The organism is Marinobacter halophilus (genome assembly GCF_003007685.1).
Taxonomy (GTDB): domain Bacteria; phylum Pseudomonadota; class Gammaproteobacteria; order Pseudomonadales; family Oleiphilaceae; genus Marinobacter; species Marinobacter halophilus.
Genome location: NZ_PXNN01000003.1, coordinates 1 through 115,343, shown reverse-complemented (window position 1 = coordinate 115,343; position 115,343 = coordinate 1). Strand labels below are relative to the sequence as shown.

General features: G+C 57.6%; 91 protein-coding genes, 1 tRNA gene, 2 pseudogenes and 1 riboswitch (1 of these 95 running past the window's edge). Of the genes and pseudogenes, 61 read left to right on the top strand and 33 right to left on the bottom strand.

Features of this window, described 5'->3' with window-relative positions; genetic code table 11:
- Positions 1 to 694: the start of a cytochrome c oxidase subunit I gene (gene ctaD, locus C7H08_RS00540; RefSeq protein WP_106669814.1), read on the bottom strand. The gene continues 890 nt to the left of window position 1, outside the view; only the first 694 of its 1,584 coding nucleotides appear in the window; it begins with the start codon at positions 692 to 694; its stop codon lies off the left edge, out of view.
- Between the two features lie 57 nt (positions 695 to 751).
- Positions 752 to 1,876 carry a cytochrome c oxidase subunit II gene (gene coxB / locus C7H08_RS00535; RefSeq protein ID WP_106669813.1) on the bottom strand — a complete coding sequence of 375 codons (1,125 nt, stop codon included), beginning with the start codon at positions 1,874 to 1,876 and terminating at the stop codon, positions 752 to 754.
- A 262-nt stretch (positions 1,877 to 2,138) separates the two neighbouring features.
- Here coxB and C7H08_RS00530 point away from each other — a divergent pair, with 262 nt between their 5' ends.
- The 7 genes from C7H08_RS00530 to C7H08_RS00500 all read left to right on the top strand — a co-directional run bounded on the left by C7H08_RS00530 (position 2,139) and on the right by C7H08_RS00500 (position 9,040).
- Positions 2,139 to 3,410, top strand: coding sequence for an MATE family efflux transporter (locus C7H08_RS00530; RefSeq protein WP_106670222.1), 1,272 nt, complete (start codon positions 2,139 to 2,141; stop codon positions 3,408 to 3,410).
- Positions 3,411 to 3,602: 192 nt separating this feature from the next.
- The gene (locus C7H08_RS00525; protein ID WP_106669812.1) at positions 3,603 to 4,253 is read left to right on the top strand and encodes a hypothetical protein; all 651 of its coding nucleotides are present in this window, start codon (positions 3,603 to 3,605) and stop codon (positions 4,251 to 4,253) included.
- Between the two features lie 13 nt (positions 4,254 to 4,266).
- Positions 4,267 to 4,908 (top strand): methylamine utilization protein, encoded by a 642-nt coding sequence (locus C7H08_RS00520; protein WP_106669811.1) that lies wholly within the window; start codon positions 4,267 to 4,269, stop codon positions 4,906 to 4,908.
- On the top strand, positions 4,908 to 7,259 hold the full coding sequence (locus C7H08_RS00515; RefSeq protein ID WP_106669810.1) for a putative bifunctional diguanylate cyclase/phosphodiesterase: 2,352 nt from the start codon (positions 4,908 to 4,910) through the stop codon (positions 7,257 to 7,259). The genes C7H08_RS00520 and C7H08_RS00515 overlap by 1 nt, the downstream gene beginning before the upstream one ends.
- On the top strand, positions 7,256 to 8,131 hold the full coding sequence (locus C7H08_RS00510; protein ID WP_106669809.1) for a DUF3034 family protein: 876 nt from the start codon (positions 7,256 to 7,258) through the stop codon (positions 8,129 to 8,131). The genes C7H08_RS00515 and C7H08_RS00510 overlap by 4 nt, the downstream gene beginning before the upstream one ends.
- 50 nt (positions 8,132 to 8,181) lie before the next feature.
- Complete coding sequence (locus C7H08_RS00505) at positions 8,182 to 8,583, top strand: group I truncated hemoglobin (RefSeq protein WP_243411395.1); 402 nt, start codon at positions 8,182 to 8,184, stop codon at positions 8,581 to 8,583.
- A gap of 70 nt (positions 8,584 to 8,653) precedes the next feature.
- On the top strand, positions 8,654 to 9,040 hold the full coding sequence (locus tag C7H08_RS00500; RefSeq protein ID WP_106669808.1) for a DoxX family protein: 387 nt from the start codon (positions 8,654 to 8,656) through the stop codon (positions 9,038 to 9,040).
- Positions 9,041 to 9,043: 3 nt separating this feature from the next.
- Here C7H08_RS00500 and C7H08_RS00495 read toward each other — a convergent pair whose 3' ends face one another.
- Positions 9,044 to 10,843 (bottom strand): sensor domain-containing diguanylate cyclase, encoded by a 1,800-nt coding sequence (locus C7H08_RS00495; protein WP_188445204.1) that lies wholly within the window; start codon positions 10,841 to 10,843, stop codon positions 9,044 to 9,046.
- A gap of 162 nt (positions 10,844 to 11,005) precedes the next feature.
- On the opposite strand from C7H08_RS00495, the gene C7H08_RS00490 reads away from it, so the two are divergent.
- Together C7H08_RS00490 and C7H08_RS00485 are read left to right on the top strand one after the other, a co-directional pair.
- Positions 11,006 to 11,236 (top strand): DUF1653 domain-containing protein, encoded by a 231-nt coding sequence (locus tag C7H08_RS00490; protein WP_106669807.1) that lies wholly within the window; start codon positions 11,006 to 11,008, stop codon positions 11,234 to 11,236.
- A 114-nt stretch (positions 11,237 to 11,350) separates the two neighbouring features.
- Positions 11,351 to 12,673: a Na+/H+ antiporter family protein gene (locus C7H08_RS00485; protein ID WP_106670219.1), complete on the top strand. Its 1,323-nt coding sequence runs from the start codon at positions 11,351 to 11,353 to the stop codon at positions 12,671 to 12,673.
- A gap of 286 nt (positions 12,674 to 12,959) precedes the next feature.
- Here the strand turns inward: C7H08_RS00485 and C7H08_RS00480 are convergent, their stop codons facing one another.
- Positions 12,960 to 13,211 (bottom strand): YheV family putative zinc ribbon protein, encoded by a 252-nt coding sequence (locus C7H08_RS00480; protein ID WP_106669806.1) that lies wholly within the window; start codon positions 13,209 to 13,211, stop codon positions 12,960 to 12,962.
- Between the two features lie 56 nt (positions 13,212 to 13,267).
- On the bottom strand, positions 13,268 to 15,313 hold the full coding sequence (gene prlC / locus C7H08_RS00475) for an oligopeptidase A (protein ID WP_106669805.1): 2,046 nt from the start codon (positions 15,311 to 15,313) through the stop codon (positions 13,268 to 13,270).
- Positions 15,314 to 15,524: 211 nt separating this feature from the next.
- Here prlC and C7H08_RS00470 point away from each other — a divergent pair, with 211 nt between their 5' ends.
- Positions 15,525 to 16,064 carry a gamma carbonic anhydrase family protein gene (locus C7H08_RS00470; protein ID WP_106669804.1) on the top strand — a complete coding sequence of 180 codons (540 nt, stop codon included), beginning with the start codon at positions 15,525 to 15,527 and terminating at the stop codon, positions 16,062 to 16,064.
- Between the two features lie 13 nt (positions 16,065 to 16,077).
- Here the strand turns inward: C7H08_RS00470 and C7H08_RS00465 are convergent, their stop codons facing one another.
- From C7H08_RS00465 to C7H08_RS00430, 8 genes are all read right to left on the bottom strand, one after another.
- Entirely contained in the window at positions 16,078 to 16,395 is a 318-nt protein-coding gene (locus tag C7H08_RS00465) for a PA4642 family protein (RefSeq protein ID WP_106669803.1), read from the bottom strand.
- Positions 16,396 to 16,510: 115 nt separating this feature from the next.
- The gene (locus C7H08_RS00460) at positions 16,511 to 17,344 is read right to left on the bottom strand and encodes a flagellar motor protein MotB (protein WP_106669802.1); all 834 of its coding nucleotides are present in this window, start codon (positions 17,342 to 17,344) and stop codon (positions 16,511 to 16,513) included.
- A gap of 3 nt (positions 17,345 to 17,347) precedes the next feature.
- Positions 17,348 to 18,121 carry a motility protein A gene (locus tag C7H08_RS00455; RefSeq protein ID WP_106669801.1) on the bottom strand — a complete coding sequence of 258 codons (774 nt, stop codon included), beginning with the start codon at positions 18,119 to 18,121 and terminating at the stop codon, positions 17,348 to 17,350.
- A 35-nt stretch (positions 18,122 to 18,156) separates the two neighbouring features.
- A complete protein-coding gene (gene aroE / locus C7H08_RS00450) occupies positions 18,157 to 18,984 on the bottom strand; it encodes a shikimate dehydrogenase (protein WP_106669800.1) in 828 nt (275 codons plus the stop codon).
- Entirely contained in the window at positions 18,977 to 19,903 is a 927-nt protein-coding gene (gene hemF, locus C7H08_RS00445) for an oxygen-dependent coproporphyrinogen oxidase (RefSeq protein WP_106669799.1), read from the bottom strand. Before hemF ends, aroE begins: the two co-directional genes overlap by 8 nt.
- 8 nt (positions 19,904 to 19,911) lie before the next feature.
- Complete coding sequence (tsaC, locus tag C7H08_RS00440; protein WP_207768270.1) at positions 19,912 to 20,478, bottom strand: L-threonylcarbamoyladenylate synthase type 1 TsaC; 567 nt, start codon at positions 20,476 to 20,478, stop codon at positions 19,912 to 19,914.
- A gap of 51 nt (positions 20,479 to 20,529) precedes the next feature.
- A complete protein-coding gene (gene dprA, locus C7H08_RS00435) occupies positions 20,530 to 21,675 on the bottom strand; it encodes a DNA-processing protein DprA (RefSeq protein ID WP_227663190.1) in 1,146 nt (381 codons plus the stop codon).
- Positions 21,676 to 21,752: 77 nt separating this feature from the next.
- Positions 21,753 to 22,769 (bottom strand): LysM peptidoglycan-binding domain-containing protein, encoded by a 1,017-nt coding sequence (locus C7H08_RS00430; protein ID WP_106669797.1) that lies wholly within the window; start codon positions 22,767 to 22,769, stop codon positions 21,753 to 21,755.
- Between the two features lie 299 nt (positions 22,770 to 23,068).
- Here C7H08_RS00430 and def point away from each other — a divergent pair, with 299 nt between their 5' ends.
- The 7 genes from def to C7H08_RS00395 all read left to right on the top strand — a co-directional run bounded on the left by def (position 23,069) and on the right by C7H08_RS00395 (position 30,707).
- The gene (gene def, locus C7H08_RS00425; RefSeq protein WP_106669796.1) at positions 23,069 to 23,572 is read left to right on the top strand and encodes a peptide deformylase; all 504 of its coding nucleotides are present in this window, start codon (positions 23,069 to 23,071) and stop codon (positions 23,570 to 23,572) included.
- A gap of 82 nt (positions 23,573 to 23,654) precedes the next feature.
- Positions 23,655 to 24,590, top strand: a complete 936-nt coding sequence (gene fmt / locus C7H08_RS00420; RefSeq protein WP_106670217.1) for a methionyl-tRNA formyltransferase — start codon at positions 23,655 to 23,657, stop codon at positions 24,588 to 24,590.
- Positions 24,591 to 24,592: 2 nt separating this feature from the next.
- Entirely contained in the window at positions 24,593 to 25,894 is a 1,302-nt protein-coding gene (gene rsmB, locus C7H08_RS00415) for a 16S rRNA (cytosine(967)-C(5))-methyltransferase RsmB (protein WP_106669795.1), read from the top strand.
- A complete protein-coding gene (trkA, locus tag C7H08_RS00410) occupies positions 25,891 to 27,294 on the top strand; it encodes a Trk system potassium transporter TrkA (protein WP_106669794.1) in 1,404 nt (467 codons plus the stop codon). Before rsmB ends, trkA begins: the two co-directional genes overlap by 4 nt.
- A 139-nt stretch (positions 27,295 to 27,433) precedes the next feature.
- A complete protein-coding gene (glyQ, locus tag C7H08_RS00405) occupies positions 27,434 to 28,459 on the top strand; it encodes a glycine--tRNA ligase subunit alpha (RefSeq protein WP_106669793.1) in 1,026 nt (341 codons plus the stop codon).
- Positions 28,459 to 30,546 carry a glycine--tRNA ligase subunit beta gene (gene glyS / locus C7H08_RS00400; RefSeq protein WP_106669792.1) on the top strand — a complete coding sequence of 696 codons (2,088 nt, stop codon included), beginning with the start codon at positions 28,459 to 28,461 and terminating at the stop codon, positions 30,544 to 30,546. Before glyQ ends, glyS begins: the two co-directional genes overlap by 1 nt.
- Positions 30,547 to 30,630: 84 nt before the next feature.
- A tRNA-Pro gene (locus C7H08_RS00395) sits at positions 30,631 to 30,707 on the top strand.
- Between the two features lie 22 nt (positions 30,708 to 30,729).
- On the opposite strand, the pseudogene C7H08_RS00390 reads toward C7H08_RS00395, so the two are convergent.
- Positions 30,730 to 32,199, bottom strand: a pseudogene (locus C7H08_RS00390) (putative bifunctional diguanylate cyclase/phosphodiesterase); the annotation flags it as partial.
- A 385-nt stretch (positions 32,200 to 32,584) separates the two neighbouring features.
- On the opposite strand from C7H08_RS00390, the gene hsdR reads away from it, so the two are divergent.
- The gene (gene hsdR, locus C7H08_RS00385; RefSeq protein ID WP_106669790.1) at positions 32,585 to 36,112 is read left to right on the top strand and encodes a type I restriction-modification system endonuclease; all 3,528 of its coding nucleotides are present in this window, start codon (positions 32,585 to 32,587) and stop codon (positions 36,110 to 36,112) included.
- Between the two features lie 173 nt (positions 36,113 to 36,285).
- On the opposite strand, the gene C7H08_RS00380 is transcribed toward hsdR, so the two are convergent.
- The gene (locus tag C7H08_RS00380; RefSeq protein WP_106669789.1) at positions 36,286 to 36,585 is read right to left on the bottom strand and encodes a contact-dependent growth inhibition system immunity protein; all 300 of its coding nucleotides are present in this window, start codon (positions 36,583 to 36,585) and stop codon (positions 36,286 to 36,288) included.
- Positions 36,582 to 38,180: an RNase A-like domain-containing protein gene (locus tag C7H08_RS00375; RefSeq protein WP_106669788.1), complete on the bottom strand. Its 1,599-nt coding sequence runs from the start codon at positions 38,178 to 38,180 to the stop codon at positions 36,582 to 36,584. The genes C7H08_RS00380 and C7H08_RS00375 overlap by 4 nt, the downstream gene beginning before the upstream one ends.
- 278 nt (positions 38,181 to 38,458) lie before the next feature.
- On the opposite strand from C7H08_RS00375, the gene C7H08_RS00370 reads away from it, so the two are divergent.
- From C7H08_RS00370 to C7H08_RS00355, 4 genes are all read left to right on the top strand, one after another.
- Positions 38,459 to 40,027: a class I SAM-dependent DNA methyltransferase gene (locus C7H08_RS00370; protein ID WP_106669787.1), complete on the top strand. Its 1,569-nt coding sequence runs from the start codon at positions 38,459 to 38,461 to the stop codon at positions 40,025 to 40,027.
- Positions 40,024 to 41,412, top strand: coding sequence for a restriction endonuclease subunit S (locus C7H08_RS00365; protein WP_207768269.1), 1,389 nt, complete (start codon positions 40,024 to 40,026; stop codon positions 41,410 to 41,412). The genes C7H08_RS00370 and C7H08_RS00365 overlap by 4 nt, the downstream gene beginning before the upstream one ends.
- A gap of 296 nt (positions 41,413 to 41,708) precedes the next feature.
- Positions 41,709 to 42,458: a HipA family kinase gene (locus C7H08_RS00360; protein WP_227663189.1), complete on the top strand. Its 750-nt coding sequence runs from the start codon at positions 41,709 to 41,711 to the stop codon at positions 42,456 to 42,458.
- Positions 42,455 to 43,309: a DUF3037 domain-containing protein gene (locus tag C7H08_RS00355; RefSeq protein WP_227663188.1), complete on the top strand. Its 855-nt coding sequence runs from the start codon at positions 42,455 to 42,457 to the stop codon at positions 43,307 to 43,309. Before C7H08_RS00360 ends, C7H08_RS00355 begins: the two co-directional genes overlap by 4 nt.
- Before the next feature lie 64 nt (positions 43,310 to 43,373).
- Here C7H08_RS00355 and C7H08_RS00350 read toward each other — a convergent pair whose 3' ends face one another.
- On the bottom strand, positions 43,374 to 43,751 hold the full coding sequence (locus C7H08_RS00350) for a DUF2628 domain-containing protein (RefSeq protein ID WP_106669786.1): 378 nt from the start codon (positions 43,749 to 43,751) through the stop codon (positions 43,374 to 43,376).
- A gap of 160 nt (positions 43,752 to 43,911) precedes the next feature.
- On the bottom strand, positions 43,912 to 44,424 hold the full coding sequence (locus tag C7H08_RS00345) for a lipocalin family protein (protein ID WP_106669785.1): 513 nt from the start codon (positions 44,422 to 44,424) through the stop codon (positions 43,912 to 43,914).
- A gap of 136 nt (positions 44,425 to 44,560) precedes the next feature.
- Here C7H08_RS00345 and C7H08_RS00340 point away from each other — a divergent pair, with 136 nt between their 5' ends.
- Entirely contained in the window at positions 44,561 to 44,932 is a 372-nt protein-coding gene (locus C7H08_RS00340; RefSeq protein WP_106669784.1) for a VOC family protein, read from the top strand.
- A 46-nt stretch (positions 44,933 to 44,978) separates the two neighbouring features.
- On the opposite strand, the gene C7H08_RS00335 is transcribed toward C7H08_RS00340, so the two are convergent.
- The 3 genes from C7H08_RS00335 to C7H08_RS00325 form a co-directional block, all read right to left on the bottom strand.
- Positions 44,979 to 45,371 (bottom strand): globin domain-containing protein, encoded by a 393-nt coding sequence (locus tag C7H08_RS00335; protein ID WP_106669783.1) that lies wholly within the window; start codon positions 45,369 to 45,371, stop codon positions 44,979 to 44,981.
- A 109-nt stretch (positions 45,372 to 45,480) separates the two neighbouring features.
- Complete coding sequence (locus C7H08_RS00330) at positions 45,481 to 47,748, bottom strand: ATP-dependent DNA helicase (RefSeq protein ID WP_106669782.1); 2,268 nt, start codon at positions 47,746 to 47,748, stop codon at positions 45,481 to 45,483.
- Between the two features lie 10 nt (positions 47,749 to 47,758).
- Complete coding sequence (locus C7H08_RS00325) at positions 47,759 to 49,465, bottom strand: VRR-NUC domain-containing protein (protein WP_106669781.1); 1,707 nt, start codon at positions 49,463 to 49,465, stop codon at positions 47,759 to 47,761.
- A 156-nt stretch (positions 49,466 to 49,621) separates the two neighbouring features.
- On the opposite strand from C7H08_RS00325, the gene C7H08_RS00320 reads away from it, so the two are divergent.
- Together C7H08_RS00320 and C7H08_RS00315 are read left to right on the top strand one after the other, a co-directional pair.
- On the top strand, positions 49,622 to 50,092 hold the full coding sequence (locus tag C7H08_RS00320; RefSeq protein ID WP_106670214.1) for a hypothetical protein: 471 nt from the start codon (positions 49,622 to 49,624) through the stop codon (positions 50,090 to 50,092).
- A 21-nt stretch (positions 50,093 to 50,113) separates the two neighbouring features.
- Complete coding sequence (locus C7H08_RS00315) at positions 50,114 to 50,335, top strand: hypothetical protein (RefSeq protein WP_133169812.1); 222 nt, start codon at positions 50,114 to 50,116, stop codon at positions 50,333 to 50,335.
- A gap of 175 nt (positions 50,336 to 50,510) precedes the next feature.
- Here C7H08_RS00315 and C7H08_RS00310 read toward each other — a convergent pair whose 3' ends face one another.
- Both C7H08_RS00310 and C7H08_RS00305 read right to left on the bottom strand, forming a co-directional pair.
- Positions 50,511 to 50,939: a hypothetical protein gene (locus C7H08_RS00310; protein WP_106669779.1), complete on the bottom strand. Its 429-nt coding sequence runs from the start codon at positions 50,937 to 50,939 to the stop codon at positions 50,511 to 50,513.
- Between the two features lie 98 nt (positions 50,940 to 51,037).
- On the bottom strand, positions 51,038 to 51,823 hold the full coding sequence (locus C7H08_RS00305; protein ID WP_106669778.1) for an SDR family NAD(P)-dependent oxidoreductase: 786 nt from the start codon (positions 51,821 to 51,823) through the stop codon (positions 51,038 to 51,040).
- Between the two features lie 155 nt (positions 51,824 to 51,978).
- Between C7H08_RS00305 and recC the strand changes: the two genes are divergently transcribed.
- From recC to recD, 3 genes are read left to right on the top strand one after another with little or no spacing between them, the layout of a single operon-like run.
- Positions 51,979 to 55,572 (top strand): exodeoxyribonuclease V subunit gamma, encoded by a 3,594-nt coding sequence (gene recC / locus C7H08_RS00300; protein ID WP_106669777.1) that lies wholly within the window; start codon positions 51,979 to 51,981, stop codon positions 55,570 to 55,572.
- Positions 55,569 to 59,297, top strand: a complete 3,729-nt coding sequence (recB, locus tag C7H08_RS00295; protein ID WP_106669776.1) for an exodeoxyribonuclease V subunit beta — start codon at positions 55,569 to 55,571, stop codon at positions 59,295 to 59,297. The genes recC and recB overlap by 4 nt, the downstream gene beginning before the upstream one ends.
- Entirely contained in the window at positions 59,294 to 61,555 is a 2,262-nt protein-coding gene (gene recD / locus C7H08_RS00290; protein ID WP_106669775.1) for an exodeoxyribonuclease V subunit alpha, read from the top strand. Before recB ends, recD begins: the two co-directional genes overlap by 4 nt.
- A gap of 117 nt (positions 61,556 to 61,672) precedes the next feature.
- Here the strand turns inward: recD and C7H08_RS00285 are convergent, their stop codons facing one another.
- Positions 61,673 to 63,466 carry an ABCB family ABC transporter ATP-binding protein/permease gene (locus C7H08_RS00285; protein ID WP_106669774.1) on the bottom strand — a complete coding sequence of 598 codons (1,794 nt, stop codon included), beginning with the start codon at positions 63,464 to 63,466 and terminating at the stop codon, positions 61,673 to 61,675.
- 174 nt (positions 63,467 to 63,640) lie between these two features.
- Here C7H08_RS00285 and C7H08_RS00280 point away from each other — a divergent pair, with 174 nt between their 5' ends.
- The 3 genes from C7H08_RS00280 (at position 63,641) to C7H08_RS00270 (ending at position 67,628) form a co-directional block, all read left to right on the top strand.
- Positions 63,641 to 65,371 carry an ABC transporter transmembrane domain-containing protein gene (locus C7H08_RS00280; RefSeq protein ID WP_106669773.1) on the top strand — a complete coding sequence of 577 codons (1,731 nt, stop codon included), beginning with the start codon at positions 63,641 to 63,643 and terminating at the stop codon, positions 65,369 to 65,371.
- A 90-nt stretch (positions 65,372 to 65,461) separates the two neighbouring features.
- Positions 65,462 to 66,739, top strand: a complete 1,278-nt coding sequence (locus tag C7H08_RS00275) for an aspartate aminotransferase family protein (RefSeq protein ID WP_106669772.1) — start codon at positions 65,462 to 65,464, stop codon at positions 66,737 to 66,739.
- Between the two features lie 127 nt (positions 66,740 to 66,866).
- Positions 66,867 to 67,628, top strand: coding sequence for a VC0807 family protein (locus C7H08_RS00270; protein WP_106670213.1), 762 nt, complete (start codon positions 66,867 to 66,869; stop codon positions 67,626 to 67,628).
- Between the two features lie 90 nt (positions 67,629 to 67,718).
- Here C7H08_RS00270 and gyrB read toward each other — a convergent pair whose 3' ends face one another.
- The 5 genes from gyrB to dnaA form a co-directional block, all read right to left on the bottom strand.
- Positions 67,719 to 70,133, bottom strand: coding sequence for a DNA topoisomerase (ATP-hydrolyzing) subunit B (gene gyrB / locus C7H08_RS00265; protein ID WP_106669771.1), 2,415 nt, complete (start codon positions 70,131 to 70,133; stop codon positions 67,719 to 67,721).
- A 65-nt stretch (positions 70,134 to 70,198) separates the two neighbouring features.
- A complete protein-coding gene (gene recF / locus C7H08_RS00260; protein WP_106669770.1) occupies positions 70,199 to 71,344 on the bottom strand; it encodes a DNA replication/repair protein RecF in 1,146 nt (381 codons plus the stop codon).
- Between the two features lie 113 nt (positions 71,345 to 71,457).
- Positions 71,458 to 72,729 (bottom strand): ABC1 kinase family protein, encoded by a 1,272-nt coding sequence (locus C7H08_RS00255; RefSeq protein WP_106669769.1) that lies wholly within the window; start codon positions 72,727 to 72,729, stop codon positions 71,458 to 71,460.
- A gap of 18 nt (positions 72,730 to 72,747) precedes the next feature.
- Positions 72,748 to 73,851, bottom strand: coding sequence for a DNA polymerase III subunit beta (gene dnaN, locus C7H08_RS00250; protein WP_106669768.1), 1,104 nt, complete (start codon positions 73,849 to 73,851; stop codon positions 72,748 to 72,750).
- A 59-nt stretch (positions 73,852 to 73,910) separates the two neighbouring features.
- Positions 73,911 to 75,356, bottom strand: coding sequence for a chromosomal replication initiator protein DnaA (dnaA, locus tag C7H08_RS00245; protein WP_373284907.1), 1,446 nt, complete (start codon positions 75,354 to 75,356; stop codon positions 73,911 to 73,913).
- A gap of 654 nt (positions 75,357 to 76,010) precedes the next feature.
- Between dnaA and rpmH the strand changes: the two genes are divergently transcribed.
- From rpmH to mnmE, 5 genes are all read left to right on the top strand, one after another.
- Positions 76,011 to 76,145 (top strand): 50S ribosomal protein L34, encoded by a 135-nt coding sequence (rpmH, locus tag C7H08_RS00240; protein ID WP_008172542.1) that lies wholly within the window; start codon positions 76,011 to 76,013, stop codon positions 76,143 to 76,145.
- 15 nt (positions 76,146 to 76,160) lie between these two features.
- Positions 76,161 to 76,559 (top strand): ribonuclease P protein component, encoded by a 399-nt coding sequence (rnpA, locus tag C7H08_RS00235; protein WP_106669767.1) that lies wholly within the window; start codon positions 76,161 to 76,163, stop codon positions 76,557 to 76,559.
- A complete protein-coding gene (gene yidD, locus C7H08_RS00230; RefSeq protein WP_106669766.1) occupies positions 76,559 to 76,813 on the top strand; it encodes a membrane protein insertion efficiency factor YidD in 255 nt (84 codons plus the stop codon). The genes rnpA and yidD overlap by 1 nt, the downstream gene beginning before the upstream one ends.
- 5 nt (positions 76,814 to 76,818) lie before the next feature.
- On the top strand, positions 76,819 to 78,522 hold the full coding sequence (gene yidC, locus C7H08_RS00225) for a membrane protein insertase YidC (protein WP_106669765.1): 1,704 nt from the start codon (positions 76,819 to 76,821) through the stop codon (positions 78,520 to 78,522).
- 72 nt (positions 78,523 to 78,594) lie between these two features.
- Positions 78,595 to 79,965 carry a tRNA uridine-5-carboxymethylaminomethyl(34) synthesis GTPase MnmE gene (gene mnmE, locus C7H08_RS00220; protein ID WP_106669764.1) on the top strand — a complete coding sequence of 457 codons (1,371 nt, stop codon included), beginning with the start codon at positions 78,595 to 78,597 and terminating at the stop codon, positions 79,963 to 79,965.
- 33 nt (positions 79,966 to 79,998) lie between these two features.
- On the opposite strand, the gene C7H08_RS00215 is transcribed toward mnmE, so the two are convergent.
- Positions 79,999 to 81,819 carry an acyl-CoA dehydrogenase C-terminal domain-containing protein gene (locus C7H08_RS00215; protein WP_106669763.1) on the bottom strand — a complete coding sequence of 607 codons (1,821 nt, stop codon included), beginning with the start codon at positions 81,817 to 81,819 and terminating at the stop codon, positions 79,999 to 80,001.
- A gap of 297 nt (positions 81,820 to 82,116) precedes the next feature.
- Between C7H08_RS00215 and C7H08_RS00210 the strand changes: the two genes are divergently transcribed.
- The 19 genes from C7H08_RS00210 to glmS all read left to right on the top strand — a co-directional run bounded on the left by C7H08_RS00210 (position 82,117) and on the right by glmS (position 103,552).
- Positions 82,117 to 82,626, top strand: coding sequence for a DUF3833 domain-containing protein (locus C7H08_RS00210; protein ID WP_373284906.1), 510 nt, complete (start codon positions 82,117 to 82,119; stop codon positions 82,624 to 82,626).
- A gap of 29 nt (positions 82,627 to 82,655) precedes the next feature.
- Complete coding sequence (locus C7H08_RS00205) at positions 82,656 to 83,750, top strand: efflux RND transporter periplasmic adaptor subunit (protein WP_106669761.1); 1,095 nt, start codon at positions 82,656 to 82,658, stop codon at positions 83,748 to 83,750.
- Positions 83,751 to 83,753: 3 nt separating this feature from the next.
- On the top strand, positions 83,754 to 86,900 hold the full coding sequence (locus C7H08_RS00200; protein ID WP_106669760.1) for an efflux RND transporter permease subunit: 3,147 nt from the start codon (positions 83,754 to 83,756) through the stop codon (positions 86,898 to 86,900).
- Entirely contained in the window at positions 86,900 to 88,195 is a 1,296-nt protein-coding gene (locus tag C7H08_RS00195; RefSeq protein ID WP_106669759.1) for an MFS transporter, read from the top strand. Before C7H08_RS00200 ends, C7H08_RS00195 begins: the two co-directional genes overlap by 1 nt.
- 350 nt (positions 88,196 to 88,545) lie before the next feature.
- Complete coding sequence (gene mnmG / locus C7H08_RS00190) at positions 88,546 to 90,432, top strand: tRNA uridine-5-carboxymethylaminomethyl(34) synthesis enzyme MnmG (protein WP_106669758.1); 1,887 nt, start codon at positions 88,546 to 88,548, stop codon at positions 90,430 to 90,432.
- 1 nt (position 90,433) lies between these two features.
- The gene (gene rsmG, locus C7H08_RS00185) at positions 90,434 to 91,078 is read left to right on the top strand and encodes a 16S rRNA (guanine(527)-N(7))-methyltransferase RsmG (RefSeq protein ID WP_106669757.1); all 645 of its coding nucleotides are present in this window, start codon (positions 90,434 to 90,436) and stop codon (positions 91,076 to 91,078) included.
- A 23-nt stretch (positions 91,079 to 91,101) separates the two neighbouring features.
- Complete coding sequence (locus tag C7H08_RS00180; protein ID WP_106669756.1) at positions 91,102 to 91,896, top strand: ParA family protein; 795 nt, start codon at positions 91,102 to 91,104, stop codon at positions 91,894 to 91,896.
- A 60-nt stretch (positions 91,897 to 91,956) separates the two neighbouring features.
- Positions 91,957 to 92,832, top strand: a complete 876-nt coding sequence (locus C7H08_RS00175; protein WP_106670211.1) for a ParB/RepB/Spo0J family partition protein — start codon at positions 91,957 to 91,959, stop codon at positions 92,830 to 92,832.
- Positions 92,833 to 93,050: 218 nt separating this feature from the next.
- Positions 93,051 to 93,443, top strand: a complete 393-nt coding sequence (locus tag C7H08_RS00170; RefSeq protein ID WP_106669755.1) for an ATP synthase subunit I — start codon at positions 93,051 to 93,053, stop codon at positions 93,441 to 93,443.
- An 18-nt stretch (positions 93,444 to 93,461) separates the two neighbouring features.
- Positions 93,462 to 94,331 (top strand): F0F1 ATP synthase subunit A, encoded by an 870-nt coding sequence (gene atpB / locus C7H08_RS00165; protein WP_106669754.1) that lies wholly within the window; start codon positions 93,462 to 93,464, stop codon positions 94,329 to 94,331.
- A gap of 83 nt (positions 94,332 to 94,414) precedes the next feature.
- Complete coding sequence (atpE, locus tag C7H08_RS00160; RefSeq protein WP_044388688.1) at positions 94,415 to 94,642, top strand: F0F1 ATP synthase subunit C; 228 nt, start codon at positions 94,415 to 94,417, stop codon at positions 94,640 to 94,642.
- Positions 94,643 to 94,738: 96 nt separating this feature from the next.
- Positions 94,739 to 95,209, top strand: a complete 471-nt coding sequence (locus C7H08_RS00155) for a F0F1 ATP synthase subunit B (RefSeq protein ID WP_106669753.1) — start codon at positions 94,739 to 94,741, stop codon at positions 95,207 to 95,209.
- Positions 95,210 to 95,221: 12 nt separating this feature from the next.
- Positions 95,222 to 95,758 carry a F0F1 ATP synthase subunit delta gene (locus tag C7H08_RS00150; RefSeq protein WP_106669752.1) on the top strand — a complete coding sequence of 179 codons (537 nt, stop codon included), beginning with the start codon at positions 95,222 to 95,224 and terminating at the stop codon, positions 95,756 to 95,758.
- A 28-nt stretch (positions 95,759 to 95,786) separates the two neighbouring features.
- Positions 95,787 to 97,331 (top strand): F0F1 ATP synthase subunit alpha, encoded by a 1,545-nt coding sequence (gene atpA, locus C7H08_RS00145; RefSeq protein ID WP_106669751.1) that lies wholly within the window; start codon positions 95,787 to 95,789, stop codon positions 97,329 to 97,331.
- Positions 97,332 to 97,401: 70 nt separating this feature from the next.
- Positions 97,402 to 98,262: a F0F1 ATP synthase subunit gamma gene (atpG, locus tag C7H08_RS00140; protein WP_106669750.1), complete on the top strand. Its 861-nt coding sequence runs from the start codon at positions 97,402 to 97,404 to the stop codon at positions 98,260 to 98,262.
- Positions 98,263 to 98,316: 54 nt separating this feature from the next.
- Complete coding sequence (gene atpD / locus C7H08_RS00135) at positions 98,317 to 99,711, top strand: F0F1 ATP synthase subunit beta (protein WP_106669749.1); 1,395 nt, start codon at positions 98,317 to 98,319, stop codon at positions 99,709 to 99,711.
- Positions 99,712 to 99,749: 38 nt separating this feature from the next.
- Positions 99,750 to 100,172, top strand: a complete 423-nt coding sequence (locus C7H08_RS00130) for a F0F1 ATP synthase subunit epsilon (protein WP_106669748.1) — start codon at positions 99,750 to 99,752, stop codon at positions 100,170 to 100,172.
- A gap of 152 nt (positions 100,173 to 100,324) precedes the next feature.
- Positions 100,325 to 101,689, top strand: coding sequence for a bifunctional UDP-N-acetylglucosamine diphosphorylase/glucosamine-1-phosphate N-acetyltransferase GlmU (gene glmU, locus C7H08_RS00125; protein WP_106669747.1), 1,365 nt, complete (start codon positions 100,325 to 100,327; stop codon positions 101,687 to 101,689).
- A gap of 30 nt (positions 101,690 to 101,719) precedes the next feature.
- Positions 101,720 to 103,552 carry a glutamine--fructose-6-phosphate transaminase (isomerizing) gene (glmS, locus tag C7H08_RS00120; RefSeq protein ID WP_106669746.1) on the top strand — a complete coding sequence of 611 codons (1,833 nt, stop codon included), beginning with the start codon at positions 101,720 to 101,722 and terminating at the stop codon, positions 103,550 to 103,552.
- Positions 103,553 to 103,647: 95 nt separating this feature from the next.
- Here glmS and C7H08_RS00115 read toward each other — a convergent pair whose 3' ends face one another.
- The gene (locus tag C7H08_RS00115; protein WP_227663186.1) at positions 103,648 to 104,859 is read right to left on the bottom strand and encodes an alginate export family protein; all 1,212 of its coding nucleotides are present in this window, start codon (positions 104,857 to 104,859) and stop codon (positions 103,648 to 103,650) included.
- A 482-nt stretch (positions 104,860 to 105,341) separates the two neighbouring features.
- On the opposite strand from C7H08_RS00115, the gene C7H08_RS00110 reads away from it, so the two are divergent.
- Positions 105,342 to 106,523, top strand: coding sequence for an acyl-CoA dehydrogenase (locus C7H08_RS00110; RefSeq protein WP_106669745.1), 1,182 nt, complete (start codon positions 105,342 to 105,344; stop codon positions 106,521 to 106,523).
- A 91-nt stretch (positions 106,524 to 106,614) separates the two neighbouring features.
- Entirely contained in the window at positions 106,615 to 107,454 is an 840-nt protein-coding gene (locus C7H08_RS00105; protein ID WP_106669744.1) for a substrate-binding periplasmic protein, read from the top strand.
- A gap of 17 nt (positions 107,455 to 107,471) precedes the next feature.
- Here the strand turns inward: C7H08_RS00105 and C7H08_RS00100 are convergent, their stop codons facing one another.
- Positions 107,472 to 108,095, bottom strand: coding sequence for a DUF3047 domain-containing protein (locus tag C7H08_RS00100; protein ID WP_373284905.1), 624 nt, complete (start codon positions 108,093 to 108,095; stop codon positions 107,472 to 107,474).
- A gap of 221 nt (positions 108,096 to 108,316) precedes the next feature.
- Positions 108,317 to 108,514: riboswitch (cobalamin riboswitch) on the top strand.
- Between the two features lie 111 nt (positions 108,515 to 108,625).
- On the opposite strand from C7H08_RS00100, the gene C7H08_RS00095 reads away from it, so the two are divergent.
- Positions 108,626 to 111,388 carry a ribonucleoside-diphosphate reductase subunit alpha gene (locus C7H08_RS00095; RefSeq protein ID WP_106669742.1) on the top strand — a complete coding sequence of 921 codons (2,763 nt, stop codon included), beginning with the start codon at positions 108,626 to 108,628 and terminating at the stop codon, positions 111,386 to 111,388.
- Positions 111,389 to 111,416: 28 nt separating this feature from the next.
- Positions 111,417 to 112,475 carry a ribonucleotide-diphosphate reductase subunit beta gene (locus C7H08_RS00090; protein WP_106669741.1) on the top strand — a complete coding sequence of 353 codons (1,059 nt, stop codon included), beginning with the start codon at positions 111,417 to 111,419 and terminating at the stop codon, positions 112,473 to 112,475.
- 28 nt (positions 112,476 to 112,503) lie between these two features.
- Here C7H08_RS00090 and C7H08_RS00085 read toward each other — a convergent pair whose 3' ends face one another.
- Positions 112,504 to 113,379, bottom strand: a complete 876-nt coding sequence (locus tag C7H08_RS00085) for a hypothetical protein (RefSeq protein ID WP_106669740.1) — start codon at positions 113,377 to 113,379, stop codon at positions 112,504 to 112,506.
- 178 nt (positions 113,380 to 113,557) lie between these two features.
- Between C7H08_RS00085 and C7H08_RS00080 the strand changes: the two are divergent.
- A pseudogene (locus C7H08_RS00080) lies at positions 113,558 to 114,330 on the top strand (CLCA_X family protein).
- Positions 114,331 to 115,044: 714 nt separating this feature from the next.
- Positions 115,045 to 115,272 carry a GDCCVxC domain-containing (seleno)protein gene (locus tag C7H08_RS18275; protein ID WP_480188034.1) on the top strand — a complete coding sequence of 76 codons (228 nt, stop codon included), beginning with the start codon at positions 115,045 to 115,047 and terminating at the stop codon, positions 115,270 to 115,272.
- Positions 115,273 to 115,343: the final 71 nt, after the last annotated feature.

The following is a 115,343-nucleotide window of genomic DNA, read 5'->3' as shown; positions in this document are numbered from 1 at the left end:
TGCCAAAGTGGATGTCCATCAACATCATGGTGACCACGCCAGCCAGAACCGGCATAACAGCAATCAGCAGGAACGCGGTGATCAGCCAGGTCCACACGAACAGCGGCATCTTCATCAGTGTCATGCCAGGCGCGCGCATGTTCAGAATGGTTGCGATCACGTTGATCGCACCCATGATCGAGGACACCCCCATGATGTGCACCGCGAAGATGAAGAAGGTGGTACTGGGTGGCCCGTATGTCGTCGACAGGGGCGCGTAGAAGGTCCAGCCAAAGTTGGGCGCACCGCCTTGCATGAACAGGGTAGAGACCAAAATCAGGAAAGCGCAGGGCAACAACCAGAAACTCCAGTTGTTCATCCGCGGCAAGGCCATGTCCGGCGCCCCGATCATCAGTGGCAACATCCAGTTAGCAAGACCAACGAACGCCGGCATGACGGCGCCAAACACCATGATCAGACCATGCATGGTGGTCATCTGGTTAAAAAACTCCGGCTCTACGATCTGTAGGCCCGGCTGGAATAATTCTGCCCGGATGACCATCGCCATGCTGCCGCCAAGCAGGAACATGGCGAAGCTGAACATCAGGTACATAGACCCGATGTCTTTATGGTTCGTGGTCAACAGCCAACGGCTGATGCCCTTGGCCGGGCCATGATGATGTTCCTGGGCGTGGGTATCTGCAACCGCACTCATGAAAACCCCCGTTACCGCCGTCTATTCTGGCTGGTGATTGTTGTTATCTGGCGTTGATTACTGTTGGTTCTTGTAATCAAAAATTTCTTTCGGAGTGACCATTTCACCGGTGTTGTTACCCCAGGCATTCCGCTCATAGGTAATAACGGCCGCCAGATCAACCTCGCTTAACTGATTACCAAAAGCCTGCATGGCGGTGCCTGGGGAACCGTTCACTACGATCTCGATGTGCCCGGCCATATCCTCAAGAGCCATCTGGCTACCCTTGAGTGCCGGAAACGCCGGTGGCAGGCCGGTGCCATCAGCCTGATGACAGCTCGCGCAGGCGGTTGCATAGGCCTGTTCACCTCGCTCCATGAGCTCTTCAAGTGTCCAGTCTTTCTCGGTTAATCGACGCTCCGTCTCGGCCGCCTCTTTCTGCTCGGCCACCCAGACGTTGTATTCTTCCTCGGGTACCGCTTTTACCACGACGGGCATGAAGCCATGATCCTTGCCGCACAGCTCGGTACACTGGCCGCGATAGGTGCCGGGGACATCCACCCGGGTCCAGGTTTCATTGATAAAGCCGGGGATCGCATCTTTCTTGACGCCAAACTCCGGTACCCACCAGGAATGGATAACGTCATTGGCAGTCAACAGGAAGCGGACTTTCTTGCCAACCGGAATCACCAGCGGGTTGTCCACTTCCAACAGATAATTCTCGCCCTTGGCCTGACGGTTGCGGATCTGGTCTTTTGGCGTAGACATATTGGAGAAGAAACTGAAATCGTCGTCGATATACTCGTACTGCCAGCGCCACTGATAGCCGGTGATCTTGATATCGACGTCGGACTCGGTGGTGTCGTACATTTCTATCAGCGTTGTGGTGGCCGGTATCGCCATGGCCACCAGAATAGCCAACGGAACGATGGTCCAGAGTACTTCAACCACGGTGTTTTCGTGGAAATTCGCTGGCTTGAAGCCCCTGGATTTACGATGGGCAAAGATTGACCAGAACATGACCCCGAATACCACGACGCCAATGGCGACACAGATCCAGAGAATGGTCATGTGAAGGGAATAAATCTGGTTGCTGGTGCTGGTCACCCCAGGTGACATGTTCATGGTCCAGTTCGCCATGACCGTGACTGGCAACAACAGACCAGCAGCTAGGGCTACTGCCCGCTTGGCATGCACGCGCATACTGTGTCTCCACAGAGTGTTATTCTTGTCGGATTTTGCGTCATCCCTCTGCATCACTATCCGGAGCTCGCAACACCAGATAACTTCAGAGCGAAAGCCTGCTTATGGATACATCAAGTGTGAGTATAGACACAGATCAAAGAAAGACTAAAAAAACCTTAAATCCAAAAGGGATAAACAATAGGTTTTGAGAACCAACACACATAAAAAGGCCATTCTGACCAGCACAGACCATCGACTATGGGCGCTGGCCTGGCCGCTGATGCTGACCAACCTGACCGTTCCTTTGCTGGGATTGGTGGATACCGCCGTGCTCGGCCACCTCGACAGCCCGGAATACCTGGGCGCCGTTGCCGTTGGCGCCAACCTGTTCAGCATTCTTTACTGGACCTTCGGCTTCATGCGCATGGGTACCACCGGCTTGGCCGCACAGGCCTGGGGTAAACGGGATTCATTCGCCCAGGTCGCGCTATTGTTACGCTCCATCGTGCTGGCCGTCGGCATTGGTTTGTTGTTGATCCTGTTCCACAAACCGTTGATCAGCCTTAGCCTGGCCCTGATGAACCCAAGCCCATCGGTTGCGGCACTGGCGGCGGAATATGCCGCTATCCGTATCTGGAGCGCACCAGCAGTGCTGTGCCAGTATACGTTGGTCGGCTGGCTGATCGGCACCCAGTTTCCACGCGGCCCAATGGTGATGCTGATTATCGCTAACGGTATCAACATCGTGCTTGATGTCTTTTTCGTTACGGTGCTGGGCTGGAACAGCCGTGGCGTTGCGCTCGCCACGGTAATTGCCGAATACGGCGCGGCCATGATCGGCTTTGTCATCGTGCTTCGGCGCATGCCCGATGGTCAGCGACTGACCCGCGCCTTGATTGGCCAGCTGGGCGATTACCTGGTGATCCTTAGGGTCAACCGTTACATCATGGTCCGGACCATTGCGCTGTTACTGGTTCTGGCCTTCTTTACCGCCCAGGGCGCACGTCAGGGAGACGTCATTCTGGCCGCCAACGCGGTGTTGATCACCTTCCTGCTGATAATTTCGAACGCCTTGGACGGCTTTGCCAACGCCGCTGAAGCGCTGATCGGAGAAGCCGTCGGCCGCAACAGCCGACGCCGGTTCCGGCTGGCCTTTAGCAGTGCCTTGCGTTGGTCGCTCTGGGGCTCGGTAGCACTGACCCTGGTCTTTGTGCTCGGCGGTCACTGGCTGATCAGCCTGCTGACCGGCCTTGAAGACGTGCGCAGCACCGCCTGGCAATACTTACCATGGTTATGGCTGCTGCCACTCGCATCCGTCTGGGGATTCCTGCTGGACGGCGTCTTCATCGGCGCCACCCGCACACGGGAAATGCAGAACACCATGTTGTTATCCACGGTCGGGGTTTTTGTGCCAGTCTGGTGGCTGACCACCGGCTTGGGCAATCACGGCCTCTGGCTGTCGCTGATTGCGCTGATGCTGGCCCGGGCGGTTAGCATGGGTTGGCTCTGCTGGCGCTACACCCGGACCGATACCTGGTTCAGGGTCGGTTGACACCCTTGAGCCCGGGGCCACCCGATTACTTCTGGGACAAGCTTCAGCATCTGGCAAAATCTTGGCTACACTAATCAGGAACAAAGGGCCTGTTGTGGCAGCCAGCCTTATGCTTCCCGGCCCTCGTACTCCTTGCTCGACAGAGGGGGCGCCTTGCGACCTCAATTTGTACTGACATCGGCATCTCCTGACATGACACCACAGGCAGTCCTTGAGATTATTAGCCAGGCACGAAGAAAAGAGGCACGCTCAGGCGCATTTCTACGGCAGATGAAAGAGAAAGCGGCGCAGTTGCCCTGTGCCATCGTGGTTGATCGCGATCAACCCGCGACGTCACTATTTCAGTTTGCCGTGGAATACATCGAAATGGCGCCAAGGTTGATAGAATGCGTGGACGCCTGCTCCAAAGAGGCGGGTATCGCCGCGTTGTTCCAGCCTTTTGTGGACGCCGCCACCCGCTACTTTACTGAGCCCTCGGTACTGCTGGTGCGATACGACGGCCTGGACGGTTTGCTGATACGGGCTTATCTGTGTCATCGCCTGATGGAGGAAATGCACGACAATAACCGGTCTATTCGCGCCGGCGAACTGATCGACCTGGAAGCAACCCGGGCTAACCTGCTTGCCCATGAACTGATCGGCGAGCCCTTTGCTAACGAGCTGGATGATGCCATCACCGTTACGGTATTGCAGATTGCCGGCACACCGGATTATTACAACCTCGACCTGGACCCGTTTATTGACCAGGTCAACAACAGGGCCTGGGACTGGATGCGTCATTACTGGGAAAATCTACTGGAGCGGAACCACATCCGGTTTTCCCTTGGGTCCAGTTCGCTATGACAGGTTTGGCTACATGACACGAACGCCCTACGCTTTATCGATGCTACTGGCCCTGCCAGTATCGCTGCAGGCTACGGAACTTGAACTTACGCTTACCTCTGTGGACGGCCCGGTCTCCGGGGCGGTGGTTTATCTCGATGGCGGGCCATCCCCGGCATCAGTTACCGCAGAAATCGCCCAGCAAGACCGACAGTTTCATCCCCGGGTGCTGGTGATTCCGGTTAACTCCACTGTCGACTTTCCGAACCGGGATAACACTCAACACCACGTTTATTCCTTTTCGCCGGCCAAGACCTTCGAGCTGGAACTCTACACGGACCGGCCGGAAACCCCGGTGATCTTTGATCAACCGGGCATTGTCGAGCTTGGCTGTAATATCCACGATCATATGCAAGCCTTTGTGGTGGTGGTCGACACCACCGCCGCCGAACAGACCAACGGCAAAGGCCAGATTCAACTATCGGTGCCCACCGATACCAAAAACGACGGCACGATCAGCATCAACATCTGGCACCCCCGATTGGTAGACAACACCCGGCCTGTGCGCCAGACCGTCAACCCGGATCTGCCAGCCCGAGTGAGCATTGAACTGACGCCAGAACCTGACACCGACAGCCCGCTGGACAGGCTCCAGAAACGATTCAGGGACATCTGATGTCAGCACTGCAACCTCAGCTGGGTTTCCGGGGACGATTAGTGGTTGCCATGGTGGTTCTGGTGGCTCTGGTCAGCCTGACCATTGGCGCCCTGTTTACCGCGTACCTGTTCGATGAAGAAAAAAACCGAGCCGCCGCCCAACTCGACGTCGGCGAACGTCTGACCGAAGAGGTGATGAGTCGCCGTACTGCTCTGGAACTGTCACGCCTGACGGTTCTGGTTCAGGATTTCGGCTTTCGTTCCGCCGTTGCCAGCGGCAACGATGCCACCATGCTCAGTGCGCTTGAAAATCACAGCCAACGGGTCGGCGCTGCCTTTGCGGTGATTCTCGACCAGTCTCGTCAGCCACTGGCATCAACCCTCAGCCACGAGCCACCGGTCATTCAGGAAGACAGCTACCGTGCAGCCATCGCTCAGGGCTACGGTCGCCAACTGATCACCGTCAATCAAAAAGGCTATGAGCTGTTACTGATCCCGGTGCAGGCACCCGGTCTGAGAGCCTGGATGGCCGCTGGTTTTGCGTTGGACGATGCCGTCGCTGAAGCGATTGCTGGCCTGTCAGACACTGAAGTATTTTTCCGGACTCTGACTGAGGGACAACGGCCGCATCAGATCATCGCCGCCAGTTCGGGTGTTGACCCGGCACCACCCGAAGCGCAGGCGGACCCGAATGGCAATGACACGCCATTGGACGACCCACGGTTTTTCTCACGGGTTGTCCCCCTTGATATTGGCGGATATATGCAGGCGGTGCTGCTGATCAACCGGGACGCCAGCCTTCAACGTTTCTATCAAAGAGTTACCGAGGTGTTACTGTTGGTGGTGGCGATTCTGTTGATCGCCATTGTGGTGGCGCTTTACATTGCCCGGTCGCTGGGCAAGCCGGTTCTGCAACTGGCGGACTACGCCCGAGCGGTTGGCAAGGACAACCCGCCAGCACCACCCGAACTTTCTGGAGGCACTGAAATCACCCAGCTCGGCCAGGCGTTCACCGATATGCTCAGTCGCCTGCAAGAGCGAGAAGAACAGCTTCGCTATACCGCCTCTCACGATGACGTGACCGCACTCGGCAACCGCAACGCGCTCATTGATCTGACCAAAGAGCTGTTTGGTACGCAAACGCCCTGCAGCGTTATCGGCGTTCGTCTGGATGAACTCTCGGAAATCAATGACACTCTGGGGCTGGAGCTGGGTGACAAAGTGCTGATCGGCACGGCCAGGCGTCTGCGTGAGTCGCTGCCAGACGCTCATTTGCTGGCTCGCACCGGCGGCGACGAATTTCTCGCCGTGCTGCCCGCCATGGTGCCGGAACAGCTGGATGATCGAGCCAGCATGCTGGCGGAGACTCTGCGCAAACCGTTGCGAGTCGACAATTCGCCGTTTTCGCTTAAAATTACCGTAGTTACCTTATCACTGCCCACCGATGCCAGTGATTCGAACGAATTCCGCCGGCGCCTGAACCTGACCTTCGAAAAAGCCCAGAGCAATCAGCCCGCGATTACCCGCTATCAGTCCGGTGAAGACGAAAACCATTTGCGCGAACTCAAACTGATTGCCGATCTGCACAAGGCCATCACGGACCAGGGGCTGATCATGAATTATCAGCCTAAACTGGATTTTCGCACCGGCAAACTGGTTCAGGTCGAAGCTCTGGTGCGCTGGATTCATCCTGAGCTGGGCTTTATTTCACCCGAAGAGTTTATCTTTCTCGCCGAGCGCTCAGGTCAGATCCACGACCTGACCGCCCACATTCTGGATCTGGTTGCCACAGACGCCCGGGCCTGGCAGCAGGCGGGCATGACCTTCGGCGTCGCGATCAATCTGTCCGCCATGGACCTGGCTTGGGCAGGGCTTCCCGATCACATCGCGACGTGTTTCAAGGACCTGCCCGGCGGCATGGAGGACATCACTCTGGAAGTCACGGAAAGTGCGGTGATGGAGGAACCCGGCAAAGCCGTGACCACGCTCAATCAACTGAGAGCGCTCGGCGCCAAGCTTTCAGTCGATGATTTCGGCACCGGCTATTCTTCTCTGTCGCAACTCAGAAGCCTGCCCGTTCAGGAGTTGAAAATCGACAAATCCTTTGTGCTGAACCTGGCTTCCGAGCCCCAGGATCAACTGATCGTCAAGTCCACCATTGAGATGGCCCACGGCCTTGGCTTGAGTGTCGTGGCCGAGGGCATTGAAAGCATGGATGCCTGGGCGCTGCTGCAAACCTGGCAATGCGATCTGGGCCAGGGCTTCGGGCTGAGCAAACCCGTGCCCGCCTCCAATCTGGCGCGGGTGGCCAACGAACTGGCCAGCCGACAACTGGAACTGGCACACCCTGATGCGAAGAGTCTCTCATGATCAGAATACTCGCCTGCAGCTTACTGATACTGGCCACCCTGCCATCCGCCCAGGCCAGTGAGCCCGGCAGCCGGATCTGGGCCACCGGCGGTGTCACCAGCATCGAGGGCAGTGCCGGCGGTGGCCTGGTGCCCTGGGCCTTATTGAGCGGTTACGCCAGTGATGAGGAATGGGGCGGCACCCTCAGCCTGAGCCAGGCACAAGTTGACAATTACAGCCTGACCGTGCAGGCCGCGAGCCTGAACTGGCGCAACCGGGTCGAGTTGTCGGTCGCCCGGCAAAACCTGGATCTGGACACCTTGGTGTTTGTGCTCAAGGATGGCTTCGGGCTGGAGCAGGATGAGCTACGTCAGGATGTGTTCGGGCTGAAAGTCCGGCTGTTCGGGGATGTTCTCTATTCACCATGGGGCCAATGGTCAGCCGGGGCCCAGTACAAACGCCAACGGGACTTCACAGTTGCGGACGCCATCGGTGCCCGGGATGACAGCGGCACTGATATCTATTTAAGTGGCAGCAAAGTGTTTTTTGCCAGCATCTTCGACCGCAATCTGCTGGTGAATGGCACCGTTCGGGCCACCCGAGCCAATCAGGGCGGACTGCTCGGATTTGGCGGTGACAGGAACAACGGCTACCAATTCATGGCCGAAGCAGGTGCCGGCATTTTCCTCAATCGGCAATGGCTGGCGGGCATGGAATACCGCCAGAAGCCTGACAACCTGAGCTTTGCAGACGAAGACGACTGGTGGGATGTCTTTGTCGCCTGGGTTCCGGATCGCCGGCTGTCGGTGACCGCAGCCTGGGTCAACCTGGGTGACATCGCCACGCTCACCGATCAGCAAGGCCTGTATCTGGCACTTGAGGGGAGCTTCTGATGAGGCGAGTAATCCGTCCACATACCGTGGTGATGATCTTTATTTTCGTCATGACCGGGCTGATGACAGGCTGCCAGACCTCTACGACATCCCAAAGCCCGGACCTCTACGATCAGTTAGGTCAACGCAGTGGTATTGCTGTGATTGTCGAAGACCTGCTATTCCTGATTGTCGATGATGGCCGCATCAATCAGTCCTTCCGGGGTGTCAACGTAGAGCAGTTTCACCGGCTCCTGACCGATCAACTGTGCGAACTCAGTGGCGGCCCCTGTCATTACACCGGTCGGAGCATGCGTGAACTCCATGCCGACATGGCGATCACCGACACCCAGTTCAACGCCCTGACCGAAAACCTGATTTTGGCGATGGAGCAGAATCGGGTGCCCACCGGCGCCCAGAACCGGCTGCTGCGTAAACTGATCCCGCTCTATCCAGACATCCGTAATCTTTGAGTCATTCCCGGAACCGGGTATCCTTGGCGGCCTGACCTACCAAACCTACACTCACCGGGAGTAACGAATCTTGCTTGAGAACGCCGACCTGGGAAAACTCATTGTCCGGCTCACCCTGGGCGGACTGTTGCTGTTTCACGGCATTGCCAAGCTGCTCAATGGCGTTGGCTTTATTGAAGGACAACTGGCCAGTCATGGCCTGCCGACCATTCTGGCCTACGGCGTTTACATCGGTGAAGTTATCGCCCCATTGATGGTGCTTCTGGGTTACCAGACCCGTATCGGCGCGCTGATCATCATCTTCAACATGATCGTTGCCATTGCCCTGGTGCACGGCCACCAGCTCCTGACATTGAGCAGCAACGGAGGCTGGGCGTTGGAATTACAGGGGTTCTTTCTGTTTATAGCCTTTGCCTTACTGTTTCTGGGCCCCGGCCGATACAAACTGAAAAACTGAAACTCAGGACCCGGCCGGGGGCGCAACGGCTTTCGGCCGCCACACCGCGACCCGGTTGCGGCCGCTGTCTTTGGCAATGTAGAGAGCTTCATCCGCTCGGCGGATCAACTCATGGCTGTCAATGTCGCGGGCCGGCAACATGGTCGCCACGCCAATGCTGATGGTCAGGCGGACCGGCTCGTCGTGTTCACCAGTGACCATCGGTGTCTGGGCCACAGCCTGGCGAATGCGCTCGGCCACCCTAAAAGCACCGGCGCTCTCGGTGGCCGGCAGCAACACCGCAAACTCTTCACCACCGTACCGGGCAATCAGATCTCCGGAACGCTGAAGCTCAGACTTCAGCAGGCTGGCCAGCCCCACCAGACAATCGTCACCGGTCAGATGGCCCAGTTCGTCATTAACCCGCTTGAAATGGTCGATATCCAGCAGCAACAGGCTCAGTTCATGCTCATGGCGGACCGCCCGCCCCCACTCGATGTCCAGTTTTTCGTCAAATCGGCGACGATTGGCAACGTGCGTCAGGCCATCGGTCAGACTGACGGCCCGGAGCCGCTCATTGGCGCTTTCGAGCTCTTCGGTGCGCTCACGTACCCGCGCCTCCAGTGTCAGATTGGCCTGCTGCTGGATCTCCAGCGCATGCTCCTGGGCCTGTTGGCGCTTGCGGCGCTCCAGATTGATCCGATAGGCCAGTGCAAACGACAGCAAGATGGCCTCCACCGCCACACCCGCCTGCGGCACCAACTCGGTGAGGGGGCTTGTCGGCATCCAGCCCAGTTTGCTGATGGCCAGCACCAGATGACCCACCAGCAGCGGTGTCCAGGCAACCACATAGAATCCCGCCAGCACTTGCCCCTGCCGCCAGACATGAATCCCGATAACCCAGGCCAGGGGCGTAGCCACGGCGGCCATGGTGCTGACCAAGACGATGCCACTCTGATACGGCCCGAACAGCCCATAGAAAAAGGCAAAAACACAGGCAACCAAAATGACCTGCAGCATCCGGTAACTGATCGGGCTGTAGTGGCGAACCGCCAAAAACTTGATGGTGAATACCACCGCAAAAAACATCGCAAGGCTAATGATTGGCACTGTGAAATAGCGGTTGATTTGCGGAAGTTCGGGCCAGAACCACTGAAACAACAGACCGTGGAAATGCAATTGGACCAACCCGGTACAGATCACGGTCAGCACATACCACAAATAGGTGGTGTGCCGGACAATCACAAACAGGAACAGGTTATACAGCGAGAGCGCGACCACGATGCCCAGAAACATGGCTTGCCAGCCATAGGAAAACTGCTCATTGGCGAGGAACTCCGCCGACGGCGTTATGGCAACGGGAACCTGCACCGAACCCTCGGTTTTGATCCGCACCCAGGCCGTCACCGGCTCGGTGTTTGAAGGCACCAGAAAAACGAAGTTGCGATGAATGATCGGGCGGGTATTGAATGGCCGGGTATTACCACTGAGGTAGGATTCGACAATACGGCCGTCCCGCTCCCAGTAAACCGAGACTTCATCCAGCAGCGGATAGCCAATTTCCAGAACCCGGTTAAGGGGCTTTGCCGGCACCGCCACCTTTAGCCAGAACGCCCCGTTGCTGAAACCCCGGTTAAGCACCGTGGTGGCCGTGTTGTGTTGCCACCGGTCTGCCGGCAGGGCGCGGACCTCAGACACCTCCAGGTTATCCTCAGGCACTTCGATCCAGTCAAAAGCCACCGGTTCGGCACGCGCACTGATGCTGACAAGACACAACAGCAGGCATAAACACATGTGCACTGCACGGGGGAAAAGCCTTTTCATTCTTGTCTACGGTTCCCGGCTTTTGGATCATGAACTACACTGCGGAGTTCCAGCGCGGCTGCCCGCTTTGAAAGTCCGTCTGTGTCTCAATTGTAGACGCAACCGGTGTTGAAGTCCGCGAAAATTAAGGGGTAAGTCCCGGTTACCACCTGAGAGGAAACGATGTCTGATAAAAAGCACCCGATCACACCCGGTCGTTATCGCCATTACAAAGGACGAGATTACGAAGTCATCGGCGTGGCCCGGCACAGTGAAACCGAAGAGGCCATGGTGATATACCGCTGCCTGTACGGCGACTACAGCCTGTGGGTAAGGCCATTGGCCATGTTCCGGGAAACCGTCGAACTGGCCGGCGAGCAGGTGCCCCGGTTCGCCCGCATCGACGCCGAGTAACCGTTACACAACTGCTTTGACTGCGACGGTCATTTGCTGCACATTAGCGCACTTTTCGAGCTGCTGGCGCTCAAAAGGTGCCGGCAAACCTTCAATGCCTATCCGGAGTTTGCCATGAATGCCGTTGTTGCCGCGGTGCTGATCATGCTCGTTCTGAGCCTGTGCCGTATCCACGTTGTTGTTGCCCTGATCATCGGCGCCATATCCGGCGGCCTGGTTGCGGGTATGTCCCTGGACGCCACCATCAATGCTTTCAATAGCGGCCTCGGCGGCGGTGCCACTGTAGCCCTGTCTTACGCCACCCTGGGCGCTTTCGCCGTTGCCATCGGTAAATCCGGCCTTGCGCACGCTCTGGCTGACAAAGCCCTGGCGATGGTGGGCAAACAGGACGAAGGCGGCGCCGCCAACGGCATCCGCTTTATGATCATCGGCCTGCTACTGGCAGTGGCGATTTCCTCTCAGAACATTCTGCCCATCCACATTGCCTTCATTCCTCTGGTGGTGCCGCCCCTGCTGTATGTGATGGCGAAACTGCACATGGACCGTCGTCTGGTGGCCTGTGTACTGACCTTCGGCCTGATCACCCCGTATATGTTCCTGCCGGTCGGTTTCGGTGGCATCTACCTGAACGAGATCCTGCTGGCCAATGTCGGCGACAATGGCGTCGATGCCAGCGAGCTGAATGTGATGGCGGCCATGGCCCTGCCGGCCCTGGGCATGTTCATCGGTCTGCTGATCGCAGTGTTCTTCAGCTACCGCGGTGGTCGTGATTACGACATGACGCGCATCGAGCGGACCGAGCGGGTGGACGCACACTACAGCCCGAAGACGCTGATCATGGCGCTGATCGCCATTGTGGTAGCGTTTGTGGTTCAGCTCTGGCTGGGCTCGATGATTCTCGGCGCCCTGGCGGGCTTCGTGCTGTTCAACATTTCCGGCGTGGTGAAATGGAAAGAAGCGGATGATTTGTTCACCGAAGGAATGAAGATGCTCGCGATGATCGGCTTCATCATGATCGCTGCCAACGGCTTTGCCGAAGTAATGCGCGAAACCGGCGAAATCACCAGCCTGGTCGAAGGCTCCGTCGCCGCCATCGGCGAGAACAAGCCGCTGGCGGCACTGCTGATGTTGCTGGTGGGCCTGTTGATCACTATGGGCATCGGTTCCTCGTTCTCCACCATCCCCATCATCGCTGCTCTGTACGTACCCCTGGCCCTGCAAATGGGCTTCAGCCCTCTGGCCATCCTGGCCCTGGTCGGCACCGCCGGCGCCCTGGGCGACGCCGGCTCTCCGGCCTCTGACTCCACCCTCGGCCCCACCGCCGGCCTGAACGTCGACGGCCAGCACAACCACATCTGGGACACCGTGGTGCCCACGTTCCTGCACTACAATCTGCCGTTGCTGGCCTTTGGCTGGCTGGCGGCTATGGTGCTCTGACCTTTTTTCGGCCTCTGGTTTGGGGGGCTGCTTCTTGTTCGTAGCCTTCCTGTTTGGGGGGCTGCGATGGGGTGGGTCAGGTTTTTTGCCTTGGAAATGTAACTCGCTGCGCTCAGACATTCATTTTTCGAGGGCGATTTCTGGAATGTCGGCAAGAGAGGGTATGGGGGTGCTTTTCTGCAGGGAAAAAGATGTCTGAGCGAAGCGAGTTGTTTTTCCCTGCAGAAAAGCACCCCCATGGCCTCGACACCCCCAGCACCATCAGGCTAGAGACCCAAGCCCAAAGTCAGTCCTCCGAGCCAGCCTTAAAGAATACCACCTGCTTAACCGTATGATCGTCCTTGTTATCCCGTTTGTTCACCCGGGTTTCCAGCTCAGCCGCCGACGGCTGCTCCAGATCAGACAGGGCATCGGTATAACCGCAAGCCACGCACTCGCGCACCTGCTCACCGGCGTCATCTGTGAACATTGTAATCTTGTCCATCTCCGCGCAGCGGGGACACACCGCGCCAGCGATAAAACGTTTCGGACTCGCCATAACACTACTCCACATCGAATGCCCGGCCATCGATACGACAGCCGGGCGGTATTGGCTCAGGCGGCTTCGCCGGCAATGCCGGACTGTTTCAGCAACGCATCCACCTGGGGCTCACGGCCACGGAAGGCTTTGAACAGTTCCATCGGCTCCTGAGAACCGCCTTTTTCAAGGATATTCTGCAAAAACGCCTTGCCGGTTTCCGGGTCGAAAATGCCTTTTTCCTCGAACAGGGAAAAGGCATCAGCGGCCAACACCTCGGCCCACTTGTAGCTGTAGTAACCCGCGGCGTAACCACCTGCAAAAATATGGGAGAAACTGTTGGGGAAGCGGTTGAATGCCGGCGCTTCCACCACGGCAATTTCCTTGCGGATCTTGCGATGCATATCGAGCGGGTTGGTGGGCGCCTGGTCGGTGAATTCCGCGTGCAGGCGGAAGTCATACAGAGAGAACTCCAGCTGGCGTAGCATGCCCATGCCGGACTGGAAGTTCTTCGCCGCCAGCAGTTTTTGCAGCAAGTCTTCCGGCAGTGGCTCGCCGGTTTCGTGATGGCTTGCAATCAGCGCCAGGGACTCCGGGTTCCAGCACCAGTTTTCGAGGAACTGGCTGGGCAGCTCAACGGCGTCCCAGGCCACGCCGTTGATACCAGACACATCCAGCACGTCTACCTGAGTCAGCATGTGGTGCAGGCCGTGACCGAATTCGTGAAACAGGGTGGTGACTTCGTCGTGGGTCAGCAGCGACGGCTTGCCATTGACCGGCGGGGTGAAGTTGCAGGTCAGGAACGCCACCGGCAGTTGGAGTTTGCCGCGCATGTCGGTCCAACGGACCCGGCAATCCGCCATCCAGGCACCGCCACGTTTGCCCTGGCGGGCAAACAGATCGAAGTAGAACCAGGCTACCGGCTCGCCGTTGCGGCTGATGCAGTAGGCCTTGGCGTCTTCGTGCCAGGTTTCTACCTCCGGCTTTTCCTCAATCTGCACATCAAACAGCTTTTCCGCCACATGAAACAGACCAGGCACGACCTTGTCTACCGGAAACCAGGGGCGCAAGGTTTCCGGGGAGATGTCGTAACGCTTCTGGCTCAGTTTTTCGCTGTAGTAGCCGATGTCCCACGCCTGAAGGTCGTCGACACCGTACTCGGCTTTAGCAAACGCCTTCAGCTCGGCAAATTCCTTCTCCGCCTGCGGCTTGGACTTGGCCGCCAGCTGGTTCAGGAAATCCAGCACCTCATCCACATTGCGCGCCATCTTGGTGGCCAGCGATCGCTCGGCGTAGTTATCGAAGCCCAGCAGCTGGGCGAGGGCATGACGACGCTTCAAGATTTCCGCCATCACCGGCGTGTTATCCCAGGTCGCCGCATCCGGGCCCTGGTCCGAGGCCCGGGTGACAAACGCCTCGTAAACTTCCCGGCGCAGTTCCCGGTTGTCACCGTAGGTCATCACCGGATAGAAGCTGGGGAAGTCCAGGGTAATCACATAGCCCTCAAGATCCTTCTGCCGGGCCGCCTGTTTGGCGCCCTCAATAGCGGTTTCCGGCACGCCGGACAACTCGCTGACATCGGTGATCTGCTTGAACCAGTGCTGGGTAGCATCGAGCACATTGTCGCTGAACTTATTGGACAGCTCCGCCAGTTCACGGGACAGATCGGCGTAACGCTTCTTCTCATCCGCTGGCAGATCAACGCCGCCCAGATGGAAATCCCTCAGGGTGTTTTCGATGGACTTACGCTGAGGCTCGCTCAGATCCTTGAAATCATCCCTTGCTGCCAGCTTTTTATAGGCATTACACAGGGCTTCGTTCTGACTGACCTCGGTGCTGTACTCGGTCAGTTTTTCGAGGCAATTCTTGTACACCTGGCGCAGCTCATCGCTGTTCATCACCCCGTTCAGGTGTGAAATCACCGACCAGGCGTTACTCAGCTTGTCTTCGGTGCCCTGCATGGGCTGAGCCAAGGTGTCCCAGGTCGGGTCGTCCTGCTGCGACAGCGACTGAATTTTCATCCGGTTCTCGCTGAGAATCTGGTCAATCGCCGTTTCCATGTGCTCGGTACGGATGTGGTCGAACTTCGGCAGCAGATCGTCGGTCAGTAGCGGGTTATTCATAAGTCCCCTTCTCAGCTATTTCAGTTTAAGGTACTTTCAGGCAACTCCGATGATTGGGGAGTCTTTGGGCGGGGCGCTTTCCAAAAATGTGCGGAGCCAGGGATGGCGGAGCCCAAGCGTCACATGGATGTGCCGAAGGAGCGTGTTTTGGAAAGCGCCCCGCCCAAAGACTCCTTACTCCCAAATCTATGCCAGTCAGAAGGTATATGTAATGGCAAATATACGAACTCACAAGGGTACCACACCACAATTTGGTGAACGCAGCTGGGTAGATGAGAGTGCCGTCGTGATTGGCGACGTAATGACCGGCGAAGACTGCTCGGTGTGGCCGATGACCGTCGTGCGCGGCGACATGCACAAGATCCGCATTGGCGACCGCTGCAGCATCCAGGATGGCTCAGTGCTACACATCACCCACGCCAGTGATTTCAATCCGGGTGGCTGGCCGCTGATCATTGGTGACGACGTCACCGTTGGCCACAAAGCCCTGCTGCATGGGTGCACCATTGGCAGCCGGGTGCTGGTCGGTATGGGCTGTACGGTGATGGACGGCGCGGTGGTGGAAGACGAGGTGATCATTGGCGCCGGCACCCTGGTACCGCCGGGCAAGCACCTGGAGTCTGGCTACCTGTACGTAGGTTCGCCCTGCAAGCAGGCCCGGGCGCTCACCGACAAGGAAAAAACGTTCTTCAGATACACCGCCGCCAACTACGTAAAACTCAAAAACGAATACCTTGAGCCTCAGGCGTAATTCCGGGTGGGTCTCAGCGCCCGGCTGCGGCGGTGCGTTTTGCACCGGCGTTTGCCAGCGCACGGGCGTAATCGACACTGCGACCATGCTGCGATACCCGGTCCAGCAGAGTCTGGCCACGTGCGTCTTCGGCGTTCAGATCCCGGCCTGCGGCCAGAAAAAACCCGATAAAACGTTCGAAGTCTTCCGCACGCATGGATTCGTACGCCCGGGTGAGCACGTAATGATCCGGGTTGAGGCTCTGGTCCCAGGGCGAGAGGTCCAGAAAGCTTTTGACCCGTTCGTCGCTCCAGTCTTCGCCAATGACTTTCGGCTTGTCTGGTCCGCTCATGCTAAGCACTCCTGAAATTGGATAAGTGTAGATCGCAAAGTATAAGGCCTTGAATCTGAGCCAGTTATATGAATCCACTATGAGAATCTGCGTTCAGAGTATAAGCCGCCGCTGTTCAGGGCAGGATTTCCACCGGCAGGTCCCGGATGGGCGCAGCCGTGTCACATTCCGGATTACGAATGGCGATCTCAACGCGACGGTTAACAGCGCGGTTTTGCGAGTTGTCGTTGGCAACCAGTGGGCGGGTTTCTGCCCGGCCTGCGGCGACCACCTGATCGGCCGGGATCTGCCGGTTCAACACCAGCTCATGCACCACAGACACCGCCCGAGCCGCGGATAAATCCCAGTTGGAGCGGTAGCGGCCGCCGGAAATAGGCACATCGTCGGTGTGACCAGACACCACCACATCGCCGGTGCAGGCCGACAGAACCTGAACCACCCGCTCAATGATCGGGATCATGTCGGGTTTGATGGCGGCGTCGCCAGAACGGAACGTCGCCTCCTCGGAAAAACGAATAACTACTTTGTCTTCGTCGTAATTGACGTGCAGCGCCTCCGACGCAACTTCCGCCTCCAGCTCCTGAATCAGACGGCCAGCCAGGTCCAGCACGCCACCGGGTATCTGGCGGGCTTCGGCTCGCTCGGTCCGTTCATCGATGAACTCCGGCTGATCCTGCAGAGAGTCGGACGGTTCTGGCAACGACACGGTGTCGGCCTCAATCAGCGTTAATGGCGAGCCGCCGATGTCCTCCGCCAGCACGTTACTGGAGCCAAAGGCCTGCGCCATGGAGTTCGCCATGGCCCGGTATTTTTCCGCGTCCATCTCGGCAAACGACAACAACAGGATAAAAAACGTCAGCAGCAGGGTTGCCAGGTCCGCGAAGGTGACAATCCAGTCCGGTGTGCGTTTCTTGTTTGCGTTCTTTTTCAGTGGCCGTGCCGGTTGCAATCCTCAGGCCTCCCGCTCCGGTTCCAGATTGGTCCGGTGTTCCGGGGTCACGTACGAAGACAGCAACTCGGTCATAACCCTCGGGTTTTCACCGCGCATAATGCTTTTCATGGAGGTGATGATCAGCATCTGGTTACGGGAATCGTCTTCGGCTTTCAACTGCAGCTTGTCCGCCAGGGGCAGGGCAATGAGCTGGGCCAGAAAGGCGCCGTACAGCGTGGTCAGCAAGGCAACGGCCATGGCGGGACCGATGGAAGAGGGGTCATCCAGGGTATTCAGCATCTGAACCAGCCCCACCAGGGTACCCAACATACCAATGGCCGGCGCCGACTCGCCGATACCCCGGAACACTCGCTCCGCCACTTCGTAACGTTCCGCGGTCTGCTGGGATTCCTGCAGCAAGGCTTCTTCCACCAGCTCTGGCGGATGACCGTCTACGCACAGATTGATGGCTTTTTGCAAAAACTCGTCGGCAGTCTCGTGATTTTCCAGGCCCAGTACGCCTTCTTTACGAACCACCCGGGCCAGCACACCCACTTCCCGGATCAGTTCTGCCGGCCGCGGCAACCGGTCGGTGAATACGGTCCGCATGGCCAGGCTAAACGCACTCACCACCGACGCCATCCGGAACTTGATCAGCGTAACGGCAAAGGTACCGCCAAGCACGATCGCCAGGCCAGGTAAGTTCAAGAAGGTCAGTGCCGTGGCGTTGGCCAGCATGGCCAGCACCACGATCAGAATTCCGGCCAGCAACCCGACAAGCGTGAGAATATCCATGAACAACCCTTATAACGTGGCCCGGACTAGCGGCGTTAATCGGTTCTCAGTTCTTCGATCACCGGCGCGGTGTCAGGGCGCATGCCCCGCCACACAAAAAACGATTCGGCGGCCTGCTCTACCAGCATGCCCAAACCGTCGTATACACGGCGGGCGCCGTTATCCAGTGCCCACTGATTGAACGTCGTGGTCTGCAAAGAATACATCATGTCGTAGACCACCGTGTCCGGGCCGATTACCTTGGCCGAGGCGGGCGGCAAATCGCCTTGCAGGCTGGCACTGGTGCCGTTGATCACCAGATCGAACGATTGATCCGGCCCATCAAACCCGCAAGCCGTCAGTAACGCAGCGTCGGCATCGTTGGCAAACAGCCGTACCAGTGCTTCAGCCTTGGCCACGGTGCGATTGGCGATGGTCAGCGCAGCGGGCTGCTCCGCCAGGATCGGGCCCAGCACACCTCGTACTGCACCGCCAGCCCCCAACACCAGGATTCTCAAGCCCTTCAGTGATACACCGTGATTGACCTGAAGGTCCCGAACAATTCCAACGCCATCTGTGTTATCGGCCACCAGATCCTGAACTTTATCAAGATACAGAGTATTCGCGGCCCCGGCTTTCTCTGCCCGGGGCGTACGGTGGTCAGCCAGGGTCCAGGCCTGCTCCTTGAACGGCACCGTGACATTCAATCCTTTGCCACCCTGCTCAAAAAAATGCCGGGCAGCCCCGGAAAAATCATCAACCGGTGCCTGAATCGCGGTGTACTCCACCGGCTCGCCAGTCTGGCTAGCAAACAGACTGTGAATCCGGGGCGACTTGCTGTGGCTGATCGGATTGCCCACCACCGCATACAGTTGGTTAGTCATCAGCACTCTCCAGCCAGTTGCGACCTGTCAGGAAATAGTCGGTCAGTCTGGCTTCTGCACTACCGGGTTCCGGCTGTCGGTCATAATCCCAGCGCACCAGCGGCGGCAGCGACATCAGAATGGATTCGGTGCGGCCCCCGGATTGCAGGCCGAACAGGGTGCCCCGGTCATACACCAGGTTAAATTCCACATACCGCCCGCGCCGATAGAGTTGGAAGTCACGCTCCCGTTCGCCCCAGGGGTGAGCCAGCCGGCGCCGAACGATCGGCTCATAAGCCTCAATGTAGCTGTCGCCCACGGCCTGCATAAAGGCCAAGTCCCGGGCGAAATCACCGGTGTTATGGTCGTCAAAGAACAGGCCGCCCACACCCCGGGGCTCTTGGCGGTGTTTCAGGTAAAAATAGTCGTCACACCAGTGTTTGAAGTTGGGGTACACATCATCACCGAAAGGCAAGCAGGCCTTCCGGGCGGTGCGGTGCCAGTGCACGCAGTCTTCTTCGAAACCATAGTAGGGGGTTAGATCGTAACCACCGCCGAACCAGTACACCGGCTCGGCATCTTTCGGCGTCGCGATGAAAAATCGCACGTTGGCGTGAGACGTGGGCACATAAGGATTCTCCGGGTGAATCACCAGCGACACCCCCATGGCTTGCCACGGTGCGCCAGCCAGGTGCGGTCGGTGAGCGGTGGCCGATGCGGGCATGGTGTCGCCCATCACGTGGGAAAAATTCACCCCGCCTTTTTCAATCACCCCGCCATCCGCCATCACCCGGCTGATGCCACCGCCCCCTTCCGGGCGCTGCCAGCTGTCCCGGATAAACGTGGCTTTGCCATCGACTGCTTCCAGTCGTTGGCAAATGCGCTCCTGAAGATCCAGAAGATAGTCCTGGACCGCTCGGGTATCGGGCTGCTGTGGCATGGTTTCTCCTAGCGAAACTGTTTTCCGGTGACAATATCAATAATACGGCTGGGGTTGCGATTGCCGCCGAGCGCGCCCGGCACAATCCAGTCCAGCTCCTGACCAAAGTAACGACGCACCTGCCAGATGTAACGGGCCGGTTGACGACCCGCCGGATTGCAGGAGGTGGACACCAACGGCATGCCGGAGGCTTCACACAGTGCCCGCACCACCGGATGGTCACTGACCCTGACCGCAATCGAGCTGTGCTGGCCGCGCACCCACTCGGGGATCTGCTGTTTCACATCCGGCAGCAGGCAGGTGACTGGCCCTGGCCAATGGCGCTCTGCCTCTTGCTGCAAGGCTTTGGGCAGAGGGTCCAGCAGGAACGCCACCTGCGCAACCGACGACGCCACCAGAATTACACCTTTTTTCACCGGGCGCTGCTTCAGCTGCAGAATGCGCTCAACCGCATCCTGATCCCATGGATCACAACCCAGTCCCCATACCGCTTCGGTGGGGTAGGCGAGTACGCCCCCGGCCAGCACAGTGCTTCGAGCACAGTGCAACTGCCAGTCGCTCAGGGGAGACTTCATAGCCAACTCTCCAGCCATCTAATCAGGCATTGTGCTTAAAAAATGCACGGCTCAGGCAACCCGAAGATAGCCTCCGGGCGCAGCATTTACCAAGCCTTCAAGCTCCAGCAGCAACAGCGACTGCATCAACTGATCGGCTGGCAAACCAGTAGCCAGGCTCAATGCATCGGTAGACTGGGGATCATACCCCAAAGCCTCGAACACCGCGATTTCCCGACTGTCCAGACTGGAGGTATCGGGCGATTCTGGCCCATCCTGGTTAGCGGTAGAGTCCGGGTGCATGGACCACCAGGTGCCCAGTTCCTCCAGAATATCGTCAACGGTCTCGACCAGGCGGGCGCCCTGCTTGATCAACTGGTGACAGCCGCGAGCCACCGGGCTGTGCACAGAGCCGGGGATCGCGAACACTTCCCGACCTTGCTCAAGGGCTGTTCTGGCGGTGATCAGAGAACCGCTGCGCAGACTGGCCTCAACCACCAGCACGCCACGGCTGAGGCCACTGATGATCCGGTTACGCTGTGGGAAGTAAGCGGCCCGAGCCTGCGTACCGGGCGGGTACTCCGACACAATCAAGCCCTGCTCAGCAATGCGGCCAGCCAGTTTGCGGTGTTGCGCGGGGTACAGCCGGTCCAGGCCACAGCCGACCACCGCAATGGTCGGAAAGCCGGCATCGAGCGCGCCAGCGTGGGCCGCGCCATCAATCCCCAGCGCCAGGCCGCTGGTGATCACCAGACCACGCCGGCTCAGCTCACCGGCGAACTGCCGGGCGTGGTCGAGGCCGGCACGGGTAGCGTTGCGACTGCCAACAATGCCAAGCTGATCACGGGATAGCAGTTCGATGTCACCCCGGCAATAGAGCAACAACGGGGCGTTGTGGATATGTCTGAGTGCGTCCGGATAGCCGGCCTCACCCATGCCCACGAGGGCAATACCGGCCTCAGCACAGACCGCCTGTATACGCAGCGCCTCGCGCAGCAGGGCGTGCTGGGTGTCACCGGACTGCCAGGCCATCAACGCCTCGACGGCATCACTGGCCAGACCCATGGCTTTGAGAGTGGCGGCGTTCATCTGGAAAACATCGGTCAGGCTGTCGGTGTGGGCGAGAATACGCTCACGCTGCCTGAGTCCGAACCGGGGCAGAAGTGTCAGCAGCAGCCAGCGACTACTCGGGGATTGCAGAACGATTTTGACAGACATGATTTCATCCTTGAAAACGACAATGGCCGGGCTATCCTGCCCGGCCATTTACTCTTATGACTAACGTGCGCGTGGTATCAGGGATTGGTTACCCGATCACCCACGGACAGCGGACGAGTTGCCTGAAGCACCAGACCATAGCTCATTTTCTCATAGGTCTGGAACACCATCAGCAGGCCGGCGCGCTCGGACGGCAATTCAATGGTTTCACCGGTGACCGGGTCACGCACCATGTTGCCAGCCTTCATCACTGCCAGTACGTTACCGGCCTGCAGGCCCTCGCGCTCACCACGGTTAATGGCGACCACGTTGTACTGACCGATCTGATTGACGCCACCGTCAACCGAGATCATCACGCCCTGAATATCCTCATCGGGTGAACTGGGCACGAAATTGGTGGTCAGACCACGGTCTTCGTTAACCAGCACGCGGTCACCAATGCGCACTTCCTCACTGGAACGGGTGAGCATCAGGGTCAGCACATCGCTGTTTTCCGCGGTGATCGTACCACGAGCAATGCTGCGGGCTTCCAGGCCGAGAAACTCGCCGGTTTCCGGATCCACAAACTCTTTGCTGCGGCGGAAAATGCCGACGCGATCGGCCGGCTTCTGGCCGCGGGCATACACCCGGTCGCCAGCACCCGTAATGATGCGGCCGTCTTCCCCTTCCAGCACGTAGGGCGCACCGTTGATCTCATTGGGCGATACGATACGGGTGTCGGTCAAAAAGCTGCTGATAGCATCCAGCGGAATCGCAGGGATCGGGGTATCAATCACTTCTGAGCGAATCTGGGGAGACAGCTTGATGACATCGTTGCTGGTCACCTTGGTGATCCGGGGCTTGCCATCGATATACACCAGAGCGAGACGATCGCCTGGATAAATTAGGTGGGGATTACCAACCTGCGGATTGACGTGCCAGATTTCCGGCCAGTACCACGGATTGTTCAGGAATCGCGCTGAAATGTCCCAGAGGGTATCCCCTTTGACGACAGTGTAACGCTCAGGATGATCAGACCTTAGCTCCGGTTGTGCCTGGGCCCAGGAAGTAAACAGCAGCGTAGTGGCTGCCAGAGCGTACAACAATTTCCTCATTGTCTATATCCTTGATCGCGTGCCTTGAATCTTTGCGTTCAGTAATGTCACCGCAGTATTCTCGCAGCTTATTACGTTGTTATTCCCGATACTATAGAAGAAGTCCGGAGATTTGTGATGTTATCTTTTGTTCTTCGAGTAAATTCTGCAGCGTGGCTGAAAGATTTTAACTATTAACTGATCAGTTTGTACTCAATCGGTAATTTATCGGATAATAGCAACATCACAATCGCTTCATGATAGATTCGTGAAGAAAATTTGCGCAGACCGCCGTCGCATTTCAGAGAAGCCAAAGCACTATGATACTAGAGATTCTTGAGTACCCGGACCCCCGTCTTCGCACTATCGCCAAGCCGGTTGACGAGGTAACCGACGACACCCGAAAGCTGATCGACGATATGTTCGAGACCATGTACGATGCCCCCGGCATTGGCCTGGCCGCTACCCAGGTGAATGTCCACAAACAGATCATCGTGATGGATGTGTCGGACGACAACAGCGAACCCCGGGTGTTTATCAACCCGAAAATAGACGTTCTGGATGGCGAGCTTGAAGCCATGCAGGAAGGCTGCCTGTCGGTGCCCGGCTTTTACGAAGATGTGAAGCGCATCGAGCATTGCCGGATTACCGCCAAAGATCGCAACGGTGAAGACTTTGTGCTGGAAGCCACCGGCCTTCTGGCGGTATGTATCCAGCACGAGATGGACCACCTGAACGGCAAACTGTTTGTTGATTACCTCAGCTCTCTCAAGCGCACCCGCATTCGCAAGAAGCTGGAAAAGCTCCATAAGCAGAGCGCCTGAGCAGCACTTGACATCGAACCGAATTCAGGACCGGGTTGCGACCCGGTCTTTTCGTATTCAACGACACAGAGATAACACCACCGTGCGCATAGTTTTTGCCGGAACGCCGGATTTTGCTGCTATTGCCCTGAAGGCTCTGTTAGGCGCCGGCCATAACGTGGTCGGCGTATACAGCCAGCCGGATCGCCCCGCCGGTCGTGGCCGCAAACTGATGCTGAGCCCGGTCAAACAGGTGGCCCTGGATGCCGACATTCCGGTGTTCCAGCCAGCAAGCCTGAAGCCAGAAGACGCCCAACAGGAACTGGCGGCACTTCGACCGGACGTGATGATCGTCGCGGCCTACGGCCTGATTCTGCCCAAAGCGGTGCTGGACATTCCCTGCCACGGCTGCCTGAACATCCACGCCTCGCTGTTACCGCGCTGGCGCGGCGCGGCCCCGATTCAGCGCGCCATTGCCGCTGGCGATGCCGACACCGGCATTACCATCATGCAGATGGATGTAGGCCTGGATACCGGCGACATGCTGTTAAAGGTGGCCACCCCGATCAACCCGGACGACACCGGCGGTACGCTGCACGACCGCCTGGCGGATCTGGGCGGCGAAGCCATCGTTGAGGCGCTGGCGAAGCTGGCTGGAGGCAAATTGGCCGGCGAATCCCAGAACGACGATGACGCCTGCTATGCCCACAAGCTGTCAAAAGAAGACGGTCATATCGACTGGACCCGAAGTGCGCCAGAAATCGAACGGCTGATCCGCGCCTTCAACCCCTGGCCCGGCACCTTTACCGATCTGGGCGAGCAGCGGATTCGCATTCATCAGGCCAGGGCGGTGGCGCAGGAAAGTGACCAAGCCCCCGGCACGGTGCTTTGCCGGGAACGGGAAGGCATCGACGTGGCCTGCGGCACCGGCAGCCTCAGAATCACCTCGGTACAACTGCCCGGCACCCGCGCCCTGAGCGTGAGCGATCTGATCAACGGCGGTAAACCGGTACTGATGCCCGAACAGGAGCTGCACTGACCATGGCTTATCAGCCCCTGCCGTTTCGCGCCGTCGCTGCCAATGTGTTGCTGGCCGTGGAGAATGGCCAGTCGTTGTCACAATGCCTGCCCGTGGCCTTGAGCCAGCTGCCGCCGGAACAACGGCCCCAGCTGCAGGCGATCTGCTACGGCAGCTGTCGCTGGTTTCACCGGCTCGACGGTGAACTTAACCAGCGCCTGAAAAAACCCCTGCGCAAGCCAGACCGGGTAGTCCACCACCTGATGCTGGTCGCCCTGTTCCAGCTCCGGTTCAGTGAGCAGGCCACCTACGCGATCCTCAACGAAACCGTCGAAGCTTGCCGTGAACTGGACAAACCGCACCTGACCGGCCTGGTCAACGGTGTACTGCGTGCCGCCGAGCGGGAAGGCGCGCCGGAACCCGAAGACGACAGCAGTCGCTTCAGCCACCCGATGTGGATGATCGAAAAACTGAAACACAACTGGCCCGATGACTGGCAGGCCATTCTGGGCGCCAACAATACCCAGGCACCGATGACCCTGCGGGTAAACGCCTTGCGCTTCAGCCGGGATGAGTACCTGAATCTGCTGGCCGAAGCCGGTATCGGCGCCCTGGCCACCCGATTCGCCCCTTACGGTATTCAACTGGAGCGCCCGGTGCCGGTCGACCGCCTGCCCTGGTTCGACGATGGCGCCGCCAGCGTTCAGGACGAAGCTGCCCAGCTGTGTACTACCCTGCTGGATTTGCAGCCAGGCCAGCGGGTGCTGGACGCCTGCGCCGCGCCGGGCGGAAAAACCTGCGCCATTCTGGAAGCCTGTGCCGGGCTTACCGAAGTGGTAGCCATCGACGAATCTGCCGAACGCCTGCCTCGAGTGCAGGAAAACCTGGACCGCCTTGACTTGATCGCCACTCTGACCGAGGCCGATGCCGCGAACACCGGGCAATGGTGGGACGGCCAAGCCTTCGACCGTATTCTGCTGGACGTGCCCTGCAGCGCCACCGGCGTGATTCGCCGGCACCCGGACATCAAATTGTTGCGCCGGGAGTCCGATATTGTGCCACTGGCCGGTATTCAACTGGGCCTGCTGCAAGCCATGTGGTCTGTCCTGAAACCGGGAGGCCGGCTGGTGTATGCCACCTGCTCGGTGTTTCCCCAGGAAAACCACCGTATAATCCAACGATTCCTGAAACAGCAGGAACAGGCACAGCTGATTCAGATAGAGGCAGCGTGGGGCCGAAACATGGACACTGGCCGCCAGTTACTTCCGGACCCGGACAGCCATGACGGCTTTTTCTACGCCGTGCTGGAGAAACCTGAACCATGAAAATTCTGATTCTCGGCGCCGGCCAGGTCGGCGGCACCCTGGCGGAAAACCTCGCCAACGAAGCCAACGACATCACCGTGATCGACAGCGACAGTGCGCGCCTGCGGGAATTGCAGGATCGCCTGGACATCCGCACCATGCACGGCCGGGCCTCCTATCCCACGGTGTTGCGCCAGGCCGGCGCGGAAGACGCAGATATGGTGATTGCGGTCACCAACAGCGACGAAACCAACATGGTGGCCTGCCAGGTATCCAAACTGCTGTACAAGACTCCGACCACCATCTGTCGGGTGCGCGCCAATGCCTATCTGGCCAAATCCGAGTTGTTTTATCGCCGCGAGGTGGAAAAGGACCTGGACAGCCTGCGAGGTTTTCCAATTGACGTTCTGATCAGCCCTGAGCATCTGGTCACCAAACACATCACCCGGCTGATTGAATACCCCGGCGCACTGCAGGTGCTGGAATTTTCCAAAGGCCTGGTTCGCCTCGTCGCCATCCGCGCCACCAAGGGCGGACCACTGGTCGGCCAGGAGCTGTCTTACCTGCGCACACACATGCCCAAGGTCGATACCCGGGTGGCCGCCATTTTCCGCAAGGATCGGGCCATCATGCCCCAGGGCAACACGGTGATCGAAGACGGCGACGAGGTGTTCTTTATAGCTGCCTCAGACCACACCCGTTCGGTGATGAGTGAGCTGCAACCCCTGGCCAAGCCCTACAAGCGCATTTTTATCTGTGGCGGCGGCAACATCGGTTACCGGCTCGCCAATACTCTGGAAAACCGTTATCAGGTAAAAATCCTCGAGCAGGATCACGATCGCTGCGTGATGCTCTCGGAACAACTGCGCAAGACCGTGGTTCTCGAAGGCAACGCCGCCAACAAGGACATCCTGCTGGAAGAAAACATCGAGAACACCGATGTCTTCTGCGCCGTCACCAACGACGACGAAGCCAACATCATGGCGTCCTTGCTGGCCAAACGCCTGGGCGCCCGTAAGGTGCTGACCCTAATCAACAACCCGGATTACGTCGACCTGATTCAGGGCGGTGATATCGACGTCGCCATCTCGCCACAGCAGACCACCATCGGCAGCCTGCTCACGCACGTACGCCGGGGGGATGTGGTCAACGTGCACTCCCTGCGTCGGGGTGCTGCCGAGGCCATCGAAGCCATCGCTCATGGCGATCACCGCTCGTCAAAAGTGGTTGGCAAACGGCTGGATGAAATCAATCTGCCACCCGGCACCACCATCGGTGCCATTGTCCGGCACAACGAAGTCTTGATCGCCCACGACCACCTGCGGGTGCAGCCGGATGACCACGTCATTCTGTTCCTGGTCGACAAAACCCGGATCCGCGACGTCGAAAAGCTGTTCCAGGTGGGACTCACCTTCTTCTGACAGACCTTATGCAAAACAACAGCCTGGCTGGCACTTAGAAATGCAACGCCGGCCGGCGTATAATGCGCGTTCTCAAATTTCGGAGTGCCCCGGTTATTAACAGGGGCGCCACACACAGACTGACCAGCAGGCAAACGTCGTGACAGACAAGGTAACCAACAACACCGCGCCGGATGTTCAGACCTTTCAGGGTCTGATCCTGGCACTGCAGAATTTCTGGGCGCAGCATGGCTGCGTGGTCCTTCAGCCGCTCGATATGGAAGTCGGCGCCGGTACTTTTCACCCGGCCACTTTCCTGCGCTCGATTGGTCCGGAAACCTGGAACTCCGCCTACGTTCAGCCCAGCCGCCGTCCCACCGACGGTCGCTACGGCGAAAACCCCAACCGCTTGCAGCATTACTACCAGTTTCAGGTGGTCCTTAAGCCGTCCCCGGACAACATCCAGGAGCTGTACCTGGATTCTCTGCGGGCATTGGGGCTGGACCCACTGGTGCACGACATCCGCTTTGTCGAAGACAACTGGGAATCCCCGACTCTGGGCGCCTGGGGCCTGGGCTGGGAAATCTGGCTGAACGGCATGGAAGTCACCCAGTTTACCTACTTCCAGCAAGTGGGCGGTCTGGAATGCTACCCGGTCACCGGCGAGCTGACCTACGGCCTTGAACGCATCGCCATGTACATCCAGGGCGTCGACAGCGTATATGACCTGGTCTGGACCAAAGGCCCGGACGGCGTAGTCACCTATGGTGACGTGTTCCATCAGAATGAGGTGGAGCAATCGACCTACAATTTCGAGCACGCCGACACCGAATTTCTGTTCCACAGCTTCGATGTCTACGAGCGTGAAAGCGCCCGCCTGATCGAAGCCGGTCTGCCGCTGCCTGCCTACGAGCAGGTACTCAAGGCCTCCCACACTTTCAACCTGCTGGACGCCCGCCACGCCATCTCGGTAACTGAGCGCCAGCGCTTCATCCTGCGTGTACGCACCCTGGCTCGCTCTGTGGCCCAAGCCTATTTCGACAGCCGCCGTGCACTGGGCTTCCCGCTGGCACCGGAACACCTCCGCAAAGAGGTACTGGCCGCCGCCGACGCGGCTGACGCCAAAGCCGATCGCAAAAAGTCCGGAAAGAAGAAAAAGGCACCGCAGGAACAGGGGAACGCGTAATGGCTACACAGGATTTTCTGGTTGAACTGGGTACTGAGGAACTGCCTCCAAAAGCCCTCAAACCGCTGTCGGACGCCTTCACTCAAGGCATTGCCAAGGGCCTGGAAGAGGCCGGCGTGGCTTTCGGTAAGGTCGAAGCCTTCGCGGCACCGCGCCGCCTGGCCGTGCGCATCCGTGACCTGGCCGATGCCCAGCCGGACAAGTCGGTGGAAAAACGTGGCCCCGCCGTGCAAGCCGCGTTTGACGACGCCGGCAACCCGACCCGCGCACTCACCGGCTTTGCCACTTCGTTGGGCATTACCCCGGATCAGCTCGACACCCTGGAAACCGACAAAGGTGCCTGGGTGGTTTACCGCACCATCGAGAAGGGCAAGCCCACGGTAGAACTGCTGCCGGAACTGGTCGATCAGTCGCTGGCGGCGTTGCCGATCCCGAAGCGCATGCGCTGGGGCGCCCACCGCACCGAGTTTGTGCGCCCGGTGCACTGGTTGATCATGCTGTACGGCAACAAGGTCATCGACACCCCGGTGATGAACCTCAAGCCCGGCAACAAAACCCGCGGCCACCGGTTCCATTGCCCGAAAGAGCTGATTGTGCCGACCCCCGCCGATTACGAAGTGGTGCTCAAGCAGGAAGGCTACGTACTGGCCGACTTTGCTGAGCGCCGCGATAAGATCCGTGCCGGCGTCAACGCCCTGGCCGAGCAAGAAGCCAAAGGCCAGGCGGTGATTGACGAAGCCCTGCTGGACGAAGTCACCGCCCTGAACGAATGGCCGGTACCGCTGATGGGCCGCTTTGAAGAACGCTTCCTGGACGTGCCCGCCGAGGCGCTGATCTCCTCCATGAAGGAGCACCAGAAATACTTCCACGTGGTCGACAGCAACAACAAGATGTTGCCGCTGTTCATCACCGTCGCCAACCTGGAAAGCAAAGACCCGGCCCAGGTGATTTCCGGTAACGAGAAAGTGATCCGTCCGCGCCTGTCCGACGCCGCTTTCTTCTACGAGACCGACCGTAAGACCAAACTGGAAGAGCGCATTGAGGCCCTCAAGCCCATCGTGTTCCAGGACAAACTAGGCAGCCTGTACGAAAAATCGGTGCGGGTAGCGGCACTGGCGAAGAAAATCGCCGACGCCATCGGCAGCGACCCAGCCCTGGCCGAGCGCGCCGCCATGCTGGCCAAGACCGACCTGGTCACCGAGATGGTGCTGGAGTTTACCGATCTGCAGGGCATCATGGGCCAGTACTATGCCACCCACGACGGTGAACACGACGACGTGGCCAAGGCCCTGAACGAGCAGTACATGCCACGTTTTGCCGGTGACGACCTGCCCACCACCCTGACCGGCTGCGCCGTGGCCATTGCCGACCGCATCGACTCCTTGGTGGGTCTGTTCGGCATCAACCAGCCGCCGTCCGGCACCCGTGACCCGTTCGCGCTGCGCCGTGCCTCCCTGGGTGTGCTGCGCATCATCATCGAGCGCCAGCTGCCGCTGGATCTGCAGGCCGTATGCGAGTGGGCCGAGCAGAACTTCACCGTGCTGAGCGAACAAAGCACTGCCAGCACCGTGGTCGATTACATGCTGGAGCGCTTCCGTGCCCACTACGATGAGCAGGGCATTGGCGCCGAAGTGTATCTGTCGGTGCACGCCCGTCGCCCGACTCGTCCACTCGATTTCGACCGCCGCGTGAAAGCGGTCGAAGCCTTCCGTCAGCTGCCAGAAGCCCAGGCCCTGGCCGGTGCCAACAAGCGGGTATCCAACATCCTCACCAAGCAGGGTGGCGATAGCATTGGCGAGACCGTCGATAACGCCCTGCTGCAGGATGCCGCCGAGAAGACCCTGGCCGCCAAGGTGGAAGAGCAGGCCCAGAAAGTGTTGCCGCTGTTCGAGCAGGGTGATTACGCCACCGCGCTGACCTCCCTGGCCAGCCTGCGCGAGCCGGTCGACCTCTTCTTTGACGAAGTGATGGTAATGGCAGACGACGACGCCGTGCGCAACAATCGCCTGGCGCTGCTTAACCGCCTGCGCAATCTGTTCCTGCGGGTAGCCGACATATCCCTGCTGCCCACTGCCAGCGCCAGCTAGGGCGCTTCGCAGTTTTACGGACAACTTTCCCCAGGGACGGGGCTAGTAAAATGGCCGGCAATCCGTATAATACCGGCCGTTGATCGGCGTGTGGCGCAGCTTGGTAGCGCACTTCGTTCGGGACGAAGGGGTCGCAGGTTCGAATCCTGCCACGCCGACCACTTTCCCGCGTTTGTTACACCTTTACCCAGCCAAGACCACAGCCTCACGGCGATTGAACGTGCGTACGAACTCGGGCACCTGATCCGCCGAAATCGGTCGGCTAAGATGATAGCCCTGCGCAATATCACATCCTGCCACTTTCAGATGCACCAGCTGTTCCCGCGTTTCCACGCCTTCCGCGACGACTTTTAAATTCATTCGTTTTGCCAGAATGATGGTAGAAGACACAATCGGGCTATCATCATGACTGTTGCTGATCTTGGCGATCAGGCTGCGATCAATCTTGAGCTTATCCACCGGCACCGACTCCAGGTGCGCAAACCCCGAGTAGCCGGTACCGAAGTCATCCAGGCTCAACTTGATGCCCTCGGCTTTCAGGCAATGCAAGCTCTCAACTGCGCTGGCATCCAGCATCGCGGTCTCGGTGATTTCAAGTTCCAGCTGATCCGGGCTCAACCCGAACTCATCAATCAACGCCATCACCTGCCAACAAAACTCTGGCTCGGTGAGCTGGATGGGCGACACATTCACCGCAATCGGCGTGACCGGCAAACCCTCTGCTTTCCACTGCGCAAACTGGGCGCAGGCCAATCGCAACACTTCCAGCCCCAGTGGAATGACAAACCCGCAATTCTCCGCGATGGTGATGAATCGGTCCGGATACAGCGTGCCAAACTCCGGGTGCTTCCAACGAACCAACGCCTCGAAACCGATGATATTCATGGTCTCCAGACACACCTGCGGCTGGTAATGCAGAACAAACTCCCGGTTTCGCAAGGCATCCGAAAACGACTGTTCCAGGTGAAAGGCTTCGACATCTTTCCGGTTCAGCGATTTATCAAAGAATCGATGCTGGCCCCGACCGCTCTTCTTGGCGGAGTACATGGCGGCATCGGCGCAGCGCAACAGCTCTTCCAGGTTCTGGCCATCTCTGGGACAGATCGCAATGCCGATACTAGGGGTGCTGTTAAGCTCCTTTCCGTTCAGCTCATAGGGCGTTGATAAGTGACTGGCCAGCCCCGCCGACCATTGCTCAATATCATTTTCGGTGCGGGTGCCGGCCAGCAACACCACAAATTCATCGCCCCCGAAACGGGCCGCCAGGTCACCAGGGGCCAACATCCGCTGGATTCTTCCAGCCACGGCCTGAAGCAGCAGGTCACCCACATGATGCCCCAGGGAATCGTTGATCGATTTGAAACGATCCAGATCGATAAACAACAGTGCGCCCAGACGGCGATGCCAGCGCTGCTTGGTCAACACCTCCGCGGCAACGTCCAGAAACTCCCGACGGTTGTACAGACCGCTCAGATGATCAATCGCAGCGGCCCGCCGACTGGACGCGTGTTCGTTTTCCAGGCGTTCAATGCGACGTTTCTGCTCCTGCTCAGACAATAGAAGGGCTTGCAGCATCATCTGATGCTGGCGAAGCGCCCTTAACAACCACATCAGGATGCCGGTGACGAGCAATGTGATCATGATATTCCGCCACAAAGCGGTCTGATTACCCCAGTGCGCAGACTGCTGGAAAGGCGCCCAGACAAACACAACCGTCAATGAGGCCAGCAAAAAAGTGGCAACTCGAAAAGCGGATAGGGTAGAAGCAAGATTGAATGGCATCGAAGGTCACTCCGGTGGGCTGGCTTTGGTCTGGGTATCAGTAGCCTTTCCGTTGGCAGTGATCGTGTTTCCGAACTGATAAGCAAACAGCAAGAGTCAGCCTATCGTGCGGGCAACGCTATCAGTGGCTTATGGCAGTTCTATGACGGTGAGTAAATTCATGAATAGGTCTCCGTTTTGGCCGAATCCCCGAGGATTTCTGTATCCTTGATAAGTCTGCTAATGTTCCGGCGTAAGACTGTCGCGGAGGGATACATTGAACAAGGCTACGGAATTCAAATCCGGCAACTTTTCGTTTTTGTCAGAACACGACGCCCTGTTTGTGGAGCTGGCCGAATCTGCCGAGCGGGCCTTTGCCAGTGACCCCAACACCACCCTGATCAAACTCCGTCAGCTCGGCGAAGCCCTGGCCCAGCATCTGGCCGCGCTGTCCGGCATCGACTTTGACGAGCAAACCAGCCAGTCCGACCTTCTGTACCGCCTCAGCCGTGAACTGCGCCTGGAGCCCCAGGTAAAAGAGCTGTTCCACATCCTGCGTATTGAAGGCAACAAGGCGACCCACCAGTTTCGCACCCAACATAAAGAAGCTATGGACGGGCTGAAAGTGGCCCGTGGGCTGGCAATCTGGTTTCACCGCTCCTTCGGCAAAGCCGGCGCCAGCTTCAAATCCGGCCCGTTCGTGCCCCCCGCAGACCCCAGCGCCCAGTTGCGCCAACTGCAAGGCGATATTGAAAAGCTGCGCCATGAACTGCAGCAAACTAACCTGGAGCTGGACAGCAGTCAGCAACTCAGCCAGCTGATCGAAAAGGAGAAGGCCGAGTACGAAGCCTTGGCGCTGGCCATGGACGAAGAGTCCCGCGCCCTGACGCAACAGGCCCGCCAGCATGAACAGGCTCTGACCCAGCAACAGCAGGCCTACGAAAACAAGATCAAAGCCCTGCAACAGCAGCTCACGGAGCAGGGCGAGCAAACCGTTAACCAGCAGCGCCAGCAAGTGGCCAAACAGACCAAGGCCGCCAGCGATACTCTGGTACTAAGCGAAGAACTCACCCGCATTCTCATCGACCAGCAGCTGAATGACGCCGGCTGGGAGGCCGACAGCCAGGAAATCACTTTCCAGAAAGGTGCCCGCCCCGAGAAAGGCAGTTACCGCGCCATTGCCGAATGGCCCACCAACCACAACGGTGAAAAGGGCAGGGCTGATTACGTACTGTTTGTGGGGCTCACACCCATGGCGGTGGTGGAAGCCAAGAAGGAAAACACCAACGTCGCCGGCAAAATCCGCCAGGCCGAACGTTACAGCAAGGGCCTCAAGGTAGACACGCCGCTGGTTGGCGCCTGGGAGCTGATGGCCAGAACCATCGCCTGGCCCGCGGACGAAGACGGCCACTATACGGTGCCCTTCGTCTATTCCTGCAATGGCCGCCCCTACGTGCCGCAACTGGCGGAGCAATCCGGCACCTGGTTCCGGGATGTGCGCGAACCCAGCAACCTGCGCCGGGCACTGCCGCAGTTCCACACCCCCGGCGGCCTTCTGGATTTGCTGGAACGGGACAAGGAAAACGCCGAGAAGCTGTTAAAAGATGAGCCTTTCGGTTACCTGAAGCTGCGGGACTATCAACAGAACGCCATTGTCGCCACCGAACACGCCCTGGCTCAGGGAATACGTTCGGCGTTGCTGGCCATGGCCACCGGTACCGGCAAAACCCGCACCATCATCGGGCTGATGTACCGGTTCCTGAAGGCTGAACGCTTCCACCGCATTTTGTTTCTGGTGGATCGCACCGCCCTCGGCCAGCAGGCCATTGATGCCTTTAACGAAGCGCCGCTAGACCAGAACCTGACGCTGAGCAAAATCTACAACGTGGCTGAACTGGGCGACATGGCCGCCGAGGCCGAAACCCGCATCCAGGTCGCCACCGTGCAGGCCATGGTGAAACGCATCTTCATGAGCGACACGCCGCCGCCCATTGACCGGTTCGACTGCATCATCATCGACGAAGCCCACCGGGGCTACACCCTGGACCAGGAAATGACCGAAGGCGAACTGGCCACCCGCGACACCAGCCAGTACATCTCCAGCTATCGCCGGGTACTGGACTACTTCGATGCCGTCAAAATCGGCCTCACCGCCACCCCGGCCAAGCACACCAGTGAGATCTTCGGAAAACCGGTATACACCTACTCCTACCGGGAAGCGGTGGCAGACGACTGGCTGATCGACCACGAGCCGCCCATCCGCTACGAAACCCTGCTCACCCAGAACGGCATTACCTTTGAAAAGGGCAAGCCGGTAGAAGTCATCAACACCCAGACCGGCGAAGTGGACACCACCGAGCTGGAAGACGAACTGAATTTTGAAGTCGACGCCTTCAACCGCCGCGTCATCAACGAGAACTTCAATCGCGTGATTTGCGAGCAACTGGTGCAGGAGCTGGACCCGTTCGGCGACGAGAAAACCATGATCTTCTGCGCCACCGACCTGCACGCGGATATGGTCAAGCGGCTGCTGGATGATGCCTTCAAGGATCTCTACAACGGCCGCTACAACGAAGCCGCCGTCGCCAAGATCACTGGCCAGAGCGACAAGGTGGCCCAGCTCATTCGACGCTACAAAAACGAGCGCTACCCCAACATCGCCATCACCGTCGACCTGTTGACCACTGGCATCGACGTACCCCCCATCTGCAACCTGGTGTTCATGCGCCGGATACGCTCACGTATCCTGTACGAGCAGATGATCGGCCGCGCCACCCGCCGCTGCGACGACATCGGCAAGACCGTGTTCCGCATCTATGACCCGGTGGACATCTACGCCGCCCTGCAGGACGTCAACACCATGAAGCCCCTGGTGAAAGACCCCAACATCACCCTGGAACAACTGGTGGGCGAACTCACCGACGACGAGCAGCTGGCAAAAGCCCTCAGCAGCCCGGGCGAGTTACCCGATGAAAGCCAGGCCGACGTGGTGCTTAGCCAGCTCAGCCAGAAACTCATGCGGGTATTGCGCAAGGCCGACAACAAAGCCGAAAACCGCCCGGCCCTGAAACAGAAACTGGACGAACTGCAGCAGAGCTGGGGCGTGGAGCCCAAAGCCCTGCATACCCACCTGCATCAACTCGGCCCGCGCCAGGCCTCGGCGTTCATCAAGCAACACAGTGGCCTGCTGAACCAGCTGGCCGACGTAAAGTCCATGGTGGGCAGCGACTACCTGCCGCTGATCTCCGACCACGACGACGAAATCCGCGAGCGTATCCAAAGCTATGGCGAGCACGACAAGCCGGAAGACTACCTGGACAGCTTCAACGAGTTCATCAAACAACAGCTCAACCAGTCTGCCGCGCTGGCCGTGGTGGTCAACAAACCCCGGGATCTCACCCGGGAACAGCTACGGGAAGTAAAACTGCTGCTGGACAACCACGGCTACTCCGAAGCCCGCCTGCAAAGCGCCGTGCGTAACCAGACCAACAAAGACATCGCCGCCAGCATCATCGGCTACATCCGCCGCGCCGCCCTGGGCGAGGCCTTGATTCCGTTCGAACAGCGCGTGGCCGAAGCCATGGACCGCATCTACACCCAGCACAACTGGACCCCGAACCAGCGCAAATGGCTGGAGCGACTGGCCAAGCAACTGGTGCACGAAGTGATCATCGACCGGGAATTTGTGAACCACCGCTTTGCCGATGATGGCGGGGCCAAGCAGATGAACAAGGTGCTGGGGGAGCAGCTGGATACCGTGCTGGAGGAGCTGAACGAGGCGATGTGGCCGGAGCGGAGTGCGTAACCTCAGGTTGCACGGCATACCCCTAAACCACACCTACTCGCGAAAGCAGATCCTTCCTTGTTCGCGATACCACCTCTTGATCTTATTAACGATGCCCGGGGCGAATCTTCGCGGTTAGTCTCTGGAAAAAAAGATCAGGTCGCTTTTTAATAGCGAACGACTGCATATCAGCCTCACTCCTGAGCGAATACCCCACGCACCTTCTTCAACCATTGTTCGTAACTAATTCCCTGGGGTTCGGGATCAAAGTAACAACCAACCTTAGTGATCAGAATATCCCTCAACTCAATTTCAGAGGGGGTTTCAGCCAAAAGCGAATCTATTTCCGCAACTCCCGCCCGAATTTGGTCAATTGTTTCAGATTCAACGATTGCCTGAAGTGCTGTCACATCGCTATCGAATTCATCCGGCCAGTCCTGATGAAAATAACCACCGAGTAGCAGACGAAGAGCTTCTATTTTTTCGTTCATCATGGCTTTGTTGGATACCCCGTAAGAATTTTATAGCCAGTTGGCATTGATGAATCACGCACCAAAATAACTCTAGCTGAATTAACAGCTACCGCATTAGCAGACCCACGTGTAACGGATAAACCAGCAGGATCAGTTAGCGTGTGATCAAGAGGCAAACGCCCTCCGGAACCCTCTAGCCAATCGGTTATCTTGGTTTGGTTCGCTTCGAGAACTTGTGACACGGCATTCTCTGCGGTAGCTCTGTTGTAGAAGGACGATGAGCCGGATATTCTCGTTTCGGCTGCCAAACGTTTCATAAGCGCTTGTTCGGACTGACCCACATGCTTATGTAACAAATGTCCGTTGGCATTCTCATGAGTTTGCAAGCCACCACCAGGAACAATTCGACTAAATGTGGTTTCACTGTTGCTTGAATCACCCTCTCCTTCAACACCAGCCCTCTTCTGAAAAACCAAATACAACGGCTCAATCCCGCTATCCGCCGGAAAGCTCACGATCAGCTCAACCTGATCCTCAAAGGGCCGCTGGTAGCCCGGAGGCGAGTGCTCCTGGCCATCCTCCTGGATCGGTGTCACCAAAATGTTGTAAGGATCAATACCGGAATCGGCCGGGTATTCTGTGCTGACAACCGGGCGATGACCACTTTCATCCGGGTACCAGACGAGGGTGAAACCGTCATCAACCACCGCCTCAAAATTCTCACCCACACGCTGTGCGTGGGCAACCGGAACCCGGTCTCCATATCCTGTGCTGTCGTTGACGTGATAGCCGGCTACCCTGAGGCTTCCCGTTGCGTCCACGTGCAAATGAAAGCGAACCCGGATTGCCGCCTCTGCCATCTCAAGCAGCTCATCCTTCGTGTACAGCGTGCCGTCCCCCAGCTTGGATGGCCATAGCGCCAAAAGCGCCGTGCTGGCCGCGGTACCCAGTATACTGGCACCCAGCCTCGCGGCCATGGCCCAGCCGTTTGTCAGTCTCATTGCCGAGCCAGATAGCAGACTCAAGGGCCGCAAACCATTTGCACCGGGGCTCGTAATGGTGGCGGGGGCAAACACCGCAAGCGTGCCAAAGTTACTGGCCTTTTCCTGCCCCTCATTACTAGAGGTATCCCCGGAGGGCCTGGTACAGGACTTGGCAAACACCTTCGGCCCGAGGGGCGGAAGTGCAAAGTTTTCTGAGATCACTACAGGAGGAGGCAGCGGCTCTGGCGGCCAGTCAACAACCGGTGGTTCCGGCGTATAATCGAGCTTCGGTGACGGTGGCAAGCTATCGGTATGGGAATACCCGGCCGCCCTTAAAGGAAAGGCCCTGGCGCCGAATCGTGTTTCGAACGCACTAACGGCATTCTCTGCAATCGTAATGGATGCGCTGCCTGCTGGAGCAAGGCTCCCTGAGGCTAATTTGAAAATGGGAACAGAAGGTGACTCTGTGAGCAAAACCAGCTCACCACTGGCGAGCTGGTCTCTTAATCGCGCGGGATTACTGCCTTTAGAACAGTAGCTGGCCAATTCCTGATCGGTGTATTGGTCCCAGCCACCCTCGATCATTAGCGCTTCGTGAAGCGCAAGCGAATGCGGGTCTGCAATTTTGGTCACGTCCGTGTATCCACAAGGTGTTAATCGGCACAATCCATGCCTGAAGTGTGGTCAAATGTACCGGAATTGCTGAGCTAGTCCAAGCCTATAGCGAGTATGTTTACTGAATCGACGTAGGCTTAACCTGTGTCGATTTTTCGGTGTTTTTTCGACATAGCCCAACCGACATGCATACAAAACCAACTTTTCTTAACATGTCGCCCGCAACGTGCAAAGATTTCGGCATTTTCTATACATGAGGCGCTGACAAAGACAGCACGCCCACCCAAGGATCCCCCATGACCAACAACGACATCGTCCAGAAACTCTGGAATCTCTGCGACGTTCTGCGAGACGACGGCATCAACTACTCGGACTACGTCACCGAACTGGTGCTGCTGCTGTTCATCAAAATGGTGCATGAGAACACTGAAGCCGGCACCCTGAAAAAGCACCCGCTGCCGGAAGGCTGCCGCTGGACCGATCTGAACGGCAAATCCGGCATCAACCTGCTGAACGACTACAAACGCATCCTGCTCAGCCTGTCCACCGGCCGTGACGCCGACGGTACTCTGGTACACGACGACCCGCTGATCAGCGCCATCTATGCCGATGCCCAGACCCGCCTGCGCGAACCCCGCCACCTGGAGCAGATGATCAAAACCCTGGACCAGATCGACTGGTTCAGCGCCCAGAAAGACGGCCTGGGGGATCTGTACGAAGGCCTGCTGGAGAAGAACGCCAACGAAACCAAATCCGGCGCCGGTCAGTACTTCACCCCCCGTGCCCTGATCAACACCATGGTGCACTGCCTGAAACCGCAACCCGGCGAACGCATCCAGGACCCGGCCGCGGGCACAGCGGGCTTTCTGATTGCCGCCCACGAATACATCAAAGGCCAGACCGACGACCTGTACGAGCTGAAGGACGAAGCAAAAACGTTCCAGACCACCCAGGCTTATGTGGGCATCGAACTGGTGCCCGGCACCCGCCGCCTGGCCCTGATGAACTGCCTGCTGCACGGCATGGAAGGGGATGCCGAAGGCGTGGTGCACCTGGGCAACGCCCTGGGCCAGACCGGCGCCGGGCTGGAAAAGGCCGACGTAATCCTCGCCAACCCGCCCTTCGGCACCAGCAAAGGCGGCGACGCCAGCATCACCCGGGATGACCTGACCTACAAAACCAGCAACAAGCAGCTGGCCTTCTTGCAGCACATCTACCGCAACCTCAAACCCGGTGGCCGCGCCGCCGTGGTACTGCCAGACAACGTGCTGTTCGAAGCCGGCGTCGGCACCGACGTGCGCCGGGACTTGATGAACAAGTGCAACCTGCACACCATCCTGCGCCTGCCCACCGGCATCTTCTACGCCCAGGGCGTGAAAACCAACGTGCTGTTCTTCACCAAAGGCAGCGCCGCGGACAAGTACCAGGAAGAACACTGCACCGAACACGTCTGGGTTTACGACCTGCGCACCAACATGCCCAGCTTCGGCAAACGCACGCCGTTTGGCGACCAGCACCTGAGGCCGTTTGAGGCAGTCTATGGTGACAGCGCCAACGGCGACAGCGAGCGCCAAGAGGGCGAATACAGCTTTCACTCCGAAGACATCGAACTGCCCGATCACAGCGACGAAAACGAAGGCATCGACCCGCGCCTGGCTCACAGCCGCTGGCGCAGTTTCAGCCGCCAATGGATTGCCGAGCACAAGGGCGACTCGCTGGATATTTCCTGGCTGAAGGACAGTGACAGTGTGGATGCGGCCAATCTGCCAGAGCCGAGCGTGTTGGCGGGTGAGGCGATGGGGGAGCTCAAGGCAGCACTAGGTGAACTGGAGGCATTAGTCACAGCTCTGGAGGGTGAGGCGTGAAGGAAACAGATCACGCTCCAGCGAATTGGGCACGATGCTCGCTCGCAGATATTGTTGTGCTCAACCCCAAGAATGACGCCAGCGCTGAGCAAGCGGCGGGCTTTGTACCGATGGCACTGGCCCCTACCGATTACCACGGTACTTTGCTGCACGAAGAAAAACTGTGGGGCGAAATTAAAAAGTCCTACACCAACTTCGCTGATGGCGATGTCATATTCGCCAAGGTAACCCCTTGTTTCGAGAATGGTAAAGCGGCCATTGTGCGCGATATGCCCAGCGGAATTGGGGCAGGGAGTTCGGAATTCTACGTCCTCAGGCCGGCCAGCAAGGAAATTTCACCAAGTCTGCTCTTTGCGATCATCAAAACTAAGTCGTTCATGCAGCAGGGCGCAGAGAACATGACGGGGGCTGTGGGTCTGCGTCGAGTTCCTCGAGCATTTGTAGAGTCCTTCCCGATAGCGCTCCCATCTGCCGCCGAACAAAAAGCCATCGCCGACAAACTCGACACCCTGCTGGCCCAGGTGGAAAACACCAAAGCCCGCCTCGAACGCATCCCGCAAATCCTCAAACGCTTCCGCCAGTCCGTGCTGGCTGCGGCGGTGAGTGGGCGGTTGACGGAGGAGTGGCGGAGCACGAGTGAGCTCAATGGGTGGGCGAACATCACACTTGGAGACCTCGTTCAGAGCATTGAGGCCGGTAAGAATCTGAAGTGTATTGAAACGCCTCCCGGCGAGGACGAATGCGGAATCATCAAAATTAGTGCAGTGACTTGGGGTGTCTATGACGAGGAGCAAAGTAAAACTCTTCCCGAAAAAAATCTATTCTTAGAGTCACGCAGAATAAAGGTTGGCGATTTCCTTATCTCAAGGGCCAATACGATTGAGCTGCTTGGTAATCCAGTGATTGTGCATGCGGTTACAAAGAATCTGATGCTCAGCGATAAGGTTCTGCGCTTGAACATGGACGATGAGGACAAGGCATGGGTCAACATCTTCCTTCGCTCGATGCCGGGGCGGAGGGAAATCCAAGATCGCTCTACCGGAAATCAAATGTCAATGCGTAACATTGGTCAAAAAGCACTACTCGAAATCCCGATTCCCAAGCCACCTTCCGAAGAACAAACTGAAATCATCCTCCGGGTAGACCAACTCTTCGCCCACGCCGACCGCATCGAACAACAGGTCAACAACGCCCTCGCCCGCGTCAACAACCTCACCCAATCCATCCTGGCCAAGGCCTTCCGGGGCGAACTCACCGAACAATGGCGCAAGGACAACCCGGAGCTGATCAGTGGGGAGAACAGTGCGGAGGCGTTGCTGGAGCGGGTCAGGGCGGAGCGGGCGACCGTCGCGTCAAAGTCCAGGCGCCGCAACGCCAAAGCGTAACGGGCCCGATCATCCATAGAGCCGTATTTGCCTTGAAAGCTCCGGAATAGCCGGGGCTGATCATTTCCGTGGCGTCACGAAAATGATCACGCTGGATAGCAAGTTCTGAAGCAGTTTCTCAGAAGCCCGTTTGACAACCCAACTCGGCCATATCAGACTTCAAATCACATCCGCCCCTTGGCAGTAAGCCTCCCTCAACTATCCCGAGGGTGTGCCGAGCCCTTGGGGCTTTTCTGTTTATGGAAAACCACGGCGCTTTCAGCGTCATGGAACATGGGGAAAGGACAATACCCTCTGTGACCAAAGCCTTATCCACCGTTGAAATCGTAGAAGTTATCCGCCGTTCGGAGCACGGGATGACCGAACCCTTTATCTGCCGGGGCGACGATGACAACTTCTACTTTGTAAAAGGCATTGGCGCAGGCCGGGACAGTCAGATCAAAGAGTGGGTTTCGGGTAACCTGGCACTGCTCTTCGATATACCCGTTGCGCCATTCAGAATTGTAAACGTGCCAGAAGAGATTCTGGAGATACTGCCTCCTGGCCATGCGAGAGATCTTGGTGCTGGGCCAGCATTTGGCTCTTTAGAGAAACGCCTCACGGAAATAGCCATTCCCCAGATTCGAGAAGTTCCGCTAGAGATCAGAAAGGCCCTTCTGTGTTTCGACTGGTGGATTGCAAACGGCGACCGGTGCTTTTCCGAGAACGGTGGTAATCCGAATCTGTTCTGGGAACCGAGCAAACGGGAACTGGTCGTTATCGATCACAATCAGGCCTTCGATCCAGAGGTTACTGCAGAAACATTTTTCCGTGACCACATCTTCCACGATGTGTCTACGGACATTGCGGATGACTTGGTTGAGCGGCAGATCTACACTGACAATATGAATGAAGCACTCTCCCACTGGGATTCGATCGTTGCCGGGTTGCCAGAAGAGTGGTTTTATATTGATCCTGAAATGACGATTGAGCTGGGTCTGAGCACCGATGAGCTTAAAACGCATTTGTTGCGTTGTCTAAGAGATGACTTCTGGAACTGGAAATGACTAGGTTAGCTTGTAACTACGCCATTGTGCGATTCATGCCTTACGTTGAAACCGGCGAGTTTGCCAACGTCGGCATTTTGCTGTGGATACCCAAGCAGAAAACCCTGTTGTTCAAACTTCTGCGACGTAAGTACGGGCGAATTACTCAATTCTTCGAAGAGCTGGATAAACAGGTCTACCTGAAGGCCATGGCTGATCTGGATACCGAGCTTCACCGAATCGAGGGGCTGCTGAAGGAAGGTGCTGTGGTAACCGCCAATCCAAACCTTGAATACGGCTTCCATAAGGGCATTTTCGAAGAAATTATCCGTCCCCGTGAAACCATTGTTCGATTTAGCGAGCAGAGAGCGATTCTGAGTGAAAATCCCAAGGAAACACTCACGGCGCTCTATGACTACTACGTAGGCCGAAACTTCGTGAACAAGGAGTATCAGGAAGGGCTCATGGTAACGGGCATCAAGCGTCTGTTAGAGCAGGAGAACCTGGCGACTCATTTTAAAAAACGGAAAGTCGAGGACAAGGTTTACAGCGTTTCTTTTCCATTTGTAGAAGAGCGGAATAACAAAGCCATTCGGGTAATCAAGCCATTGTTTCTGGGTCAAACAGATTCAACCGCCATTATCGAGCATGGTGGGCACTGGAGACTAAAGGTTGAACTACTCCGTAAACGTCAGTTACTGCACGGCCCTGTGTTGTTTCCAGTAAAGGGCCCGGAAGATGCCACAGAGGGTGACCATCGCCATGAGGCTTTTGAAGAAACCCGGCACAGTCTTGAAGGCCAAGGAATACAACTGGTTGCTTATGAAGAGCAGCGCAAAATCCTGGATTTTGCTGCGCAGATCCTCCACTAGAGCGGTATCAAAAACCACAAAGCCCCGGTGAAACTCACCGGGGCTTTGTGTTTGGCTGGCGCGCTTAAGCAGCTATCGAGGTTTCGTTCCCCAGGAACAGAGCGACAGCACCGTCGGGGTTTTTCGCCTCAACAAGTTCGCCATCGGTTTGATAGCCGCGTGAGAACAGATTGTTCTCGCGCCACTGGTTACCGTTGACACCGATGGTGATGGCAATCCCCAGTGCGATGATGTTGGTGATCAGATTGGCCGCGTCTACGGGCATAACGAGCGCCATAACAAAGCCAATGGAAAATCCGCCAATCAGAATCAATGCAGCCAGCCCCCACATCTTTTTGACCAGCGCCCAGAACCCGCCAAAACAGAATCCTGGCCAGGACCAGCCCTGTTTGACCGCTTCTTGTACGCCAGATGGGTGCGTGAAGATTTTGTACTGCTTCATGTCCTTATCCTTTTAATGTCTTCCATGTTTCATAACCAGGCATCAACCAGCCTCGGTCCGGCACTCCAAAGTGCCGGCGGAATATACAGTTGCAACTCTGCCCAAATCAACGGCAAAGCCCGACGCTGTGAGCCGTATCAAAAATTTGGCGTAAAACGCCTCATTGCTTCACCACAATCAACTCCCCAAGCTCAAACCCTTCCGCCTCCGCCCGGATTTTGAACGCCGCCAGCTCCTCGTCACTCACCTCCGGCGTGCGCGACATCAGCCACAGGTAATTGCGGTTGTAGCTGGTAATGTAGGCTGATGAATAGTCGTCATCCAGCTCAAACACCACGTAAGACGCGTAAAACGGCCCGAAGAACGACACCTTCAAATGGCCTACATCACTGTCGCCCACAAACACTGCACGGCCTTCGGCTTCTTTCCAATCACCTTTTTCTTCGTTGTAGCCACGGTTGATGACTTTAATGCTGCCATCATCGTTCAGGGTGTAGTCGGCGGTTACCTGGCTAAGGCCCCGCTCGAAGGAGTGGTCCAGCCGGGCGATTTCGTACCAGGTGCCCAGATAGCGCTTCTGGTCGAAGCCGGTGACCGGTTCGATGCCTTTGGGCAGGCCGGTGCAACCGGAAAGCAACAGGAGTAGGGTGGTCAGCAGGGCAAAGGATTTCATCAGGCGCTGTCCTTGATTCAGGGAGATGCAGAAACAACCATAACAAAGCGCGGGCGAAAACACTGCTGTGATTGCCTGAGCTCTGAAATGCGAAAAGCGACGTATACTGAACCTCAACCAACCAAGGAGAACAGGCATGATCGGATACGTAACCATTGGTGTCAGCGACATGGGCAAGGCCAAGCAGTTTTACGGCGATCTGCTGGGCGAGCTGGGCGGCAAGGTATTGCTGGATATGGAACGCATTGCGTTCATTGGTGAGAGCATGGCCAAGCCCATGTTGGCGGTGTGCGTACCGTTCAACGGTGAGCCCAACCATCCGGGCAATGGCAACATGGTGGCCATCCCGGCGGGATCCAAAGAAGCTGTGGATACGTTTTATCACAAAGCCATTGAACTGGGCGCAACCTGCGATGGAGAGCCTGGGCAACGCATTCCGGATATGTTCTACGGTGCCTATGTGCGCGATCCGGACGGTAACAAGCTGGCGTTCTTCGAGTTCAGCTAAACATGAAAAAGGCCCCACATCGGGGCCTTTTTGTTGGTTACTCTGCTCAGTAAGCACCACGAATCAGGTCAATCCCCGGCTTCAGCACTTCCCGCCAGGCCTGGCGCAACTCCGGCGTGTAGTCCGGATCGTGTACCTGCACGGTTTTCAGCAGCGATTCTTCCCACAAGCCATACCATTCCGGCTGGATGTTGTAGTTGTGGCGGTTGTGGCTGTGCCCCAGATCCTTGAGTTTGCGGTCTGACATACCGCGCGCCACCAGGATGATCTGCATCACACCGTTACGCAGCAGGTGGCGCTGGGCGGCCATGTCGGTGTCGGCAAAGCGGTTGCGGATGGCATCGGAACTGGCCATGAAGAACTGGTAGAAATCGACGAAGAATTCATCTTTTCGGCAGCAGCGGCCGTAGCTCTGGAAAACAAGATCCGTATTGTTCATTTGCAGGAAATGTCCTTGAAGAATCGGGGGGTTGTCTGATTGGGCCACGGATTCTAAGCAAGCGACTGAAAATTTCCATAGCGAGTTGTAACAACTGACGCTTACGGCGTCAGTTTTGTCGTTCCGGATCGGAGACAAACCACCAGCGCGGCAGCATCCGGTTCACCTGGGGTTGCAGGAAGCGATCATCAATCAGCCAGATCACGCCCCGGTCGTCCGGCGTGCGGATGACCCGGCCGGCAGCCTGGGCGACTTTCTGCAGCCCCGGGATCAGGTAGGTGTAGTCATAACCGGCGCCAAAACGTTGCTGCAGGCGGGCTTTGAGGATGTCGTGCCAAGCATCGAACGGCGGCAGCCCCAGGGTGGCCACGAACGCGCCGATCAGCTGATCACCGGGCAGATCAATGCCCTCACTGAACACGCCGCCCAATACCGCAAACGCAACTCGGCCTTCGGCGTTCTGAAATCCGGCGAGGAACTCCCGGCGCTGGTCCGGGCTCATGCCCGGCTGCTGGGCTCGCTGGGGAATGTCCGGTGCTTGCCGGGCCAGGGTGTCACTGGCCTCTCTGGCGTATTTGAAGCTGCTGAAAAACGCCAGATAGTGGCCGGGGCGCTGCCGGTACTGGTTCGCGATCAGCTCGGCAATGGGTTGCAAGGAGGCCTCCCGGTGCGCCTGGCGGGTGCTGATGCCGGGGGTGAACTGCACTTGCAGCTGGTCGGCGCGGAACGGGCTGGGCAGAGAGGTAAAGCTCGCAGATTCCGGCAGGCCCAGCAGGTCCCGGTAATAGATACCGGGGCTGAGCGTGGCGGAAAACAGCAGCACCGACCGGGCGGCGGCGAAGCGGTCTTTCAGGAAGTCCGCCGGTATCAGGTTTTGAATGCTGAGACTGGCCCGGCCGCGACCGCTGCGCTGGAATTCGCACAGGGAATGCTCACCGAAGCTGTCCGCCAGCTTCATGAACGCCACACTTTCGAACATCACTTCCTGCAACGCCAGATCCGGCGGGTTGTCGGCCAGGTAGTCGGTGATGACAGAGACCATGGACTGCAGCGCGCCGAGCAGCTGAGGTGGCAGGGACACCAGAAACACCGGTTGCTCCTGCTCGCCGTGATCGCGAATAAGGCTTTGCCAGGCCCGGGCGGTGCGGTCCAGGGCCGACTTGACCGGCTTGGGCGCAATCTTCTTCAGCTTCAATAGCCGCTGCTGCTCCAGGCGCACCGAGTACATGCCCCGGCCCCGGTCCACCAGGTTGTGGGCTTCGTCCACCAGCACACTGGCTTGCCAGTTGTTCTGGCGGATCAGGCCGTGGAGCAGGGCCGACTGGTCGAACATCCGGTTCACATCGCCGACCACCAGATCGCTCCAGCGGGCCATTTCCTGGGCGAGAAAATAGGGGCAAATGTCGTGACCTGACGCGATTTTCGCTAAATTCTCCTGATTTAACGGCTCTTTGATCTGCACTGCCTCGGCCCGGGCATCGGGCAAACGGTCGAAAAAGCCCCGGGCCAGCGGACAGGACTCGCCGTGGCAGGCTTTGTCCGGGTGTTCACAGGCGTCGTCTTTCGACACCAGCTCCAGGGTGCGCAGCGGCCAGGGCTGCAATTCGTTTTGGGCGCCGCGTAACTTATCCACCGCATCCAGCGCCAGCTGCCGGGCGGTGTTGCGGCAGGTGAGGTAGAACAGCCGGTCCTGTTTCGCGGCGGGCATGGCCATCAACGCCGGGAACAGGGTGCCCAGGGTCTTGCCCAGGCCGGTGGGGGCTTCCAGCAGCAGGGTGCCGGCTTTCATGGAATTCTTGTAGACGGTTTCCGCCAGTTGGCGCTGCCGGGGCCGGAAGGCCGGGAACGGAAAGCTCAGGCTGGAGAGCAGGGCATTGCGCTGGTCCCGGTGGTGCTCTTCCTGCTCGGCCCAGGCGTGGTAGATATCGCACAGGATTGCCAGTTCCTGCCAGAGCTCATCCGCCTTGGCGGTTTCCACCACCGCGGTTTCCTTGTCGTTGCCGGTGTCGTAGTAAATCAGTGCCAGTTCGATGGTTTTACGATGTTCCTGTCGGCACAGCAAGGCACCGTAGGCCCGTAGCTGGGCCCGGTGCAGCGCGCGCTGGTAGGGCCGGATGCGCGACAGATCGCCGCGATGGGTTTTGATTTCTTCCAGCCGGCCCTGGTGCGGGTTGTAGCCATCGGCCCGGCCAGACAAATCCAGCCCCTGGCAGTGCCCGGCTAGGGCAAACTCGCTTTGATAGCCGTAACCGCGGCGGGCCTGAATTGCCTGATGGCCGGCGATGCCCTCCTCGCTACTGGGCGCCGGGGTGTAGCGAAAGTCCAGATCGCCGTGGCGGGCGGCAAACTCGCACAGGGTGCGGACGGCGACTTTCATTCGGCCTGCCTCACGCTATTGCCTCGCGGTCCTGCCAACGCACATAACAGACGTTGGCCGGAATGCCTTGGCGGGCGAAGAAGTGAAGCCAGCGAATCTGGTGATCCTGCAAGCGGTCGCCCGGGCCTTTCACTTCAATCATTTCGTAGCGCACTTCCGTGGCGCCGGCCTCGGGGATAAAACGGATCAGGTCCGGGAAACCGCTGCGGTGTTCTTTCAGGTTATGCAGCAGGCGCCGGAACAGGGCGTCCAGATGCGCGGCCGGGATGCAGTCCATGGCCAGGCCCAGCAGCTCCGCCGACAGCACGGGCCAGACCACAAACGGATTGGCAATACCCTGTTTGTGCTCAAAGGTTTCGAGAATCTGCTGCCGATAGCCTCCGCGTTCCAGCAGGGCAAAGCACCGGTCAAAGTCGGGCTGGCGCCGGGACACAAAATCTTCCCGCAGCAGATCCGCCGGGCCAATGTGGAAGGGGTGGAAGAAAGCCCCGGGCATTGCCTTGAAGATCACCGGCCAGCACAGCAGGCCGAACAGGGCATTGATCAGGGTATTTTCCACATAGAACACCGGCGCCTCTTCGGTGGCCAGGTGCTGCAGGGCCGCCCACTCAACGCTGCCGGTATCCGGTTTGGTCAGGGTGACGGTAACGGTCTGGATATCTGGCACCGGGGCTGGTGTTGGCCGGGGCTGGCCGACCTTGGCCGCCAGTCGCTTCAGGAGCCGGCTCAGGCCCTGGGCTTCAGCGTCGCTCAGCTCGCGGGTTTGCCAGTGGCAGGCGATAGCCCAGGCTTCCTCAAACTGTTTCATCCGCTCCAGCAAGCGCAGTTGCTTCAGCCGTGCTTCCCGGTGCTGGCTGGCGCTCCAGACCTGCAACGCCAGCTTTTTATCGCCCTGGCGTTCGGCCTGCCGGCCCAGCTCCAGCAACAACCGATCCCGGCGGCTGGCCAGCCACGGGTTATCCAGGGGGGCAGGTACATCCTGCCAGACCTTCGCCGCAGGCTCTCCGGCATCGAGTCGCTCCCGGCACTGGTGCATTTGCAGGTACCGATCCACATCTTCTCTTTGATGAAAGGCGCGGGATTCCGGGGTCAGAGCCACCGGCTCGAATTGCTGCACGCCCAGCTCCACCAGCACAAAGTCGGTCCAGCTCTGGCGCAGGTTGCCGAAGAACATCAGGCGAATGCGATCAAACAGGGCCATATCCTGAAGTTGCACCACGGCAGGGGCCTGCTCATCACCGAGGTCCGCCAGCCAGCCGCGCAAGGGCCGTGGCGCGCTCAAGGTCTCCGCCAGCCGCTCACGCATCTGGGCCTTGCCCAGCGATTTCAGGTGGCCCTGTTGTTGCAGCCAGGGGCCGAATACCGGCCGTAATTCCGCCAGAGTGAACAACCGGAACAGGTCGTCCAGGCTCAGCTCCGGGGCGTTATCCAGCCAGCCATCCTGCACTAACACCTTGAACGCGTCGGCTGCCGGCACTGGCAATTCCGGGTAGCGCAGTTTATCCGCCCGAAACAGGTCACCGGTGCGCATTACCATGCGGGTGAGCAGCGCGCGCGGGCCGGTGTTCAGGGCAGCATAAGCGGCCAACCGATCCCGCTCTTGCGCGGTTAGCAGGTCACTGTGATGGTCGGTTACCCAGGCCACCAGGATGTCCATGTTCTCAAGATAGTAGAGCGGGTTATCCAGGCTTGCAGGTACCGGTCTGTGGGTGGTCATACGGCCTTATGGTCAGCTAGTAACGGAGTCACGAACTGTACGATGGAAGGCCGGCAGGCTCAAACCCGATTCCATGCACAAAAATTAATCAAGGCAGACCTTGCCAACACCCTTAATGATAACTATTATCATTTGCATCAAGACAAGGAGGACGCCATGAAATTTCTCTGCCCACGCCATCGCCAAATGTTTGCCCGACTTTCCATCAATGAACAGAATGATCTTTGGCTGTTCTGGATGGAATACGCCTTCACCTTCTGCGAAACCGAAGAGACCGAGAAGATGATTGCCGCCACCGGCAGCGCCTTTGATCTGGCCTGTCTGGCCAGGGCGGACCACCCGGGGTGCATGCACGTGGAACTCACGCTTTCCGCCATTCTGGTGTGTCGCGCTCTCCGGGACCGTGGCGATTATAGCGCCGCCGACTATGTGCTGTTCAGCGCCCTGGAAAGCCTGCAGTCTGCCAAGCCCTGCTATGGCAGTCCCAGCGGCGGCTGCAGTACCGATCAGTGCATTGAGGTGTTGCTGGATACGTCCCGGCAAGTCAGTTTTTTCACAGAGTATCTGAACTGGCCAGACACACCCCTGGCGCCTCGGGAACAACGCTCGTCAATGGTCGCGCACTAAAACTCAGGAGGACGTATGGGAATGGCCTTCAATATTCCGGCTGCCTCTCGGAACAGCCAGACTGAACACCGGCCTTGTTTGGGCTGGGCGCCCGTGGGCCGGGTATGTATCAGTATCGATGCCGATTGCCTGGCCAGACTGATGGCAAGCCACCAGATCCACGTTCAGGAGTTTTCCTGCGACGATGAGGCTTCGAAACAGGTGGTCAGAGGCCTGCTACTGGACTGTCTTCGGTTACGCTGAGCTTTTCAGATACCCAGGTCCGCAGGCTGCAAACGAACCCCGGCAATCTTCCAGGCACCGTCAGCGTCAGGATGACGCCAGTTTTGATGTTAATGCTGTTTAGCCCCATGACGATCACCCGGTTTTTGTTCAATATTTAATCTATACGCGACCACTTTGCCTGTGGATTGATCCCTCAGCGTTGCTCGTCAGGCCATATCAATCGCATCAGTGCACGGCGCCTGGGGTCAGGAAACGCAATGGTGTTTGCTGAACGCTGCATGGCAATAACCTCTCCCAACATCTGGAACAGCCCACCCTGGTTGTGGATACACCGGGGTATCGCCTGCTCTCTGAGCAATCCGAGGTAACGGTCAAGGTTGTCCTGATCGGTGCGCCAGTGATCGGTAAAACCATGATTGAACAACGCTCTGGTGGCGATCGACGTCCACTCGTGCCGGTAGCTCGTCTCCAGCCGTTCCGGATACAGGAACAAGTCCTTGATCTCCTTATGGATCGGCACCACGGCTCGCTCCGGTGGAAACAGTATTCGCATCGCCAGAAGATCATAGATATCGGTAAGCTGCCGCTCCACAGCCAGTCGAACCAACTCAACTCTGTTCATTTATGCTCACTAATTGACCTGCCAATTGCATGCCGGATTGCCATGGCGAAACCATGAGGGTGCCGTTGTAGGCCGCCCTCTGGCCAGACTGCGCAGCACTAGCTACCGCCGAATGACAACGAATCGACAAGATCAGTGGCGCTGAACTCAGCGCCGTCGAACTCACTATCCGGAACCTCGGCCAGGGTAAACGCGAGTGCACTGGCGGCCTGCTCCGCCGTCAGGCATTGCCCTGATCCCAGCCTGTCGTTCAGCCACTGCCCGTGAGGCAATTCCAGCTTCAGGGCCTTTTTGACGTGATTGCGGATACCGGGGGTATCGACTAATCCGGGCTGGAACAGACTGACAACTGGCCCTCCCTCCATCAATCCAAACTCCACGGTCAGCTGTTGCACCAGCCGTCTCAGGGCCATTTTACTGATGCCGTAACTGCCGGTGCCGGGCTGGGCGTGTTTGTCCATACCCGCACCTATCATGGCAATTCGGGCCGCCGTGCCCCCCTGCCGAAGAACCGGCAATAACGACTGTGTAAGCAACAGTGGGGCCGACACGTTAACCGCCAATGCCTCCTGAAAATCGTGTAGCTGCAGGCTGGCGAAGTCCGCTGCCGGTTCCCCCACCCCGGCGCAATGGACAAAAGCCGCAAGATGATCAACGGATTCACACACCTGTAGAGCGAGTTCGCGGGTGCTGGCAGGGTCGGCGAGCTCTGCCGGCAGGGTCATGACCTGGCGAGCCGGTAAATCCCGCCGGATGATTTCTGCGACTTGCTCCAGCCTGGAGGCCGTACGGCCCGCGAGAATCAGATCATAGCCCCGACCAGCCAGCTCCAACGCCAGCGCCCGGCCAATGCCGGATCCCGCACCGGTAATCAATGCCCACATATCAGCACTCCTGTTTGCCCACTAATTGCGACGCCATCTGTCGCGCCGGTTGATTACAATGACCTGCGATCTGTCGTTACAGACTGTCCGCTTCTGTGGTCACATACGGTAACCTGTGGCATCAGGATTGAACCGAACAGCAGACAAGGAATCCCATGGCGGCCTCATCCAGCATCGAACCCGGCTTTCACGCCATCCACGCCAACCACCTGGAAGACCTGCGCCGGGCGGTGGTGTACATCTGCCGGCAAAATCCGATGCCGCCGCTGCAGAGCGAGACCTTTCTGGTGCAGAGCAACGGCATTGCCCAGTGGCTGAAGCTGGCGCTGGCAGAGAAACGCACCGACGACGGCGTAGACGGCGGGCTGGGCATTGCCGCCGGTATGGATTTCCTGTTCCCGGCGCGGTTTATCTGGCAGGCCTACCGGGCGGTGCTCCATGACGGTGAAGTACCCGAGCAGTCACCCTTTGACAAACGCCGGCTGGTGTGGCGACTGTACCGGTTGCTGCCGGAACTGGTGGGGCAGGATGAGGCGTTCACGCCACTGGCGCGGTTTCTGGATGGCAGCGACACGGATCTGCGCAATTTCCAGCTGGCCGAGAAAGTGGCGGACCTGTTTGACCAATACCAGGTGTTCCGGGCCGACTGGCTGGCGGCCTGGGAGCAGGGCAAGGATGTGGTGATTACCGCCCGCGGCGAAGAAAAAGCACTGGACCCGGAAACCCGCTGGCAGCCCCTGCTCTGGCGCAAATTGGTGGACGATGTGGGTGAAGCGGCGCAAACCAGCCGCTCGCAAATTCACACCCGCTTTATGGAGCAGGGCCAGCGCATCAGTGCCCCGGCCAATCCGGCCCGGCTGCCCAGGCGCATCGTGGTGTTTGGCGTGTCGTCCTTGCCCCGGCAGGCACTGGAAGCACTGTATGTACTGAGCCGGTTCAGCCAGGTGGTGCTGTGTGTACACAACCCCTGCCAGTTCTACTGGGCCGATATCATCAGCGACCGGGAACTGCTGAAAGCCGAACGCAAGCGCGGTGCGGCCCATCCGGTGCTGTCACAGATTGACGACCCGGACCAGCTGCACCAGCACGCCAACCCGCTGCTGGCGGCCTGGGGCAAGCAGGGCCGGGACTACATCCGCCTGCTGGACGAGTTCGACAACCCGGACGACTACCGCAGCAGTTTCCAGACCCCGGACCAGAAGATCGACATCTTCTCCGAACACGGCGCCGGTGAAGAGCCTTGCCTGCTGCACCAGCTGCAAAACGACATCCACAACCTGACCCCGCTGCAGGAAATCCGCGCGCAGCACCGCCAGCTGGCGCTGAGCCGCGATCACTCCCTGGTGTTCCACAACGCCCACGGGCCCCAGAGGGAAGTGGAAATCCTGCACGACCAGCTGCTGGCCGCCTTCAACACCGACCCGAACCTGCGGCCCCGGGATGTCATCGTGATGGTGCCGGACATCAACGTGTACGCGCCGCACATTCAGGCGGTGTTCGGCCGTTACCAGCCCGGCCGCAAACGCCATATTCCGTTCACCATCTCGGACCAGGGCCAGCGCCATCACGAGCCGGTGCTGATTGCCCTGGAAACCCTGATGTCACTGCCGCGCAGCCGTTTTGGTGTGAGTGAAATCATCAGCTTGCTGGAAGTACCCGGCATCCGCGATCGCTTTGACATCGGCGAAGACGAGATTCCCCTGGCCCGGCGCTGGGTCGAAGGCGCCAACATCCGCTGGGGCCTGCACGGCCAGCACCGGGAAAGCCTGGAGCTGCCCGCAGCGCTGGAGCGCAACACCTGGCAGTCGGGCCTGCGGGCGATGCTGCTGGGTTACGGCATGGGTGAGGACGAGCCCTGGGCCGGCGTGGAGCCGTATGGCGAGATCGGCGGGCTGCAAGCCAGCCTGGCCGGGCGCCTGAGCGAATTCGTGCATCAGCTGGAAACCCTGTGGCAGGCCCTGCAAACCACCCGCACCCCGGGCGACTGGGAAACCCTGTTCTCGGCCATGCTCGGGCAGTTTTTCCACAAGGTGGAAGGCAGCGATCTGTTGCTGCTGAACCGCTTCCGCCGACAGCTGGAACAATGGCTGGACGACGCCCTGGCCGCCGGCCTGGACGCGCAACCCTTGCCCCTGAACATCGTCAAGGATGTGCTGCTGGAAGGGCTGGACGAAGGCGGCCTGAACCAGCGCTTCCTGGCTGGCAAGGTCAACTTCGCCACCCTGATGCCAATGCGGGCCATTCCCTTTCGCAAGGTCTGCCTGCTGGGCATGAACGATGGCGATTACCCGCGCTCCCGGCCACCGGTGGATTTTGATCTGATGGCCCAGGACTATCGGCCGGGGGATCGCTCACGCCGGGAAGATGACCGCTACCTGTTCCTGGAAGCCCTGTTGTCGGCCCGGGAGCAGCTCTACATCAGCTGGGTCGGGCGCAGCATCAAGGACGATTCCGAGCGGCCACCGTCGGTGCTGGTGGGCCAGCTGCAGGATCATCTGGACAGCCTCTGGCAACTTGCGGATGACTCAGAAGCCAAGATCACCAGAGCACTGACCACCCAGCACCCGCTGCAACCCTTCAGCCGGGATTATTTCCCCAGGGCCAATGGCCTGGAGCAAGGCGAACACAGCGCCCCCAAACCCCTGGCTGAGGTAGTGCAGGCCCGCAACCTGTTCACCTACGAACGGGAATGGCGCAGTGCCCACGGTGTCGCAGCGGCGCAACCAGTGCCGGCGGCGCTGCCGTACCAGAGCCCCGAAGAACCCATTAGCCTGAACGATCTGGCCGGTTTCCTGAAAAAGCCCATCGACACCTTTTACCAACGCCGCCTGCAAGTGCGCTTTGAGGATGTCGAGGACGACGACACTGACAACGAGAATTTCGACCTGAACGGCCTCGACCGCTGGCGTCTGGACAACGAACTGATTCAGCAGAGCCTGCTGAAAGCGGGTTCAGAAGAAGACCTGCACGAGCGCTTGGAAACCTCACTTGATCGTATGGCGCGCCGGGGCGATCTGGGCATGGGCGTGACCGAGCACCGGCTGCGTTCGGAGCTGTCCGGTCGCCTACCCGATTTGTTCGAGCGGTACCAGGGTGCTTTGGCCGAGTGGCCGGAAGCCGTCGCCGAGCCTTTGCCGTTCGATGTTCGGTTTGAGAACGCCATGGGTGCCGTGGAGGTGGTGGACCTGATCGACAACCTGCGCGGCAACCACGCAGGCCAACTGTGCCGGCTGGTGGTGGCCAGCTCGGGCCTGCTGACCGGCTCCGGTTACAGCAAGAAAGTACGCTACGCCAACCTGATGCGGGACTGGGTAATCCACCTGGCCGGCCAGCTGTCCGGGCAGCCGTTTGAAACCCTGATCCTGGGCAAGGAAGAAGGCCGCAAGTTCCGCTTCGCCCCGCTGGCGCCGGAGCTGGCCAAACGGCATATCGACGCCATCCTCAGCCGCTGGATGGACGCCACCACCCGGGCCTTGCCCATTCATTGCGAGGCCGGCTTTGCCTGGACCTACAGCTTCTATCAGAGCAAAAACTTCCGCGGCGACCACGAGCGTGCCATCCGCGATGCCGAGCAGGCCTATACCACCGCGTTGGAACGGGACACCGGTTACCTGCGGGGTGCCTTTGAAAGCCCCGAGCTGCTGCTGGCCAGCGGCGAATTCGAGGCGTTATTGCACGAACTCTACGTGCCGTTGTGGGAAGCCGAGCAGGGCAAATCGGCGGCAGAACAGATCGGGAGCCTGGAATGACTGAGCCAATGACCCACCGCAACCCGAACCTGAACCCTCTGGCGCTGCCCCTGCACGGCAGCACCCTGATCGAGGCCAGCGCCGGTACCGGCAAAACCTTCACCATCGCCATTCTGTATGTGCGCCTGGTGCTGGGCCATGGCCAGCCGGACGACAGCCCGCTGCCGAAAGACCTGCTGCCGCCCAACCTGCTGGTGGTGACCTTTACCGAGGCCGCCACCAAAGAACTGCGCGACCGCATCCGCACCCGGCTGACCCAGGCCGCCGAGGTATTCTCGGACGCCCCGGACGAACCAGAGCCGCCCGCGGAAACCGCGCTGATCTATCAGCTGCGCAACGACAGCTACCCGGACCCGGCCAGCTGGCCCGAGTGCCGTAAAAAACTGCTGCTGGCCGCCGAATGGATGGACGAGGCGGCGGTGTCCACCATCCACGGCTTCTGCAACCGCATGTTGAGCGAACACGCGTTCGACAGCGGCAGCCTGTTCAAGCTCACGCTGGAAACCGACCAGAGCGAACTGCTGGATGACGTCGCCCGGGATTACTGGCGCACCTTTGTCTATCCCTTGCCGCCCGCGCTGATGGACGAAGCCCTGGGCCACTGGAAAACCCCCGCCGATCTGCGCAAGGCGGTGCGCAATCTGATCGAGGATCCGGACAGCCTGGGCACCCCGCCCGACAACGTGCATCAGGCCATCAATCAGGTCGTCAGCCAACGACAGGCACGGGCCCAGGCGCTGAAAGCGCATCCCTGGGCTCAGTGGCAAGGCGACGTGATTGACCTGCTGAACGACCTGAACAAAAGCAAACGTCTCCATGGCGCCAGCAAGAACGCCATGGTGAAAGTCTGGGAATCGCTCGTAAACTGGGCCGAGTCCGACGACCTGCTGCCGGACAAACTGGACAGCGCCGCAGGCTTCAAGAACCAGACCCCGGAAGGTCTGGACAACATCCTCAAAGGCGATTCCCCGGCGCCCCGGCACCCGGCCTTCGAAGCCATCGAAGCCTTGATGGCATTCGGCCAGAACCAGCCCAGCGCCAAATCCGACATCCTGCGCCACGCCAGCCACTGGATGGCCGAGCGCCTAGAAGCGGAAAAGCAGCAGCGCTCGGAAATGGGCTTCGACGACCTGCTCACCCGGCTCGACGATGCCTTGCACGGCCCCCGGGGTGACCAGCTGGCCGCCACCATCCGCCGCCAGTTCCCGGTGGCGCTGATCGACGAATTCCAGGACACCGACCCGGTGCAGTACCGCATCTTCGACCGGATCTACAACGTGGCCGAGGGTGATCCGGCCACCTGCCTGCTGATGATCGGGGACCCGAAACAGGCCATCTACGGTTTTCGCGGCGCCGACATCTACACCTACCTGCAGGCCCGCCAGGGCGTCAAAGCGCGCACTTACACCCTGGGCACCAACTTCCGTTCGGCCGAAACCATGGTCGATGCGGTCAACCGAGTGTTTGATTACAGCGATCAGCACAGTGCGGAAGGCGCCTTCCTGTTCGGCAAAGGTGACACCTCAGCGCTGCCGTTCCAGGGTGTGGCGGCTAACGGCACCAAGCGGCGGTGGTCGGTGCACGGCGAGCGTCAGCCCAGTTTGATGTTCTGGACCCTGGAATCCGATGAAGAAGCCAAAGACGGCAGCCCGAAAGGCCTGGCCAAAGGCACCGCCACCGCCGAGGTGGCCGACACCTGCGCCAGCGAGATCGCCCGGCTGCTGACGTTGGGCCAGGCCGGGCAGGCCGGTTTCGCCTTGATCGACCAGCCAACCGACCTGGAGCCGGTGGCACCCAAAGACATCGCCGTGCTGGTCAACAACCGCAACGAGGCCGCCGCCGTGCGGGATGTCCTCGGCCGACGGCGCATCAAGAGCGTGTACCTGTCCGACCGGGATTCGGTGCTGACCTCGCAGGAAGCCAAAGAAGTGCTGTGCTGGCTGCGGGCTTTCGCCGAGCCCCGGCAACTGGCCTTCACCCGGGCGGCGCTGGCCACCCCGACGCTGGGCCAAAGCTGGCAGGCGCTGGATCGACTGCTGACCGACGAACTGGCGCTGGAGCGGGAAATCGAACGCTTCATGGGTTACCAGCAGCAATGGCAGAGCCAGGGCGTGCTGCCCATGCTGCGCAGCTTCCTGATGGATTTCGAAGTGCCTGGCCGCCTGCTGCAACGAGCTGATGGCGAACGCCGGCTGACCGACATTCTGCACATCGCCGAACTGCTGCAGCAGGACAGCCTGCAACTGGACGGCGAACATGCGCTGGTGCACCACTTTACCCAGATTCTGCGGGCGGCGGATGAGGAGGATGAACATCGCACCCTGCGCCTGGAAAGCGATGCCGGCTTGGTGAAAGTGATTACCGTGCACAAGTCCAAGGGCCTGGAATACCCGCTGGTGTTCCTGCCGTTTGGTACCGCGTTCCGCTCGGAAAGCGAAAAACAGGCGTTTGTGCGCTACCACGACGACCAGGGCAAACTGATCACGGTGTTTGACCCGGGCGCCAAAGACGTCGCCAAGGCCGACCAGGAGCGGCTCGGTGAGGACATCCGCAAGCTCTACGTGGCCCTGACCCGGGCCCGGTTTGCCACCTGGGTGGGCGCCGCGGCCCTGGATAACTGGTCGCAAAGCGGCCTGGGCTATCTGATCGCCGGTGACGCCAACAGCCGAATCACCGACTGCCTGAACCGACTGGGCGAGGGCCGGCCAGAGATCACCGTGGATCCGCTGCCAGAGGCGCAACCGACGCACTATGTTGAACCGGCACCGGAGGCCCTCGGCCCCGCGCTGGTGTCCAGCCGTGAGGCGAAAGAGGACTGGTGGATTGCCAGTTACTCCTCCATCGACTACACCGGGATGGCCGGCACCGGCATTGCCTTTACCGGTGAGGTGGAAGACGCCCAGACCCAGAACCTGCTGGAAGAAAGCGCCCAGAACGACGACCAAGACACCGGGCCGACACCCGATGGCCGCAACCATCACCACTTCCCCAAAGGCGCCGGCCCCGGCACCTTCCTGCACGAATTGCTGGAATGGTGCACCCAGCACGGCTTTCAGCGGGTGCTGGATAACCCGGCCATGCTCCGGGAACAGCTCAGCCGCCGGTGCAGCACCCGGGGCTGGACCGACTGGGTCGAGCCGCTGGAACGCTGGCTGCTGGCGCTGATGTCCCGGCCGCTGCCGCTGCAACGCGCTGGCACAGAACGCGTCAGCCTGGCGGACTTGACCAGCTTGCGGCCGGAGCTGGAGTTCTGGTTCGGGAGCCGCAACGTCAGTATCCGCACCCTCGACCAGCTGGTGACCCGGCACACCCTGAACGGCGCCGACCGGCCCCAAGTGGCGGAAAACCGCTTCAACGGCATGATCAAGGGCTTTATCGACCTGGTGTTCGAGCATAACGGGCAGTACTACGTGCTCGACTACAAATCCAATAACCTGGGCGAAGACGACAACGCCTACACCGATCAGGCCATGGGTGACGCCATTCTGAGTAAGCGTTACGACCTGCAATATGTGCTGTATCTGTTGGCCCTGCATCGCCTGCTGAAAGCCCGGCTGCCCGGTTATGACTACGATCAGCACATTGGCGGCGCCGTGTACCTGTTTCTGCGCGGGGTCGATTCCGCCAGCCACGGCGCCTTTACCGACAAGCCACCGAAAGCGCTGATTGAACAGCTGGACGCGCTGTTTGATGGCGAGACGGTCTCAGGGGAGGTGGCCGCATGAGCCGTATCCGCACTCATAACACCGAAAACCAGATAGCCCTGGACCTGGGGGACGACACCGCCACCACGGCGCCGGCGCCCGACCCGGGCACCCCAGCTGTGGATAACTCCGGCCTGCTGGCCAGCCTGGCACAAACCGACGCTCTGCTGCAGCAATGGCAACAGGCCCAGTGGCTGCGGCCGCTGGATGTCGGTTTTGCCCGGCTGATCCGGGCGCTGTCGGAAGAGCAGGGCGAGCCGCCGCAACCGCTGGTGCTGTTGCTGGCGGCGCTGGTGTCGCACCAGGTCGGCCGCGGTCATGTCTGCATCGATCTGACCAGCCTGCTGGCCGACGCCGGCAGTACCTTATCGCTGCCACCGGAGGAACCGGCCCGCCCGAGCCTCAGCGACGCCGATGCGGCCGAACTGAGCCAGCTCAAGCCCGGCGATCTGCTGTCGCGAACAACCCTGGCCGACTGCCAGGCAGCGCTGACCGGATCTCTAGCGGTAAGTGATGGCTCACTGACATCACCCCTGGTGTTGAACGGCAGCCGGCTCTACCTGCGCCGGTTCTGGCGCTACGAGCAGCGCATTGCTGACGGTATTCGCCAGCGCCTGGCCTTGCCGTCACCCCTGGCCGACCCGGAGTCCGCCCCGGCACGAACCCTGTCGCACGCGCTTGACCAACTCTTCAACTCATCGGAATCGGTGGATTACCAGAAACTGGCTTGCGCCCTGGCGGCCCGCAACCGCTTCGCGGTGATTACCGGTGGCCCCGGAACCGGCAAGACCACCACCGTGGTGAACCTGTTGGCAGCGCTGCAAGCGGTCGCCGGGCAAGACCCGGCCCGGGCAGGGCGCAAATACCGCATTCGCCTGGCCGCCCCCACCGGCAAGGCCGCCGCCCGCCTGAACGAATCCATTGGCGGCGCGGTCAGTCGCCTGCCATTGTCTGATCTGCCGGGCTCGGTACAGCTGGCGGATATCCCCACCAAGGTCACCACCCTGCACCGCCTGCTCGGCAGCCGGCCCGACACCCGCAAGTTCCGCCACCACCGGGACAACCCGCTGCTGGTGGATATCCTGGTGATCGACGAAGCCTCCATGGTCGATGTCGACCTGATGGCCTCGGTGTTTGACGCCCTGCCCGCCAACGCCCAGCTGATCCTGCTGGGCGACAAAGACCAGCTGGCCTCGGTGGATGCCGGGGCGGTGCTCGGCGAGCTGTGCCAGCGGGCGCTGAAGGCCCACTACACGCCCACCACGGCACAGTGGCTTGCGGCCATCACCGGCGATCCGGTGCCAGACAGCCTGGTGGATCCGGACGGCCAGGCCATGGACCAGGCTGTGGCCATGCTGCGCAAGAGCTACCGGTTCCAGCAGGACAGCGGCATTCGCGCCCTGGCCGAGGCGGTTAACACCAATGCCTTGGACAGCGCGATGTTGCGGCAGATCCGACAAGCCGAGTTCGACGATGTAATCTGGCTTAATGGCCACACGCCCAGGCCTGATCCGGAACAGACCCTCCAGCAGATCTGCCAGCACGCCATTACCGGCACCCCGGACGCCTTCCGTAACGCCGGGCAGGGCCGGGTAGTGAATAATGAGCCATTGGCGCCGCCGGTGGGGTACCGTCATTACCTGGAACAGATGAACAATCATGACCTGACCAGCGGCAGCCCCCGCGAACACTGGGACGCTCTGGCGGCCCGGGTTCTGGCCGCCTTTAACGATTTCCATATTCTGTGCGCCCTGCGCAAAGGCCCCTGGGGTGTGGAGGGCCTGAATGACCGGGTAGCCCGGCAACTGCTGGCCCAAAAGCTGATTCCGAGGGCCGACGGCTGGTATCCCGGTCGGCCGGTGCTGGTGACCGGCAACGACTACAACCTGGGCCTGATGAACGGAGATATCGGCATTACTTTCAGCCTACCCTGGGACAAAACCGCCACCGACGAGCCGAAAGACACCCTGCGCGTGGCCTTCCCGAGCGGTGACAGCACCGGCGGCATCCGCTGGATCTCGCCCAGCCGCCTGCAGCAGCTGGAAACCGTCTACGCCATGACCGTGCACAAATCTCAGGGTTCGGAGTTCAACCACACCTGCCTGGTGTTGCCAGACCGGCTCAGCCCAGTGCTCACCAAGGAGCTGGTATACACCGGCATCACCCGGGCCAAAAACTGGTTCAGCCTGATCACCGGTGACGCTCAAGTGTTTAGAGACAGCGTGGGGCAGCAGGTGGTTCGAGCCTCAGGGCTGGCGCTTCGGCTTGGAGAACATTAACACCCAAGCTTGATGCGACAGTAAGGGGGAGGCCCTTCCAAAACCTTGCGGAGCCATGGATGGCGGAGCAGAGCGTACACGGACGTATTTACAGCGTGTTTTGGAAGGGCCTCCCCCTTACTGTTCGCCACTCCGATGCTGCTGCTGCCAAAGATGAGCGTAGTGACCACCGGCGACGAGCAACTCGTTGTGACTACCACTTTCAACAATCCGGCCACCATCCATCACCAGAATGGTGTTGGCGTCGCGAATGGTCGACAACCGGTGCGCGATCACCAAAGTGGTGCGCTGTTGGCTAACTTCTTTCAACGCGCTCAGAATCGCCTGCTCTGATAACGAATCCAGCGATGACGTGGCCTCGTCCAGAATCAGCAACGGCGGGTTTTTCAGAATCACCCGGGCAATGGCGACCCGTTGTTTCTCGCCACCCGATAATTTCAGGCCACGCTCACCCACCTTGGTGTCGTAACCTTCCGGCAGGCTGTGGATAAAGTCTTCCAGGTGGGCCAGGCGAGCGGCCCGGTACACCGCTTCCTCGCTGGCCGCCGGGTTGCCGTAGGCCAGGTTGCGATAGAGGGTATCATTAAACAGTACGGTGTCCTGGGGCACCACGCCAATGGCCGAACGCAGGCTGTCCTGGGTCACCTGTCGGATATCCTGACCATCGATGCAGATCGCTCCGCTATCGACATCGTAAAAACGAAACAGCAGACGGGCGAGGGTAGACTTGCCGGCGCCGCTGGCGCCCACCACCGCCACGGTATGCCCAGCGGGAATGGTGAAATTCACATCTTTCAGAATCTGCAGGTCCGGGCGGTAGCCAAAATCAACATGGTCGAAGGTTACCTCGGCACTCGCCACGGCCAGCTCGGAAGCATCCGGAGCATCCTGAATGGCCGGTTTATCCCCCAGCAGTTTGAACAACCGCTCGACATTCACCAGTGACTGACGGATTTCCCGGTAAACAAAGCCCAAGGCATTCAGCGGAATGAACAACTGCAACAGATAGGCGTTGATCATGGTGAAGTCACCGAGGGTAATCTCGCCACTGGCGACTTCGCTCACCGCCATCGCCATGATCACGATCATCGCAACCCCGATGATCAGGGCCTGACCGGTGTTCAGGGCAGCCAGCGACAATCGGTTTTTCAGCCGGGCCTTTTCCCAGTCGTCCAGATCCTGGTCATACAGCTGGGCTTCGTAGCGTTCGTTGTTGAAGTATTTGACGGTCTCGTAGTTGAGCAGGCTGTCGATGGCCCGGGAGTTGGACTGGTTGTCCCGGGCGTTGGCTTCGCGCACAAACTGGGTACGCCACTCGGTAATCTTGATCGAATACAACACATACACCACCACCGCCACCAGAATCGCCAGCACATAGCCGATGTTGAACACCACCAGCAGAATTCCGGCCACCATCAGGATTTCCAGAATGGTGGGTACGATGTTAAACAGGGTAAAGCGCAACAAAAAACTGATGCCGTTGGTGCCGCGCTCGATGTCGCGGGCCAGGCCACCGGTTTTTCGGTCCAGATGAAAACCCAGCTCGCGCTGGTGCAGGTGCTCAAAGATCCGCAACGACACCCGCCGCATGGCCCGCTCCGCCACCCGGGCAAACACCGCATCTCTCAGTTCACTAAACAGGGTGGCGCCGAAGCGCAGGGAGCCGTAGGCCACCACCAGGATGACCGGGATCCACAGCAGCATATCCGCGCTGCGGGTCTGGTCCAGGTAGTCGACAATGTATTTCAGAGCCACCGGCGTGGCCACCGTTGCCAGTTTTGCCAGCACCAGCAGGGCCAAAGCCAGCACCACCCGGCCCCGGAATTCGGCAAGGTAAGGCCACAGGCCGGAAATGACCGTCCAGTCCGGTTTGTGGTCAGCGGGGTAGTCGTTATCGGCGTAAGCGCGCACTTGTTCTTCCTTCGGCTTCGGAGTAGTCGAGCGTGCGGGGTGGGACGGCCTGCCCCGCACGCTCTTGCGTAGCTGTATGATGGGTCTTGTTACGAGTACCAATCGTATGGTTGCCAGAGTCTACCTCACCCCATATCCAGGAGGCACATCATTAACACCCGTCATCGTAAGGCCCTGACGCTGGTCGTCGGATTTATCAGCCCGTACCGCAAAGCTGTGGTCGGCGCTCTGCTGGCGCTGATCTTCACGGCCGGTATTACTCTTAGCCTCGGACAAGGTTTACGTATTCTGGTGGATCAGGGATTAGCCACCGAATCGCCGGAGAGTCTGGCGAAGGCCATTGGTCAATTTTTTGTGCTGGTGCTGGGGCTGGCGTTTGGCTCGTTTGCCCGGTTCTATCTGGTGTCCTGGATTGGTGAGCGGGTGGTGGCGGATATCCGCAAAAAGGTGTTTAACCACCTGATTGATCTGCACCCCGGCTTTTTTGAACAGAACCGGGCGCTGGAGATCCAGTCCCGGTTTACCGCCGATACCACCGTGCTGCAGTCGGTGATTGGCTCCACCGTGTCGATTGCCCTGCGTAACACGTTAATGCTGATTGGCGGGCTGATTCTGCTGTTTATTACCAATGCCAAGCTGGCCAGTGTGATTTTGCTGGGATTCCCCCTGGTGATAGCGCCGATTCTGTTCTTTGGCCGCCGGGTACGGGCGTTATCCCGACTCAGTCAGGACCGGGTGGCAGACGTCGGCAGTTATGTCGGGGAAAACCTGAGCCAGATTAAAACCGTGCAGGCCTTCAACCATCAGGCCCATGACCGCCGGTACTTTGCCGAGGTGTCGGAAAAGGCCTTCGACATCGCCCGCGATCGTATTCGCCAGCGGGCCTGGCTGACTACGCTGGCGATTTCGCTAGTGATGGGCGCGGTCGGGGTGGTGATCTGGATTGGCGGGCTGGATGTGATTCATGGCCGCATCACCCCCGGCGAACTGGCCGCCTTTGTGTTCTACAGCCTGTTGGTGGGTGTGGCTGCCGGCGCCATCAGTGAGGTGATTGGCGAACTGCAACGGGCAGCGGGATCGGCGGCGCGGCTGTTCGAGTTGCTGCAGACCGAGCCGGCGTTTGTTCGGGCAAGCGGCGGCGAGGTTCTGCCGGATACCATCGCCGGTGAAATCCGCATTGAGCACCTGGGCTTCAGTTATCCGGGGCGATCAGAACTGCCAGCACTGGCAGACCTGACATTGACGGTAAACGCCGGCGAAACTCTGGCCTTAGTAGGCCCGTCCGGGGCCGGTAAGTCGACGCTGTTCGATCTGTTGCTGCATTTTTACCAGCCCGGGCAGGGCCGGATTCTGATCGACGGCATCGACACCGCTGAGCTGTCTCTGGAATCCTTGCGCCGTTGTTTTGCGCTGGTGCCGCAAAACCCGGCACTGTTTCATGGCACGGTGGCTGACAACATCCGTTACGCCCGACCAGATGCCAGCCAGGCCGACGTGGAACGGGCGGCGCGGATTGCCCATGCCCATGAGTTTATCCACAGCCTGCCCCAGGGCTATGACACCCCGCTGGGCGATGGCGGTCTCGGCCTGTCTGGCGGTCAGAAGCAACGCCTGGCCATTGCCCGGGCGCTACTGGCAGATGCCCCGATATTGTTGCTGGACGAAGCCACCAGTGCCCTGGACGCGGAAAGTGAACACCTGATTCAACAGGCCATGCCAGCTTTGACCACCGATCGCACCACACTGGTGATTGCCCATCGTCTGGCCACCGTCCGGGATGCCGATCGTATTGCGGTAATGGACGAAGGGCGCCTGTTGGCAGTGGGCACGCATGACGAGCTGATGCGTGATAACAGCCTGTATCGACGCTTGGCGAAACTCCAATTTCGGGGTGACGAGGGCTGATAGCCACCATAGTCGGTTTGTTTCCTGTCACGGGACTACTTACACTGTTAGGTGAGATTTTATGAATTTGAACCCAGGGAGAATGGCAAAGTGAGCAATAAAGAATTGCAGGCACTCAAAGAACGCTACGTTGCAGCGGGCGCGGCAAGTCCCAATGAACAATTTGCCGATCACGCTACCAATGCGGAATTGTGGGATGCAGACGGCAAACGCATGATCGATTTTGCCGGCGGCATCGGTGTACTTAACATTGGCCATCGCCACCCGAAAGTGGTGGAGGCGATCAAGGCTCAGCTCGATAAGCTGATGCACACCTGTCAGACGGTCATGCCCTATGAGGGCTACGTAAAACTGGCCGAAAAACTCAGTGGTGTTGTTCCGGTCCGCGGCCACGCCAAAGTGATGCTGGCCAACTCCGGTGCCGAAGCACTGGAAAACGCGATGAAGATCGCCCGGGCGGCCACTGGCAAAACCAATGTCATCTGTTTTGACGGCGGTTACCACGGCCGAACGTTTTACACCATGGCGATGAACGGCAAAGCCGCGCCTTACCAGACCGATTTCGGGCCGATGCCCGGTACCGTGTTCCGTGCGCCCTATCCGGTGCCGTATCACGGCGTCAGTGAGGAAGAAGCCCTGCGCGGCCTGAAGATGACCATGAAGACGGACTCTCCGGCCAACATCACCGCGGCTATCGTAATTGAGCCGGTTCTGGGTGAGGGCGGTTTTTATGCAGCTCCGGCCAGCTTTCTGAAAGAAATCCGCAAGATCTGTGATGACAACAACATCCTGATGATTGTCGACGAAGTGCAAAGCGGCTTTGGCCGGACCGGCAAGATGTTCGCCATTGAGCACAGCGGTGTTGAGCCAGACATGATGACCATGGCCAAGAGTATGGCCGACGGCATGCCAATCTCAGCCATTGTCGGTACCGACAAGTACATGGATGCCTCTGGCCCCAACTCGCTAGGCGGCACCTACACCGGCAGCCCGACGGCCTGTGCGGCGGCGCTTGCGGTGTTCGACGTATTCAAAGAAGAAGACATTCTTGCCAAGGCCCAGGCACTGGGCGACAAGCTGAACAAGCGTTTCAGCCAGTGGCAGGACCAATTTGAGCATGTCGACAACGTTCGAAACCTTGGCCCGATGGCAGCGTTTGAGCTGGTTGAAAGCAAAGCCAGCCGTACGCCCAAGCCGGAACTGGCAGCGGCCGTAACCAAGAAGGCCAAAGAAAAAGGCCTGATCTTGTTGAGCTGCGGCATGTATGCCAACACCCTGCGGTTCCTGATGCCGGTCACCATTGAGGATGCCGTGCTTGAGGAAGGCCTGGCCATCGTTGAAGAGTGCCTGAAAGAAGTCGGCGCCTAACCAACCGCATAGCGCAGCCCTCCCTGGCTGCGCTTACCTTAGCCATTGCATTCATCGTATACTGCCGGAAGACTATTTTCCGGCAGTGCTTTCCAGCCTGCTGTTGTTTCACCAATCAGGCTATCCCATGACCTCTGCGAATTCCTCTAACATTCCGGAACACAAGCCCAGGCCCTGGATCGACTTACTGGTCAGCATCATCATTCCTTCGGTGATCCTGATGAAGTTCAGCGGTGACGAGCACCTTGGTAGTGTCAATGCATTGATTATCGGCCTGGCCTTTCCACTCGGCTGGGGTTTGTTTGAACTCATTCGCTATCGCAAGAAAAATTTCATCGCACTGCTTGGCCTGATCAGTGTCGGCCTTACCGGTGGCATTGGCCTGCTCGAACTCGATGCCAGCTGGCTTGCCATCAAAGAGGCGGCAGTACCGGCGGTGATTGGCCTGGCTGTACTGATTTCCACCCGCACCAAATACCCTCTGGTTCGCACTCTGCTGTACAACCCCAACGTTCTGGATGTGGATAAGATTCACGCTTCCCTTGAGGAACGGGGCTGTGTCGCCGAATTTGAAGCCAGATTACTCAAAGCCAGCTATTTTTTTGCCGGTACCTTCCTGTTCTCCTCGATCATGAACTACGTGCTTGCTAGATGGATTGTGGTCAGCCCCTCCGGCACCCAAGCGTTTAATGAGGAATTGGGGCGGATGACGCTGGTCAGCTATCCGATGATCGCCATTCCTTCGATGATCATGATGATGCTGATCTTCTATTACCTGTGGCGCACCATACGCCGGCTGACGGGGCATACTCTGGAAGAGGTGATGGCGCCGCATCTGATCGAGAAAGAAAGGGAAAAAGCAGAAAAGCGGACAGAATCTTCCAAGTAATCTTCCTGGAATTAAACGATCTTGTTAATAACAAAAACGGTGGCTCCTTTCGGAAACCACCGTTTTTTTATGCCTTCGGGTTCGGCGCGATTACACGTCCAGGTTGGTTACCTGCAAGGCGTTGGTCTGGATGAAGAGACGACGCGGCTCGACGTCATCACCCATCAGGGTGGTGAAAATCTGATCCGCACCGAAAGCATCCTCGATGGTGACTTTCATCATCCGGCGGCTCTCCGGGTCCATGGTGGTTTCCCACAACTGATCCGGGTTCATCTCACCCAAGCCCTTATAGCGCTGAATGTTCAGACCTCGCTGAGCTTCCTTCATCAACCAGTCAAGAGCACCGGCAAACGACAGCACCGGCTGCTTGCGCTCTCCACGCTGGATGAAGGCGCCATCTTCAATCAACCCTTCGAGGGTTTCGCCCAGTCGGGCAATCGCTTTGTAGGAAGACGATTCAAAGAACTCATGGCTGAACACATGCTCATAGGGAATACCGTGCATGAAAATCGTCACCTTGGGCAGGTACAGGTTACGCTCTTCATCCCGCGTCACCGAGAAGGTGTACTTGGTACCGGTACGGGTGTCCAGATCCAGACCGTTACCCAATCGGCCAACCCAGGCCGCCACTGCGGTTTCGTCCTTGAGTTGCTCTGCCGTCAAGGAGTCGTTGTAAATCATCTGCTCAAGCACTTTCGCCGGATAGGCCCGGGACAAGCGATCAATCATCGTCATGACTGCCTGATAATCCTTGATCATGGTTTCCAGGGCGGAATCCTTGATCGCCGGCGCGTCTGCGTTCACAAACAACTGAGCGCCATCCAGAGCGGTCTGGGTGAGATAAGCCACCTTCGCCTTCTCGTCCTTCAGGTATTGCTCCTGTTTGCCCCGCTTGACCTTGTACAGTGGCGGCATGGCGATGAACACGTGTCCACGCTCAATGATTTCACGCATTTGGCGGAACAGGAAGGTCAGCAGCAGAGTTCGGATGTGTGAACCATCCACATCCGCGTCCGTCATGATAATGATGGAATGGTAACGCAGTTTGTCCGGGTTGAATTCTTCCCGGCCAATGCCACAGCCCAGCGCGGTGATCAGCGTACCGACTTCGGCGGACGACAACATCTTGTCGAAGCGGGCTTTCTCAACGTTCAGGATCTTGCCTTTCAACGGCAGGATCGCCTGGGTTTTCCGATCACGACCCTGCTTGGCACTGCCACCGGCAGAATCACCCTCCACGATGAACAGTTCGGAAAGAGCTGGATCTTTTTCCTGGCAGTCGGCCAGCTTGCCGGGTAGACCGGCGATATCCAATGCACCCTTGCGGCGGGTCATGTCCCTTGCCTTGCGCGCGGCTTCCCGTGCCCGGGCGGCGTCAATCATCTTGTTGACGATCAGTTTCGCTTCACCAGGCTGTTCCTGAAGGTATTCGGCAAAGCTCTGATACAGCTCCTGCTCAACCGCTGTCTTTACCTCTGACGACACCAACTTGTCTTTGGTCTGGGAGGAGAACTTGGGATCCGGCACCTTCACGCTGACAATGGCGGTCAGGCCTTCGCGGGCATCGTCACCAGACGTCGCTACCTTGGCTTTCTTGCCAAGGCCTTCGTGCTCAATGTAGTTGTTCAATGAGCGGGTAAGGGCAGCCCGGAAGCCCGCCAGGTGAGTACCACCATCGCGCTGAGGGATATTGTTGGTGAAGCAGTACAGGTTTTCCTGGAAAGCGTCGTTCCACTGCATCGCCACTTCTACCGTCACGCCATCTTCCCGTTCCCGGCAGAAGTGAAACACCCGGTTAATCGGTGTTTTATTGGTGTTCAGGTGCTCAACAAAAGCGCGCAGCCCCCCTTCGTATTCGAATATTTCTTCACGACCACTGCGCTCATCCGTCAGGCGAATGCGCACACCACTGTTCAGAAACGCCAGTTCCCGCAGTCGCTTGGCCAGAATATCGTAATGGAACTCGATGTGGGTAAAGGTATCCGGTGACGGAATAAAGTGCACCTTGGTTCCGGATGCTTCGGTTTCACCAACCGCGCCTAAAGGCGCGTCAGGCACACCGTGGGTATAAGTTTGTTCGTATACCTTGCCGTCACGGCGAATGGTCAGGGTCAGGCTAGAGGACAGAGCGTTAACCACTGACACACCCACGCCGTGCAAGCCGCCGGAGACCTTATAGGAGTTATCGTCAAACTTACCGCCGGCGTGCAGCACCGTCATGATAACCTCTGCAGCCGATACGCCTTCTTCTTCGTGCAGGTCAACCGGAATACCACGGCCGTTATCTTTAACACTCACTGACTCGTCCGGGTGAATGATCACACCAATTTCCGAGCAATGGCCCGCCAGGGCCTCATCGATGGAGTTATCCACCAACTCAAAGACCATGTGATGCAGGCCAGTACCATCATCGGTATCACCGATGTACATGCCCGGGCGTTTACGCACTGCATCCAGTCCTTTGAGGACTTTGATACTGGAGGAATTATAGTTCGATTCACTCATTAACGAGACTCCTGAAGGTGATGCCCGGTAACAGGTTAGCAGTACTCAGATGATCTGCTGACACTCTACCCAGTCTGTTCTTCCGTCAATTTTCCATGTTCCACGTGGAACATTCTGTATTCCGGTGCTTGTCCATCCGCCCACAACACATCCGGTTCCGGGTGTTCGATGGAAGTAATAAACACCTGACAATTCAAATCCTGGAGTTTACGCGCCAACATGGTCCGATGACGAACATCCAGCTCAGCGTTAATATCATCCAGTAAAAAGGTGACCTGTTTTCCCAGATCACTTAACACCTTGCCCTGGGCAATTTTCATTAAAATCACCAGGGTCTTCTGTTGACCGCGGGAAAACGTTTCAGCCACTGGACGCCCGCCAAACTTCAAACGGATATCCGCTCTATTTGGTCCGTATAACGTGTGCCCCATTCGTCGTTCCTGTTCACGATGGCTGTGGAGTACTTCGACCAGTGATTGTGAACGATCCCAGCCTGGATAGAACTCCAGCTTCAGTCCGTTTGTCCATCCCGCATCGAGTTCCTGCAGAATCTCATCGAACGCCAATCTGAACTTCTGAAAAATAGCGGCTCTGGTGTCGCTCAGGGATTCCGCAAGGGCTCCAAACTGGTAATCCCATACCCGCATCAACGATTCGTCGATTCTACCATTTCTGAGCGTTTGATTCCGCTGTGATGTCACTCTCTGGCATTGTTGCCAAGATAATGAGAAGGAAGGTTCCACGTGGAACACTAGCCAATCAAGAAACTGACGGCGTTTGCCCGGACCGCCCGCAACGATATCGAAAACACCGGGATCAATTACCGACACCGGCAAATGCCTGGCCAGAGACGACAAGCTACGCACTGCTTCGCCGTCCACTCTCAACGACGTTTCCTTCGCCGTCACATCTCGCGAAATACCCAGCCGGTGAACCACTTCGCCTGCTGTTGTTTCGTCCTGAACGCCAGGCTGCTGCAAGCCACTGTCTAAAGCCCCAAACACGGTCAGCTTATTCTGACCCTGGCAGACCACGGCCTGATGACGACTGACCCGAAAAGAACGACCCAAACCGAGATAGCCAATAGCCTCCAGTACACTCGACTTACCACTGCCGTTTGCGCCGTAAAGGAAATTAAAAGACGAAGAAAAGCCGATAGGGTCAGGCGCCAGGTTTCGGAAATACTGAGTCTGGAGTTTAACAAGCGCCATAAAGGGGAGATTCTCGATACAGAATAGAAAACTGACAAACAAACAGAAAAAGAAAAGGCAATGCCGGAAACCGACATTGCCTTAGTGTACAAGATGCACCAACGCTTGGCTTGTTAATGCAGCATCGTTAAACGTTCATCCATAAACACATCCATCTCCGGTGCAAGGATGTGAACGTAGCGATCGAAATACAGGAACTGTTTCAACAGCAACGCAAACTCTCTGGGGAAGTGAAGACCATGACCTTCACCCACCTTCACCATATCCATCAGAATGTTGTTCACATCGTCTTCGGCCTGACCCATCTCGTAGGGCACATCGTCGGGCACCATATGATCCATCTTTCGATACAAGCGCTGAAGATCCGCCGCCAGGTCATCAACTTTGACAGTGCGACGAGTAACCCCGATTCGAATCATCGCATCGGCCATACCTTCAAAATTACCTACCATGATCGACGAGATAAAATCACTGACCGCCTGCCAGGTGTCCGGCTTGATCCGGCCAACAATACCAAAATCAATAAAGCCGATACGACCGTCTTTCAACACCATCAAATTACCCGCGTGCACATCAGCATGAAAAAACTCGCATTTCGTCAGGCTGGCAAACCAGGTGTTCATCGCTGTGATCAACGTTCGTTCCGGGTCGTTCGAGTATTCCCTGATACTGTCCAAATCGGTCATCGATACGCCGTAAAAACGTTCCATGGTGAGAATTCGACGACTGCTGCAGTGCTCGTATACCTTCGGCACCGTGGCGTCTTCATTATGAGTGTTGTGCAAAAACTCACGGAACACCTTCAGGTTGTTGGCTTCCTTGATGAAATCACACTCTTCCATCATGGTCTGCTGGATCTCTTCAACAATGCCGGACAGCGACGTCCAGGACAGTTTCGGCGCCAGGGTTTCCAGAATCCGGGCCGACAGATACAGAAAATTGAGATCGGTCAGCAGAATAGTTTCCACACCCGGTTTCTGCACCTTGATCACCACATCTTCACCAGTCACCAACCTGGCCGCGTGCACCTGGGCAATAGAAGCAGATGCCAGAGCGACCGGATCAATCTCAGCAAAGACCTGGTCAATAGGCCTACCCAGCTCTTCCCGAATAATGCGCTTGATTACACCAAACGGCAGGTTTGGCGTTTTATCAAGGCAGTGCTGAAACTCCTCAACGTATTCTTTTGGAAAAAATGTCGGGGAGCTCGCTACGAACTGACCCAGTTTGATGTAAGTGGCACCCAGATTCTCAAACGTCTGGCGTAACAACTGTGGGGTAGGGGGTCGGTCACCCCGAGCCCAATTGAGACCAGTACGGCCAAGCACGGAAATAGTCTGACCGATTCTGAATGCACCTTTGATTCCGTTCGTTACGGCACCCATTGATTCCTCCGGGAGCGATTACAGTCGCATGGGCATGACAACATACAAACAACTGTTGTCGTTTTCTGCTTCGATCAAGGCGCTGCTGTTGGGATTCGACAGGGTCAACTTCACCTGTGCGTCATCCAGCGCATTCATCACGTCAATCAGATAGCCTACATTAAAACCGATCTGAAGGGATTCGCCCTGATAATCCACAGGCAACGTGTCTTCAGCCTGTTCCTGATCTGGGTTATTGGCAATTACCTGCAACTGCCCGGGCGACAGATTCAACCGAACCCCACGGATATTCTCATGGGACAAAATTCCGGCACGCTGCAGCGTGTTTTTCAAGGTGCTACGGTCGGCCAGCACAAACTTGTCGCCACCACGCGGGATCACCCGATTATAGTCCGGAAACTTGCCTTCAATCAGCTTGGAGGTGAACGTGTAGGCACCTACCGTGGCCCGTAAGTGGTTATCCCCAATCACCAGAGTTACCGGCGACTCCACGTCATCCAGCAGGCGGGCCAGCTCCAGCACGCCTTTTCTCGGCACTATCACCTGGCGGGGTTCAGGACATCCAGTCTGCATGTCGCAGTGGGCCATCGCCAATCTGTGACCATCCGTTGCCACCACACGCACATGGCCGCTGTCCACTTCCAACAGCAAACCGTTCAGATAATACCTGACGTCCTGCTGCGCCATGGCAAAGGCTGTGGCATCCAGCATTCGGCCCAGTTCTTTCTGAGGCAATTCCAGACGAAAGCTCTCGGGCTCGTCTTCGACGTTAGGAAAGTGCTCGGCTGGCAAGGTGGATAAAGTGAAGTGGGAATTACCAGCCCGGACATGCAGCCGGTCTCCTTCCAGCGCCAAATCAATCGGGGCATCGTCGCCCAACGCCCGACAAATATCCGACAGCTTGCGAGCCGGCACCGTAATCCGTCCTGGCTGATCAACATGCACCGGGGTTACCCGGCCCACCAGCTCCACTTCCATATTGGTGCCGGTGAGAGTTAGCGTATTGTCTTCGGCCTCAAGCAGAACGTTGGAGAGAACCGGCATGGTCTGTTTTTTTTCCACAACGCCGGCAATACTTTGCAGCGGGGTAATCAGGGATTCTCGGCTGATTGTCAGTTTCATGGCACTCGGCTTCAGTTGTCGGAAGTGAATGTTGATGGGTTAATAGATCCCATCGGTCATCAGGTGGTCAGCAATCTCATAAAATTCTGGTAGTCCTCCCGGATCCCGGGATCGGTTTCCTGGAGTTCTCTGACCTTTTTGCAGGCGTGCAACACAGTAGTGTGGTCACGCCCGCCAAAGGCATCGCCAATCTCAGGCAGACTGTGATTGGTCAATTCTTTGGATAACAACATGGCGACCTGCCGAGGACGGGTCACCGTACGAGTGCGCCGTTTGGACAACAGATCGGCTACCTTGATCTTGTAATACTCCGCCACGGTTCGCTGAATGTTATCCATACTGACCTGCTTTTCATGCAAGGCCAGCAGGTCTTTAAGGCTTTCGCGAATGAACGGTGGAGTGATTTCAGACCCCGTGAAGTGAGCATTCGCTATCACCAGGCGTAGCGCCCCCTCAAGCTCTCGTACGTTAGAACGAATCTTCTGGGCAATAAAAAAGGCCGCTTCGCTGCTCAATTTAACATTTGCCTGCTCGGCCTTTTTCATCAAAATGGCGACCCGGGTTTCCAGTTCCGGCGGCTCGACCATCACAGTGAGACCCCAACCGAACCGGGATTTCAGGCGCTCTTCCATATCGACGATTTCTTTTGGAAACCGATCGCAGGTTACGATTACCTGTTGCCCGCCTTCAAGCAGCGCATTAAACGTGTGGAAAAACTCCTCCTGAGACCGTTCTTTACGAGCAAAAAACTGAATGTCGTCGATCAACAAAGCATCAACAGAACGATAATAGCGCTTGAACTCATTGATGGCGTTCAACTGCAACGCCTTGACCATGTCCGCGACAAAGCGTTCTGACCGCAAATACGCCACCTTTGCATTCGGGTTGCGCCGGACAATGTCATTACCAATGGCGTGCATCAGGTGAGTTTTACCCAAGCCAACACCGCCATATAGAAACAGCGGGTTATAGGCGCCACCCGGGTTCTCGGCTACCTGCATCGAAGCAGCACGGGCCAGCTGGTTAGATTTACCCTCAACAAATGTGTCGAAAGTAAACGTCTCGTTCAGGAAACTCTGATGCTTGATGTCACCCTCAACCTGCACCGATCGCCGTTGACCACTGGCCCTGATCGATGGCCCGTTATTATGCCCCGCCACAGAGCCTGAAACAGTCGCAGCAACACTCTTCTCTTCTTCCGTCACAGAGTGACCGGTTTCATCGGCAACCCTGGTCTCTGCCACTGAACGGACAACTGGGTCACTTTCACGGGGCGCCGAACCAACCTTCATATGCACCCTCGGTGCCTGACCACCGTTCAAATCTTTCAACACTTCTTCTATACGGCGCAGGTATTTCTCATTCACCCAGTCCATAACAAAGCGGTTGGGCGCAAACAGCATCAATTGGCCCTCACGGAGGTCCGACTGGAGGGGTCTCAACCAGGTATTAAACTGCTGCGCGGGAAATTCATCCCGGAGTACTTCAAGACATTGATGCCACATACTGTTAGGCACGACCGCCTGCTCCCGAAACCTGACTGTTCTCACATCGGAAAACGTTTTCCCGCTGCTCAAGGTGACCCCGGATTCTACCCCGACCGCGCTACCAGTAAAAGGCCGAACAGCAAAGTCATGAACAGCCTGTGGAAACATTTCCCATTAGCTTTCATAAGGTTCCAGACATATCTACAGGCTTGTGTACAGAAAAAGCCTGAAAAATAGTTACCCACAAGCTTCTGTGCAAAAGCACCCCCCAACTCTGTGTGAAACCGGTTAACCCGTCCATGCATAACTCTACTCTCATACGCTCTGATGAGTTATTCACAATTCCACACCCTCCCGTCCACAGGTCCCAGGACCACCTGTCAAAGGGTTTGTCATTGCTCCAGTGAATTGATTTTAATCATAAAAAAAGGCTTTTCCACAGAAAACAGGCTGTGTAATAACAGTAATATATAATCCTTTAAAGAATTTAAGAAAAAGACTTACTGAATCTATTAGTCACTCCGGTGGTTAGTACCCATACCAAAAACTTCACTTCACCATCTCACAGAGATTGAAATTGCAAGCAGATCTGACTAGAATGCGCCTCCTGTTTTAGCTGTCTATTTTCCAGCCAGTTATCAATGTCCATAGACAATTTGTGAGACCTTCACCATGAAAAGAACATTTCAACCAAGCGTCCTGAAGCGCAAGCGTGTTCACGGCTTCCGTGCCCGTATGGCTACTGCGAACGGCCGTAAGGTTATTTCCCGTCGTCGTGCCAAAGGCCGCGCACGTCTGTCTGCGTAACCTGATGATTGCCTCATGAAGGCTTTAACGTTTCCGAAGTCTCACAGACTGTTGCGCCCTTCGGACTACAGCAAAGTCTTCGATGATGTGCAGCTGAAAGTTCCGCATCGGAATTTTCTGATCCTGGCAGCACCGAACAATCTTGGTCATGCCAGGGTCGGACTTATTTTTTCCAAAAAGAATCTCAGACTGGCCGTTCAGCGCAATCGGATAAAACGTCAAGTCAGGGAAACTTTCAGAGTTCAGAAGAATCTGCCAGGCCTGGACATCATCGTTCTCGGCAGGCAGGGATTGGCTCAACTGGATAACGCCTCAGTAGAATCGTCGCTCAACGATCTTTGGCGTCGTGTCAGAAAGAAGTACCATCAATCCTCAGCTGATCAGACAGCTGTGAATTCAAAAGGTACGAGTTAATGCAACAGTTTCTGTTACTGCCTATCCGGTTCTACCAGTACGCCATCAGTCCGATGATGGCCAGCCATTGCCGTCACTTCCCAACGTGCTCCCAATACGCTGTTGAAGCCATTCAGCATCATGGAGCCGCGAAAGGTTCATATCTTGCCACCCGCCGCTTGCTAAGATGTCATCCCTGGGCCGAAGGCGGCTATGATCCGGTACCGGGTACAGAGACCCAACACGCTCCTACCAACACTCAAACCAGACACTAACGTTTATGGATATTCAACGCATCGTTTTGTTTGCCGGCCTGGCTATCGTCAGTTATCTGATGGTTCTTGCCTGGAATGAGGACTATCACCAACCGCAGACTGCTCAGGTTTCGCAAGTTGAAACCTCTGGCACAAACGGCACCGTCGACGACATGGTTTTGCCTGAAAGCACAACCAGTACAACCAGAACTGACGACGAATTTATAGCGCCGGAAACCGGTGAGCTCCGATCCGCGTCTACAGACAGACAGCAAAGCATCGATAACCAGTTCATAACCGTCAAAACCGATGTCTTTGAGCTGAAGATAGATCGTGTTGGTGGCAATGTTATTGAAAGCTCACTGCTCCAGTACGACGACACCCTGGACAGTGCTCAGCCGCTGAAGCTTCTTAACAACACTCAAAACCGCACCTATCTTCTGGAAAGCGGTCTGATTGGCCGTAACGGACCGGATAGCCGCAGTGCCGGCCAGGCCCCGGTATACCAAGCAGAAGCATCGCAATATGTGTTGACTGATGGCCAGGATGAACTAATCGTTGATCTGAATTTGACCACAGATCAGGGCGTCGATATCACCAAACGCTATCGTCTGAGCCGTGATAGTTACAAGCTTGATATTCGTTATCTGATCAACAACCAGTCTGATACCGACTGGCAGGGTAACTTTACCGGCAAGATCGTACGAGATGAAGCTCCCGACCCTACCTCTCAAACTTCCATGGGTATCAAAGCGTATCTGGGCATGGTTGTCAGCACGCCAGAAGATCCTTATGAAAAGTATGACTTTGGCGACCTTAGCGAGCAGCGAATAAATCAGTCTGTGACCAATGGCTGGATGGCTTTCCTGCAACACTATTTCCTTACCGCCTGGGTTCCTGACCCTGAGCAAACGGCTCAGTACCAGTCTACCCGCCGGGATCAGTTGCACGTAATGGGCTTTGTCTATCCAGCAACATCGGTGGCTCCCGGCCAGTCTGTGGAAGTAGGAGCGACTGCCTATGTCGGCCCAAAGATTATTGATCGCCTCGAATCCCTGGCGCCAAACCTTGATCGTACTGTTGATTTTGGCTGGCTGTTCTTCATCTCGTTGCCGCTGTTTTACATACTGGAATGGTTCTACGGGCTAGTCGGCAACTGGGGTGTTGCTATTATCCTTCTGACCATCACGGTAAAAGCAGTGTTCTTCCATCTTTCTGCCACCAGTTATCGCTCCATGGCGAGAATGCGAGCTGTTGCACCACACCTGGCTCGTCTGAAAGAGCTTCATGGTGATGACCGCCAGCGCATGTCTCAGGAAATGATGGCTCTGTACAAGCGAGAGAAAATTAATCCGCTGGGCGGTTGTTTACCGATTCTGGTACAGATGCCGGTGTTTATTTCCCTTTACTGGGTGTTATTTGAAAGCGTCCAACTACGGCATGCACCGTTTGCTCTCTGGATTCAGGATTTATCCCAGATGGATCCTTACTTCGTGCTGCCAATTTTGATGGGCATCAGTATGTTCATTCAGATGAGCCTGAATCCGACTCCACCAGACCCCATGCAGGCTAAGATCATGAAGTTGATGCCGCCGGTATTCACCATCTTCTTCCTGTGGTTCCCGTCTGGTCTGGTACTATACTGGCTGGTAAACAACATACTCTCGATCTCGCAGCAGTGGTACATTACCCGCAAGATCGAAGCAGAAACTGCAGGCAAGAAATACTGACGTATCAGTAGTTCTGACCTGACAAAGGCTCCCTTGCGGAGCCTTTGTCATTTCTATTCAGGGTAAAACACCATGCAGCCAACATCAGACACTATCGCCGCCATTGCCACCGCGCCAGGTCAGGCTGGTGTGGGTATTGTCCGGGTGTCCGGACCCAAAGCTGCTGATATCGCCGTTAAAGTGCTCGGCTATCAGCCCAAACCCCGTTTCGCTCACTATGGCCCCTTCAAGGATGCCAACGGCGAGCTGATCGATGAAGGCATCGGCCTGTATTTCCCGAACCCGCATTCGTTCACGGGTGAAGATGTGTTTGAGTTGCAGGGCCATGGCGGTACCGTAATCCTGGACATGCTGTTGCGTGCCGTGTGCACTCTGGGCGCGCGTCTGGCTCGGCCCGGGGAGTTTTCCGAGCGGGCATTTCTGAATGACAAACTCGATCTGGCGCAGGCGGAGGCCATCGCCGATCTCATTGAAAGCAGCTCCGAGCAAGCCGCCCGCTGTGCGGTAAGATCTATGCAGGGTGTTTTTTCCCGACGGATTGATGAGCTGGTGGGCTCGGTTACTCATTTGCGAATCTATGTGGAAGCGGCGATCGACTTCCCGGAAGAAGAAATCGACTTCCTCGCCGATGGCAAAGTGGCAACGGACCTGCAAATTCTGTTGCAGCAGGTAGAACAGATTCTTTCCGAAGCCCAGCAAGGCACCATTCTCAGGGATGGCATGAAAGTGGTGATTGCCGGCAGACCGAACGCCGGAAAATCCAGCTTGCTCAACGCTCTGGCAGGCCGGGAAGCTGCCATTGTCACCGCGATTGAAGGCACCACCCGGGACGTGCTGAGGGAACATATTCACATTGATGGCATGCCTCTGCACATCATTGATACCGCCGGGCTGCGGGACAGCCCGGATGAAGTGGAACGGATAGGGATCGCCCGGGCCTGGGAAGAAATTCGCCAAGCCGATCGGATCCTGCTTATGGTGGATGCAACCACTACGGTTAAAACCGAGCCCCACGAAATCTGGCCAGATTTTATTGATCGCTTGCCCACCAATGCGCCGGTAACCGTCATCCGCAACAAGGTGGATCTGTCGGCAGAGCCGGTTGGTATCAGTACTGAGACACAACAGACTGCACCGGTTATTCGTCTGGCTGCAAAAGAGGCGAAAGGTCTGGAGGTGCTGCGTGATCACCTGAAGGAATGCATCGGTTTTGCCAGCACTACCGAAGGTGGCTTTTTGGCCCGTCGACGTCACCTGAATGCCCTGGAACGTGCCCGAGACTCCCTTGTTCAAGGTCAGTCTCAGTTGGAAGGCTACGGCGCAGGCGAACTGCTGGCTGAGGATCTACGCGCAGCTCAGGACGCCTTGGGAGAGATAACCGGCCATCTGACCCCAGATGAGCTGTTGGGCAAGATTTTCAGCAGTTTCTGCATTGGTAAGTAGATGACCGAGTATCTCCTTTGAAATTACCGGGGCTTACCCGGTAAAGGCCATATCGTCTGGGGTTATTTGCATCAGATTCCGGGTCGGGCTGAGCATACTGGTGGCGTGGCTTTGCGCACGGGGCAGCAAACGCTCGTAGTAGAACTCGGCGGTGGCCAGTTTGGTCTGGTAGAAAGCAGTCGATTCATCCCCGCCGTTCTTCAGATTGTCCTGGGCGACTGCCGCCTGGCGCAGCCACATGTACGCCATCGTCACATAACCGCTGTACATCAGGAAGTCATGGGCCGCGGCGCTGACCACGTCCCGGTCTTTGCGCGCGGCGAGCATGATGCGCACGGTGAGCAGGTTCCACTGAGCAGAGAGTTTGAGCAGTTCGATGGCCAACGACCGTAGGGATTTACTGGTCAGGTGTTTGCGGGCGAAGTTGGCGATCGTGAAGGTGAATTCCCGAACCGCGCCGCCCTGGGTCATCAGCAGCACCTTGCGGCCAAGCAGATCCAGTGCCTGGATGCCGGTGGTGCCCTCGTAGAGCGTGGCGATTCGGGTATCCCGGACAATTTGTTCCATACCATGTTCACGGATATAGCCGTGACCACCAAACACCTGCACACCCAGATTGGCGGCTTCGTTACCCAGCTCGGTCAGAAAGCCTTTGAGGATAGGCGTCAGGAAGCCGAGTTTATCGTCGTATTTTTCTATTTTTTCGCTATCTCCCTCGTTGTAGCCTTCCACCATGTGATCGGCCAGTTTGCAGGCGTAATAGAGCATCGCCCGACCACCTTCGGCGATGGCTTTCTGGGTCAGCAGCATCCGGCGCACGTCAGCGTGGTGAATCAGACTGTCGGCCACCTGGCCCGGTTCTTTCTTGCCGGATAGGGCGCGCATCGAACGGCGCTCCTTGGCGTAGGCCAGCGCCCACTGATACGACAGTTCGGCCGGGCCCACACCCTGAATGGCAGTGCCGATGCGAGCGGTGTTCATGAAGGTGAACATGCATTCCAGCCCTTCATTTTCAGGGCCGATCAGGTAACCGGTGGCACCATCGAAGTTCATCACGCAGGTGGCAGAGGCCTTGATGCCCATTTTCTTTTCCAGAGCACCGCAGTTCACCGCATTGCGCTCGCCAACGCCGCCGTCGGCACCTGGCAGAAACTTGGGCACGATGAACAGGCTGATACCTTTGGTACCTTTGGGAGCATCGGGCAGGCGTGCCAGCACGATGTGGACGATATTTTCGGTCAGGTCGTGGTCACCGGAGGAGATGAAAATCTTGGTGCCAGTCAGGGCGTAGCTGCCATCGGCCTGGGGATCGGCTTTGGTCTTTACCTGGCCCAGATCCGTGCCACACTGGGGCTCGGTCAGGCACATAGTGCCGCCCCAGCGGCCTTCGGTCAGTGGCACCAGGTAGGTTTGTTTCTGATCCTCGGTGCCGTGCAGAACAATGGTGTTCATGGCGCCGATGGAGAGCCCCGGATACATGGAGAACGACCAGTTGGCGGTGCCCATCATTTCCTGCTTGAACAGCCCCATGGAGGCAGGCAGGCCCTGACCACCGTATTCTTCCGGTGCTGACAGGCCTTGCCAGCCACCCATCACATACTGGTCATAGGCATCTTTGAAACCTTTTGGCGTGGTCACTTCGCTATTTTCTAGCCGGCAACCTTCTTGGTCGCCACTCTGATAGAGCGGACTCAGGACTTCCTCACTGAACCGGCCACATTCGTTGAGGATGGCCTCCACGATATCCGGCGTGGCATTTTCGCCGCAGGCCAGGGTCTGGTAATGGCCCGGGTAGTCGAATACTTCATTGATCAAGAACTTCATGTCGCGCAACGGCGCTTTATACACAGGCATGGCCAGTCCTCATCTACGGTTAACTGATTTGGTAGGGCTCGAAAGCCTCAATGCCTGCAGTTGTACGGTATTCATCGGTGGCTGCCATTGACGTAAAGCACCTAGGGGTATGTCAGAATAGACAATTGGCTGAAATGACGTATTCAGGGTATTTCTGATCGGGTTGTCGGCTTGGCCCGTAAATCATCTGGTTACGATGTCATCACACGGGTTACCAAGCGGAGTGTAAAGGTCATGCAAAACAGAGGTATTCCACGCCAGTTCCGTGGTGTCGGGCGCAGCAGTCTTATATTGTTAATGACGTTGCTGGTAGCCGGATGTGCCGGGCCATCGTTGGACGATTATCGCGATGCGGGGCCGGAGCTGATTCCAAAGGAATTTTTTCAGGGCGAACTTTCGGCTCGTGGTGTGGTCAAGAATTTCTCTGGCAAGGTGATCCGAAGCTTTGATGCCGATATTGTCGCCAGCTGGGACGACGACGGTGTGGGTACTCTGGATGAAGTGTTCCGGTTTAACGATGGCGAGGTCCAGACCCGGGTCTGGACGCTGATGCCATCGGCTGATGGCTATCACGCCGAAGCCGGTGATGTGGTCAAGCCTGGCACCATGCAGTGGCAAGGCAATGCTATTCATATGAATTACGTCCTGCGGGTGTCATACGGCGATGGCACCATCGACGTGCGTATGGATGACTGGATGTACCTGATTACACCAGACACGCTGATCAATCAGACCACCATGAGTAAATGGGGTATTGAGGTTGGCGAAGTGGTACTGGTCATCCAGAAACACGGGCACGACTCGTAAAACAAACAGCGAATAGGTTATCGAAGTCCATGTGGAAACAGTGGTTGATCGCAATCGTCCTGATCGTTGCCGTGACAGCGGGTGCCTTTATCTATACCGGTCTGGAGCAAGGGGCTCAGGAGCAGGGTGGCGGACAGGCCCAGGCGAGCGCAGTCAACGTCATGGCCCCGGAACAGCGGGTGGTTCGGGATGACATTGGTGCAGTTGCCAACTTGCGGGCACTCAACGCCGTTGAGCTGACTACCGAAGTCAGCGGCCGTGTGGTTGAGATCAACCTTGAACCTGGTGCTGGTATTGCGCAAGGCGCCGTGTTGTTACGCCTGGATGATCGCCAGGCCCGTGCCGATCTTGCTGTTATCGAAGCCCAATTGTCAGATGCCCGGCGACAGTTTGAGAGGGCTCAACGCCTGCGGGCGAACAACAGTGTGTCTCAGTCGCAGGTCGATGAACTCAGAACTTCGGTGGATGTTTCTATGGCGCAGCGTCAGGCTGCCCAGGTTCGCCTGGAAAATCATCGGATTGAAGCGCCATTCGCGGGTGTGGTCGGGCTGTCAGATGTCAGCATCGGTGCTTATTTGCAGGCAGGCACCAGCATCACCACACTCGATACCAGCAACCAGATGGAACTGAGTTTTGCCGTACCTGAGCGCTTTATCGGTCAGGTGCGCCTGGGTCAGGCAGTGCGTGCTACGTCGCCGGCGTTTCCGGGTGAAACCTTTGAAGGCGAGTTGATTGAGCTGGCCAGCCGGATCAATGAGCTGAGCCGGACTCTGTCGGTACGGGCGCTGATTGATAACGCTGACGGCCGGTTACGACCTGGCCAGTTCATGTCAGCATCGCTGACCCTGCAGGAACGTGAAGGCCTGGTCATTCCCGAACAGGCCGTGATGATCCGGGGTGATCAGAAATACGTGTTTGTGGCTGACGATGGCATCGCCCGCCGGGTGTCTGTGCAGACCGGTTCGCGCATGCCTGGCATGGTTGAGATCGTGGATGGCCTGGCAGTTGACGATCAGGTGGTCGTCACTGGCCAGGATCGTCTGAGCAGTGGCGATCGCGTACGATTACTGGACTCCGATCTGGCGATACCCGAGAACCGGTTTATCACCAGCCGGGAGTCCTGATTCATGATTCTCTCCGATATTTCCATCAAGCGTCCGGTGTTTGCCACGGTCCTCAGCCTGTTGATCGTGGTGTTTGGTATTACCGCGCTACTTGGCCTGCCGGTTCGTGAATACCCGGACATTGACCCGCCTGTGGTTTCGGTGTCGACCGATTACACCGGCGCCGCCGCGGAGGTGGTGGACACCCAGATTACCCAGATCATCGAAGGTGCCATCAGCGGCATCGAAGGTATTCGCTCCATTGAGTCATCGACCGAGCAGGGCGAATCCCGCACCTCAATCGAATTCAATACTTCCCGGGACATCGACGTTGCCGCCAATGACGTTCGCGATGCGGTCGCCCGGGTGGCAAACCAGCTGCCGGATGAAGCTGACGCACCCAGGGTTCGCAAGGCGGATTCGGACGCCCGGCCAATGATGTGGGTGACGCTGCTCAGCGATGTCTGGGACAGCGCAGAACTCAGTGATTTTGCTGATCGGGTGCTGTCGGACCGGCTGTCCGTGCTGGACGGAGTCGCCGATGTCCGGATTGGTGGTGAACGCCGCTACGCCATCCGGGTGTGGCTCGACCGCGAACGTCTGGCCGCCCGGAATGTCACCGTGGCTGAGGTGGAGGGTGCACTCCGGGCCAACAACGTCGAATTGCCGGCCGGTCAGGTGGATTCGTCCACGCGCAATTTCACGGTCAGAGCTGAAGGTCGTTTATCCAGTGTTGAGGAATTCCGGAATCTGGTGGTGCGCCGGGACGGCAATGACCTGCTGCGCCTGGGTGCAGTCGCCAACGTCCAGATGGGGGTGGAATCGGATGTCAGCCGGCTGCGGGCCAACGGCAAGACCGCGATCGGCATGGGTATCATCCGGCAATCCAAAGCCAACACCGTAGCGGTATCCGATGCGGTGCGCGCGGAGCTGGACCAGATTCGTGAAACCTTGCCGCCGGAAGTATCGCTTGCGGAAAGCTACGACGAATCCATTTTTATCCGTGCCTCGATCAAGGAAGTGCTGATTACCCTGGCCATTGCTGTGTCGCTGGTCATCCTGGTGATTTTCCTGTTCCTGCGATCCTGGCGGGCCACGCTAATCCCTGCGGTGACCATACCGGTGGCCGTTATTGGTGCTTTCATTGGTCTGGGATTTCTGGGTTTTTCCATCAACGTGCTGACGCTGTTGGCGATCATTCTTGCCATCGGCCTGGTGGTGGACGACGCCATCGTTATGCTGGAAAACATCCAGCGACGCATTGATGAAGGCGAGCCGCCTCTGCTGGCAGCCTATCGCGGGGCCAAACAGGTGGCTTTTGCGGTTATAGCAACGACCCTGACGCTGGTTGCTGTGTTCATACCCATTTCTTTCATGGGCGGTAACGTTGGTCGACTTTTCGCCGAGTTCGGCTTTACCCTGGCCGCTGCGGTGATTTTCTCCAGTCTGGTGGCGCTTACACTGGTGCCGATGTTGTGTTCGAAATGGCTCAAACACAGCCCGGAAAACGAAGAAGGCCACCGACTGTGGGCATTCAGTGAGAAAGTGCTGAATGGCCTGACCAACGGCTATAAAAAACTGCTGGTATTTTCCCTGAATCAGCCCGGCCTGTTGCTGGGGCTGGGTGTAGTTGGGTTGATCATCGCCATAGTCATTTTCCCCCGCCTGCCGCAGGAACTGGCACCGATCGAAGACCGGGGTGTGATTATCATGCCGACCAGCGCGCCCCGGGGATCGACGGTCGAGTACACCGACCACTTTGTACGACAAGCTGAAGCCGAACTCCTGCCTTATCTCGAACAGGGTGTCGCCGAACGTTTTCTGTCGATCGTTGGTTTTCGGGACGAGGAAGACAATGCCTTTATGATCATGGGAATGAGGCACTGGGATGAACGCAGCGTCAAGCAGCAGCAAATCACCAGCGAAATACGGGAAAAACTAGCCGATATTTCCGGTGTCAGAATTAACGCGATCAACCCGCCAGGGTTGGGACAGCGTGGTTTTAATCAGCCGGTGGAGTTTGTCGTGGCAGGCCCGGACTACGAGTCGGTGCAGGCCTGGAGTGAAGAAATTGTTGAACGGGCGAAAGACAATCCGAATCTGATCAATGTTGACACGGATTTTGAGCTGACCCGACCAGAGTTGCGGCTCAACATCGATCGGGACCGGGCCGCCGATCTCGACATCACGGTTCAGGATGTCGGCTTGACCCTGCAAACCATGTTGGCCTCCCGCAACGTCACCACCTATGTTGATCGCGGCCGGGAATACGACGTTATTATCCAGGCTAACGATGCCGACCGGGCCACGCCGGGGGATCTTGAGCAGATTTTCCTGCGCCCGCGACAGGGCGGTGAGTTGATTCCGATCAAAGCGTTGGTGTCGGTAAAGGAAATCGGTGCCAACCCGGATCTCAGACGAGTCGACCGGCTGCCGGCCGTGGTGGTCAGTGCGTCGCTGGCTGATGGCTACGACTTGGGATCGGCCCTGACGTATCTGAATAATCTGGCTGTGGATAACCTGCCGCCAGAGGCCAGGGTGAGCTATAAGGGCTTGTCTCGGGAATTCCAGGATTCCTCGGCGGCCATCTACCTCACTTTTGGCCTGGCGTTCGTGATTGTATTTCTGGTGTTGGCAGCGCAGTTCGAAAGCTGGATTCACCCGCTGATCATCATGCTGTCGGTACCCCTGGCGGTCACCGGAGCTCTGATTGCCTTGGCGTGGTCTGGTATCAGCCTGAACATCTACAGTCAGATTGGCATCATCATGTTATTGGGCTTGATGGCGAAAAACGGCATCCTGATCGTGGAGTTTGCCAATCAGCTTCGGGACAAGGGCTATGAGGTTCGGGAGGCGATTCTTGAAGGTGCCACGCTGCGTTTCCGGCCGGTTCTGATGACCACTATCTCCACCGTGTTTGGTGCTGTACCGCTGGTGGTGGCCACTGGCGCCGGCGCTGAGAGCCGGGCAGCGATAGGCATGGTGATTCTGGGGGGGCTGATTTTCGCCACCACCCTGACCCTGTTCATCATTCCGGTGTTGTACAACTTGTTGGCGCGGTTTGCCAAATCTTCTAACGCCGTGGAAAAAGAGCTGGACCGGCTTGCTGCCGGCACTGCCGGCGGCTCGGGCCTGGCAAGCAGCCCAGCCAAGAAAGCCGACGATTTCTGATGGCACAGGGAAGCCAATTCAGGTTGCTCGGCCAGCGCCGGTTTTTACCGTTCTACCTGACCCAGTTTTCCGGCGCGTTTAACGACAACCTCTACAAGAATGCGCTGCTGCTGTTGATCACCTTCCAGGCCGGTGGCCTGATGGGGCTGTCGGTGAATGTGGTGGTGAACATCGCCGCGTTCCTGTTCATCCTGCCGTTCTTTCTGTTCTCCGGCATTGCCGGCCAGATGGCCGACCGCTATGAGAAGGCTCGAATTATCCGCAACGTCAAAGCGGCAGAGATCGGTATCATGCTGTTGGCCGCGCTGGGCCTCTGGTTCGCCTGGTATGAGTTTTTGCTGGTGTTGCTGTTCCTGATGGGGGTTCAGTCGACCTTTTTCGGCCCGGTGAAGTATTCCATCCTGCCAAGGGTGCTGGCCGATGATGAACTGGTGGGGGGCAACGGCCTCGTCAGCATGGGTACTTTTGTGGCGATTTTACTGGGCACCATTGCCGCAGGCCTGATCATGGGGGCAGAGCAGGCGGCACGGATAACTGCACTCGGTGTGGTGGTGATGGCCATAGTGGGCTACCTTGCCGCCCGGCAGGTTCCCGATACCCGGGATGATACCCCCGAAGTGAAAGTGCAATTCCGGCCGTTACTGGAAACCTGGCGGCTGATGGCGGTGGCGGCCGAGCGGCGCCAGGTACTCTGGGCCATCCTGGCCATTTCCTGGTTCTGGTTTCTGGGCGCGGCCTATCTGACGCAATTCCCTAACTTTGCCAAGACCTCGCTGGCCGGTGACGAAACCGTGGTGACGCTGCTGCTGGCGATGTTCATTGTCGGCATTGCCATCGGCTCCATGCTGTGTGAACGGTTAACCAAACATCAGATTACCCTGTCGCCTGTCCCCTGGGGCGCGTTGGGCCTGACCCTGCTGGGCATCGATCTGTTCTTTGCGGTACCGGCTGATCCCAGCCCGTCGACCTGGCTGACCCTGCTCACCGATCCTGTGTATATCCGGGTGCTACTGGATCTGGTAGGCATCGGCCTCAGTGGTGGTTTGTTCATCGTGCCTCTGTACGCGTTCATTCAGCACCAAACACCGGACCATAAGCGTGCCCGGATCATAGCTGCCCTGAACGTCATCAATTCCTTGTTCATGGTCTGCAGTGCTTTGGTGGGCATTGTCGTACTGGGTGTTCTGGAGCTGGGTATACCGGTTTTTTTCCTGATGTTATCGGTGGTGAACGTGCTGGTATGGCTGAGTGTTCTGGGATTGCGTAATTGCACCGAAAAATCTGTGGATAATTAGTGGGAAAACCTTCGGATAAGCGGTGAGTTAGTTTTATTTTAAATAGATAAAACAATATGTTATGTCTTATTATCAGGTTATAAAAAGTGGTCTAAAATGTGGATAACTTTCTTGAAAACTTTTATTAACAGAACGTCACAACCAACTGAAAAGAAAAAAGTTTCGGTTTTCAATTAACCAAAACGGTCTGTTTCAGCACTGCTTTTGCCGGATGACTTCGATCCGGCCTTTCCGTAGCAGCGAACTCTGGTTAAAATTTGCACATTCCGACTGTAATTTGCCGGGCGAGGCGTTATACTCGCCGCCCTGTTTTTATACCCTTTTTTTCAGCCCGATTTCCGAGGTGAAGTGTGGAGTTTCCGACCCGTTTCGATGTCATTGTCATTGGTGGTGGTCATGCCGGCACCGAAGCCGCCCTGGCGGCCGCACGCATGGGTTCGCAAACCCTGCTGCTGACCCACAACATTGAAACCCTGGGCCAGATGTCCTGTAACCCGGCCATCGGCGGCATCGGTAAAAGCCATCTGGTGAAAGAAATCGACGCCCTGGGTGGGGCCATGGCCCGTGCGACTGACAAAGCCGGCATTCAGTTCCGGGTGTTGAACAGCCGCAAAGGCCCGGCCGTGCGCGCCACCCGTGCCCAGGCTGACCGCATTTTGTACAAGGCCGCCATACGCTATAGCCTGGAAAACCAGCCCAATCTGACCCTGTTCCAGCAGGCGGCAGACGACCTGATTGTGGAAAACGATCAGGTGGTAGGCGTGGTCACCGAGACCGGTATCCGTTTTAACGCCAAGACCGTGGTGCTGACCACCGGTACCTTTCTGGGCGGCGTTATCCACATTGGTATGCAAAGCCACGCCGGCGGCCGTGCCGGTGACGCGCCAGCCAACGCCTTGGCCAAACGCCTGCGGGAGTTACCGTTCAATGTGGGCCGGTTGAAAACCGGCACCCCGCCACGCATCGATGCTCGCACTGTCGACTTTTCCGTGATGCAGAAGCAGTGGGGCGATGACCCAACCCCGGTGATGTCGTTTATCGGCAGCCGGGATGAGCATCCCGAGCAGATCTGTTGCTACGTTACCCGCACTACGGAAGAAACCCACGACATCATCCGCAGCGGCTTCGACCGTTCGCCGATGTTTGCCGGCAATATTGAAGGCGTAGGCCCGCGCTACTGCCCGTCCATCGAGGACAAGGTCCATCGCTTTGCGGACAAGGATTCCCATCAGATCTTTGTCGAGCCAGAAGGCCTGACCACGCACGAGTTGTATCCGAACGGCATTTCCACCAGCCTGCCGTTTGATATCCAGCTCAAGGCGGTGCAGTCGATTCCCGGATTCGAGAACGCTCATATCCTGCGCCCTGGTTACGCCATCGAATACGATTACCTGAACCCGCAGGACCTGCGCCACACTCTGGAAACCAAGTTTATCCAGGGCCTGTACTTTGCCGGCCAGATTAACGGCACCACCGGTTATGAAGAAGCCGGTGCCCAGGGCTTGCTGGCGGGGATCAACGCGTCGCTGCGAGCGCAGGATAAAAACGAATGGTACCCGCGTCGGGACGAAGCCTATCTGGGTGTGCTGGTCGATGACCTGATTACCATGGGCACCAGCGAGCCGTACCGCATGTTCACCAGCCGTGCCGAATACCGGCTGATTCTGCGCGAAGACAATGCCGATCTGCGCCTGACCGAGATTGGCCGCGAGCTGGGACTGGTGGACGACGAGCGCTGGCAGAAGTTCAGTGATAAGAGCGACGCCATCACCCATGAGCGCAGCCGTCTGGAGGGCACCCGCATTCATCCGAACTCCGACGCAGGTGAACGCGCCAACGGTTACCTCAAACAACCGATGACCCGCGACCAGTCTTTGGCTGAGCTGTTGCGCCGCCCGGAAATTGGCTACCAGCACATCGCTGAGATCGGTGCCAACCAGGCGAAAGACCCGAACGTCGCCGAGCAGGTGGAAATAGAGATCAAGTACGAGGGTTATATCTCACGCCAGGCGGACGAAATCGAGCGCCTGCGCAGGAACGAGAACACCTGCCTGCCGGTAGATCTGAATTACGAAGTAATCGGTGGCCTGTCCAACGAGATCAAACAGAAGCTGCAAGCGGTGCGCCCGGAAACCGTGGCCCAGGCTTCCCGTATTCAGGGTGTCACGCCAGCAGCCATCAGCCAGATTCTGGTCCACCTGAAAAAGCGGGACCTGCTCCGTAAGCAAAGCGCCTGATATGACTTATCCACAGTGGCAAGGCCAGCTCCGCGAAGGGCTGGCCGAGATGAAGCTTTCCCTGAGTGAAGGCCAGCAACAACAGTTGCTGGCCTTTCTGACTTTGCTCAACAAATGGAACAAGGCCTACAACCTGACCGCGGTGCGCGACGAGCAGGTGATGGTGTCGCGCCAGTTGCTGGACAGCCTGAGCATCCTGCCGTGGATCCGCACCGAGCATTTGCTCGACGTCGGTGCCGGCGGTGGCCTGCCCGGTATCCCGCTGGCGATCGTGTGTCCGGACAAGCGCTTTACCCTGCTCGACAGCAACGGCAAGAAAACCCGATTCCTGAATCAGTGCGTGCTGGAGCTTGGTCTCAGGAACGTCGAGGTGATTCACGGCCGGGCCGAGGACTGCCGGCCGGAGCACCCGTTCAGCCAGATCAGTAGCCGGGCCTTTACCGCACTGGATAATCTCGTGAGCTGGTGTGGACGATTGCTGGCCAGCGACGGTGAGTTCCTTGCCATGAAAGGCCAGTTTCCGGATGATGAAGTAGCTGCCCTTCCGGCTGGCTGGCAGGTAGAATCCAGCCATTCTCTGAAGGTTCCCGGTGCAGAAGGCGAACGACACGTGCTTGTCGTCACCCGGGGCGAACAATCCAGGTAACCCGCAACAGCAGGAGGCAAGGCATGGCGCGCGTGATTGCAGTGACCAATCAGAAAGGCGGTGTGGGCAAAACCACCACCTGCGTCAATCTTGCAGCCTCACTCGCGGCCACCAAGCGCCGGGTGCTATTGGTCGACCTGGACCCTCAGGGCAACGCCACCATGGGCAGTGGTGTGGATAAAAACAGTTTGCAGCTGTCTGGTTACGACGTGCTGACCAAGCGGGCCACTCCGGCCGAGGTGATCGTGTGGGCCGAGGCGTCCGGTTTTGATATTTTGCCCGCCAACGGTGATCTGACCGCCGCTGAGGTCGAGCTGATGAACGAAATTGGCCGCGAACACCGCCTGCGTCTGACCCTGAACACGGTTCGTGAAAACTACGATTACATACTGATTGATTGCCCGCCGTCGCTGAACCTGCTCACCGTCAACGCATTATCTGCAGCCGATTCCGTGCTGATTCCGATGCAGTGTGAGTATTACGCTTTGGAAGGGTTGGCCGCGTTGATGAATACCGTTGAGCAGATTCAGGAAACGGTGAATCCGAACCTGGAAGTCGAAGGTATCCTGCGCACCATGTATGACCCGCGTAATAGCCTGACCCTGGATGTCTCCAGCCAACTCAGTGAGTTCTTCGGTGACAAAGTCTATCGTGCCGTGATACCCCGTAACGTGCGCCTGGCCGAAGCCCCCAGTTATGGCATGCCGGCACTGGCTTACGATCGCGCGTCTAAAGGCGCCATAGCCTATCTGGCGCTGGCCGGTGAAATGGTTCGCCGGCACGGATCAAAAAAGACAGCCGCCACCGTTGCGGTGTAACATAGCCCGCTCTCAGGCAACCATGCAGCAACCAATTCAACGGGAAGAATGACAGACACCATGGCGGCGAAGAAACGAGGCTTGGGCGAACGTGGTTTGGGAGCTCTGCTACAGGGCTCCAAGGTACACCTGAATCAGGAAACCATAGACCACGACCGTGAAATGCGCGACATCCCTGTTGATCTGATCCAGCGCGGTCGTTATCAGCCGCGCCGGGACATGGACCCAACGGCGCTGCAGGAACTGGCCGACTCTATCCGTCAGCAGGGCGTGATGCAGCCTGTTGTAGTTCGCCCGATTGCGGAAGGTCGATACGAGCTCATCGCTGGCGAACGCCGCTGGCGGGCCACCCAGCTTGCGGAACTCGACAGTATCCCGGCCATCATCCGGAACGTACCGGATGAAGCCGCCATTGCCATGTCGCTGATCGAAAACATTCAGCGAGAAAACCTGAACCCTATTGAAGAAGCCTTTGCGCTGCAACGTCTGCAGGACGAGTTTGGGCTTACTCAAGCCCAGGTGGCTGAAGCCGTAGGCAAATCACGAACAACCATCACTAACCTGTTGCGCCTGATTGGCTTGAGCGAAGACGTTCGCACCATGTTGGAACACGGTGATCTGGAAATGGGCCATGGCCGCGCCATGCTGACTCTGCCGCCGGAGCAACAAATGCAGGTGGCGCGCCAGGTGGTGGCTAAATCCCTGTCGGTTCGCCAGACCGAAGCCCTGGTGCGTCGAATCCAGCAGCAAAAGCCGGAGGTTGAAGACAGTGCCAGCCAGGCGCTGGATCCGAATATCCGCAGCCTTCAGGACGATCTGTCGGAACGCCTGGGTGCCCGGGTTGCGATCAATCATGGCAAGCGTGGCAAAGGCAAGGTGGTGATTGAATACAGCTCGCTGGACGAGCTGGATGGCATTTTGGGTCACATTCGCTAGTTCATTCGTTGTTACCTTAAAAATCATCCTAAAGTCGTCCCTGCTTTAGCAAACACCATATGTGGTTGCTGAAGAGGTTGCAGAACACAACCTGTGTCAAATGCTAGCATTAGTGTTCTTGAACTGATTAAAAAACCAACAATTTTTCGGGCGAGGCATGTTGAACCGCTATCGGTTAACACATATAATTCCGCGCGCTTGGACTGACAGCAGGTGACATGACTCGTTCGACAAAAGCCATCATGCGTTTGCCATTGTTGCAGTGGCTCGTTATCGAGATGGCAGCGGTGATCACCCTCAGTCTGTTATGGTTATTTGTAAGCCGTTTGGCAGGTTATTCCGCGTTTATCGGCGGTCTTATTTTTGTCATACCAAACGCGTATTTTGCTCACCGGATGTACCGGTACCAGGGCGCCCGTCAGGCGCCTATGATGGTGGGCAACATGTTCAGGGCAGAAGGCGTCAAGCTTGCCCTCACCGCAGTGGGTTTTGCGGCAGTTTTCATATTGATGGAGCCAGTCCATGTACCGGCTCTGTTATTCACTTTTGCTGTAATGGTTGTTCTTGGCGGCGCTTTACGCTTCCTGATTCAACCTAAAAGACAGCTATAGACTGGACGTGAGAGCAGTATGGCAGCTGATACCCCAGTAGAATATATTCAACACCACCTTCAGAACCTCACTTACGGCAAGCTTCCTGCCGGTTATGAGAGGGTCGATCCCTACACCAGCGATGTCACTGTGTTGCAGGAGGCGGGCTGGACGTTTGCGCGTACCTCTGCTGAAGCAACCGACATGGGGTTCATGGCATTTCACGTGGATACCCTGGGCTGGTCCATTTTTATGGGTATCCTGTTCCTGACGATCTTCCGCCTGGTTGCCAGAAAGGCCACCAGTGGCGTGCCGTCCGGTATGCAGAACATGGTTGAAATGGTCTTTGAATTTGTTCAGACCATCGTGCGTGACGGTTTCCATGGTAGAAACCCGGTGATCGCGCCGCTGGCGCTGACCATGTTTGTCTGGATCTTCCTGATGAACAGCCTGAAGCTGATTCCGGTCGATTTTATCCCGCAAATCGCCCACGCGATGGGACTTGAGTACTTCAAAATAGTACCAACCACTGATCCCAACGGTACCTTTGGTATCTCTATTGGTGTGTTTCTGCTGATTATTTTCTACAGCATCAAAGTAAAAGGCTTGGGCGGATTTGGTAAAGAGCTTTCCTTTACACCGTTCAACCACTGGGCGCTGATTCCATTCAACCTGGTACTTGAAATCATTGGCCTGTTGACCAAGCCGCTGAGCCTTGCGCTGCGTCTGTTTGGCAACATGTATGCCGGTGAGGTAGTGTTTATCCTGATCGCAATTCTGCCGTTCTGGGTACAGTGGACACTGAACGTGCCATGGGCGATTTTCCATATTCTGGTCATTACCCTGCAGGCTTTCATTTTCACAACCCTGTCAGTGGTTTACCTGAGCCAGGCTCACGAAGATCATTAACGGACCGTCAAGAAGTTTTCGTAAAACCTGGATTGAAAAATCCTGAATTAACCTTTAATAAACTGAAAGCTAAGGAGTTTTAAATGGAAATCGTATACATCGCAGCTGCTATCATCCTGGGTTCTGGCGCTCTGGCCACCGGTATTGGCTTTGCTCTGCTGGGCGGCAAACTGCTTGAATCCTCTGCGCGTCAGCCTGAAATGGCTCCGCAGCTGCAAACCAAAACCTTCATCATGGCTGGTCTGCTGGACGCTGTTCCGATGATCGGCGTTGGTATCGCGATGTACCTGATCTTCGTTGTAGCTGGTTAATTAATCCCGAAAAACCTGGGCGCTGCTCACTTGAGTTGAAGCCGCGCCCGGTTTTCCGGAAACCAGGACGCAACGAAAAGCAAGAGGTATATTGCCGTGAATATAAACCTTACGTTGATAGGGCAAGCGATTGCCTTCGCTATTTTCGTCTGGTTCTGCGTCAAATTTGTGTGGCCGCCGATTACGGCAGCCATGGAAGCGCGCCAGAAGAAAATTGCTGACGGCCTTTCTGCCGCAGATCGGGCTTCCCTCGATCTGGAACTTGCGCAGGAAAAAGCCTCAAAAGAGTTACATAAGGCAAAACAGGAAGCTGCAGTCCTGATTGACCAGGCCAATAAGCGGGCCGCCCAGATTGTCGAAGCGTCAAAAGACGACGCTCGCAAAGAAGGCGACAAGCTCATTGAGCAGGCCAGGGCCGAAATTCAACAGGAGCGTGTTCAGGCTCGCGACGCACTGCGTAAAGAAGTGGCAGTTCTTGCCATTGCTGGTGCCGAGAAGATTCTGGAAACCTCTGTAGATGCCAAAGCTCACAGCGAGATGCTGGACAAGCTGGCCGCAGAACTCTAAAAGAGGGTCATCATGGCACAACTGACGACGTTAGCCCGACCCTACGCGAAAGCCGTATTCGACGCCGCAAAAGAACAGAATGCCATTGATCAATGGGATCAAGCACTGACTTTTGCCGGTTTGGTCGCGGCTGACCAAGAGGTAGCGAACATCCTGGCCAATCCCGGCCTGTCTGAGCAGCGCAAGGCGGAACTCTTCGCCGATTGTTTCGAAGAGCCCCTGCCTGAAGCGCTCAGAAATTTCCTGTTGATTCTAGCTGAAAGCAAGCGTCTGGCCTTGCTGCCGGAAGTTTCTACACTGTTCAGTATGTATCGTGCAGATCTTGAGCGCTCCGTTAAATTAACGGTCAATACGGCGTTTGAACTGTCTGCAGATGAACAGCAGAAACTGATCAAGGCATTGTCCGAAAAGCTGGAGCGCAAGGTTGAGCTTGAAACCGCAGTTGATCAGTCTCTGATCGGCGGCGTGGTAGTACGCACAGGCGACCTGGTTATCGACGCTTCAGTCCGCGGCAAACTGGCCAAAATGGCCAAGGCTCTGGGCTCCTGATTTCAGCACAAGGTTTGAGGACATAGGCATGCAGCAACTGAATCCATCCGAGATCAGTGACATCATCAAGAAGAGAATCGAGAAACTCGACATCTCTTCCGAAGCAAAAAACGAAGGTACGGTCCTGTCGGTTTCTGACGGCATCGTGCTGATTCACGGTCTTGCCGATGTTATGTACGGTGAGATGATTGAATTTGCCAACGGCCTTTACGGCATGGCGCTCAACCTTGAGCGTGATTCTGTAGGTGCGGTTGTTCTGGGCGACTACGAAGAGCTGGCCGAAGGTCAGAAAGTTCGTTGTACCGGCCGTATCCTGGAAGTACCAATTGGTCGTGAACTGCTGGGTCGTGTAGTAGACGGTCTGGGTAACCCGATCGATGGCAAGGGCGAGCTGGGTAACACCCTGACTGCCCCCGTCGAGAAGGTTGCTCCGGGCGTTATCGCTCGCCAATCAGTTGATGAGCCGGTCCAGACTGGCCTGAAAGCCATCGATACCATGGTTCCCATCGGTCGTGGCCAGCGTGAGCTGATCATCGGTGACCGTCAGATCGGTAAGACTGCGGTAGCGATCGACGCGATCATCAACCAGAAAAACACCGGCATCAAGTGTATCTACGTGGCCATCGGCCAGAAGCAGTCATCCATCGCTGCTGTAGTGCGCAAACTGGAAGAGCATGACGCGCTGGCTCACACCATTATTGTTGCTGCTGGCGCGGCAGACCCCGCTGCCATGCAGTTCCTGGCGCCGTATTCCGGTACCACCATGGGTGAGTTTTTCCGTGACCGCGGCGAAAACGCCTTGATTGTATACGATGACCTGTCCAAGCAGGCTGTTGCTTATCGTCAGATCTCCCTGCTGCTGCGTCGTCCGCCAGGACGCGAAGCTTATCCGGGTGACGTTTTCTATCTGCACTCCCGTCTGCTGGAGCGTGCTTCCCGGGTAAACGCGGACTACGTTGAAGAGTTCACCAAGGGTGAAGTGAAAGGCAAAACCGGCTCATTGACCGCTCTGCCAATCATCGAAACCCAGGCTGGTGACGTTTCAGCGTTCGTACCGACCAACGTAATCTCCATCACTGATGGTCAGATCTTCCTGGAAACCAACCTGTTCAACTCCGGTATTCGTCCGGCGATGAACGCTGGTATCTCGGTATCGCGGGTAGGTGGTGCAGCCCAGACCAAGATCATGAAGAAGCTTGGCGGTAACATTCGTCTGGCTCTGGCCCAGTACCGGGAACTGGCGGCCTTCGCACAGTTTGCTTCTGACCTTGACGAAGCAACCCGTAAGCAGTTGGAGCACGGTCAGCGTGTAACCGAGCTGATGAAACAGAACCAGTACAGCCCGATGACCGTTGCGGAAATGGGTACCGTACTGTTCGCAGCAAACGAAGGCTTCCTGGACGATGTTGATGTAAACATGGTCGTTAAGTTTGAAGCACAACTGCTCGACTGGATGCGTTCCGAGCAGAAAGATCTTCTCGACAAGATCGGTGCCGAAGGTAACTACAACGACGACATCACGGCTGGCCTGAAAGCTGCTCTGGAAAAATTCAAGACCACTCAGAGCTGGTAAATCCAATAGGCCCGCCATCGTGCGGGCCTGCTGGTCCCTTTGAGTGTCTAACTTGAAAAGGCAGTGAAATATGGCCGTCGGAAAAGAAATACGTAACCAGATCGGAAGCATCAAGAGCACGCAGAAGATCACGTCCGCCATGGAAATGGTGGCGGCGAGCAAAATGCGTAAAGCTCAGGAGCGTATGCGGGCTACCCGTCCCTACGCCGAAAAGATGCGGCAGGCAATCGGACACATTGCCAAGTCGAACAAGGATTACCGTCATCCGTTCATGCAGGAGCGTGCGGTCAAGCGGGTAGGCTACATTGTAGTCTCCTCTGACCGTGGTCTGTGTGGTGGTCTGAACACCAACGTGTTCAAGCTGCTCGTGCGTGAAATGCGTGGCTGGAAAGAAAAGGGTGTTGAGACCGACATCTGCGCCATGGGTCAAAAAGGCGCGTCTTTCTTCCGGAGTTACGGTGGTAACGTTGTAGCGGCCGTCACCCATATGGGTGATAACCCGTCTGCAAATGAGCTGATTGGTAGCGTAAAGGTGATGCTCGACAGTTTTGAGCAAGGCAAGATAGATCGCCTTTACCTGGTGAGCAATGAGTTTGTGAATACCATGACTCAGAGCCCGAATGCGCTCCAGCTGCTGCCACTGCCGGAAGGCGATGACGACGATGTGGGTCACCAGTGGGATTATCTCTATGAGCCGGATTCACGTCCGATTCTTGACGGGCTACTGCCACGTTATATCGAATCCCAGGTGTATCAGGGTGTGGTAGAGAATCTGGCCTGTGAACAGGCTGCCCGGATGATTGCCATGAAGAGCGCGACAGATAACGCAGGTGGCATCATTGACGAGCTTCAGCTGGCCTATAACAAGGCCCGTCAGGCAGCCATCACCCAAGAGATTTCAGAGATTGTGAGCGGCGCGTCATCGGTTTGATTGCGCTCACAAACCTACTGGTTTTATTGACTACTAGATAACGAGGAACCGAGCATGAGTAGCGGACACATCGTTCAGATCATTGGCGCGGTTATCGACGTGGAATTCCCACGTGACTCCGTGCCAGGCATTTATGACGCACTGCTGCTTGAAGGTGGCGAAACAACTCTGGAAGTTCAGCAGCAGCTGGGCGACGGCGTTGTTCGTACCATCGCCATGGGCAGTACCGAAGGCCTCAAGCGTGGCCTGAAAGCTGAAAACACCGGCAAGCCGATTTCAGTACCCGTGGGCACCAAGACTTTGGGCCGCATCATGGATGTACTTGGCCGTCCCATCGACGAGCAGGGCGACATCGGTGAAGAAGAGCGCTGGGCTATCCACCGCAAGGCACCGGGTTATGCTGATCAGGCCGCATCGACTGACCTGCTGGAAACCGGCATCAAGGTTATCGACCTGATCTGTCCGTTCGCCAAGGGTGGTAAGGTTGGCCTGTTCGGTGGTGCCGGCGTTGGCAAAACCGTAAACATGATGGAACTTATCAACAACATCGCGAAAGAGCACTCCGGTCTCTCCGTATTCGCCGGTGTTGGTGAGCGTACCCGTGAAGGTAACGACTTCTACTATGAAATGAAGGACTCCAACGTCCTTGATAAAGTAGCGATGGTTTACGGTCAGATGAACGAGCCCCCGGGAAACCGTCTGCGCGTAGCGCTGACTGGCTTGACCATTGCTGAGAAGTTCCGTGACGAAGGTCGTGACGTTCTGTTGTTCGTAGACAACATCTATCGTTACACCCTGGCCGGTACCGAGGTATCTGCACTGCTGGGCCGTATGCCGTCTGCAGTAGGTTACCAGCCGACTCTGGCACAGGAGATGGGTGAGCTGCAGGAGCGTATTACCTCCACCAAGAACGGTTCAATCACCTCTATCCAGGCGGTCTACGTACCGGCGGATGACTTGACTGACCCGTCTCCAGCCACCACCTTCTCGCACCTTGACGCCACTGTGGTACTGAGCCGTGACATCGCTTCCAAGGGTATCTACCCGGCGATCGACCCGCTCGACTCCACATCTCGTCAGCTGGATCCACTGACCATCGGTGACCAGCACTACAACGTGGCCCGTGGTGTGCAGAACGTGCTGCAGCGTTACAAGGAATTGAAGGACATCATCGCCATCCTCGGTATGGACGAGCTGTCAGAAGACGACAAACTGACCGTTGCCCGTGCCCGTAAGATCGAGCGTTTCCTGTCTCAGCCGTTCCACGTAGCGGAAGTGTTTACCGGTTCGCCTGGTAAGTACGTGTCTCTGAAAGAGACCATTGCCAGTTTCGAAGGCATTCTGAACGGTGACTACGACGACATGCCGGAGCAGGCTTTCTACATGTGCGGTGGCATCGATGAGGCAATCGAGAAGGCTAAGGCAATGAAAGCGAAAGAAGGCAAGTAATTCACCTTCTTTCCTTTCGGACCCAAGAGGCGTAAGAAATGGCTATGACCGTACATTGTGACGTCGTAAGTGCCGAGGAAAAAATCTACTCTGGTCTGGTGGAGATGTTAATCGCCACCGGTACCGAGGGTGAGCTTGGCATCCAGCTTGGCCACGCTCCGCTGCTGACCGAGCTCAAACCCGGTTCAGTGCGAATCATCAAGCAGGGTGGCAGTGAGGAGATTCTGTACGTTTCAGGTGGCTACCTGGAAGTACAGCCAAACCTCATTACTCTGATGGCTGACACTGCAACTCGTGCCAAGGATGTGGACGAAGCGGCAGCTCTGGAAGCCCAGAAACAAGCCGAGAAGGCACTGGCGAACAAAACAGGCGAGTTCGAGTACTCGCGTGCTGCCGCCGAGCTGGCAGAAGCCGCCGCTCAGCTGCGCACCATCCAGAAACTGCGCAAACACCTGCGTTAAGCAGAGTTTGTGTCAGGGCCCGGACTGGCCTGATCGTAAACCGCATCCGCAGGTGGATGGCCAGCCGTTCCAGTATTGGAATGGCTGCTAATTCACCGGGACGCGGTTTTTTATTTTGAGCTGAACAACCCCGCATTGGAGCTGATTGCCCCATGAACCCGTTACACGTTGTGATCCTGGCGGCTGGCCAGGGCTCCCGGATGAAGTCTGCGTTACCCAAGGTCCTGCACCCGGTAGCAGGCAAACCCATGCTGCACCATGTCATCAAAACCGCGAAGCAGCTGGGTGCGGAGAAAATTCACACGGTGATCGGCCATGGCGCTGACCAGGTCCGGGCCTCGCTGGACGAGCCGGCGGTCAACTGGGTAATGCAGAGCGAGCAGCTGGGCACCGGCCATGCCGTGGCCCAGGCGTTGCCGGATTTGCCGGACGATGCCCGGGTACTGGTGCTCTATGGCGACGTGCCGCTGACTCGCAAAGACACCCTGGAGGCCATGGTTAGCGATCTGGATGCCACCAATCTGGCGTTGCTGACCGTGAACATGGACAACCCGCACGGCTATGGCCGGATTGTTCGCGGGTCTGACGGCCAGGTGCAGGCGATCGTTGAACAGAAAGACGCCAGCGCCGAGCAGCAAACCATCAACGAAGTGAATACCGGCATTCTGGCGGTGTCGGCACGCCATCTGAAGAGTTGGCTGCCGACCTTATCCAACCGCAATGCCCAGGGCGAATACTACCTGACCGACATCATTGCCATGGCAGTCGGCCATAATCTGACGGTGACGGTTTCCCAGCCGCTGAATCCCTTTGAGGTGCAGGGCGTCAACAACCGCCTGCAACTGGCCGAGCTTGAACGCTGGTTCCAACGCCAGCAGGCCGAGCGACTGATGATCGAAGGTGCGACTCTCGCGGACCCTGCCCGCATCGATGTACGGGGCGAGTTGAGCATTGGCAACGATCTGTGGATCGACGTGAACGTGGTGTTCGAGGGCAAGGTAACGCTGGGCAGCAACGTCAGTATCGGCCCCGGCTGTGTGATCAAGGACACCACCATTGCCAATGGTGCCGAGATCAAGGCACACAGTCTCATTGAAGGCGCGGTGGTGGGCGCCAATGCCCAGATCGGACCCTTTGCCCGCTTGCGCCCGGGTACCGAGCTCGCCGCCAATACCAAGGTGGGCAATTTCGTCGAGACCAAAAAAGCCGTCGTGGGTGAGGGCAGTAAGATCAACCACCTGAGCTACGTGGGCGATGCTTCATTAGGACGTAATGTAAATGTGGGTGCAGGCACCATTACGTGCAATTATGATGGGGTGAACAAGCACACGACCAGCATTGGTGACGATGTGTTTGTGGGCTCGAACACCTCGCTGGTGGCGCCGGTGACGCTTGGTGCCGAGGTGACTATCGGCGCCGGCTCGACGATTACCCGGGATGTGAAGGCCAGTGAGCTGGCCGTCGCCCGGGGCAAGCAACGGAACATTCCCGGCTGGGAACGGCCGAAAAAAGCGTAAAGACCGAATTAACAAACAGGTGATAGCAGCATGTGTGGGATTGTAGGAGCGGTTTCGGAACGGGATGTCCAGGGTATTCTACTGGAGGGCTTGCGCCGTCTTGAGTACCGGGGTTATGACTCCGCAGGGATGGCCGTGATCAATGGTGAACCAGAGCTTCAACGTGCCCGGGAAGTCGGTAAGGTAGCTGCCCTGGCCGAGGCCATCAGCAGCCATCCTCTGAGTGGCCATCTGGGCATTGCTCACACTCGTTGGGCCACCCATGGCGAGCCATCTCAGCTCAATGCCCACCCGCACATGTCGGGCGATCACCTTGCCATCGTTCACAACGGTATCATCGAGAACTATCAGGAACTGCGGGACGAACTGAAAGCTGAAGGGTTCGAATTTACCTCGCAGACCGACACCGAGGTGGTCGCCCACCTGATTGGCAAGCATTATCAGCAAGATGGCAACCTGTACAGCGCGGTAAAAACCGCCATCACCCGCCTGCGCGGTGCCTACGCACTGGCCGTGGTGCATGCCGATGAGCCCGACCACCTGGTGGTCTGCCGTGAGGGCAGCCCGCTGGTGGTGGGCGTGGGTATTGGCGAAAACTTTATTGCCTCTGACCAGTTGGCGCTATTGCCGGTTACCGACCGTTTCATGTTTCTGGAAGAAGGCGACATCGCCGACATCCGCAAGGACAAGATCGACATTCATGACCGTGACGGCAACCCGGTTGAGCGCGCGATCACTCGCTTTGAGCATGGCTCAGATTCTGCCGACAAGGGCGAGTACCGTCATTTCATGCTCAAGGAAATCTACGAGCAGCCCAGAGTCATCAAGGCCACCATGGAAGGCCGAATTACCAAGACCCGGGTGTTGGAACAAGCCTTGGGTACCGACGCCGCCAACCTGCTGGAGAACGTGCGTCACGTTCAGATCATTGCCTGTGGAACCTCTTTTCATGCCGGCATGGTAGCCCGTTACTGGATTGAAGATTTGGCCGGCGTGCCCTGTTCGGTCGAAGTCGCTTCCGAATTCCGCTACCGCAAGCACGTGATCCAGCCAGACACGCTGTTCCTGTGCATCTCCCAGTCCGGTGAGACCGCCGACACCCTGGCCGCCCTGCGCCAGGCAAAAAAAGCAGGCTTTCGGGCGGCGATGGCCATTTGCAACGTGCCCGGCAGCTCCCTGGTGCGGGAATCGGATCTGGTGATCATGACTCAGGCCGGCCCGGAAATCGGCGTCGCCTCGACCAAGGCCTTTACCACTCAGCTCACCGCGTTGCTGATTTTCACCGTAGCTCTGGCGCGCCATAACGGCCTGAGTGAAGAGAAAGAGGCAGAGATTGTTGCCGCGCTCCACCAACTGCCCGGACAAGTGAGCGATGTGCTGGCCCTGGATGCCGAGATCGAAGATATGTCCAAGGCCTTTATGGATAAAAATCATAGCCTGTTCCTCGGCCGTGGCTCCCAGTATCCGGTGGCGATGGAAGGCGCGCTCAAGCTCAAGGAAATTTCTTATATCCACGCCGAAGCCTATCCGGCCGGTGAATTGAAGCATGGCCCACTGGCGCTGGTCGATAGCGAAATGCCGGTGGTCACCGTGGCGCCCAACAACGCCCTGGTGGAAAAGCTCAAATCCAATCTGGAAGAAGTCCGTGCCCGCGGTGGCGAGCTGTTTGTGTTTGCAGACCGAGCCGCCGATGTTAAGCCCGAGGACGGCGTTCACGTGATGCAGTTGCCGTCGGTACACGAAATCACCGCGCCGATCGTCTACACCGTGCCATTGCAGCTGCTGTCCTACCATGTCGCCGTGCTTAAGGGCACCGATGTGGACCAGCCGCGCAACCTGGCCAAGAGTGTGACGGTGGAATAACTCGCCGGAAACTGCGGTATAGAAAGCTATAGCGTATTGATGTGGGCTGGAACTCCGGTAATCATGGCAGAATTCCAGCCCAGCGTGCGCAAACCTCAGAACGTCACGCCCAGTGTCAGCCAAAGCTTGTTGGTGTCTACTTTACCCGCGGCGCTGTCGCCGGCGGAGTAGCGGGCGTACTTGATGCCTGCGCTGTAGTGCTCAGCGAAGCCACGGTTGTAGGCCAGGCCCCATTCGTCGCCCAGGTCGTCCAGGCCTGCGGTCGATTCATTGGCACTGAAATCATGATAAACGATGGTCCATTGACCGCCCGCCAAGCTGCCCTTAACCGTCAGTGAGAGATCTTCCAAACCGCTGGCCGGTGTCGCCAGGAACTGATCCGCCCAGCCGTTGAAGGCATGCAGCGTGGCCAGTGGTGTTGAAAAACCATAATTGCCGTCATCAGAGCCCAGAACTTCGTAGATCAACGCGACGGTGATGCCGTTAAAGCCGACGCCAGCCTTCAGTTTGTTATAGTCGGCGTCAAACTCGTTGGCACCAGCAGTGGCCTCCTGTTTCGCGTATTCGGCGGCGTAGAGCAGCGTCACCGGCGCCATATCGTAAGTGCCGGCGAAACGCAGGCCCAGGGTATCCAGGGCGTTGTCGGTGCCGTCATCCACCTCCAATAGATAGGCGTAAGCCGTGAGCTTGCCGAAACCGGTCTGGTAACCCAGATTCAGCAAATGATCCTTGGCCGGCAAGTCCTGGGCTTCGGCAAAGATACGGTTGCGCTGGTTGAGGTGCGCGTAGTTGAGGGTCAGCGTGTCGGTGGGCGTATAGGCCAGGCTCAAGGCATCGAAGGTCTGCCGGTCCTGGCGCCAGCCAACGTGACCGACATGGCGCTGGTTGTCATAAGCGATAACCTGGCGCCCTGCGCGCGCGGTCACGTTGTAGCCGCTGTATTGCAGGTAAGCCTGATCGACTTCCGTGGTCTCGGGGTCGGCAATGACCGAATAATCCGTGTTTTTGCCCTGGGTGTTGTTGTAATCGTCCAGGCCCAGAACAGTGCGGGAATCCTCGAACTCCAGAACACCGGTAACGCCCTGGTAGCTGCCGGTCCGATAGCCCAGGCGGGTGCGGATGGTCAGGGCGTCGGCGTCTTTGAGCGCGTTGTCCTGATCCACGGCCTCATAACGCAAGCGCACGTCTCCTGAGACCTGGCCATTGCTCAGTGCGCCGTGCAGCGTGTGCTCCGCTGCCAGTGCGGGTGTGCTGATCGCCAGAGCGCCAAGCACGCAGGCTGAGTGTCGCATCAATCGTACTTTCATGGTTACTTCCTTTTCTATCAGTGAGGCATCAGTTATCAAAACGGTTGCTGCCGGAGTTCCTGCGCGCGCCAGTGTCGCGGCGCTCACGCGCCCCGGTTTTGGCCAGGCGAGCCTAGTTTCAGCTGAGAGACCCTCTGCTTGCCTTGATATTGCTCCATAATGAGTTCGTCAGGGGTGTCGAGAAGGGTCTTCCAGGTTCCGTCAGCGCGAGGCTGGTAACTGGTCTGGCAGGGCCGATCAGGGCCGTCATTTCACCGGGTTCAATTCGTGCATCGATCTCTTTTAGCGTCGGTGCGGCGGTATGCGTGCCACCAAGATTAATCGTTTAAAATCATTTAGATGATATATTTAGTCTGAAGGATGACAGGTTGTTGGGGGTTGCCATTGTCTGACATTGGCAAGGGTGACTCGCCAATGTTCAGTTCTCTGTTTTTTGCGTACTATGAGCGATTACAGTCCGCAACCACGGGTGAGACTTCAGCATGGCATCAACAACCCAGTTCCAATGGCAGGACCCCCTGCTACTTGATCAGCAACTCACCCAGGACGAGCGCATGGTGCGCGACAGCGCCTTCAAATTCTGCGAGGCCGAACTCCGGCCCCGGGTGCTGGAAGCGTTTCGCCATGAGCACACTGACCCGGCCATCTTCCGCGCCATGGGCAGCGCCGGCCTGCTTGGGGCCACCTTGCCGGAAGAGTACGGTGGTGGCGCGCTGAACCAAGTCAGCTATGGCTTGATTGCCCGGGAAGTGGAGCGGGTGGATTCCGGTTACCGTTCCATGATGAGCGTGCAGAGCTCACTGGTGATGCTGCCCATTTACCAGTTCGGCTCCGAACAAACCCGTCAGGCTTACCTGCCGAAGCTGGCATCTGGCGAATGGATTGGCTGTTTTGGCCTGACCGAGCCCGATCACGGCTCCGACCCCGGCAACATGGCCACCCGAGCCAGAACGGTAGACGGTGGATATCGCCTGACCGGCAGCAAAACCTGGATCACCAACAGCCCGATCGCCGACGTGTTCGTGGTGTGGGCCAAAGACGACGCCGGCAAGATCCGGGGCTTTGTGCTGGAGAAGGGCTGGGAAGGCCTGAGCGCGCCGGTTATCCATGGCAAGGTGGGTTTGCGCGCGTCGGTCACCGGTGACATCGTGATGGATGAGGTGTTTGTCCCAGAGGCCAATGCCTTTGCCGACGTACGCGGCCTGAAGGGGCCGTTCACCTGCCTGGACTCAGCCCGTTACGGCATCAGCTGGGGTGCGCTGGGCGCCGCCGAGGATTGCTGGCACACGGCGCGCCAGTACGTGCTGGACCGCAAGCAGTTTAACCGGCCGCTGGCGGCCAACCAGCTGATCCAGAAGAAGCTGGCGGACATGCAAACCGAGATCACCCTGGCGTTGCAGGGCGCCCTGCGCCTGGGCCGGATGAAGGATGAGGGCAGCGCGGCGGTGGAAATCACCTCGATGATGAAGCGCAATTCCTGTGGCAAGGCCCTGGACGTGGCCCGTACCGCCCGTGACATGCTCGGCGGCAACGGCATCAGTGACGAGTTCGGTATTGCCCGGCACCTGGTAAACCTGGAGGTGGTGAACACCTACGAAGGTACCCACGATATTCACGCGCTGATTCTGGGGCGGGCCCAAACCGGCATTCAAGCCTTTTTCTGACCGGGCCTGAGCCGACATTTTTCAGGTTTGGTCTCACAGTTTTTCTGGTATCTGTTAACCTCTATACATACAGATAAAAAAAGCGGTCTTCATGCGTCGTTGCCATCTTCAATATTACTCTGCCATACCCCGCAGCGCCCTGGCGCTGACGGGGCTGCTCATTCTGCTGTTTTTCCTGTTTCGGCCCGCCTTCGTCGGCGCAGAAGAGCTAGATGTGAACGCCACCAAGGTAGTTCGCGTCGCTTATGTTGAGTTCCCCCCCATGACCTTTCGTAATGCCCTGGGAGAGCCAGCAGGTGAGTTTGTGGATATCACCAGAAAAGTCGCCGCAGAGGCCGGTTACGAGCTGGAGTTTATCTACCTGCCTGTGGCCCGCACCTATCTGTATTTACAGAACGGCACTGTAGATCTGTGGCTGGGCCTGACCGGGACCCCGGCACTGAGGGACGATGTGCTGGAAAGCTGGATCAGCCCGATACCGGTTGAGTTGAGCGCCTGGTATCGCGAAGGGACTGCATCGCTTGATCATATGGATCAGTTGCATGGCCAAACGGTCATCCTGATTGGCGGCTACACCTACGGTGGCCTTCGCTCTTGGTTGGAGGACCAGGCGGATATTCGCGTCACCGAAGCGCCCAATCATCGTTCGGCGGTGGATATGCTGAAGCGTAAGCGCGGTGACTACCTGCTAGATTACCGCCAGCCGGTGCGTGAAGCGCTCACGCAGCCATCGGATGTCATTGTGCAAGAAGCCGAACTGAGAACCCGCAATACCGCCTGGTTGTTCTCGCTCGCCAGTCCCCGTGCCAGCATTCTGCGAGAGGCCTTTGACGACGCCTATTACCGCCTTGCCGAACGTGGCGAAGTGCCGTCCGTGCGTCGGCTGGAAAAGACCTTTGTTATACCGGGATTTCCGGAAGAGTATCGCTAAGCCTAAGTACGGTAGGCTTAAGGTACGGTGAGCACCAGGTCCCGATACCACGCCTGCGCCCGTTCGCCGGTATTGTCAGCATCCGACATAATGGCAACGCCCATAATGCGGGGTGGCTCCTCGCCAAACGCTTCCCGGTAGTCGGCCACTATGTCCCGTTCCAACGTCACCCATTGGCCAACCTGGTCTGACCCGGAATTGACCGCCACCATCATGGTTTGGTCGGTGAAGGCATTGGCAATGAAGACCTGCTCGGGCAGCCGGTTGGCCCAGATGTAATTCAGGGCATTGCCGGGCAGGGTTTCGCCAAACATCACTTCGACGGTTTTACGCTTGGCCCGTTCAAAGAAACCTGCTTTCTCTGGCTGGAATTCAAAGGCCACGTAGATGCGGGCCGGGTAGTCGTCTCCGGACTTTTTCCTTGCATCGCCGTTTTCAAACACCTTCGACACCTTCCACTGCCAACGCAACAGCATGGAGTCTCCGGGCGCCAGGTCCACCCGGGCAATCAGGCCAGAGGCACTGCCATCGGCGGTCGCCTGCACCACCTGCACGCCGTCATCGGTAACCAGTTCATAGCGGGTGAGCTGGTCAATGCGCGGGAACTCCAGCGGCTCCCAGCCGTCGGCCAGAGAGTTCATCTTGGAGAAGGCTGGCAGCAGAGGTTCCTCGGCCAAGACCGACGAACTGGCCAGGCCAAACCACAGCAGCGTGATAACCGATTTAAGCTGAATTGAGCGTTTCACCGTGAGCTCCCGTTGCTGAACTGAGTATTCACCTTCAGACATGACACTGTGCCGAAAGTGCCTTGTCACCGATTTTAACTCCGTATATAGTGACCAAATCCTTGGTTGACTACCATATGTTGTGATCATTCTCTGATCATCGAACCACATAGGGTAGTCGGGAATCCGGTGAGAATCCGGAACTGACGCGCAGCGGTATTGGGGAACAAGCGTGGCATCAAGACACTGGGTAACACCGGGAAGTCGCCACGCAAGGCCGAATCTCACGATTCACGCCCCTGAGTCCGAAGACCTGCCAGGGAAACAGCACTGCACCTTCGCGACTCAAGGTGAGCAGATCGGTTATCCCTGCCCGGGCTCGGGCACGGTGTGCTCCTGCATTCGCGAAGGCTATATGGAATCTGACGCGACTTCAGGAGAACACAATGTCTGCCACCGCTCTGGCCGAATCCCCGGCTACCTTTACTGACACCCAATCCCTTCAGGTGATTAAACGCAACGGCACCCTGGTTGGATTCAATCCTTCCAAGATTGGCGTGGCCGTCACCAAGGCTTTTCTTGCCGTTGAAGGCGACAAGGCCGCTGGCTCTGCCCGCATCAACGACGCCGTACACCGGGTGACTGACCAGGTGGTGCAGGCCATCAGCCGGCGCCTGCAAGCCGGCGGCAAAGTGCATATCGAAGACATCCAGGACCAGGTAGAACTGGCCCTGATGCGGGCCGAAGAGCAGAAAGTAGTCCGGGCCTATGTGCTGTACCGGGAAGAGCACGCGCGCAAGCGGGCGGTGGACGAGCCGATGGAAGCCCACCCCCATCTGACCGTGAAGAAAACCGATGGCAGCGTGGCACCCCTCGACCTGGGCCTGATGAAACTGCAGGTGGAACAGGCCGCCACCGGGCTGGAAGGCATTCACGGTGAGTCCCTGGTGGACGAAGCCCTGCGCAACCTGTACGACGGCATTGCCGAAACCGAAGTGCTCTCCGCCTTGATCATGACCGCCCGCGGCCGCATTGAGCAGGAGCCGGACTACAGCGCGGTCACCGCCCGCCTGCTGCTTGAACAGCTGCGCCTGGAAAACGCCGAAGCGCTGGACCTGCCCCGCAATCAGCTACTGGCAGAGGTTTATCCACAGGCCTTGAAAGCCTTTATTGCCGCCGGCATTCGCTACGAGCTGCTGGACGAAGCCATGGCTGCGTTCGATCTGGAGCGCCTGGGCGCGGCCATGAAATCGGAGCAGGACCTGCAGTTCGGCTTCCTGGGCCTGCAAACCCTCTACGACCGGTATTTCCTGCACTGGAATGGCGCTCGACTGGAATTGCCCCAGGTGTTCTTCATGCGTGTGGCCATGGGCCTCGCCCTGCGAGAAGACGACCCCAATGCCCGCGCCATCGAATTCTACAACCTGCTGTCCAGCTTTGATTACATGGCCAGCACACCCACCCTGTTCAACAGCGGCACCCGCCATTCCCAGCTGTCGTCCTGCTACCTGACCACCGTGGGCGATGACCTGGAAGGTATCTACGGCGCCATCAAAGACAACGCCCTGTTGTCGAAATGGGCTGGCGGCCTGGGCAACGACTGGACCCCGGTGCGGGCACTGGGCTCTCATATCAAAGGCACCAACGGCCAGAGCCAGGGCGTGGTGCCCTTCCTGAAAGTGGTCAACGACACCGCCGTGGCGGTGAACCAGGGCGGCAAACGCAAGGGCGCGGTGTGCGCCTACCTGGAAAGCTGGCACCTGGACATCGAGGAATTCCTGGAGCTGCGCAAAAACACCGGCGATGAACGCCGCCGCACCCACGATATGAATACCGCCAACTGGGTGCCGGATTTGCTGATCGAACGCATGCGTGAAGATCGGGACTGGACCCTGTTCTCACCAAGCGATGCGCCAGACCTGCACGACCTCTACGGCAATGCCTTCCGGGAACGCTACGAGCATTACGAAACGCTGGCGGAACAGGGCAAAATCAAGCTGTTCAAAAAAATCCCCGCCAAACAGCTGTGGCGCAAAATGCTGACCGTGCTGTTTGAAACCGGCCACCCCTGGATCACCTTCAAAGACCCCTGCAACCTGCGCTCACCCCAGCAGCATCAGGGCGTGGTGCACAGCTCCAACCTGTGTACGGAAATCACCCTGAACACCAGCAGCGATGAAATCGCCGTGTGCAACCTGGGCTCCGTTAACCTGGCGGCCCACATTCACAACGGCGAGCTGGACGTGCAGCGCCTGGAGCGCACCGTCAACACTGCCGTGCGCATGCTCGATAACGTTATCGACATTAACTTCTACGCCGTACCCCAGGCGAAGAACTCCAACCTGAAACACCGCCCGGTGGGCCTTGGCCTGATGGGCTTTCAGGATGCGCTCTACCAACTCGGCCTGCCTTACACCAGCCCGGAAGCCGTCGAGTTTGCCGACGTTGCCATGGAGCAGCTCAGCTACTTTGCCCTGCGCGCCTCCGCCAATCTGGCCGGCGAGCGCGGCGCTTATGAAAGCTACGAGGGCTCCCTGTGGCACCAGGGCATCCTGCCCATCGATTCCCTCAACCTGCTGAAAGACAACCGCCGGGAAGGGGACTTTTCCGTCAACACCAACAGCCGTCTGGACTGGACCCCGGTGCGCGAGCTCATCGCCAAACACGGCATGCGCAACAGCAACGTCATGGCCATTGCACCCACCGCGACCATCTCCAACATTGTTGGGGTGTCTCAGTCTATCGAGCCGGCGTACCAGAACCTGTTCGTCAAATCGAACCTGTCTGGCGAGTTCACCGTGGTCAACCCGTCGCTGGTGCGCGATCTCAAAGCCGAAGGCTTGTGGGACAACGTGATGGTCAACGATCTCAAATACTTCGACGGCAGCGTACAGCAAATAGACCGCATACCAACGGAGCTGAAAGCCCGTTACGCCACCGCCTTCGAAATCGACGCCCGCTGGTTGGTGGAAGCCGCCGCAAGACGCCAAAAGTGGCTCGACCAGGCCCAAAGCCTGAACCTGTACATGGCGGAACCCAACGGTAAAAAACTCGATGCCCTGTACCAACTGGCCTGGGAGCGCGGGTTGAAAACCACCTATTACCTGCGCTCCCTCGGGGCAACCGGCGCCGAAAAATCCGCCCCGGTTGCTGCGCCGCAGCCGCAGGTGTGCAGCATCGACGAGCCAGACTGCGAAGCCTGTCAGTAACCACTTACTTAATTTTGGAGGCCTAACCATGCTTGATTGGGACGACGAACCAAAAACCGAAACCAAGCCGACCGCCACGGCCGGCCCAGCGCCGGTGAACGTAGACGACAAGCGCGTGATCAACGGCAACACCGACATCAACCAGTTGGCACCGTTCAAGTACCCCTGGGCTTGGGAATACTTCATGAACGCCAACAAAAACCACTGGACCCCGCTGGACGTCAACATGGCCCAGGACGTCCACGACTACCACCACCGCCTGAACCCGGCGGAAAAGCACGTATACGAGAACGTACTGGCTTACCTCACCACCTCCGACATTCTGGCCATGCGCAACATCGGCCTGGCGGTGATGGAGAAAATGAGTGCGCCCGAGCTGCAAATCTACCAGGCCCGCCAGGTGTACGAAGAAGCCCTGCACACCTGGACCTACCAGCACTGCATCGAAACTCTCAACCTGGACCAGAGCGAAATCTACAACCGCTACCGGGTGGTGCCGGAGATCAACGGCAAAATCCAGCTGGCCAACCGCCGGCTGGACGCCGCCATGCGTTCCGACATGAACCTGCGCAACCCGGACGACTTGCAGGAATTCGTGATGTCGTACCTGTTCTTCGCTGCGGTGTTTGAAGGCTGCTGGTTCTACAACGGCTTCAGCCCCATCTTCGCCCTGCAGCGCCGGGGCCTGATGCGCGGCACCGGTGAGCAGTTCCAGTACATCCTGAGGGACGAAGCCATGCACTTCTCCTTCGGCCTGAAAGTGGTCAACCAGATCCTGGAAGAAGAAGACATCACCCTGGACCCGGTCGCCGTGCGCGAGATGTGGGACGAGTGCGAGGCCGCCGAGATCGCCTACGCCAACTACATCCTGCGCGACCCCATCCTGGGTTACTCGGCGGAATACCACATCGAGCAGTTCCGCTTCGTGGCCAACCGCCGGGCCAGAACCGTCGGCCTGGAAGAGCCGTTCCCCGGCGCCAGGAACGTCTCGCCCTGGCTGGACGAGCAGGCTACCATGCGTAAAGAGAAGAACTTCTTCGAAACCCGGGTAATTGAATACCAGACCGGGGCGCAGCTGGAGTGGTGAACCTGCCGCGCCTCGTCTCCTTGCCTACTTATTGACCGGAGGCGAGGCGACCGGATGGGTCGTACCAGTATTCGGAAGGAATCTGGCGAAGACTGTTTTCCGGAATATCCAGCCAGATCAGTTTGCGTTCCGACAGTTGCCCCTGATCCAGAGCGGTACGGATCTGAGGGTGCGACCGGAAGTTTTCGATAAAGGCGCCGTTGCGATAGGCGTTCTCCAGCCCCTCCAGCAGGATGTCGTGAAGGTCGCGTCGATCACGGGCAACATACAGAAAGTAGTCATAGCGCATGGCCAGGGCAACGCCCGGCAGTATCGACAGCTGCTCGCGCCCCGGTTTCTCCAGCTCGGTAAACACCTCCTGTAACCCCCGGTGCAGAACATCAAAGCGCTCGTACTGGAGCATGGGCCATAGATTCCGGTAAACACTGGTATCCAGCGTAAGCCCGCTCTGAGACATCATCTCATTTTCAGGCCAGTGAATACCGCTTCCTATTCGCAGCTGCTGCAGGTCTTCCAGGTTTTTTATCCCGTTGAGTTCGTCCACACGCCCGGATTTTACAACCAACAGCCGGAACCCCAGCAGGCCCCGAGTCATCGGAATGTCCACCTGAAGCAGCTGTTGCTCCCTTTCTGCGCTGTAACCGCTGAAGAACATATTGATGGGGGAGGAATCATCCCGAAGGATGGCGAAAATCCGGTTTTGTGGCACCTCCGCCATGGGAACCACTTCCAGCTCATGTTCACCGGGGGCGTTGGCAAGAGCCAGGCGGATCACCGAAAGTTCGTAATCAAATATCTCGGCATCGCCGTGAAGAAGACCAACCCGAAAAGTGGCGGAATGGGCTTGAGGAACTTGTCCGAGGAAGAACAGGCAGAGAAACCCTGAGAGCAGTCGAAAGATCATCACGATCTCCGGCAAATAACATTCCGTATCGCTGAAATAAGCGGCGGTTATGAATTCATTATAGACAGTTCCGGTTATCCGGCAAAAACTGCCCGGGCGAGGCCATCGATGGCGGGAGGTGTTGCGGGTTTCTTCCTGTGGTAAAAAGACCGCTCAGTTTCCGTTGTATTGGTACCCCATGCCCAAACAGTTCTACCGCCGGGGTCCGGACCACAGAGCCGGTGCCCCGGTGACATTCCTGGATGTTCGCCGCCGTTTCCAGTTCCGCTCCGTGGAAATCGGCCGCTGGGTTACCGAACCGGAAAAACAGCGCAGCGCTGCCTTGTTCTACGATGCCCTGTGCGACCTGATGACCCTCCTCGGCGGCACCGAAAGCCTGATCTCCCTGCGCGGCAGCCTGGCCCTGCAATACGGCATTGGCGGCCGGCCCGGCGTATCCGCCCACTATACCCCAGCCACCCGCAGCTTCGCCCTGGCCAAAAACGCCGGCCCCGGCAGCATTGCTCATGAGTGGTTTCACGCCTTTGACCACTACATTGCCGACAAGCTGTTCCCCAGCGCCGGCAAAGGCGAGTTTGGCTCCACACTCTGGCTAACCCGTGAAGACGCCATCGCCCACCCCCTGAATGAGCGCCTGCAAGCCTGCTACCGCGCCATCCTTCTGGACAGCGCCGGCGACCAGCCCAGTGACCTGTTCCGGCAATCGGCGAAGGCTGACAAAGCAGCCGGTGTGCATTACTACAGCCGCCCCGAAGAACTTTGTGCCAGAGCCTTCGAAGCCTTTGCACAAGACGCCCCGTTAAAAACGCCTTCCTGGTGAACGGCACCAAAGAAAGTGATGAGGCCCAGCTGGGGCTTTATCCACATGGGCCACAGCGGGAGAGCATCAACCGGGCGTTTCTTGTTTACTTCCAATCCCTGGGCAGGGCCTTGCAGCGAACAGAAGCATGACCGCCGGAGTTATACGAACGCGTTCGCAAAACTCCAGAAAATTGCATGGGAAATATATGTAACCTTCTGATATGGTTGAAAAGTGGAGTTTCGATGGGCGGAGTTATACGCCCTGGGATAGGAGCAGGGGGTGGCTCGAAAGAGGGCGTATAACTCCGGCGGTAGCCGTGGTGATCATGGTTAATTCTTTGTTTTTGTTTGGGAAAGTATAAGATTTTGGGCGCGTTTGGTGTGGAGTTATACGAACGCGGGATATACGAACTCGTTCGTATAATTAGCTGTTATAAATCGAGGTGAACCGGATCAATGTTAAAAGCTCGGACAAAGCTTCACCTCAAAGGGGCACTCTGTCTCATTGGAACCCTAGCTTGTGGAATCATTAGCTATATGTTCATCAAGATGGGCATCGATGAGGTTTATTTTCACAGAGGGGTAAAAAACGTTGGCACCTTTACCTTTGGCGGCCTGTCCTTAACTTTTGGTTTGGGATTTTTGATTTGTTTTATCGGCTACCTACACGAGTTACTCGCCCCGTGGAGAATGCAAAAAATGGTGAATAAGATTAGGCGTGAGAATCGGGCAAATTTATAACAAGTCACGGAAGGCGGACGCGTGAGACGCGCCGCTTCGTTCAGCGTTATAGGCCTCGTCAGTTTTTTGTGCTGAGCCAAGGTCAGTGCGGGTAGGGCTGAAATTCACACCTTTCGGGAGGGCATGGCTATGGTCGATGTAATCTTGGAATCAACAATAGAGTGTCCAAACTGTGGCCACCAGAAAACCGAAACCATGCCTACCGACTCATGCCAGTATTTCTACGAGTGTGAGTCTTGCCATGTTTTACTAAAACCCAAGCATGGAGACTGCTGTGTTTTTTGTTCATACGGCACAGTACCGTGCCCGCCGATTCAGCAAGGGTCAGGGTGTTGTGCTCCTGGCCCATAACAAGTCGCAGCAGTATGCGGCCGATGGCCGCCGGACGCCCTTTGCGTGGCTCCTTCGTCGCCACTCCAAGG

Excerpts from the sequence above, each read along its gene's own strand:
- coxB (WP_106669813.1), bottom strand. The coding sequence starts at position 1,876 with ATGCGCGTGCATGCCAAGCGGGCAGTAGCCCTAGCTGCTGGTCTGTTG.
- C7H08_RS00530 (WP_106670222.1), top strand. The coding sequence starts at position 2,139 with ATGCTGACCAACCTGACCGTTCCTTTGCTGGGATTGGTGGATACCGCC.
- C7H08_RS00525 (WP_106669812.1), top strand. The coding sequence starts at position 3,603 with ATGACACCACAGGCAGTCCTTGAGATTATTAGCCAGGCACGAAGAAAA.
- C7H08_RS00520 (WP_106669811.1), top strand. The coding sequence starts at position 4,267 with ATGACACGAACGCCCTACGCTTTATCGATGCTACTGGCCCTGCCAGTA.
- C7H08_RS00515 (WP_106669810.1), top strand. The coding sequence starts at position 4,908 with ATGTCAGCACTGCAACCTCAGCTGGGTTTCCGGGGACGATTAGTGGTT.
- C7H08_RS00510 (WP_106669809.1), top strand. The coding sequence starts at position 7,256 with ATGATCAGAATACTCGCCTGCAGCTTACTGATACTGGCCACCCTGCCA.
- C7H08_RS00505 (WP_243411395.1), top strand. The coding sequence starts at position 8,182 with ATGACCGGGCTGATGACAGGCTGCCAGACCTCTACGACATCCCAAAGC.
- C7H08_RS00495 (WP_188445204.1), bottom strand. The coding sequence starts at position 10,843 with ATGAAAAGGCTTTTCCCCCGTGCAGTGCACATGTGTTTATGCCTGCTG.
- C7H08_RS00490 (WP_106669807.1), top strand. The coding sequence starts at position 11,006 with ATGTCTGATAAAAAGCACCCGATCACACCCGGTCGTTATCGCCATTAC.
- C7H08_RS00485 (WP_106670219.1), top strand. The coding sequence starts at position 11,351 with ATGAATGCCGTTGTTGCCGCGGTGCTGATCATGCTCGTTCTGAGCCTG.
- C7H08_RS00480 (WP_106669806.1), bottom strand. The coding sequence starts at position 13,211 with ATGGCGAGTCCGAAACGTTTTATCGCTGGCGCGGTGTGTCCCCGCTGC.
- prlC (WP_106669805.1), bottom strand. The coding sequence starts at position 15,313 with ATGAATAACCCGCTACTGACCGACGATCTGCTGCCGAAGTTCGACCAC.
- C7H08_RS00470 (WP_106669804.1), top strand. The coding sequence starts at position 15,525 with ATGGCAAATATACGAACTCACAAGGGTACCACACCACAATTTGGTGAA.
- C7H08_RS00465 (WP_106669803.1), bottom strand. The coding sequence starts at position 16,395 with ATGAGCGGACCAGACAAGCCGAAAGTCATTGGCGAAGACTGGAGCGAC.
- C7H08_RS00455 (WP_106669801.1), bottom strand. The coding sequence starts at position 18,121 with ATGGATATTCTCACGCTTGTCGGGTTGCTGGCCGGAATTCTGATCGTG.
- aroE (WP_106669800.1), bottom strand. The coding sequence starts at position 18,984 with ATGACTAACCAACTGTATGCGGTGGTGGGCAATCCGATCAGCCACAGC.
- hemF (WP_106669799.1), bottom strand. The coding sequence starts at position 19,903 with ATGCCACAGCAGCCCGATACCCGAGCGGTCCAGGACTATCTTCTGGAT.
- tsaC (WP_207768270.1), bottom strand. The coding sequence starts at position 20,478 with ATGAAGTCTCCCCTGAGCGACTGGCAGTTGCACTGTGCTCGAAGCACT.
- dprA (WP_227663190.1), bottom strand. The coding sequence starts at position 21,675 with ATGTCTGTCAAAATCGTTCTGCAATCCCCGAGTAGTCGCTGGCTGCTG.
- C7H08_RS00430 (WP_106669797.1), bottom strand. The coding sequence starts at position 22,769 with ATGAGGAAATTGTTGTACGCTCTGGCAGCCACTACGCTGCTGTTTACT.
- def (WP_106669796.1), top strand. The coding sequence starts at position 23,069 with ATGATACTAGAGATTCTTGAGTACCCGGACCCCCGTCTTCGCACTATC.
- rsmB (WP_106669795.1), top strand. The coding sequence starts at position 24,593 with ATGGCTTATCAGCCCCTGCCGTTTCGCGCCGTCGCTGCCAATGTGTTG.
- trkA (WP_106669794.1), top strand. The coding sequence starts at position 25,891 with ATGAAAATTCTGATTCTCGGCGCCGGCCAGGTCGGCGGCACCCTGGCG.
- glyS (WP_106669792.1), top strand. The coding sequence starts at position 28,459 with ATGGCTACACAGGATTTTCTGGTTGAACTGGGTACTGAGGAACTGCCT.
- C7H08_RS00380 (WP_106669789.1), bottom strand. The coding sequence starts at position 36,585 with ATGATGAACGAAAAAATAGAAGCTCTTCGTCTGCTACTCGGTGGTTAT.
- C7H08_RS00370 (WP_106669787.1), top strand. The coding sequence starts at position 38,459 with ATGACCAACAACGACATCGTCCAGAAACTCTGGAATCTCTGCGACGTT.
- C7H08_RS00355 (WP_227663188.1), top strand. The coding sequence starts at position 42,455 with ATGACTAGGTTAGCTTGTAACTACGCCATTGTGCGATTCATGCCTTAC.
- C7H08_RS00350 (WP_106669786.1), bottom strand. The coding sequence starts at position 43,751 with ATGAAGCAGTACAAAATCTTCACGCACCCATCTGGCGTACAAGAAGCG.
- C7H08_RS00345 (WP_106669785.1), bottom strand. The coding sequence starts at position 44,424 with ATGAAATCCTTTGCCCTGCTGACCACCCTACTCCTGTTGCTTTCCGGT.
- C7H08_RS00340 (WP_106669784.1), top strand. The coding sequence starts at position 44,561 with ATGATCGGATACGTAACCATTGGTGTCAGCGACATGGGCAAGGCCAAG.
- C7H08_RS00335 (WP_106669783.1), bottom strand. The coding sequence starts at position 45,371 with ATGAACAATACGGATCTTGTTTTCCAGAGCTACGGCCGCTGCTGCCGA.
- C7H08_RS00330 (WP_106669782.1), bottom strand. The coding sequence starts at position 47,748 with ATGAAAGTCGCCGTCCGCACCCTGTGCGAGTTTGCCGCCCGCCACGGC.
- C7H08_RS00325 (WP_106669781.1), bottom strand. The coding sequence starts at position 49,465 with ATGACCACCCACAGACCGGTACCTGCAAGCCTGGATAACCCGCTCTAC.
- C7H08_RS00320 (WP_106670214.1), top strand. The coding sequence starts at position 49,622 with ATGAAATTTCTCTGCCCACGCCATCGCCAAATGTTTGCCCGACTTTCC.
- C7H08_RS00315 (WP_133169812.1), top strand. The coding sequence starts at position 50,114 with ATGGCCTTCAATATTCCGGCTGCCTCTCGGAACAGCCAGACTGAACAC.
- C7H08_RS00310 (WP_106669779.1), bottom strand. The coding sequence starts at position 50,939 with ATGAACAGAGTTGAGTTGGTTCGACTGGCTGTGGAGCGGCAGCTTACC.
- C7H08_RS00305 (WP_106669778.1), bottom strand. The coding sequence starts at position 51,823 with ATGTGGGCATTGATTACCGGTGCGGGATCCGGCATTGGCCGGGCGCTG.
- recC (WP_106669777.1), top strand. The coding sequence starts at position 51,979 with ATGGCGGCCTCATCCAGCATCGAACCCGGCTTTCACGCCATCCACGCC.
- recB (WP_106669776.1), top strand. The coding sequence starts at position 55,569 with ATGACTGAGCCAATGACCCACCGCAACCCGAACCTGAACCCTCTGGCG.
- recD (WP_106669775.1), top strand. The coding sequence starts at position 59,294 with ATGAGCCGTATCCGCACTCATAACACCGAAAACCAGATAGCCCTGGAC.
- C7H08_RS00270 (WP_106670213.1), top strand. The coding sequence starts at position 66,867 with ATGACCTCTGCGAATTCCTCTAACATTCCGGAACACAAGCCCAGGCCC.
- gyrB (WP_106669771.1), bottom strand. The coding sequence starts at position 70,133 with ATGAGTGAATCGAACTATAATTCCTCCAGTATCAAAGTCCTCAAAGGA.
- recF (WP_106669770.1), bottom strand. The coding sequence starts at position 71,344 with ATGGCGCTTGTTAAACTCCAGACTCAGTATTTCCGAAACCTGGCGCCT.
- C7H08_RS00255 (WP_106669769.1), bottom strand. The coding sequence starts at position 72,729 with ATGGGTGCCGTAACGAACGGAATCAAAGGTGCATTCAGAATCGGTCAG.
- dnaN (WP_106669768.1), bottom strand. The coding sequence starts at position 73,851 with ATGAAACTGACAATCAGCCGAGAATCCCTGATTACCCCGCTGCAAAGT.
- dnaA (WP_373284907.1), bottom strand. The coding sequence starts at position 75,356 with ATGTGGCATCAATGTCTTGAAGTACTCCGGGATGAATTTCCCGCGCAG.
- rpmH (WP_008172542.1), top strand. The coding sequence starts at position 76,011 with ATGAAAAGAACATTTCAACCAAGCGTCCTGAAGCGCAAGCGTGTTCAC.
- rnpA (WP_106669767.1), top strand. The coding sequence starts at position 76,161 with ATGAAGGCTTTAACGTTTCCGAAGTCTCACAGACTGTTGCGCCCTTCG.
- yidD (WP_106669766.1), top strand. The coding sequence starts at position 76,559 with ATGCAACAGTTTCTGTTACTGCCTATCCGGTTCTACCAGTACGCCATC.
- yidC (WP_106669765.1), top strand. The coding sequence starts at position 76,819 with ATGGATATTCAACGCATCGTTTTGTTTGCCGGCCTGGCTATCGTCAGT.
- mnmE (WP_106669764.1), top strand. The coding sequence starts at position 78,595 with ATGCAGCCAACATCAGACACTATCGCCGCCATTGCCACCGCGCCAGGT.
- C7H08_RS00215 (WP_106669763.1), bottom strand. The coding sequence starts at position 81,819 with ATGCCTGTGTATAAAGCGCCGTTGCGCGACATGAAGTTCTTGATCAAT.
- C7H08_RS00210 (WP_373284906.1), top strand. The coding sequence starts at position 82,117 with ATGACGTTGCTGGTAGCCGGATGTGCCGGGCCATCGTTGGACGATTAT.
- C7H08_RS00205 (WP_106669761.1), top strand. The coding sequence starts at position 82,656 with ATGTGGAAACAGTGGTTGATCGCAATCGTCCTGATCGTTGCCGTGACA.
- C7H08_RS00200 (WP_106669760.1), top strand. The coding sequence starts at position 83,754 with ATGATTCTCTCCGATATTTCCATCAAGCGTCCGGTGTTTGCCACGGTC.
- C7H08_RS00195 (WP_106669759.1), top strand. The coding sequence starts at position 86,900 with ATGGCACAGGGAAGCCAATTCAGGTTGCTCGGCCAGCGCCGGTTTTTA.
- rsmG (WP_106669757.1), top strand. The coding sequence starts at position 90,434 with ATGACTTATCCACAGTGGCAAGGCCAGCTCCGCGAAGGGCTGGCCGAG.
- C7H08_RS00180 (WP_106669756.1), top strand. The coding sequence starts at position 91,102 with ATGGCGCGCGTGATTGCAGTGACCAATCAGAAAGGCGGTGTGGGCAAA.
- C7H08_RS00175 (WP_106670211.1), top strand. The coding sequence starts at position 91,957 with ATGGCGGCGAAGAAACGAGGCTTGGGCGAACGTGGTTTGGGAGCTCTG.
- C7H08_RS00170 (WP_106669755.1), top strand. The coding sequence starts at position 93,051 with ATGACTCGTTCGACAAAAGCCATCATGCGTTTGCCATTGTTGCAGTGG.
- atpB (WP_106669754.1), top strand. The coding sequence starts at position 93,462 with ATGGCAGCTGATACCCCAGTAGAATATATTCAACACCACCTTCAGAAC.
- atpE (WP_044388688.1), top strand. The coding sequence starts at position 94,415 with ATGGAAATCGTATACATCGCAGCTGCTATCATCCTGGGTTCTGGCGCT.
- C7H08_RS00150 (WP_106669752.1), top strand. The coding sequence starts at position 95,222 with ATGGCACAACTGACGACGTTAGCCCGACCCTACGCGAAAGCCGTATTC.
- atpA (WP_106669751.1), top strand. The coding sequence starts at position 95,787 with ATGCAGCAACTGAATCCATCCGAGATCAGTGACATCATCAAGAAGAGA.
- atpG (WP_106669750.1), top strand. The coding sequence starts at position 97,402 with ATGGCCGTCGGAAAAGAAATACGTAACCAGATCGGAAGCATCAAGAGC.
- atpD (WP_106669749.1), top strand. The coding sequence starts at position 98,317 with ATGAGTAGCGGACACATCGTTCAGATCATTGGCGCGGTTATCGACGTG.
- C7H08_RS00130 (WP_106669748.1), top strand. The coding sequence starts at position 99,750 with ATGGCTATGACCGTACATTGTGACGTCGTAAGTGCCGAGGAAAAAATC.
- glmU (WP_106669747.1), top strand. The coding sequence starts at position 100,325 with ATGAACCCGTTACACGTTGTGATCCTGGCGGCTGGCCAGGGCTCCCGG.
- glmS (WP_106669746.1), top strand. The coding sequence starts at position 101,720 with ATGTGTGGGATTGTAGGAGCGGTTTCGGAACGGGATGTCCAGGGTATT.
- C7H08_RS00115 (WP_227663186.1), bottom strand. The coding sequence starts at position 104,859 with ATGAAAGTACGATTGATGCGACACTCAGCCTGCGTGCTTGGCGCTCTG.
- C7H08_RS00110 (WP_106669745.1), top strand. The coding sequence starts at position 105,342 with ATGGCATCAACAACCCAGTTCCAATGGCAGGACCCCCTGCTACTTGAT.
- C7H08_RS00105 (WP_106669744.1), top strand. The coding sequence starts at position 106,615 with ATGCGTCGTTGCCATCTTCAATATTACTCTGCCATACCCCGCAGCGCC.
- C7H08_RS00100 (WP_373284905.1), bottom strand. The coding sequence starts at position 108,095 with ATGAACTCTCTGGCCGACGGCTGGGAGCCGCTGGAGTTCCCGCGCATT.
- C7H08_RS00095 (WP_106669742.1), top strand. The coding sequence starts at position 108,626 with ATGTCTGCCACCGCTCTGGCCGAATCCCCGGCTACCTTTACTGACACC.
- C7H08_RS00090 (WP_106669741.1), top strand. The coding sequence starts at position 111,417 with ATGCTTGATTGGGACGACGAACCAAAAACCGAAACCAAGCCGACCGCC.
- C7H08_RS00085 (WP_106669740.1), bottom strand. The coding sequence starts at position 113,379 with ATGATCTTTCGACTGCTCTCAGGGTTTCTCTGCCTGTTCTTCCTCGGA.
- C7H08_RS18275 (WP_480188034.1), top strand. The coding sequence starts at position 115,045 with ATGGCTATGGTCGATGTAATCTTGGAATCAACAATAGAGTGTCCAAAC.